Origin of the sequence: Kitasatospora sp. NPDC086009, from assembly GCF_044540385.1 — a bacterium.
In the GTDB taxonomy this organism is placed as follows: Bacteria; Actinomycetota; Actinomycetes; order Streptomycetales; family Streptomycetaceae; genus Kitasatospora.
The window spans coordinates 57672-146938 of sequence record NZ_JBITSA010000006.1; the positions used below are offsets into that span (position 1 = coordinate 57672).

Genomic DNA, 89267 nt, shown 5'->3' on the forward strand with positions numbered 1-89267 from the left:
CCCGGCACTCCCGCCGCGGCGGGTACGGCCCGTCCGGGTCAGCCCTCCTCCGGCGGCGCCGAGCCGGGGTCGCTGCCCGTGATCGGGCAGAGCCGGAGCGCGGGCCGCGCGGACGGCTGCGTGAAGCCCTCCGACAAGGACACCGACCGGATGCCGTGGGCGCAGGCCTTCCTGCGTCCCGAGACCGCCTGGCAGCTCGGCCGCGGCGCCGGGGTGACCGTCGCCGTCGTCGGCTCCGGAGTGGACCCGGCCTCCGGCGTCCTGGGCGGGCGCCTGGTGCCGGGGCCGCGCGAGTACGGCGAGGGCGCCTCCACCCGCGACTGCGTCGGCCACGGCACGTTCCTGGCCGGACTGATCGCGGCCGGCCGGCGCGACGGCGTCGGCTTCGCGGGCATCGCCCCCGAGGCGCGCGTCCTGGCCGTGGCCGTGACCGATGACGTCGGGAACACCACCGCCGCCCTGCTGGCCAAGGGCATCCGCGACGCGGCCGACGGCGGCGCCCGGGTGATCGCGCTGGCCCTGCCCGTCGCGGCGGGCGACGAGGACCTCGCCGGCGCGGTCCGCTACGCAGGCGGCAAGGGGGCTCTGGTGGTCGCCCCGGCCGGGCCCGACCAGGGCAGCGGGTCCGGGTCCGCCCCGGCCCCCGCGGAGGTCCTGACGGTGTCCGACCTGGCCCCGAACGGCGCCCCGAACGGCGGCGGTACGGACTCCGGCGGGTCGGGCGGCGTCGGCTCGGGCACCTCCGGCACCTCCGGCACTTCCGGCGGTTCCGGTGCCCCGGGCGGCGGGGCCGGGCGGATCGACCTGGTGGCCCCGGGGGGCGCCATGATGAGCGTCGGGCCCGGCGGCAAGGGTTACTTCACCGGCTCGGGGCCCAGCTTCGCCGCCGCCGTGGTGGCCGGCACCGCCGCCCTGGTCCTCGGCTACCGGCCCGACCTCGGGCCGGCCGGGCTGAAGGACCGTCTGACGTCCACCGCCTACCACCCGGGCACCGCCCTGCCGGACCCCCGCGTGGGCTACGGCACGGTCGACCCGGCGGCCGCCGTCGGCGCCCCGGCGCCGGCCGCCGTCCCGCCGTCGCCCCGCCCGGCCCCGACCGTCGCCGCACTCCGGCCGCCGTCGCCGGACACCGCCGGGCACCAGGCGGTGGTGACGGCGGGCGCCGTCCTCGCCGGCGTCGCCCTGGTCACCGGCACCGCACTGGTCTGCGCGGCCGGCCGCCGCCGCGCCTGGCGCCCCGGGCGCTGGCAGGCCTGACGGGCCCTCCCAGGCCCTAGCCGGCGGGAAGGGCGGCGCCCGGGTGGCTCATCCCCTCGGCGACCGCGGCGGCGAGTTCGAGGTGGGCGCGGCGGGTCCGGTGGCGGAGCTTCGCGGGTTCGAACGTCCCGCCGAGGGCCAGGTGCTCGTCGAAGGGCAGGACGACGGCGGCCCGGCAGAGGCTCTCGAAATGCGCCACCAGGTTCTCCGCCTTCACCACCCGGCCCGTGCCGCGGACACCGGAGACCACGGTCACGCTGCGCCGCGCCAGCGGCCCGTAACCGTTCGCGTGCAGCCACTCCAGGGTGGCGTCGGCGCCGCTCGCGCCGTCGAGGCTGGCGGTGGCGGCGATGACCAACTGGTCGGCGAGGTCGAGCACGGCGCGCGTGGCGCCGTGCAGCAGGCCGGTGCCGCAGTCACTGAGGACGATCGGGTACTGGCGGGCGAGCAGGTCGACCAGCCGCTGGTAGTCCTCGCCGCCCAAGGCGGTGGCGACCGCCGGGTCCGGGTCGTTGCCCAGCACCTCCAGACCGCTGGGGGTCAGCGAGGTGAAGCGGCGGATGTCCATGTAGCCGGTGATCGAGGGAGCGGCGACCAGCAGGTCCTGGACGGTGGCCGTGGTCTCCCGGTGAACCCGCCCGCTCAGGGTGCCGGTATCCGGATTGGCGTCGACGGCGATCACCTTGTCGGACCGCGTCTCGGCGAGCACGGAGCCGAGCGCCAGCGTCACGGAGGTCTTGCCCACACCGCCCTTGAGGCCGACGACCGCGATCCGGTAGGAGCGGTGCAGCGGGGTGCGGACGACGGCCTCCAGCCGTTCCCGATCGACCCGGCCCAGGCCGAGCCCGGCGCCGAGGCCGATCCCGCGCAGGCCTCGCCGGGCGACGGGCGCGCCGACCCCCGGCACAGCTTGGGCCGGCTGTGCCGCCGGCTGGGGCGGGGCGGCGAGGGGAGCGGCCTCCGGGAGCACGGCCATCGTGCCCGTGGCGTCCAGCGGCCGGCGCCGCTCGGGCTCCTGTGGCGGCGAGACGGGCCCGTACACCGGGGCGCGGTCCCAGTCCGCCTCCCGGTCCAGCCGCCGCACCCGTTCGATGACCGTGTGGTCGCCCGTCACGCCATTGCCTCCTGTCACCGCATCGCCCCCGCCGTCCGCCTCGACTCAACGGCCCGGGGCGGCGCGCCGGTTCAACGCCGCCTCCCGCCCCGGATCGACGGGGCGAACACCCGACGGGTGCGCGTCGGATCAGCTGCGGCAGCGGCCGGACGCCGAGCAGCCGTCCCCGGGCAGCCCCCGCGTCCCGGGCCTTCGCGACCAGGACGCTCGACCACCGCCGGACCGCACCGCCCGCACTCGGGCGCACCGGGCCGCCGTTTCGACAGCTGTCCCGTCGCCTGCCATGAGTAGGGTGGCGGCGTGAATCGTCTCGCCGGTGCGACCTCGCCCTATCTGCTGCAGCACGCCGACAACCCGGTCGACTGGTGGCCCTGGGGCCCCGAGGCGTTCGCGGAGGCGGAGCGGCGCGGCGTGCCGGTGCTGCTGTCGGTCGGGTACGCGGCCTGCCACTGGTGCCACGTGATGGCCCACGAATCCTTCGAGGACGAGGCGCTGGCCGCGTACGCCAACGAGCGGTTCGTCGCGGTGAAGGTCGACCGCGAGGAGCGGCCGGACGTCGACGCGGTCTACATGGAGGCGGTGCAGGCGGCCACCGGGCAGGGTGGCTGGCCGATGACGGTCTTCCTCACGCCCGACAAGGACCCGTTCTACTTCGGGACGTACTTCCCGCCGGAGCCCCGGCACGGGATGCCGTCCTTCCGGCAGGTCCTGGAGGGCGTCGACGCGGCCTGGCGGGACCGGCGCGAGGAGGTCGGCGAGGTCGCCGCCCGGATCCGGGCCGACCTGGCCGAGCGGGCCTCGGTGTACGGGGTCGGCAGCGGGGTCCACCGGCCGCCGGGGGAGGCCGAGCTGCACGAGGCGCTGGTCGCGCTCGGCCGGGACTTCGACGCCCGGCGCGGCGGCTTCGGCGGGGCGCCCAAGTTCCCGCCGGCCATGGTGATCGAGTTCCTGCTGCGCCACCACGCCCGGACCGGCTCGGCGGCCGCGCTTGAGATGGCCGTCCGGACCGCCGCGGCGATGGCCCGCGGCGGCATCCACGACCAGCTCGGCGGCGGCTTCGCCCGGTACGCGGTGGACGCCGACTGGGTCGTCCCGCACTTCGAGAAGATGCTGTACGACAACGCGCTGCTGCTCCGCGCGTACCTGCACCTGTGGCGGGCCACCGGCTCCCCGCTCGCCCGCCGGGTGGCGCTCTCCACAGCCGACTTCCTGCTGCGTGAACTGCGCACCCCCGAAGGGGCGTTCGCCTCGGCGCTGGACGCCGACAGCCTGGACGGGAGCGGCGCCTCGGTCGAGGGCGCGTACTACGCCTGGACGCCGGGGCAGCTCGCCGAGGTGCTGGGGGAGGCGGACGCGGCCCTCGCGGCGGAGCTCTACGAGGTCACCGCGACGGGGACGTTCGAGCACGGCTCCTCGGTGCTGCAGCTGCCGGCCGACCCGCCGGACGCCGAGGCGGCCGAGCGGATCCGGGCGAGGCTCTTCGCGGCGCGGGCCGAGCGGCCGGCGCCCGCCCGGGACGACAAGGTGGTCGCCGCCTGGAACGGGCTGGCCGTCGCCGCGCTCGCCGAGACCGGCGCGCTGCTGGAGCGGCCCGACCTGGTCGAGGCCGCCGAACGCGCCGCCGACCTGCTGCTGGCGGTCCACCTCACGCCGGACGGCCGGCTGCTGCGCACCTCCCGGGACGGCCGGGCCGGTGCCCACGCGGGCGTCCTGGAGGACTACGCGGACACCGCCGAGGGCTTCCTCGCGCTGTACGCCGTCACCGGTGAGGCCGAGTGGCTGGAGCTGGCCGACGGGCTGCTGGACACCGTGCTCAAGCACTTCGCCGACGAGGCGTCCGGCGCGCTGTACGACACCGCCGACGACGCCGAGGAGCTGATCCGGCGGCCCCAGGACCCGACGGACAACGCCACCCCGTCCGGCTGGACGGCCGCGGCCGGCGCGCTGCTGACGTACGCCGCCTACACCGGGTCGGCGCGCCACCGCACGGCCGCCGAGCGGGCGCTCGGCATCGTCGGGGCACTGGCCGGCCGGGCGCCCCGGTTCATCGGCTGGGGCCTGGCGGTGGCCGAGGCGCTGGTGGACGGCCCGCGCGAGGTGGCCGTGGTCGGATCGGCCGGGGATCCGGCGACGGCCGCGCTGCACCGGGCGGCGCTGCTGGGCACCGCGCCCGGCGCGGTGGTCGCGGTCGGCGCGCCGGACGCCGACGAGGTGCCGCTGCTGGCGGACCGGCCGCTGGTGGGCGGCGCACCCGCCGCGTACATCTGCCGGCACTTCGCCTGCGACGCACCGACCACCGACCCGGCGGTGCTGGCCGAACGACTGGGCGTCCTGGTCGAGTTGGACGACCCGGCGAGCTGAATCCAGTTGTGCCCGGCCGGGCGGCCGGGCGAGAATCGCCCATGACCTGGACCCTGGCCACGTCCCTGGACGACTTCCTCGCGCGGGCGGGCGGCTTCCTCCGCGCCCGCCCGGCCGAGAACACCGTCCTGCTCACCGTGAGCGACCGGCTGGTCGGGCGCGGGCCGCACGCCTTCGGCCCGCAGACGCCGGTCTTCGGGTGGTGGAGCCGTGAGCCGCGCGGCCCGGTCGAGGGCGCGTTCCTGCGGACCCCGCCGTTCGAGCCGCGCCTCGGCGTGATGCCGGACCGGGCGGCGGCCGAGCTCGCCGTCGAACTGGCCGCGGCGGGGCCGGACTTCACCGAGGTCACGGCGGTCTCCGGTGGCGAGTCGGCGGTCCACGCGTTCGCCGCCGCTTGGCAGGCCGCGACCGGCGCCACCGCGTGCGCGCGCTCCCGTCAGCGGCTCTACCGGCTCGACGGGCTGACCGGCCCGCCGCGCCCGCCGGCCGGCCGCCCCCGGGTCTGCGCTCCGGCCGACCGCGAGCTGCTGGTCGACTGGTACGGGGCCTTCGGGGCCGAGGTCGTCATCGAACTCCCCAACGCCCGGGACACGGTGGACGACCGGATCGCCGCCGGGCTGCTCCACGTCTGGGAGGACGGCGGCGCCCCGGTCGCGATGGCCGGGAACAGCCCGGTGATCGCCGGCATGTCGCGGATCGGGCCGGTCTACACCCCGCCCGAGCGGCGCGGCCGCGGCTACGCGAGCGGCGTCACCGCGGCCGCCTCGGCGCACGCGCTCGCGCAGGGGGCGGCCGAGGTGCTGCTGTTCACCGATCTGGCCAACCCGACCAGCAACTCGATCTACCGGCAGCTCGGCTACCGCCCGGTGGAGGACTGCCTGACGGTCGGCTTCCCGGGTTGAGCGGCGGGCGTCCCTGTCCGACGGTTCGGCGTCCGGGCGTGACCGGCGGGCGGCCCGTCCACGGCGCGGGGGCGGGCTACTCCCAGTCCCACCGGACGCCGAGCAGGCAGGGCTGGAGAGCCGTCGCCACCAGGTGCACGCAGTGGTGGCCGTCGAGGGTCAACTCCTCCGTCTCGTAAGGCTTCTCGCCGGGGGAGCGGAGGGCGAAGCGGTGGCAGCGGACGGGCAGGGCGGCGGGGTGGAAGGTGACCTGAAGGACGTACTGGCCGGCGCCGGAGTTGAAGCCTCGGACGTACTCGCAGCCGGGCGTGGGTGACGGGCTGGCGTCGAAGCCGTAGCCCAGCAGGTGGGTGTCGCCGGCCCGGAGGCGGCGGTCGAGGAGGAGCTCGGCGACCAGCAGGTGATGGGCCTGGTCGCGGCGGATCCGGCCGGGGCGGCAGTTCTCCTCGGCGCGCACGCCGACCCGGGCGATGTCGCAGCCCGGGTCCCCCTGGTAGATGGCCAGGTAGCGGTCGATGCCTTCGCGGTGGGCGCGCAGCGCGTGCTGGGAGTCCCGGCGCAGCAGTTGGCGGTCGGCGCCGATCCGGATCCGCTCGATGTGGGTGATGGTGTGCAGCCCGGTGTCGCGCGGGCCGGAGAGCTCGGCGAGCAGGTCGTCGACGGCGGCGGCCGGGGAGATGAGGTCCCGGTAGGGGCGCACGGGCGGGCCGGCCTGCTCGGCGGGGGTGGCCCGGCGGGGGCCGAGCAGCCGGGTGAGGGAGTGCTCGGGGAGTTCCAGCACCTCCTCCAGGGCCCGGACCGCGCGCAGCGATTCGGGCCGGTCGGGCCGGCGGCGGCCCTGCTGCCAGTAGCTGAGGCTGGTGACCCCGATGTCGATGCCGCGCAGGGCGAGGTGCCGGCGGATCCGGTGCAGGGCGAGGCCCCGGGCGGCGATGGCGGTGCGCAGGGCCACGTGGAACGGGCCGGTGCGCAGCGCGGTGGCGAGGTCGGCCTGGTCGCTCCGCTGCATGGCGGCCTCCTCGGTGGGCGGGCAGGGCGGACACCGGCTGGTCGTGAATATTCACATGTGGAAGGCCGTTTGTCACCGGTCCGGGCCTGCCGCGCGGGCGTTTGCGGGGCGGCGTTCACACCTGGGCCGGGCCGTTCACACCGCGTTCCGCGTGCTGTGAAGGCCGTTGACCTGCTTCTGTCAACGGGGCGATGCTCGGTGGCGCGATCCGGACCGCACCCAGACGGAACCCCCACTCCTCTGTCGTGCAAGGAGAAACTCCCCCATGCCAGTTCCACGGATACGTCCGCGCCGCGCCGTCGCGGCGCTCGCGCTGGGCGTGCTCGGCCCGGCGCTCAGCGTCGCGGCGACCAGCCCCGCCTCGGCCGCGCCGGCCCCCACCGGTGCGTCCGTCCAGGTTCGTCCGGCCGCGGCGCCGGGCAGTACGGCCGATCTGGCCGGCACGTTCAAGAAGCTCAACATCACCATGCAGCAGCAACAGCAGACCAACTGGTGCTGGGCGGCGAGCGGCAACACCATCGCCACCTGGTTCGGGTACGACTACAGCCAGAACCAGTTCTGCAACGCCGCGTTCGGCCGCTCGTCCAACTCCAGCTGCCCCAACAGCCAGGCCACGCTGGGCGACGTGCAGAACGGTCTCAGCCGAATCGGCATCAACCCCGGCTCGTACGTCACCGGGTACCTGCGCTACAGCACGGTGCAGACCGAGGTGAACGCCGACCGGCCGATCGAGACCCGGATCCAGTGGAGCTCCGGCGGTGGCCACATGCACGTGGTCTACGGCTACGACACCGGCAGCAACTGGGTGTACTGGGGCGACCCGTGGCCCTCCAACACCCGCTACAACTGGGCGGACTTCACCTACTACGTGTCCAACGGCACGTTCTCCTGGACCCATTCCCTGTACCGGATCGGCGCGTGAGGGCGGCCATGACCAGCATCCGTAACGCGGCCGTCGCCGTCCTGCTCGCCGCCGGCCTCGGTCTGGCCGTCACCCCGGCCGCCCAGGCGGACACCGCCGCGGACAGCCCCGCGGGCACCCCCGCCCCGGTCACCGCCGCCGACCTCGCGCAGGCCCGGGGCGCGGTCCAGGACCCGGCCGTCCTGGACCGGTTGGGCCACTTCTTCGCCCGCAAGGGCGTCCCGCCGACCCAGCAGCTCACCATCGGCGCGGCCGAGGAGGCGCGGGCGGCGAGCGCGGCCGCGCCGAGCCTCTCGGGCGACACCGTGCCGGTCTACACCCTGGACGCCGGCTTCGTGGCCGGCGCCCCGGGCGCACCGGTCGCGACGGCCGAGTACACCGCCAGCAAGGCCGTCTCGGCGGACGGCCAGGTGGCCTCGGTCTGGACGGTCAAACAGGGCGACGGCTGGCGGGTGGTCAACATCGCCTCGGGCGGCGACGAGACCGACTACGCGGCGCGGGCGGCGGCCGGCGGTGGCGGGACGCCGTTCCGCGAACCGCAGCTCAACGCCTGGTACGTGCTGCGGGACGGCCGGGTGCTGCCGCTGGACGACGAGGCGCGGCGTTCGGTGGGCGGGTCCGGGGTGAGTCTGGCGGCCTACCAGCGGCTGGTCCACCAGCGGTACGGGGACAAACTGCCCGGCTCGGCGTACGACCGGGCCGGCAAGGGCGGCGGCTACCAGCCGGACGCCACCGGGCAGGGGGCGGCCGCGGCGGACGGCGGCACGCTGCCGGCCGTCACGGCGGCGGCGGCGGCCCTGGGGGCCACGGCGCTGGTGGGCGCGGGCCTCGCCCTGCGGCGACGGGCGGGCGCCCGGCGCGGCTAGCGCGTCCATCGGGTAGCGGGTCCACCGGATGGCGGGTCCGTCGGGTAGCGGGTCAGCCGGACGACGAGTCCGTCGGAGAGCGCGTCCATCGGGTGAGCGGCGGGGTCCGGCTCGGCGGCCGGGCCCCGTCGCGGCTTCGCCGGTGCGGCCCTAGAGGTCGGTGAAGCCGCGCTCCAGCACGGCGAAGGTGTGGTCGACCAGGTCGGCGATGTCCAGCTCGCCGTTGCTCTCGGCCCACCGCAGGACGGTCTCGCCGGTCGCCGCTCCCAGGGCGGCCGCGGTGACCCGCATCTCGAAGGTCGGCTCCTCGACGCCCCGGCGCCGGGTCAGGACGGCGAGGTAGAGGCGCTGCGGGTCGTTGGCGTTCTCGCGCATCCTGGCGCGCAGCGCGGGGACGTCGTGGATCAGCCGCAGGCGGGTGAGCAGCTCGTCGCGTTCGTCCTGGATCAGTTCGCGGATCAGGCCGACGATGGCTTCGCGGCAGGAGCGGAGAAACGGTTCGTCAGCGGGGCGGGCGAGCAGCGCGCTGACGATCGCCGGGTCGTACTCGTCGGTGAGGACGAGGTCCTCCTTGGTGGCGAAGTACCGGAAGAAGGTGGACTGCGAGACCTCGGCCGCGGCCGCGATCTGCTCCACGGTGGTGTTCTCGTAGCCCTGCGCGGCCATCAGCCGGTACGCCTCGCGGCGGATCGTCCGGCGGGTCCTCAGCTTCTTCCGTTCGCGCAGCGACAGCGGCGCCTCCAGCATCGCCCGGACCGGGTGGGCCGGGTCTGCCGGGGGCGCCGTGGTCGGCCGCGTTGCGCTCATACCTTCGATTATCCGTGATCGGCGGCGGGGACGGCGGTGGTCTCCGGGGCGGGACCGGCGCCGGTGCCCGGGCGCGGTTCGGCGGTCGGCATCCGCAGGGCGACCAGCACCGCCGAGAGCAGGGCGATCACCCCGGAGACGAGCAGGACGAGCGTCATCCCGTGCACGTATGCGGCGTGGGCGGAGACGGTCAGGGCGCCGTCCCCGGAGGCGGCGGCCACCGCGTCGGCGGCGACCACCGACTGCCCGGCCCGGTGCGCGGCCTCGGCCGGGAGCGCGGCGGTGTCCAGCGCACCGCGGTAGGAGTCGGCCAGCATGCTGCCGAAGACGGCGACCCCGATCGCGCCGCCGACCTGGCGCAGCGTCTGCATCAGGCCGGAGCCGACCCCGGCCCGGGCCGGCGGCAGGGTGAGCAGGGCGGAGGCCTGGGCGGTGATCAGCGAGAGGCCCATGCCCAGGCCGAGCAGGGTGAGCCAGACGGCCGCCAGGCCGTAGCCGTCCAAGACGGAGGTGCGGCTGCCGAGCAGCAGGGCGGCGGCCAGCGAGGTGAGCCCGAGGGCGATCACCGACCGGGGGCCGATCCGGGCGACCAGCCCCTCGCTGAGCTTGGCGGCCACCATCAGCCCGACCATCATCGGCATCAGCCGCAGACCGGTGCCGAAGGCGTCCGCGCCCAGCACGCTCTGGAAGTACAGCGGCAGGACGAAGAAGGCGCCGAAGAGCACCAGGGAGACCAGCGTGGCGGCCCCCGCGGCCCAGCGGAAGGTCGGGTCCGCGAGCAGGGTGAGGTCGAGCATCGGGGCGTGCTGGTGGCGGCTGCGCAGCACCAGGACGGTGAGGGCGACCAGCGAGCCGCCGATCATGCCGATCACCAGCGGGTCGGCCCAGCCGCGTTCGGGGCCCTCGATGATGCCGTACGTCAGTGCGGCCAGACCGCCCGCGCCGAGGACGGTGGCGAGCACGTCGATCCGGGGTGCGGCGGGGTTGCGGGTCTCCGGCAGCAGCAGGACGCAGGCGACGATGCCGATCACCGTCAGCGGGACGTTGATCACGAAGATCGCGCCCCACCAGAAGTGCTGCAGCAGGAAGCCGCCGATCAGCGGGCCGAGCGGGGTCCCGGCGGCGAGCGCGGCGGAGAGGATCGCGGTGGCGCGGCGCTGCTCGCCGGCCGGGAACAGACCGGGGATCACCGCCAGGGACATCGGCATCACCAGGGCGCCGGCCAGACCCATCGCCGCACGGGCGGCGACCAGGGTGCCGGGGCTGTCGGCGAGCATGCCGACCGCGGAGGCGAGGCCGAACAGGGCGAGGCCGGTGGTGAGGGTGCGGCGGCGGCCGAAGCGGTCCCCGAGCAGGCCGGCCGGGAGCATCGCGGCGGCGAAGACCACCGTGTAGGAGTCGACGATCCACTGCTGCTGGCCGGTGGTGGCCCGCAGCTGGGAGGCCAGGGTCGGCAGGGCCACGTTGAGGATCGTCATGTCGAAGCTGATGACCAGGACGCTCAGCGCGACGGCGACCAGCGCCAGCCAGCGCCGCGGATCGGGGCCGGGCGGAGCGGGCGGGGCGGGTACGGCGGGAGGGGTCACGGCGGCCTCCGGAGCTTTCGGGGAAGTGACTGTCAAATGACAGTAACTTCCAAAAGAGGGCGGCCGTCAATGTCGCGCGCCCCCGCGGGTAGTCGTGACCCACCGTGACGTGTCCTGGAAGTGTGCTTCCCGCACAAGGAATTGACGCAACGTTGATCTGGCGTTCGCCGCCCCGGGGCGGCCTCGGGTGACTGACGGTAGATAGGATGTGGCAATCGGTCAGTGCTGGCCGAAGCGTGCCGAGAGCGAGAAGGGGTGGGGCGGCAGGAGCCGACCACGTGCCCGGCGCAGGAAGGGGAGTCGAATGGCCGGCAGGGAGTCGAGCGCCCAGATCTGGGGTGCGGCGGTGGTGGTGGGGTCCGCGCTGGCCGTGGTCGCGGCCTACCTGATCAACGGTGCCGTCCTGGTGCTGGGGGTCGCCGGGGTCGAGGTGCTGCTGCTCATGGTGTACGTCGGCCGGCGCTGGCAGCAGCTGCACCAGCAGGCCGGGCCGCGCGAGCGCCGTCCGGCGCGCCGGCACCGCCCGGGGCGCGGCCGGCCGGACCCGGCGCACTGCGAGCGCTGCCGCCGGGCGCGCGAGGCGCTGGACGCGCGGCAGGCCGGCTCCCGTCCGTACGGGGTGCGTGAGCAGCTGATCCGCGAGCACCCCGGCCGCGAGTACCCGGTGCGCGGGTTCCCGGCGCCGGAACGTCGGGCCCCCGGGCTCGCGGGCCCCGACCACTCGGCCGCCGAGCTTCCGAGTCACGACCGTGCGGCCCGCGAGCGCGCCGCACGGGAGCGTCCGGGGGGCGAGCGCCCGGCGTACGAGCGCCCGGGGCACGACGGCGCGGCGCACGAGCGCGGGGACCGCCGGCCGGGCCGGCCGGGTCCGGAGTGGACAGCGGAACGGGCGGCCGCCCGGTCACTGGACCGGCCGACCGCCCGTCGTGGGGCGCCGGGTTCAGCGGGTCGCGCTGTACGCCACCAGTGAGACACCGACGTATTGCACGATGAAGGCTCCGAGGGTGAAGGCGTGGAACACCTCGTGGAAGCCGAACCAGCGCGGTGAGGGGTTGGGCCGCTTGAGCCCGTACACCACGCCGCCGACGCTGTAGAGCACCCCGCCGACGATCATCAGCACCAGCACCGCGACCCCGCCGGTGCGCAGGAAGTCCGGCAGGAAGAAGGCGGCGGCCCAGCCCAGCGCGATGTACACCGGCGTGTACAGCCAGCGCGGCGCGCCCACCCAGAACACCCGGAACGCTATCCCCGCCAGCGCACCGCCCCAGACCGCCCAGAGCAGCACCTGCTGCGCGGCGCCGTCCAGCAGCAGGATGGTGAACGGGGTGTAGGTGCCCGCGATGATCAAGAAGATGTTCGCGTGGTCGAGGCGGCGCAGCACGGCGTCGCCGCGCGGCCCCCAGGTGAAGCGGTGGTAGACCGCGCTGACCCCGAACAGCAGCCAGGCGCTGACCGAGTAGATCGCGCAGGCGATCTTGGCGGGCGTGGAGTCGGCCAGGCAGATCAGCACGATCCCGGCGGCCACCGTGGCGGGGAACATCCCGGCGTGCAGCCAGCCGCGCCAACGCGGCTTGATCTCCACGCGCTCCGTGCTCTCCAGGAGCTCAGCAGTCATGGGCAGCATGCTACCTGCTACCTACGGCTCCGTAGGTTACTGACGCGTAGGAAGTGGTCCTCATCACTACTTGGACGTTTTGGAGTGTTCGGGGGTCGGTCGGGTCGGGCTCGGGTCGGCCGAAGGAGCCGGATTACCAACAAGTAATCAGACTGAATGTAGTAAAAGATGAGTCAATTTCACCGTTGCGCCGTGTTCTGGGCTTGAGGCCGGAGCTACGCTGCAAGCACCCTCAAACCCCCGCTACGCCGTCTCCGTGCCGAGATGGCGTGAAACGGAGCGATCGTGTCGTACGAGAACCTCGCTCTCAGCGCATCCGCGCCCACCCGTCACAAGCGCCTGCTGGCCTGGGTGAGCGAGATCGCCGAGCTCACCCAGCCGGCCCGCATCGAGTGGTGTGACGGGTCCGAGGAGGAGTACCAGCGCCTCGCGGACCTGCTGGTCGCTCAGGGCACCTTCAGGAAGCTCGACGAGAAGAAGCGCCCCAACTCCTACTACGCCGCCTCGGACCCCACGGACGTGGCGCGCGTCGAGGACCGCACCTACATCTGCTCCGAGCAGGAGAAGGACGCCGGTCCGACCAACAACTGGAAGGCCCCCGCCGAGATGCGGGAGGTCTTCCAGGGCGAGAACGGTCTCTTCCGCGGCTCGATGAAGGGGCGCACGATGTACGTCGTGCCCTTCTCGATGGGCCCGGTCGGCTCCCCGCTGGCCGCGTACGGCGTCGAGATCACCGACTCCGCCTACGTCGCCGTGTCGATGCGCGTGATGACCCGCATGGGCCAGGCCGTGATCGACCAGCTGGGCGAGGACGGCGAGTTCGTCAAGGCCGTGCACACCGTCGGCGCGCCGCTCGCCGAGGGCGAGGCGGACGTCGCCTGGCCGTGCAACAGCACCAAGTACATCTCGCACTTCCCGGAGACCCGCGAGATCTGGTCCTTCGGCTCCGGCTACGGCGGCAACGCCCTGCTCGGCAAGAAGTGCTACGCGCTGCGGATCGCCTCCACGATGGCGCGTGACGAGGGCTGGCTGGCCGAGCACATGCTCGTCCTCAAGCTCACCCCGCCGACCGGCGAGGCCACGTACGTCGCGGCGGCCTTCCCCTCCGCCTGCGGCAAGACCAACCTCGCCATGCTCCAGCCCACCATCCCGGGCTGGAAGGTCGAGACGATCGGCGACGACATCGCCTGGATGCGCTTCGGCGCCGACGGCCGGCTCTACGCCATCAACCCCGAGGCCGGCTTCTTCGGCGTCGCGCCCGGCACCGGCGTCGACACCAACGCCAACGCCATCGAGACCCTCTGGGGCAACACCGTCTACACCAACGTCGCGCTGACCGACGACGGCGACGTCTGGTGGGAGGGCCTGACCGAGGAGCCCCCGGCGCACCTCACCGACTGGCGCGGCAACGACTGGACGCCGGAGTCCGGCACCCCGGCCGCCCACCCCAACGCCCGGTTCGCCGTCCCGGCCGCGCAGTGCCCGACCATCGCCCCCGAGTGGGAGGACCCGGCGGGCGTGCCGATCTCGGCGATCCTGTTCGGCGGCCGCCGCGCCACCGCCGTCCCGCTGGTGACGGAGTCCTTCGACTGGCAGCACGGCGTCTTCCTGGGCGCGAACATCGCCTCCGAGAAGACCGCCGCCGCCGAGGGCACCGTCGGCGAGCTGCGCCGCGACCCGTTCGCGATGCTGCCGTTCTGCGGCTACAACATGGGCGACTACTTCGCCCACTGGCTGAAGGTCGGCGCCCAGGCGGACGCCGCCAAGCTGCCGAAGATCTACTACGTGAACTGGTTCCGCAAGAACAGCGAGGGCTCGTTCGTCTGGCCCGGCTACGGCGAGAACAGCCGCGTGCTGAAGTGGATCGTCGAGCGCCTGCAGGGCACCGGCGAGGGCGTCGAGACCCCGATCGGCGTGCTGCCGACCGTCGAGGGCTTCGACCTGGACGGCCTGGACCTCTCCGAGGCCGACCGGGAGCTGCTGTTCACCGTGGACGCCGACATCTGGCGTCAGGAGGCCGCGCTCGTCCCGGCCCACCTGGAGCTCTTCGGCTCCCACACGCCCACCGAGCTGTGGGACGAGTACCGAGACCTGGTCGCCCGCCTCGGCTGAGCCTGAGCCTCAGCCCGGCGAGTAGTGGTGGGTGCGTGGCACGAATCGCGCACCCACCGAGCGACAGGACGGCCGGAGTTCCGCGGACGATCTTTCCCCGACCAAGGAGATCGTCCGGACCGGGACTCCGGCCGTAGCTTTTCCCGGACCGGACCGGACCGGACCGGACCGGACCGGACCGCGACGGCCAGCCGGACCGGCCTGACCGCGACGGCCTGACCGCGACGGCCTGACCGTCCGGGCCCGCTACGGCTGGGTGTAGCCGCCGAGGAAGTCGCCGATCCGGGTGACGGCGTCGGTGATCTCCTCCGCCCGGGGCAGCGTGACCAGGCGGAAGTGGTCCGGCTCGGGCCAGTTGAAGCCGGTCCCCTGGACCAGCAGGATGCGTTCGGCGCGCAGCAGGTCCAGCACCATCTGGGCGTCGTCCTTGATCTTGTAGACCTTCGGGTCCAGCCGGGGGAACGCGTAGAGCGCGCCCTTCGGCTTGACGCAGCTGACCCCCGGGATCTCGTTGAGCAGCCGGTACGCGGCGTCCCGGGACTCCAGCAGCCGGCCGCCGGGCAGCACCAGGTCCTTGATCGACTGTCGGCCGCCGAGCGCCGCGGCCACCGCGTGCTGGGCCGGCATGTTGGCGCACAGGCGCATCGAGGCGAGCACGGTCAGGCCCTCGATGTAGCTGCGGGCGCGTTGCCGGTCGCCGGAGAGCACCATCCAGCCGGAGCGGAAGCCCGCCACCCGGTACGCCTTGGAGAGCCCGTTGAAGGTGACGCAGAACAGGTCGGGGGCCAGCGTGGCCAGCGGGACGTGCTCGGCGTCGTCGTAGAGGATCTTGTCGTAGATCTCGTCCGCGTAGACCACCAGCTTGTGCCGGCGGCCGATCTCGACCAGGCCCTCCAGGACCTCGCGCGGGTAGACCGCGCCGGTCGGGTTGTTCGGGTTGATCACCACGATCGCCCTGGTCCGGTCGGTGACCTTGGCCTCGATGTCGGCCAGGTCCGGGTACCACTCGGACTGCTCGTCGCAGCGGTAGTGCACGGCGGTGCCGCCGGCCAGCGAGACGGAGGCGGTCCAGAGCGGGTAGTCCGGCGCCGGGACGAGCACCTCGTCGCCGTCGTCGAGCAGGGCGGTCATCGCCAGCTGGATCAGCTCGGAGACGCCGTTGCCGAGGAAGACGTCCTCGACGGTGAGGCCGTGCAGCCCGCGCTCCTCGTAGTGCATCACCACGGCCCGGCGGGCGGCGAGCAGGCCCTTGGAGTCGCCGTACCCGTGCGCGGAGGAGAGGTTGCGCAGGATGTCCTGGAGGATCTCCGGGGGCGCGTCGAAGCCGAACACGGCGGGGTTGCCGGTGTTGAGCTTCAGGATGCGGTGGCCCTGCTCCTCCAGCCGCATCGCCTCGTCGAGCACCGGGCCGCGGATGTCGTAGCAGACGTTGGCGAGCTTGCTGGACTGGATGACCTGCATGCCTGCCTACTTTAGGGGTATCCCGGGCCGGTCCGGCGCGTGTGCGGGGACACGCGCCGGACCGCCCTCAAAGGCCCCCTTCGAACGGCAGGCGGAGCTGTCAGCCGGCCTTCCAGATCAGGGGCTCGGTGTCCAGAACGCTGCCGAAGACGAGGAACTTCGGCGGGGTGTTGGTCGGAACGAGATAGACCGCACACTGCTGCTGGGTCTGGCCGTCCGCCAGGGTGCCGGGCTTCTTGCCGGAGTCGCACTGCGGGATCGACTTCAGGACGGTCGGCGCGGGCAGCACCCCGCCGGTGGCGGCGGTGTCCGACTTCACCTTGAACCGCATCATGAAGTACTCGTCGGTGAGCGGGCCACCGGTGCGGTTGGTGAACGAGACGGTCACGTAGTACGGCGTCTTGCCGTCGAGCTCGGCCGGCTTGAAGTTGTACGGCGCGACCTCGGCCGCGGTGCCCTTGACCACCGAGACCGGGGTGACGTCGGCCTTGGTCTTGCCCAGGTAGCTGCCGGTGGCGGTGGTCGCCAGCGGGTTGTCGTAGCCGATCTTCCCGCTGCCGGCGCCGCCGCCGGCGCCGCCGATCGGGTTCCCGCTGGTGGCGGCGGACGGGACGGCGTTCGGCGTGTTGCCGCCGGCGCCCGCCGTGCCGGCCGTGCCGGCCGTACCGCTGGTGCCCGCGGTGCCGGCGGAGCCGCCGGTGGCCGACGGGGCCCCGGTGGCGCCCGGCGCGGTGGTGGCGGCGGCGCTCGCGCCCGCGGCGCCCGCCGCGCCCGCGGCCGGGTCCTCGTTCTCCGGCCCGCAGGCGGTCAGCAGCAGCGCCAGCGCGGCGAGCGGGACGGCGGCGCGCAGCGCGTTCTGAGTGTTGGTCACAGTGGGTCCCCGTGGATGATGTGGTCGGTGCGGCGCCGGAATGCGGATGTGGCGCCGCGAGGTCGGACGCCGGCGAGTGCCGGGCGGTTCCCGGGGAACCGTACCGGTGCCCGAGGACAGTGACCGACGGTGGACGAGAGGGGGCGCCGTGATCGCGGCCGTGCTCGGGGCGGTGCTGGGCGGCCTGCTGGTGGCGCCCGCGCTGCGGGGTCTGGTGGTGCGTTACGCCGTGCCGGAGGGCGGGCCGTGGTGCACCCGGTGCCCGGCGTGCGAGCGGCGGTTGCGCGGTCTGCCGCCCGGCGGGCGCTGCCCGGGCTGCCGGGAGCGGCTGGGGCCGGGGGCCTGGCAGGTGGAGGCGGTGACCGTCGCGGTGGCGGCGGCCGCGCTGTCGGCGGCGCACCCGGCCGACGCGGTGCTGCTGCTCTGGGCGGCCGGCCCGGGCGTGGTGCTCGGCTTCACCGACGCCCGGGTGCGGCGGCTGCCGTACCCGCTGAGCTGGGCGCTGGCGGCCGGCCTGGCCGCGCTGCTGGTGGTGGTGGAGCTGGCGGCCGGCAGTCCGGGTGTGCTGCTGCGCTGTCTGCTGGTGGCGCTCGCCGCCGCCGCGCTGTTCGAACTGCCCGGCTGGATCGGTCTGATGGGCCCGGGGGACACCGTGCTGGCGCTCGGCCTGGGCGCGCTGCTCGGCCGGTACGGCTGGTCGGCCGCGTTCACCGGGCTCTTCGCGGCCTCGGTGCTGGCCGGGCTCTGGGCGGTGGTCCGGGCGGTGGCGGCCCTGGCGCGGCGGCGGCCGGTGCGCGGGCTGGAGCTGCCGATGGGCCCGTTCCTGCTGCTCGGCACCCTGGCCGCGGTCCTGCTGCAGTAGGAGGAGGGGGGACGAGCGGGGCCCGCCGTACCGGTCCGGTACGACGGGCCCCGCCGTCGGCGCGCGAGCCCCACCCTCAAGGAGCGGCGCGCCGGGGGGAGTTACGGCATCTGGTGGACGAACGGGCCGACCGCGTTGGAGAAGGCGTTCCCGTTGTTGGCGTCCCAGTTGGTGGACCAGGTCATCGCGCCGCGGATGGTGGGCCACTTGGCCGGCGGGACGAAGCTGCCGCAGTTCTTGCCGGTGGCCAGGCAGTCCAGCGCGTTGTTCACCACGGTCGGCGAGACGTAGCCGCCGCCGGCCGCCTTGCTGGAGGCCGGGACGCCGATGCCGACCTGGTCGGGCCGCAGGCCGCCCTGGATCTGGGTGCAGACCTGTGCGGTGATGAAGTCGATGGTGCCCTGGTTGTAGACCTTGCCGTCGCAGCCGTTCATGCCGCCCGAGTTGTAGAACTGGGTGTTGACGACGGTCAGGATGTCCTTGGTGTTCAGCGCCAGTTGGAAGTAGGCACCGGCGGTGCTGTACATCCCGATGGTCTCCGGGGCCATCGTCAGGATGAAGTTCGAGCCGACCTTGGCCTGCAGGCTGTGCAGCGCGTTCCCGAGGTAGGTCGGGTTGACGCCGTTCTCCAGGTCGACGTCGATGCCGTCGAAGCCGTAGTCCTTGATGATCGCGTAGGCGCTGTCGGTGAACGCGGCCGCCGCGGCGGCGTCACCCACGCTGATCGCGCCGTTCTGGCCGCCGATCGAGAGGACGACCTTCTTGCCGGCCGCCTGCTTGGCCTTCAGGTCGGCGCGGAACTGCGCGTCGGTGTAGCCGCCGAGGGCCTTGGCGAGCCCCGGGTCGAGGGTGAAGCTGATCGCCCCGCCCCTGGTCGGCACGGCGTCGGCGAAGGAGACCGCGATGATGTCGTAGGCGCTCTGGACGTCGCTCAGCTTCTGGACGGTCGCGCCGTTGTCGAAGTTGTGCCAGTAGCCGGTGACCACATGCTTCGGCAGGCCGGTGACCGGCGGGGCGGTGGTGGTCGCGGTCGCCGTGGGCGTCGGCGTGGCGGTCTGGGTCGGGGTGGCGGTCGCCGTGGGGGTGGCGGTCGCGGTCGGCGTAGCGGTGGCCGTGGGCGACGCGGTGGCGGTCGGCGTGGCCGTGGGCGTCGCGGTCGGGCTCGGCGTGGAGGTGCCGCCGGGGCCGCTCAGCGTGATGTCGTCCGCGAGGTAGGCGCTCTGGCCGTACCAGCCGTGCACGAACAGCGTGACGTTCTTGACGTTCGCGCCGGTGGTGAAGGTGGAGGAGAGCTGGTTCCAGCTGTTCTGGTTGGACCAGCTGCTCGGGTCGGTGCCGCCGGTGCCGCGCGCGCCGAGGTAGACGTACGGGCCCTGGACCCAGGCGCTCAGGGTGTAGCTGGTGTTGGGCAGCACGCTGATGGTCTGGGTGCACTCGGCGGTGTCCGCGGCGCCCGGCGTGGCCTGCAGCGCGCCGGTGCCGGAGTGGACCGGAGTGGAGACGGTGCCCGCGGCGCCGGTACAGACCCAGCCGGCGGTCGAACCGGAGTCGAAGCCGCCGTTGGAGACCAGGTTGCCGGCGGCCGCGCTGGCGCCGCCGGCGAAGAGGGCGAGGCCGCTGCCGGCGAGGGCGAGGGCGGTGGCACCGGCGGCGAGGGCCGGAAGGGTGCTGCGCCGGCGCTTGTGCGCGGGCTGGTTCAGCGTACGGGCCATGGAGGTGCGCTCCTGGGGGAGGAGCGGCCGCCGCGGTGGGGGGCGCGGCGGCCGCGTGTGGGGGAGGGCTCCCGCCGGGCCGACGAGCGTGCCCGGGCCGAGGACGACGGACGGTCGGCGGTGTGGGAGCACCGGAGCGAGGAGCGTCGTGTTCGGTTCGGGAACGCCCGGGGGCGAGGAGGGAATTGCGTCCGCAGTACTGCCTCGGATGGGGCGGCGGTGGTGCGTGTTCCGCCCTGGGTCACAAGCTGGACTAGACCATTGGTGGTCGTCAAGCATTGAACCGTCGGCTTACGGATTCTTTAAGGAACCGGATACCGTTCCGTATCCGGAGCCCCGGGAGCCACCGGGCGTTCGCGCGGGTGTGTTCCGGCCACTCCCGCCACGCGGCCCCCGACGCGCTCCGCACAGGACTGTGACCGGACTGCTACCTGCGGCTTTACCCACTGCCTCCGGGCCGGAGTAGGCTGCGCCGGGGGTTGTGACGTCCCCCGGTGAATGAGTACGGAGGGGCCGAAAACCATGGGTCTGCGCGATGTCGTCGAACGCACGCCGGGTCTGCGCACCCTGCTGGACGGTATGTACGGCCTCTACGGTCGCCGGGTCGAGGTGCACCTCGCCCGGACCCCCCATCACATCGGCGTGATCCTCGACGGCAACCGCCGCTGGGCCAAGGCGACCGGCGGCTCCACCGCCTACGGTCACCAGCGCGGCGCCGACAAGATCAGCGAGTTCCTCGGCTGGTGCGACGAGACCCACGTCAAGGTCGTCACGCTCTGGATGCTCTCCACCGACAACCTCTCCCGGCCGGCCGACGAGCTCGTCCCGCTGCTCGGGATCATCGAGGACGCCGTCACCGGCCTGGCCGCCGCCCGTCGCTGGCGGGTCAACCCGGTCGGCGCGCTGGACCTGCTCCCGCAGCACACCGCGGACGTGCTCAAGCGGGCCGCCGACGAGACCGCCGGGATCGACGGGATCACCGTGAACGTCGCCGTCGGGTACGGCGGCCGGCACGAGATCGCCGACGCCGTCCGCTCGCTGCTCCAGGAGCACGCCGGGCGCGGCACCTCGATCGAGGAACTGGCCGAAATCCTCGACGTCGAGCACATCGCCGAGCACCTCTACACCAAGGGCCAGCCCGACCCGGACCTGGTCATCCGCACCTCGGGCGAGCAGCGGCTCTCCGGCTTCCTGCTCTGGCAGAGCGCGCACAGCGAGTTCTACTTCTGCGAGGCCTACTGGCCCGCCTTCCGGAAGGTCGACTTCCTCCGGGCACTGCGCGCGTACGAGGAGCGCCACCGGCGGATGGGGCTCTGACGCCCACCGGCCCCCACCCGCCCCCGCCGACCCCCCAGTAGGGCTGGAGTACCCGGCGGCGCCGCGAGGCCAAACGTTCACCGGCAATGATCCGTCAGTTCGCCGAGTGCGTGAATGCACCGCCCCTCGCCTGGGAATACTCCGAGCAGACCGGCCCCGAGGCCACCGGGGCAGCGGGGGCCGGCTTGCCGCGGATGACGCAGGGTCATCCGCTCTGGAGGCCTAGTGGTCAGTTCCAAGAGCCGCCGGACACCAGACCGGCGGACCTACGTTCTCGACACCAGCGTGCTTCTGGCGGACCCGCTCGCCATGACCCGCTTCGAGGAGCACGAGGTCGTCCTGCCGGTGGTCGTGGTCACCGAGCTGGAAGCCAAGCGGCACCACCCGGAGCTGGGCTACTTCGCCCGCCAGGCGCTGCGGCTGCTCGACGACTACCGCATCCGTTTCGGCCGGCTCGACGAGCCGATCCCGGTCGGGGAGCTCGGCGGCACCATCCGGGTCGAGCTGAACCACTCCGACCTGTCGATACTGCCGGTCGGCTACCGGTCCGCGGGCGGCGAGGCGGACAGCCGGATCCTTGCGGTGGCCCGCAACCTGCAGGCCGAGGGGTACGACGTCACCGTCGTCTCCAAGGACCTGCCGCTGCGGATCAAGGCCAGTTCGGTCGGCCTGCTCGCCGAGGAGTACCGGGCCGAGCTGGCGATCACCTCCGGGTGGACCGGCATGGCCGAGCTGCACGTCCCCGCGGACCAGGTGGACGCGCTGTTCGCGGCCGGCCACGACGCCGCGGTGGACGTCGAGGGCGCGGCCGAGCTGCCCGTCCACACCGGACTGGTGCTCGGCTCCGAGCGCGGCCGGGCGCTGGGCCGGGTCACCGGCGACGGCCGGGTGCGGCTGGTGCGCGGCGAGCGCGAGGCCTTCGGGCTGCGCGGGCGCAGTGCCGAGCAGCGGGTGGCGCTGGACCTGCTGCTCGATCCGGAGGTGGGCATCGTCTCGATGGGCGGGCGGGCCGGTACCGGCAAGTCGGCGCTGGCGCTGTGCGCGGGGCTGGAGGCGGTGCTGGAGCGGGGGCAGCACCGCAAGGTGATGGTGTTCCGGCCGCTGTACGCGGTCGGCGGCCAGGAGCTCGGCTACCTGCCCGGGTCCGAGACGGAGAAGATGAGCCCCTGGGCGCAGGCGGTCTTCGACACCCTCTCGGCCGTGACCACCCCGGACGTCATCGAGGAGGTGATCTCCCGGGGCATGCTGGAGGTCCTGCCGCTGACCCACATCCGGGGGCGTTCGCTGCACGACGCCTTCGTGATCGTGGACGAGGCGCAGTCGCTGGAGCGCAACGTCCTGCTGACGGTGCTCTCCCGGATCGGCCAGGGCTCCCGGGTGGTGCTGACCCACGACGTGGCCCAGCGGGACAACCTGCGGGTCGGCCGCTACGACGGCGTCGTCGCGGTGGTCGAGAAGCTGAAGGGCCATCCGCTGTTCGCCCACATCACCCTCACCCGCTCCGAGCGCTCCCCGATCGCGGCGCTGGTCACGGAGATGCTGGAGGACATCAACCCGTGATTCGCCCGCACTAGGGCATAGTCGGACAATACGGTCAACTCCGGCTGTGGGGGCCGCTCCTGACGGGAGCGGCCCCCGTCCCTTTCATCACATCGAGTGCTTTCTGTCCGGAGAACTCCAGTGCGGTGAATGTGAGATGCGCCACGCAACAGGGAATTGCGTCGACAGTGCCCGGTGCGGCATGGTGAGGGTTCTGTCAGGCCCCGCGTACGGCATGGCAGGGCCCCCGGGAGACCGTGGGCCCGGTCCGGACGGTCCGCCAACTCCGGTAGGTGGACGCACAATTGAACACCGATGAGCCGTACGCCGCCCGATCGCAACGCCCGGTCGCCCACCGCTTCCGGACGCCGGGTCAGTACCTCCCGTGACCAGCACCGTACGGAGGGCAGCGCAAAGGGGCATCTTGCGCCCGTACGGTCACGCGTGGGCGATGCTGGAAGGAAACCATGTGACTCGGATCTCGGTCCGGGGAGTCGCTGTGGCCTCCGCCACCGCCGTCACCGCAGTCGGTGCCGTCGTGGGTATGGCCTCGGGCAGCGAGGGCAAGACGACGCAGACGGTCGATGTCGCCGGCGCGACCCTGCTTGCCGAAGTCCCCTCTGGCGCCCAGGCGCAGACCATCAGTGACAACATCGGCACGCAGGCCTCCGCCCAGCAGGCCGCCGCCGATGCGGCCGCGAAGGCCGCCGCGGAGCAGAAGGCCGCCGAGGAGGCAGCGCGCCAGCAGGCCGCCGCCGACGCGCAGGCCAAGGCTGACGCGCAGGCCAAGGCCGACGCGGAGAAGGCCGCCAAGGCGGCCGAGGAGAAGCGGAAGGCCGACGAGGCCGCCGCCAACCGCTCCAAGGCGCGCTCGGCGATGGCTGCCACCGACACGTCGGCCCCCCCGGTTTCGGTCAGCCCCGGTTCGGTCCAGGAGATCGCCCAGCAGATCGTCGGCAGCGACGCTCAGTTCCAGTGCTTCAGCCAGATCGTGAAGCGCGAGAGCGGCTGGGACTACACCGCGACCAACAAGAGCTCCGGTGCGTACGGCCTGGTCCAGGCGCTGCCCGGCACCAAGATGGCCTCGGCCGGTGCCGACTGGCGCACCAACCCGGCCACCCAGATCAAGTGGGGCCTCAGCTACATGAACAGCCGCTACGGCAGCCCCTGTGGCGCCTGGTCCTTCTGGCAGTCGCACCACTGGTACTAGGAACCACCGGTACCCGCGGCACGCCGTACCACCTCGGCCCCCGACCGCTCTCCTGCGGTCGGGGGCCGAGGTGTGTGGTGGGCCGCCCCGCCGCCATGGCCGTGCGCCGCGATGGACGGGCCGCGCCGCCCGGGCCGCGCTGACCAGTGCGCTCGCGGGCGGAGCGGGCCCGGGTGCGGACGCGGGGCGCGGGGAGGGGTCCTGGTTGCTCCCCGCACCGGCCGGTCCGCCGACAGATGGCTCCTGTACTCGTTCGGAGTCCTCCCCGTTGCCCGGTGCCTGAAACCACCCGGTCACCACCGGTTTGTCCGGATACGGACCGGCCGCCCGACCGGCCCGCGGGCGGCCGCGCGGTCGCCCGGCGGACTCGTGCCGGGCCGGGCGGGTAGTTTCATCCCTGACGGCCGTGGCGCGACCCACGGCGTACCGCCGGCACGGCGGCCCAACGGGGGAGCGGTGGTAGCGAGGATGGCGCGGGGCGGGAAGGCCTTCAAGGCCGTGGCCAAGGGCATGGCCGTGGTGGCGAGCGCGGCCGCCGTGATCGAGCGGCGCCGGCGGGCCGCGATCGCGGCCGAGTACCACGAACCCCCGGACCCGCTGCCGGTACCGGAGCAGGTGTCGGCTTCGGCGCCCGCCGCCGTGGCCGCGACACCGGACCCGCTGCCGGCGCCGCGCGGGGAGCACGCCGAAGCGGGCCGGGGCCAGGCCCCGGCCGCGCCGGCGCCCACCCATGGCGCCTTCGGGCGCGAACTCCACCCCGGTCGGCCCGCCACCCCGGCCGAGGCGGTGCCCTGGGGCCTGCGGGTGGCGGCCGAGTCGACCTGGCGGCTGCTGCTGCTCGGCGCCGCGCTCTACGTCGTCTTCATGGTCGTCGACATGCTGCGGCTGGTGGCCTTCGCGGTGCTGGCCTCGCTGCTGATCTCCGCGCTGCTGGAGCCCACCGTCTCCTGGCTGCGCCGGCACGGCGTACCGCGGTCGCTGGCGGCCGGCGGGGTGTTCATGAGCGGTCTGGCCGGGATCGGCCTGGTCGGCTGGTTCGTGGTCTGGCAGGTGACCACCAACCTGTCGACCGTGACCACCAAGGTCCAGGACGGTGTGGCCACCCTCCGGGACTGGCTGATCACCGGGCCGCTGCACCTGACCCAGCAGCAGATCACCGACTTCGCGAACCAGATCACCAAGGCGATCAGCACCAACACCGAGCAGCTCACCTCGGTCGGCCTCACCGGTGCGCAGATCGCCGTCGAGGTGCTGACCGCCGTCCTGCTCGCCTTCTTCACCACCTTCTTCTTCCTCTACGACGGCGAGCGGATCTGGAACTGGGTGCTGCGCGGCCTGCCCCGGCACTCCCGCTACGCGATGGCCGGGGCCGGTCCGAAGGCCTGGGCCACGCTCACCGCGTACGTGCGCGGGACGGTCTGCGTGGCCTTCATCGACGCGGTCTGCATCGGCGTCGGCATCCAGATGCTCGGGGTGCCGATGGCACTGCCGCTGGCGGTGATCATCTTCCTGGGGGCCTTCGTCCCGCTGGTCGGGGCGCTCGTCACCGGCACCGTCGCGGTGCTGATCGCGCTGGTCACCGAGGGTCCGTTCACCGCGCTGATGGTGCTGGTGGTGCTGGTCGCCGTCCAGCAGATCGAGGGGCACGTGCTTCAGCCGCTGATCCTCGGCCGGGCCGTCCGGGTGCATCCGCTGGGCGTGGTGCTCGGGGTGGCCGCCGGCTCGATCATCGGCGGCATCGGCGGCGCCATCGTCGCGGTGCCGCTGATCGCGGTCACCAACACGGTGGTCGCCCACCTGCGCCGCCGCAACGAGGCCGGGCAGGCCGTCTTCACCGCGATGGAGGCCGCCCGTGAGGCGGCCGTCGCCCGAACAGCGGCCGCCACGTCCGCGGGTGCCGCGGCGCCCGGTGGGACGGGTGCGCCGGTGAGCGCCGAGTAGGTCCGGCCGGGCCCCGGCCCACCCGAACGCGCGAGGGCCCGCCGGACGGAAGTCCGGCGGGCCCTCGTGGTGTGGCGTGGGATCAGGCGTCGACGCCGGCCAGGGCGGCCTCGGAGTCGAGGACGCCGGCCACGGCCTGCAGCACGGCGGCGATCTTCACGGAGGCCTGGATGACCTCGCGCGCGACACCGGCCTTGCTCAGCACGCCCTCGTGGGAGTCGAGGCACTGGCCGCAGCCGTTGATGGCCGAGACCGCGAAGCACCAGAGCTCGAAGTCGATCTTCTCGACGCCCGGAGTGCCGATGATGTTCATCCGCAGGCCGGCCCGCATGCCGCTGTACTCCTTGTCGGAGAGCAGGTGCGTGGTCCGGTAGTAGACGTTGTTCATCCCCATGATCGCGGCCGCGCCCTTGGCGGCGTTGTACGCCTCCGGGGAGAGGTTGGCCTTGGCCTCGGGCTCCAGCGCACGCAGCACGGCGGGGCTGCGGGTGGCCATCGCGCAGGAGAGCACGGTGCCCCAGAGCTGCTGGGCGGGGAGGTCGGAGTTGCCGATGACCGCGCTCAGGTTGAGCTTGAGGTCCTTGGCGTAGTCCGGGAGGGCGGACTTCAGGTCGTCGAGAGCCATGTCGGTCAGCCCGCCAGCAGGGCCTGGGCGTCGAGGGTGTCCTCGCCCTTGGTCCAGTTGCACGGGCACAGCTCGTCGGTCTGCAGGGCGTCCAGCACCCGCAGGACCTCCTTGGGGTTACGGCCGACGGAGCCGGCGGTCACCATGACGAACTGGATCTCGTTGTTCGGGTCGACGATGAAGACCGCGCGCTGGGCGGTGCCGTCAGCGCCCTCGACGCCACAGGCGCGCATCAGCTCGTGCTTGACGTCGGCCAGCATCGGGAAGGGCAGGTCGCGCAGGTCCTTGTGGTCCTTGCGCCAGGCGTGGTGCACGAACTCGGAGTCGCCGGAGACGCCGAGGATCTGGGCGTCGCGGTCCGCGAACTCCTCGTTCAGCTTGCCGAACGCGGCGATCTCGGTCGGGCAGACGAACGTGAAGTCCATCGGCCAGAAGAAAACGATCTTCCACTTGCCCTCGTAGGACTTGTGGTTGATCTCGGCGAAGGCGTTCGCGGCGTCCAGGTCGACGCAGGCGTTGAGTTCGAACTCGGGGAACTTGTCACCGATCGTGAGCACGTTCGCTTCTCCTGAAGTGATGAGGGGAGTTTGTCCGGATTGCGGAACGGCTTCCACGATTCCACATCGTGGACTGATCAGGGAAATAGCTACACTCGATGTGTCTGATCGGAGAGAGTTATCAATACCCCCACGCCCCCCTCCCGCCCCAGGCCCCGCAGGGGCACCACGCGCAAACCCGAGGCCGCTGTGGGGAGTGCCACACCCCGTGGCCCCCGCGCGCCCACCGTCGCCCAGCTCAAGGCCTTCGTGGCGGTGGCCGAGCACCGGCACTTCCGCGACGCGGCGGCCGCCACCGGGACCAGTCAGCCCGCCCTGTCGGGAGCGGTCGCGGCGCTGGAGGAGTCGCTGGGCGCGCAGCTGGTCGAGCGTACGACACGCAAAGTGATCGTCACTCCCCTGGGGGAGCGCGTGCTCGAACACTCGCGCCGGGTGCTCGCCTCCTTGCAGGCCCTGACCGAGGAGGTGGAGGCCGCCCGCCGGCCGTTCACCGGCCCGCTGCACCTCGGCGTCATCCCGACCGTCGCCCCCTACCTGCTGCCCACCGTGCTGCGGCTGGTCCGCGACCGCTATCCGGAGCTGGAGCTGCACGTCCACGAGGAGCGCACGCCCTCGCTGCTGGAGGGGCTGGCCGCCGGCCGGCTGGACGTGCTGCTGCTCGCGCTCCCGGCCGGCGGGGCCTCGCCCACCCGGGACATCCCGCTGTTCGACGAGGACTTCGTGCTGGTCACCCCGCCCGGGCATCCGCTCGCCGGGCGGATCGACGTCCCGCGCGACGTGCTGCTCGACCTGGAGGTGCTGCTGCTGGAGGAGGGCCACTGCCTGCGTGACCAGGCCCTCGACATCTGCCGCGAGGTCGGCGCCGACCCCGGTGGCTCCACCACCCGGGCGGCCGGGCTCTCCACCCTGGTCCAGCTGGTGGCCGGCGGCCTCGGTGTCACCCTGCTGCCCACCACGGCGCTGGACGTCGAGGCGGGCCGGACCGACCGGCTGGCCGCCGTCCGCTTCGCGGCCCCCGCGCCCGGGCGCCGGATCGGGCTCGCCACCCGGCCGGGCTCGGCCCGCAGTGCGGAGTACGACCGGTTCGCGGCCTCGCTGCGCGAGGTGCTGGCGGAGCTGCCGGTCCGGATCGTCGAGTAGTCGGGCCGGGTCGCCGGGCCGGGCCGGGCTGCCGGTCCGGCCCCGGGCGGCGCCCGCCCCGCGCCCGCCCCGCGTCAGCCGGTCCGGGCCGCCGAGCCCAGGCAGAGCCCGACCGTGGTGGCGACCAGCAGGTCCAGCGCCCGCAGCGCCTCGGCGTCCGGCTGCTCGCCGGTGCTGCGCAGCACCAGGTAGCGGTCGGTCAGCCCGTCGAAGCCGGTCAGGAAGTGCGTGGCGATGTCGCGCGCGGGCAGGGCCAGCTCCAGGCCGTGGGCGGCCGCGAGGGCGTCGAGCATCTGCGAGGCGGTGTCCTCGATCTCGTGCTGCAGCCCGCGCATGATGTCCTGGAGGTCGGGGTCGCGCAGCGCCAGCGCCGCGAACTCGTCCAGCAGGACGCAGCGCCCCTCCTCGCCGGTGGCACCCGCCCAGAGCGCGTGCACCATGGCCCGGATCTGCTCGCCGAAGGGGCCGTCGCCCGGTGCGGCGTCGCGCACCTGGCCCACGAACTCGGCCGTCAGCTGTTCGACCACGGCGCGGTAGAGGTCCTTCTTGGTGCCGAAGGTGTAGTGCACCGTCGCCTGTGCCACCCCCAGCTCGGCCGCGATCGCCCGGGTACTGCCGGCGGCGACGCCCTCGCGGGTCATCAGGTCGATGGCGGCCCGGACCAGTTGCGGGCGCCTTTCGGAGGCGGGGACATGTGCCATTGGGCCAGGGTAGCGCCACGGTCAAATAACTCGGTCGAGTGAATCTGTCGGTCGATTATGTCGACCAACTTTGTCAGCTGACAAAGTTGGCCGTACGGTGGAGTCCGACCTGTTCGGGCACCCGCTCGCCGACCGACGTGATCGAGGGTTCACTCATGGCCACGTACCTGTACCGCCTCGGCCGCTACTGCTTCCGTCGCAGGCGCGCCGTGCTCGCCGTCTGGCTCGCCGTGCTGATCGCGGTCGGCGGGGCCGCCGGGGCCTTCGCCGGCAAGACCAGCGACGAGTTCAAGGTGCCCGGCACCGAGGCGCAGAGCACCCTGGACCGCATCAAGGGCACCTTCCCGGAGCAGGGCCACGGCGCGGCCCAGGTGGTCTTCGGCGCCCCGGCGGCCGGCGGCATCACCACCGCGGAGGCGGCCGGGGCCGTCAGCGCGGCGGTCGGCCGGATCGCCGCCGTCCCCGGGGTCGCGGCGGTGCCCGACCCCTACGCCACCGGCGCGCTCTCCCCGGACGGCAGGGTCGCGCTGGCCCTGGTCTCCTTCGACCGCCCGCTCGCGGACGTCACCGACCAGCAGCGCGACGCGGTCCGGGCGGCCGCCGGCCCGGCCGGCGACGCCGGGCTGACCGTTGCCTTCGGCGGCGACGCCTACAACCGGATGGCGCAGGTCGACGGCGGTGAGGCCGTCGGCCTGATGGTGGCCGGCGTGGTCCTGGTGATCACCCTGGGCTCGCTGGTCGCCGCCGGGCTGCCGCTGCTGACCGCCCTGCTCGGGGTCGGGGTGGCGATGGCCGCGCTGCTGGCCCTCTCCGGCTCGTTCGAGATCATCACCACCGCGCCGGTGCTGGCCCTGATGGTCGGCCTCGCGGTCGGCATCGACTACGCCCTGTTCATCCTCTCCCGGCACCGCCGGCACCTCGCCGAGGGCCTGGAGCCGGCGGAGGCGGCGGCCCGCGCCAACGCCACGGCCGGCAGCGCGGTGGTCTTCGCGGGTCTGACCGTGGTGGTCGCGCTCGCCGGGCTCGCCGTCGCCGGGGTGCCGTTCCTGACCGTGATGGGCCTGTCCGCCTCCGGCGCCGTGGTGGTGGCGGTGCTCGTCGCGATCACCCTGCTGCCCGCGCTGCTCGGTTTCGCCGGCCGGGCCATCGACCGGCTGCCGGTCTGGCGGCGGGCGCTGAAGGCCCCCGGCCGGACGACCCTGGGCGAGCGCTGGGCGACCTTCGTGGTGCGCCGCCCGCTGGTCGTGCTGTTCACCGGGCTGGCCGCGCTGGGCGTCCTCGCGGTGCCGGCCGCGAGCCTCAGCCTCGGCCTGCCCGGCGGCGGCTCACAGGCCGCCGGCACCGACGCCCGTACCGCGTACGACCGGATCGGCGAGAGCTTCGGCCCCGGGTTCAACGCACCGCTGGTGGTCGTCGTCGACGCTGGGAGCGCGGCGCGGCCGGAGCAGGCCGTCCAGGGCGTGGCCGCGAAGCTGGGCACCCTGGAGGGGGTGCGGACGCTGCTGCCCCCGACCGTCGACGGGCCGAGCGGCACGGCCCTGCTCACCGTCATCCCGACCACCGGCCCGGACCACGCCGACACCAGGAAGCTGGTCGGGGAGATCCGCGACCAGCGCGACGACCTGCGGGCCTCGACCGGCGCGCGGATCGACGTCACCGGCACCACGGCCGCCAACATCGACGTCTCCGCCAAGCTCGGCGACGCCCTGCCGCCCTTCGTGGCGGTGATCGGCGGCATCGCGCTGGTGCTGCTGGCGCTGGCCTTCCGTTCGGTCCTGGTGCCGCTGAAGGCGGTGGCCGGCTTCCTGCTCAGCATCTCGGCCTCGCTCGGCGCGGTGGTCGCCGTCTACCAGTGGGGCTGGCTGGACGGGCTGATCGACGTGCCGAAGGTGGGCCCGGTGGTGAGCTTCGTGCCGATCCTGCTGATCGCGGTGCTGTTCGGGCTGGCGATGGACTACGAGCTGTTCCTGGTCTCCGGGATGAAGGAGCACCACGTGCACGGCATGGCGCCCCGGGAGGCCGTGGTCGCCGGGGTGAAGAACGGCGCGCGGGTGGTCACTGCGGCCGCCCTGATCATGGTCGCGGTCTTCGGCAGCTTCGTCTTCGGCCACGACCCGATCGTCCAGCCGATCGGCTTCGCGCTGGCGGTGGGCGTGCTGGTGGACGCCTTCGTGGTGCGGATGGCCCTGGTGCCGGCCGCGATGACGCTGTTCGGCAGGGCGGCCTGGTGGTTCCCGAAGTGCCTGGAGAAGGTGGTGCCGCGGGTGGACATGGAGGGCGAGCAGCTGATGGCCCGGCTGGAGTCGGAGCGGGCCGCGCCCGAGGGCACGACCGGGGCCGGGGGCGCCGAGGAGAGCGGCGCGGCGAAGGAGCCGCAGCGGGTCTGACGGGCCCGTCCCGGAGGGCGTCCGGCCACGACGGCCGGGCGCCCTCCGGCGTACCCGGCGGGCCTACGGCAGCCGCTGTTCGAACCAGACGACCTTGCCGGTGCCCAGGCGGGTGGCGCCCCAGCGCTCGGCGCACCTGGCCACTATCTGCAGCCCGCGCCCGCGTTCGTCCTCCGGTCCGGTGCGCTGCGGTCGGGGCAGCAGCGGGCTGTCGTCGCCGACCTCGCAGCGCAGCCGGGAGGTGCGGACCAGGCTCAGGGTGACCGGGCGGGTGGCGTGCTGGACGGCGTTGGTGACCAGCTCGCTGACCATCAACTCGGTTGCCTCGCTGAGCTCTTCGAGCCCCCAGCGGCGCAGTGTGTGGGCGGCCAGCCGGCGGGCCCGGCCGGGCGTCTCGTTGCGCGGCTGGAGGTACCAGTGCGCGACGTCCCCGGCCGGGATGCCGTCGAAGCAGGCGGCCAGCAGCGCGATGTCGTCACCGCGGTCGCCCGGCGGCAGGATCCGCAGCGCCTCCTGGCAGAGCTGCTCGGGGGTGTGCCGCTGGGTGGCGGCCAGCCGGGCCCGGAGCAGCTCCAGTCCGTCGCTGAGCGGGCGGGTGCGGGTCTCCACCAGGCCGTCGGTGAAGAGCAGCAGGGAGGAGCCGGGCGGGGCGGGCAGCTCGACGGAGTTGAAGTCGACCCCGCCGACGCCGATCGGCGCGCCCGAGTCCAGCTCCAGCAGCTCGGCCGTGCCGTCCGGCCCGACGAGCACCGGCGGGACGTGCCCCGCGTTGGCGAGCACCACGCGGTTGGCGATCGGGTCGTAGACCGCGTACACGCAGGTGGCCAGGTGCTGTTCGCGGCCGAGCCGCTGGGCCTGTTCGTCCAGGTGGTAGAGCACCTCGTGCGGGGGCAGGTCGAGCGCGGCCAGGGTCTGGGCGCTGGTGCGGAGCTGGCCCATGATGGCGGCCGAGGTCAGCGAGTGGCCCATCACGTCGCCGACGATCAGCGCCACCCGGTTCCCGGGCAGCGGGACGGCGTCGTACCAGTCCCCGCCGACCTGCGCGCCGCGCTCGCCGGGCAGGTAGCGCTGGGCGAGCCGGACGCCGTGCGGCTGGGGCAGGCGCAGCGGCAGCATGCTGCGCTGGAGCTCGTTGGCTATCTCCCACTCGCGGGCGTACCGCAGGGCGGTGTCCACGGCGAGCCCGGCCTGGGTGGCGAGGTGGGCGGCGGTGGCGGTGTCGGTGGCGTCGAAACTGGGGCGGCCGGTCTTCTCGGGCGGCCGGCGGATCAGCACCAGCAGGCCGAGGACGGCCTTGCGCCCGCGCAGCGGCAGGGCGAGCACCGAGGAGCCCGGGCCGAGCCGGGCCAGCCCGCGCGGGCCGTACAGCTCGCGCAGCAGCTCGGTGGTCCGGTCGGGGCCGGCGGCCGGGGAGCCGGCCGCCCCGAGGACGGCGGCCTCGGCGGGGCGGCGGCTCAGCAGGGTGTGCGCGAGCGCACCGCCCCGGGTGACCGGGGTGGCGGGCCCGGTGTCGGCGGTCGAGCGCGAGCCGTACCGGGTGCCGTAGCGGGAGCCGCGGTGGTCGGAGCCGGTGGTCGGCCGGCCGCGGCGGCCGAGCCGGGTGCCGAGGCTGTGGTGGATCCGCAGGTCGTCGGGGAAACCGGGTTCGCGCTCGACGTTGGGCAGCGGGTCGCGCAGGTGCACGACGGCGGCGTCGGCGAGGGTCGGTACGAGGACGCGGCAGATGTTGCGCAGCGTCGCGGCCAGGTCCAGGGCGCTGTTGATCCGCCGGGTCGCGGAGTCGAGGTAGGCGAGCCGCTCGGCGACCTGTCCGGTGGCGCTCGGCGCGCTCCCCTCCGGGGCCGGTGGCGTGCGGCGCGGGCCCGGGAGGGCAGGCGGCTGTCCGGCCTCGGGTTTGAGCTGGTCGCGCACGGCTGCCTGTCCTGGGATTGATGGGGAGTGGTGGCTCTGCTGGTCCGGCGGTCGGTCGGTGGGGCGGTGTGGCGAACGGTCAGCCGACGCGTCGGCAGCAGAGGAACAGCTGCTCCTCCGGCGGCAGCGAGGTGCTGGCCGGCGCGTACGGATGCCCCGACCGCTCCTCGACCGCGAACCCGGACTCCACCAGGACCCGTTCCAGATCCTCCCGCAGATACCCGCTGATCCGCAGCTCCCGTCCGAGGAACGGCAGTGGAACGTGATCCAGGTCCGCCTCGACCATACCGAGCGCCAGCAGACCGCCGGGCCGCAGGAGCGCGCGCAGCCGGGTCAGCACGGTGGGGATCTCCTCCTGGGGGAGGAGGATGAGGGAGAAGAAGGCGGTGACGGCGTCGAAGGTGCCGCGGCCCCGCGGGCCCAGGTCCGGGAGGTTCCAGGCCCGGTCGGCGCGCCGGGTGGCCAGGTCGTACATGTCGATGCGGTGGAAGGCGGGGGCGAACGGCCCGTTCGGCGCCGCCGCGCGGGCCAGGGTGAGCATGACGTCCGAAAGGTCTATACCGGTGACGCGCATCCCGGCGGCGGTCAGCTGTCGGACGGTCGGGTCGCCGGTGCCGCAGCCGATGTCCAGCACGGCGGCGCCCGGTTCGAGCCGGGCCAGCAGCCGGCGGCCGCAGGCGAGCTGACCGCGCTTGGCGGGGAAGGCCTCTCCGTAGCCGGCGCCGATGGTGTCGAAGGCGACGGCCTGCAGGGCCCGCTCGGCACGGCGGCGCAGGACGTCGGGACCGTCGTCGCCGTCCGCGTCCTCGTCGAGGGGGGACGGGTCGGATATCTGTCCGGTCGTCACGATTGAGAGGCACCTTTCCACCCGGGCCTCCGGTCGGCCGGACGAGGCCGGCCCGCCGTCCTGCCGGCGCCCGCGTTGCCCCGCCGGCCCGCTGCCGGTGGCGGTACGTCACGCTCCCCGCGTCACACTGACTGCACGCTGACACTTTGCACAGGGACACTCTGCACCGCGGGAGCGCCGCCGCGCTGCCGTTTCCGGACGATTCGCCGGACGGGTGCCGTCATGTCTGTACTGGCATCTGAGAATATGCGTGATCACTGCGCCGTGGGGTCCCTTTCCGGCCAACTCGTGACGGTTGGGGTGCTGTGGCCCGGCTTGCGGAAGCACGGGGGGTGCGGGCCGGGGTGGTGCGGTCGGCCGCCGCACGCCGCGGGGCCCGTCGGAGCACGCCCCCGACCTGCGGATCCGTCCGCGTCCGGGGCCGGCAAGGCGACGTTTATCGAACGTCAATCGGCCCGGTGCACAGTGGAGTCCAGCGCCGGGGAAGCGTTGAGGGTGCTCCCGCAGCCGGGGGGCTGCGGGAGCACCGAACGCACGGGGGTCGGCCCCCACGGGGGAAGCACGGGGGTGTGCGGGGCCTACGGCGCGGGGGGAGAGAGGGGCTCGGTGTGCTGCTGGGAGATGAGGTCCGCCACGGGGGAGGCCTCGGGCACACCGAGCCGTGTGAAGATCGCGTGCGCCTCGCGCAGACAGGCCAGCCCGCGGGCCGGCTGGGCCAGGCCGAGCAGCGCCTCGCCGAGGGCGGCGTTGGCGAGGCCCTGGCAGTAGGCGGAGTCCATCTCCTGCCCGATCGCCAGCGACTCCTCGGCCGCCTCGGCCGCGTCCGCGTGCTGGCCGGCGGCGAGCAGGCTCACCCCGAGACGGGCCAGCGTGTAGCCCTCGCGGAGGCGGTTCTGCTGGGAGCGGTAGAGCCGGTGGGCTTCATGGAGGTGGGCGACGGCGGTGCCGGGCGCGCCGCCGGAGGAGAGCACGACGCCCAGCTGGTACAGCGTGTCGGCCAGGCAGGGGCCGTTCTTCGAGGCCCGGGCGCTGGCCACCGCGTCGGTGGCGGAGCGGACGGCGGACCGCGCGTCCCCGACGTCGAGCTGCGCTCGGGCGATGTTGCCCAGCAGCCGGGCCTCGCCGATGGGGGCGCCCACCACCCGGCTGATGGCGAGGGACTGCTCGAAGAAGGGCAACGCCTCGGCGGAGCGGTCGGCGACGCTGAGGATGATGCCCAGGGTGTTGGTGGCCATCGACCGCAGGATGGTCAGGTCGTCGCTGTCCTGGAGGCTCAGGCTCTTCAGCAGCGAACGCTCGGCGCTCTGGAAGTCGTTGGTGACCGACTGCAGGGTGCCGCGGGCGAAGTGCACCCGGGCCAGCACGGCGGAGTCCTGGTACGACTCGGCGTTGTCGTCGGCGACCTCCAGCATCCGCCGGACCCGTGGACCGTGGGTCGGGTCCTCCACCAGGCTGTCCAGGACGATCAGCAGGTCGACGGCGGGTCGCAGCAATTCGCCGGGACCGCTCACGGCGGCCTCGACCAGGCTGAGCAGCACCGCGATCTCGCTGCGCAGCCACGCCTGGGCCGATTCGCCGTCCGACAGGCTGAGACCGGGGGAGTTCAGACCGTTGAGCGGCTCCGGCAGCTGGTCGTCCGGCTCGATCGCCTGGGCGGCGTTGCGGACGGTCGGCAGCATCAGGTCGAGCAGCCGCCGCACCGCGGCGTGCTGCTCCTCGACGTCGCCGATCCGCTCGTTCTTGCGCTGCGCGTAGAGCCGCAGGAGGTCGTGGTACCGGTAGCGGCCCGGAGCGAAGCACTCCAGCATGTTCGCCTCGACGAGCGCCTCGGCGAGGTCCTCGGCAGTGTGCTCGTCGACGCCCAGCAGGGCGGTCACGGACGACAGCGGGAGGTCCGGGGAGTCGATCAGGGAGAGCAGTCGAAAGGCCCGCGCCTCGGGGGCGGAGAGCTGCGCGTAACCCAGTCCGATGGTGGTCTCCACCGCCAGGTTGCCGAGCTGGAGCTCGTCCAGCCTGCGCCGTTGATCGGCTAACCGCCGGGCGAGGTCGGAGACGCTCCAGCGCGGTCGGCTGGCCAGCCGGGCGGCGGCGATCCGGACGGCGAGGGGCAGGAAACCGCAGGCGGTGACCACGGCCATGGAGGCCTCGGGCTCGGCCGTCACGCGCTGCTCGCCGACGATGGCCGAGAAGAGCGTGAGCGCCTCCTCGGGCGTCAGCTCCTCGACGTCGACCAGGTGGGCGCCGGGGATTCCGGCGAGCCGGGACCTGCTGGTGGCCAGCACCGAGCAGCCGGACACCCCGGGGATGAGCGGCTGGATCTGCTGGGCGTCCTGCGCGTTGTCCAGCAGGATCAGCATCCGCCGGCTGGCGAGCAGCGAGCGGTAGAGCGCCGCGCGCTGGTCGAGCGAGTCGGGGGTCTCGGTGACGCCGAGCGCGTGCAGGAAGTCACCGAGCACCACGGCCGGGTCGGCGGGTGAGGCGCCCGCGCCCCGGAGGTCGACGTACAGCTGTCCGTCCGGGAACTCGGCGCGCACCCGGTGCGCCACGTGGACGGCGAGGGTGGTCTTCCCGACGCCGCCGATGCCGGCCAGCGAGGTGACGACCACGGCCTGGCCGGTGGCGTTCATCAGGACGGCGGAGAGGTCGGCGACCAGGTCGGTGCGTCCGCTGAAGTCCGAGACGTCGGCGGGCAGCTGGGCCGGCGGGGTCACCGGGAGCGGCGCGTCCTCCCGGGCGGCGGCGCCGATCGGGGCGACGGCGGGGAGGGTCAGGGCCGGGTCGGCGGCCAGGATGCGGGAGTGCATGGTGGAGAGCCCGGCGCCGGGTTCGACGCCGAGCTCGTCGATCAGCAGCTTCCGGGTGTCCGTGTAGACCCCGAGCGCCTCGGCCTGGCGGCCGCACCGGTAGAGCGCGAGCATCAGCAGCTCGCGCAGCCGCTCCCGGAGCGGGTGTTCGGCGGTCAGGGAGCTCAACTCGCCGACCATGTCGGCGTGCAGGCCGATGTCGAGGGCCACCGCACACCGTTCCTCGGAGACGGTGACGTGCCGTTCGGCCAGGCGCAGCCGCTGGGACTCCGCGTACGGGCCGGGAACGCCGGTCAGCGCCCGGCCGGTCCAGAGGCCGAGCGCGCCCACCAGGAGGCGGTGCGCCTCGTGCAGGTCCCCGGCCACCCGGGCGGCGGTGGCCTCGGACGCCCGGCTCTCGAAGACCGTGACGTCCAGGGCATCGGGCGGAATACGCAGTGCGTACCCGTCACTGACCGATACGAGCAGTTCGGCGGGGCGGCGAATTTCGCGCTTCGGCTCGATGACGGCGCGAAGGCGCGAGATATATGTCCGCAATGCGGCAATGGCCTGCGTCGGGGGCCGATCTCCCCACAGTCCGTCGACGAGATCCTGGGTGGTGACGGGCCGGCCGCCGTGCAGAAGCAGCGCGGTGAGGACGGCCTGTTGCTGCGGCGAGCCGAGGGACACCGGGGCGCCGTCGAGCCAGGCCTGTACGGGACCGAGTACCTGGAAGCGCAGCGCCGACGCGGGCGGCGTCTCCCGAAACTCCATGAATTCCCCCGATGGCCTGTGCTGTCGATTCCGTGAAGGGCGCTCGGCGGTCCGCCGCGTGGTGGCTTCAGCTTAGGCGGAGGGCCGACTCTGCCGGACGAACCGGCAAGCCGCACGATGTTTATCGGACATTTAATCAGCCCTACGATACTGACGGCGTGCCCGCACCAAACCGGTGGGGCGGAAGACATTTGATGACCGAAAGGCGGCCGCCCATGGCCAACGACCAGCGCGACACCCCCGCGTCGACCACGGAGGCCGCTGCGGAGGCGGGCGCGGCCGTCGAGGGCGCGGTGGCCGCGTCCCCGGACCAGGCCGAGTACACCGAGCCGACCGCCGACCGGAAGGCGGACCTGGAGGACGACCTCTTCGGGGGCGAGGCCGACCGGATCGTCGAGCCGGCCGCGCCGAAGACCGAGAAGGACGGGCCGTACGAGCCCCAGGGCGTCATCGCCAGCCGCCCGTAGTCGTTCGGAAGCCGGTGCCCCGTACCCCGCGCTCGGTGGGGCGCGGGGCGCTCGTCGTTCTGCCCGGCGCCGCGTCCCCTCCCGCCGGGGCCACCGCCGGCTCCGTAGCCGGCTCCGGCGGCCGGGCCCGTCAGGCGACCCGGCTCTCGTTGAGGCGCGAGTCCTGGTTTCGGGCGGCGAGCCGGGCGCTCAGCCGGGCCCGGCTCTCCGGCGCGGTCCGGGGGCGGGGCGGCCCGGGTGCCGGGCCGGGGTCGTCGGGGGACGGGTCGGGTGCCGGGCCGACGCGGTCGGGTGGGGCGGTCCACTCGCGGCCGCCGCCCGGGGGCCGCAGGTAGTGCTCTCCGCCGAGGGTGTCCATGTAGATGCCGGTGCGTCCGGTCCTGGTGTCGAGGACGAGTTCACCCACACGCGGTCGGTAGGCCGCGGCGTTGCGCTTACGGGTGCTCACCGCAGTGCTCCTTGCTCTGGTGCGGACGCGGCGGTGGATGCGCCGGTCCTGGTCGCTGTCGGTGCCTGTGTTCTGCTCGGCGACTACCCAGCATCTCTAGAGAAGCTAATATCTCTAGAGATGTCAACGGGCCTGACCGGTCATACCGACATACGGGCGGCCGGCGGTGGGCCTACGATTTCCGCGAGGACGAGGGAGCAGGCGATGGTCGGCAGCAGCGGCGGGAAACAGCCCAAGTACCAGCGGATCGCCGACGCGCTCAAGGCGGCCATCGACACCGGGGAGTACCGCGCCGGCGACCGGCTGCCCGGCGAGAACGACCTCATGGAGACCTACGGCGTGGCCCGGATGACGGCCCGCCAGGCGCTCGGCGTCCTGCAGAGCGAGGGCATCGCCGAGGCGCGCAAGGGCGCCGGGGTCTTCGTCCGGGACTTCCGGCCGCTGCGGCGGCGCGGCATCCAGCGGCTCGCGCAGGGGCAGTGGGGGTCGGGACGGTCCATATGGTCGGCGGACATCGACAACCGGACGCTGGTGGTGGACCAGGTGTCGGTCACCGAGCAGGGCGCGCCGGAGCACGTGGCGCGGGTGCTCGGGGTCGATCCGGGGGCGCCGATGTGCGTGCGGCACAGACGGTTCGTGCTGGACGGCAAGCCGGTGCTGCTCTCCACGTCCTACCTGCCGGCGGAGCTGGTCGCCGGGACGGCGATCACCCGGGAGGACACCGGGCCGGGCGGCACCTACGCGCGGCTGGCCGAGATCGGCGCCAAGCCGGTGCACTTCCGCGAGGAGGTCCGGTCGCGGATGCCCAGCGCGGAGGAGGGCGTCCGGCTGGAGCTGTCGGTGGGCACGCCGGTCATCCTGATATGCCGCACCGCCTTCGCCGACGAGGGCCAGGTCGTCGAACTCAACGAGATGACGCTCGACGCGGCGTCCTACGTGCTGGAGTACGACTTCGACGCCTGAGCGCCCGCGTGCCTGACTGCGTGAGCGCCCCGCGCGCGCCCGCCCCGGTCGCGGAGTTCGCGGCCGGGGCGGGCGGTCGGAGTGGTCAGGGCGGGCGGCGGAGCGCCCGGCCGCTACTCCTTGGAGCGCACCCGCAGGCTGGTGATCAGCGGGCCCTCGGTGGTCTCGCGGAAGAAGTCGTTGCCCTTGTCGTCCACCACGATGAAGGCCGGGAAGTCCACGACCTCGATGCGCCAGACGGCCTCCATGCCCAGCTCCGCGTACTCCAGCACCTCGACCTTCTTGATGCAGTCCTGGGCCAGCCGGGCCGCCGGGCCGCCGATGGAGCCGAGGTAGAAGCCGCCGTGCGCGGCGCAGGCGTCGGTGACCTGCTTGCTGCGGTTGCCCTTGGCGAGCATCACCATCGAGCCGCCGGCCGCCTGGAACTGGTCGACGTAGGAGTCCATCCGGCCGGCCGTGGTGGGGCCGAAGGAGCCGGAGGCGAAGCCCTCGGGGGTCTTGGCCGGGCCGGCGTAGTAGACCGGGTGGTCCTGGAGGTACTTGGGCATGCCCTCGCCGGCGTCCAGCCGCTCCTTGATCTTGGCGTGCGCGATGTCGCGCGCGACCACGAGCGTGCCGGTGAGCGAGAGCCGGGTCTTGACCGGGTACTTGGACAGCTCGCTCCGGATCGCGGCCATCGGCTGGTCGAGGTCGATGCGCACCACGTCGTCGTCGAGGTGCTCGTCGGTGGTGTCCGGCAGGTACTTCGCCGGGTCGGTCTCCAACTGCTCCAGGAAGACGCCCTCGGCGGTGATCTTGCCCAGCGCCTGGCGGTCGGCCGAGCAGGAGACGGCCATCGCGACCGGCAGCGAGGCGCCGTGCCGCGGCAGCCGGACGACGCGCACGTCGTGGCAGAAGTACTTGCCGCCGAACTGCGCGCCGATGCCGATCCGCTGGGTGAGCTCGGTGACCTTGGCCTCCAGGTCCAGGTCCCGGAACCCGTGCCCGGTACGGGCGTTGCCCTCGGTCGGCAGGTTGTCCAGGTAGTGCGCGGAGGCGTACTTGGCGGTCTTCAGCGCGAACTCCGCGCTGGTGCCGCCGATCACGATGGCCAGGTGGTACGGCGGGCAGGCGGCGGTGCCGAGCGAGCGGATCTTCTGCTCCAGGAACGAGAGCATGCTGGCCTCGTTCAGGATCGCCTTGGTCTCCTGGTACAGGTACGACTTGTTGGCCGAGCCGCCGCCCTTGGCCATGAACAGGAACTTGTAGGCGTCGCCGTCGGTCGCGTACAGCTCGATCTGGGCCGGCAGGTTGTTGCCGGTGTTCTTCTCGTCCCACATGGTCACGGGGGCCATCTGCGAGTACCGCAGGTTGAGCTTGGTGTACGCGTCGTAGACGCCGTGCGCGATCGCGCTCTCGTCGCCGCCCCGGGTCAGCACGGACTGGCCGCGCTTGCCCATGACGATCGCGGTACCGGTGTCCTGGCACATCGGCAGGATGCCGCCGGCCGAGATGTTGACGTTCTTCAGCAGGTCCAGCGCGACGAAGCGGTCGTTCGGGCTGGCCTCCGGGTCGTCCAGGATGCGCCGCAGCTGGGCGAGGTGGGCGGGGCGCAGGTAGTGCGAGATGTCGTGCATCGCCTCGGCGGTGAGCAGCCGCAGGGCCTCGGGCTCGACCTGGAGGAAGGTGCGACCGCCGGCCTCGAAGGTGGAGACACCCTCGGAGGTCAGCTTGCGGTACGGGGTCGGGTCAGCGCCCAGGGGGAGCAGGTCGCTGTACTCGAAATCCGGCGTGGGAGCCATGGGGGCGGTCCTTAGTGTTCCAGTGATGCGGCTGCGTCGGCGAAGCACCCTCAAGGGTAGGACCCGCCGGAACGTCGCACGCGGACAGGTCGGCCTGCGTGACCGGGGTCACTCGTACACGCGTACGGGACTTGCCCGGTTGACTAGGCTTGGGCCGTGGACAACTCGCCGTCGCAGGACGACCAGGGGCAGTCGCCCGTAGCCATCACCAAGCCGGGGGGCGAGCCGCCCGCCCGGGTCGACCGGACCCCGGTCGCCGAGGCCGAGATGCGGGCCTCGGACGCCGACCGCGAACGGGTCGCGGAGCTGTTGCGCGACGCCTATGCCGAGGGCCGCCTGAACGTGGACGAGCACGCCGAGCGGATCGAGGCCGCCTACGGGGCCAAGACGCTGGGCGACCTCGTGCCGCTCACCCGGGACCTCCCCGCGCACCGGTCGATCTCCTTCGAGAAGGCCCCGCTGGGCGCGCCGGAGGCCCGGCCGTCCGGCCCGGTGCGGCTGCCGGCGCGGCACGAGGCGCCGACCATGGTGGCGATCTTCGGCGGGGCCTCCCGCCGGGGCCGCTGGCGGGTCGGCTCGCACCTGCGGGCGGTCGCGGCGTTCGGCGGGGTCGAGATCGACCTGACGGATGCCGTCTTCGAGTCGCCCGAGGTGGAGATCGAGGTGATCGCCATCTTCGGCGGCGTCGAGATCAAGGTGCCGGAGAACGTCAGCCTGCACGGCAGCGGGGTCGGCATCTTCGGTGGCTTCGACGTCAAGGAGCAGACCGCGGCCGACCCGTACGCGCCGGTCGTCCGGGTCAAGGGCGCCGCGGTGTTCGGGGGTTGCGAGGCGAAGCCGCGCAAGGGCAAAAAGCTCAAGGAGTGGGTGCGCAAGCAGCTCGGCACCGACTAGGGGCCCGCTGCGGGCCGCTGACCAGCGCAGGGCCGGACCGAGTGCCCGGGCGGGAACAACTCCCGCCCGGGCACTCGGTGTTGCGGCGAGTGCAGGCTGTAGTCGATTGCGTGCAGTGTGCATGAATCGCGGTGCGGCAGGGTAGTTCCTCTCGCACATCGCTTCTTGTACGGCTGCGCACCGGAGGCGGCCTGAGGCCGGCTCGGGGGGTGAAGAGCGGGGGCTCGCAGCCGGACAGGGGAGCGAGCTTCCCCGTGTCCGAGAGCCTCGTCAGGAGTACGGCCGTGCTGCATCCGATCGAGTCCCGCACCACTTCGCCCGTCGCCGCCGCCCGGGTGCTGGAGCGCCCGCCGGTTGCCCAGTCGCAGGGCGACGACAATCCCTGGCACACCGGCGCGGCCTGCCGGCGGGACGAGGTGGGCCTGTTCTTCGCCCCTTCCAAGGAGCCGACGGCGGCCCGGCTCTCGCGCGAGGAGCAGGCGAAGCAGGTCTGCGCGCGCTGCCCGGTGCTGCTGGAGTGCCGCGAGCACGCGCTGGCGCAGCCGGAGCCGTACGGGGTGTGGGGCGGGCTGACGGCCGCCGAGCGCCGGGTGGTGCTGGCCCGCCGGCGGCGCCGGGAGACGGACCTGCACGAGGCCGCCCGGATCCCGGCCGCCCGCAGCCGCATCGCGGGCTGACCGGGCTGACCGGGCGACGGGCGGTACGCGAGACGCCCGGTGGTACACGAGCAGCGCCCCGCGGTACGCGAACGCCCCGCGGCTTCGGCGAAGGGGGATTTCGCCGAAGCCGCGGGGCGGTGGAACGCGGCCGGGAGCCGGTTCAGTTGGCGCGGTCGAAGTCGATCGCGCTGTACGCCCGCAGCTTGGACAGCTTGTGGGTCGAGTGGATCTCCCGGATCGTGCCGCTCTTGGAGCGCATCACCAGCGAGCTGGTGGTGGCGGTCTCCTGGCGGTAGTGCACGCCGCGCAGCAGCTCGCCGTCGGTGATGCCGGTGGCGACGAAGAACACGTTCTCGCCGCTGACCAGGTCGTCGGTGGTGAGCACCCGGTCCAGGTCGTGGCCCGCGTCGAGGGCCTTCTGGCGCTCGGCCTCGTCCTTGGGCCAGAGCCGGCCCTGGATGACGCCGCCCATGCACTTCATCGCGCACGCCGCGATGATGCCCTCGGGGGTGCCGCCGATGCCCATCAGGAGGTCGACGCCGGTGCCCTCGCGGGCCGCCATGATGGCGCCGGCCACGTCGCCGTCGGAGATGAACTTGATCCGGGCACCCGCCTCGCGGATCTCCTGGACCAGGCCCTCGTGGCGCGGCCGGTCGAGGATGACCACGGTGACGTCCTCGACGGCGCTGCCCTTGGCCTTGGCGACCCGGCGGATGTTGACGGCCGCCGGGGCGGTGATGTCGACGAACTCGGCGGCCTCCGGGCCGGCCACGAGCTTGTCCATGTAGAACACGGCGCTCGGGTCGAACATGGTGCCGCGGTCGGCCACGGCCAGCACGGCCACGGCGTTGTTCATGCCCTTGGCGGTCAGGGTGGTCCCGTCGACCGGGTCCACCGCGACGTCGCACTCGGCGCCGGTGCCGTCGCCGACCCGCTCGCCGTTGTAGAGCATCGGTGCTTCGTCCTTCTCGCCCTCGCCGATGACGACGACACCGTTCATGGAGACGGTGGAGACGAGGGTGCGCATGGCCTTGACGGCGGCGCCGTCGGCGCCGTTCTTGTCGCCACGGCCGACCCAGCGGCCGGCGGCCATCGCGGCCGCCTCGGTGACCCGGACGAGCTCGAGCGCGAGGTTCCGGTCCGGAGCCTCGGGAGCGACCTCAAGGGCGCTGGGGAGATTGTGCGGGTACTGCGTGGTCATCGTCGTTACCTCTCTGTACGCGACGGCCAGTAAGCGCCCGACTACTGCCAGGTCGAACGCCGTGGTGAGGGTCCTGCGATCGTATCTGCCCAAGAGATGACTGTCTGTGGCGCGGGTCGCCACCCCCGGTCGGAATCGGCCCGTTCGTCCCGGATCACCCGTACGTGGGCACCCCCGGGTGCCGGTGTCCCGTCAGGGATGAGTCACCATGTGGGGGTGGCTGGAGAGAGCAAGGGCATGAGGAGCCGGCAGTCGGTACGGGACATGGTCCTGTCGATGCTGGCCGTCGGTTTGGTGGTCTGGGTCGGGTACCTGTTCCTGCCGCACGACGCCGGTGGCGACGGGGTGCGCACGGTCGAGTACAAGGTGGCCGCGGCCTCGGCGAAGCGCGCCGCACCGTACCCGCTGCTCGCCCCGGAGGGCCTCTCCGACAAGTGGCGGGCCACCTCGGTCAAGTACGACCCGGCGTCGCTGGGCGGCGGCCGGGGCAACGCCTGGCACCTGGGCTTCGTCACCCCCGCCGGTCAGTACGCGGCGGTCGAGCAGAGCGACATCGCCCCGGGCTCGCTGGTCGGCTCGCTGGTGGCCGACGGCAAGCCGGACGGCAGCTCCGAGGTGGCCGGGCGGGTCTGGGAGCGGATCCAGGGCGGCAAGTCCCGCGCGCTCACCTTCCAGAGCGGCGGCGGCACCACCGTGCTCACCGGCACCGCCTCGTACGAGGAGCTGGCCGAGCTGGCGCAGGCGCTCAAGTAGCCAAGCGGCGGGCGGAGCCAGCCGCCCGCCGGCGGCGGAACACGCGGAAGGGCCCGCACCGGTCGAACGGTGCGGGCCCTTCCTGCGTGCCACCGGTCAGACGGTGGTGACGACCTCGTCGTAGGCCAGGCGCGGCGAACGCGGGAACCAGGCGTCCTCGCCCGGCTTGCCGATGTTCACCACGGCCAGCACCGAGTGCTCGCCGTCGGCGAAGAACTCCTTGTTGATGCCCTCGGCGTTGAAGCCGGTCATCGGGCCGGCGGCCAGGCCCGCGGCGCGCACGCCGATGATGAAGTAGCCGGCCTGCAGGGCGCCGTTCAGCACCGCGGAGGACTCGCGCACCGGACGCTCGGTGAAGAAGAGGTCCTTGGCCTGCGGGAAGTGCGGCAGCTGGGTCGGCAGCTCCTCGTGGAACTCGTTGTCCACGGCCAGGATGGCGACCAGCGGCGCGGCGGCGGTCTTCGCCTTGTTGCCGTCCGCCAGGTGCTGGACGAGGCGCTCGCGGCCCTCCGCCGAGCGGACCAGGACGACGCGCAGCGGCTGCTGGTTGAACGCGGTCGGGCCGAACTTCACCAGCTCGTAGATGGCCTGGATCTGCTCCTCGGAGACCGGCTCGTCGGTGAAGGTGTTCGCCGTGCGGGCGTCACGGAACAGCAGGTCCTGAGCGGCGGCGTCGAGTACCAGGGCGTCGGTGGTCATGCTTGTCTGCACCTCATGCGGGACGGGGTTCGTCGGTCGACCGGCGGCGCCGATCACTGGATCCCAACATGAGTGAAGATTCAACTGTTCCCCGGCGGCGTGTGATACGTGTCACTCCGAGGCGGCCCCGCCCTCCTCGGCGGCCAGCGCGGCGTCCAGCCGGGCCCGGGCGCCGTCCAGCCAGCGCTGGCAGACCTTCGCCAGCTGCTCGCCGCGCTCCCAGAGGGCCAGCGACTCCTCCAGCGACGTGCCGCCGTTCTCCAGCTGCCGGACGACCTCCAGCAGCGCGTCCCGGGCATGCTCGTACCCCAGCGCGTCGTCGGGGGTCCGCGGCGCCGCCTCCACCTGCTCCTGCTCAGCCATGGAGCCAGCGTAGGGCGTGACGCGGACAGCGCCGTCCCGCCGCCGCCCGCGCGGCCAGGGCTAGGGCTTGGCCTTGGGGCCGGCCGTCACGTCGAAGCCGCCGCCCGCCACCCGGGCGTGCAGCGCGTCACCCGCCTCGACCTGGGCCGGATCGGTCACCACCGTGCCGTCCGCGCGCTGCAGCACCGCGTAGCCGCGCTCCAGGGTGGCCGCGGGGGAGAGGGCGACCACCCGGGCCAGGGTGTGCCCGAGGTCGCTCTGCGCGTGGTCCAGCCGGTGCCCGAGGGTGCGCCTGGCCCGCTCCAGCAAGGCCTCCACCTCCTGGCCGCGGCCGTCCAGCATCCGGCGCGGCGCGGCCAGCGCCGGGCGGCTTCGGACGCCGTCCAGCCCGTGCTGCTCCCGTTCGACCCGGCCGAGCACCTGCCGCCGGGCCCGGTCGCGCAGGGTCAGGACCTTCGTCAGCTCCTCGCCGACGTCCGGCACCACCCGTTTGGCCGCATCGGTCGGGGTGGAGGCGCGCAGGTCGGCGACGAAGTCCAGCAGCGGCTGGTCCGGCTCGTGCCCGATCGCGCTGACCACCGGCGTCCGGGCGGCCGCGACCAGCCGCACCAGGGCCTCGTCCGAGAACGGCAGCAGGTCCTCCACGCTGCCGCCGCCCCGGGCCACGATGATCACGTCCACCTCGGGGTGGTCGTCCAGCTCGCGCACCGCCGCGCCGACCCGCTCCACCGCGCTGACGCCCTGCACCGGCACGTTGCGCACCTCGAAGCGGACGGCCGGCCAGCGCCGCCGGGCGACCTCCAGGACGTCCCGCTCGGCGGCCGAGCCGCGCCCGGTGACCAGGCCGACGCACTGCGGCAGGAACGGCAGGGGCCGCTTGCGCTCGGCCGCGAACAGGCCCTCCCCGGCGAGGCGCCGCTTCAGCTGCTCCAGCCGGGCCAGCAGCTCGCCGAGCCCCACCAGCCGGATCTCGGCGGCCCGCAGCGACAGCTGGCCGCGCGCCCCGTACCACTCCGGCTTGGCGTGCACGATGACCCGCGAGCCCTCCTGCACCGCGTCGGCGACCTCGTCGAAGACGGAGCGGAAGCACGTCACCGTCAGGGAGACGTCCGCCTGCGGGTCGCGCAGGGTCAGGAACACCACCCCCGCGCCCGGCCGCCGGCTGAGCTGGGTGATCTGGCCCTCCACCCAGACCGCGCCGAGCCGGTCGATCCAGCCGCCGATCAGCGCGGAGACCTTGCCGACCGGGAGCGGGGCTTCGGGGGAGCTGGTGTTGGCCATGCGTATGAGGCTAGCGGCGGATGCCGACAGGGAGGTCAGCGGCGGACACCGGCGGCCGCGGCCCCCTGGACCAGCAGCACGACGAGCCCGACCGCCAGCCAGACGGCCCCGGTGAGCTGCGCGGTGGACGAGGCCTCGTAGACCACCGCGCCGATCACCGCGATGCCCAGCAGCGGCGCCACCAGGTGCCGCGCCCAGTCCCGCGAGCCGTGCTTCACCACGTACCAGCCGATCACCGAGGCGTGCAGCAGCGCGAAGGCCGTCAGCGCGCCGACGTTGACCACCGAGGTCAGCTGGTCCAGCCCGTCGTCCCGGTTCGCCGCCCAGACGGCCGCACCCATCGTGATCACCGCGGCCACCAGCAGCGCCCGGCGCGGCACCGCCGAGTCGGGGTCCACCGCGGCCAGGAAGCGCGGCAGCCGCCCCTCCCGTCCCATCGCGAAGACCAGCCGCCCGGCGGCCGCCTGCCCGGCCAGCGCTGCGAAGGCCGCGCCGATCGCCTTGCTCGCCGCCACCAGCACGTGCAGCCAGTGCCCGACCCCGCGCTCCACCGTGTCGTAGAAAGCCGAGCCCTGGGCGGCCGGATCCGCCGCCAGCTGCTGCGGGGTCAGCGGCTCCAGCAGCGCCGCCAGGTACGTCTGCAGCACGAACAGCACCCCGGCCAGGGCCAGGCACCAGAGCACCGCCCGTGCCACCGCGGCGGAGGCGCCGACCGCCTCCTCCACGAAGGTGGCGATCGCGTCGAAACCCAGGTACGACAGGACGGCCACCGAGACGGCCGAGATCACGGCCGTCGGCGAGAAGCCGCCGACGGCCGTGAACGGCGTGCCCCAGCCGCGCTGCGCCCCGTCCCGGGCCAGCACCACCACGGCCGCCACCACGAAGACCGCCAGCACCGCGATCTCCAGCGCCAGCACCGCCAGGCCGACCACCGCCGCCGTCCGCACCCCGGCCAGGTTGAGCGCGGTGGTGACCACCACTGCCAGCGCCGTCCACACCCAGCGCGAGACGTCCGGGACCAGCGAGTTCAGGGCGATGCCGGAGAAGAGGTACGCCACCGCCGGGATCAGCAGGTAGTCCAGCATCGCCATCCAGCCGGCGATGAACCCCGGACCCTCGCCCAGCCCGGCCCGCGCGTAGGCGAACACCGAGCCGGTCCGCGGCACCGCCCGCACCATCTGGGCGTACGAGAGCGCGGTGAATCCCATCGCGACCGTGGCGGCCAGATAGACGGCCGCCACCGCGCCGTGGCTCTTGGCGTCCAGCACACCGAACACACCGACCGGGGCCATCGGGGCGATGAACAGGAGCCCGTAGACCATCAGATCGCGCACGCCCAGGCTGCGCCGCAGGCCGCCGTCGTCGACTCGATCGCTCATCACGTCCACATTTGAGCACCGGTGACCGGATCCGGCTCGAAGGCGCCTTCCGTCGGCGCGGCTCGCCGCCGCCCGTACGATGGAGCCATGTCCAACACCGCGCAGCGCCGTGTCCTGCTCGCCGCCCCCCGGGGCTACTGCGCGGGCGTCGACCGCGCCGTGATCGCCGTGGAGAAGGCCCTGGAGCAGTACGGGGCGCCGATCTACGTCCGCAAGCAGATCGTCCACAACAAGTACGTGGTGCAGACCCTGGAGAAGCGGGGCGCGATCTTCGTCGACGAGACGGAGGAGGTGCCCGAGGGTTCGATCGTGGTGTTCTCCGCGCACGGCGTCGCGCCGTCCGTCCACGACGAGGCCAAGGAGGGCCGGCTCGCCACCATCGACGCCACCTGCCCCCTGGTCACCAAGGTGCACAAGGAGGCCGTCCGCTTCGCCGACGAGGGCTTCGACATCCTGCTGGTGGGCCACGAGGGCCACGAGGAGGTCGTCGGCACCATGGGCGAGGCTCCGGACCGGATCCACCTGGTGGACGGTGCCGAGGACGTCGCCAACGTCGAGGTCCGCGACGAGTCCAAGGTCGTCTGGCTCTCCCAGACCACGCTCTCGGTGGACGAGACCATGGCCACCGTCGGCGAGCTGAAGAAGCGCTTCCCGCTGCTGGTCAGCCCGCCCAGCGACGACATCTGCTACGCCACCCAGAACCGCCAGGTCGCCGTCAAGCAGATGGCGTCCGAGACGGACCTGCTGATCGTGGTCGGCTCCAGGAACTCCTCCAACTCGGTCCGCCTGGTCGAGGTCGGCCTGGAGTACGGCGCCAAGGCCGCCCACCTGGTGGACTTCGCCGACGAGATCCAGGAGTCCTGGCTGGACGGCGTCACCACGGTCGGCCTGACCAGCGGCGCCTCGGTGCCGGAGATCCTGGTCGACGGCGTCCTGGAGTGGCTGGCCGCGCGCGGCTACGGCGACGTGTCGACCGTCAAGACCGCCGAGGAGCACCTGACCTTCTCGCTGCCCAAGGAACTCCGCCGCGACCTGCGCGCCGAGGCCGCCGGCAAGCTGTAACGGACCTTCCGGGAACCCGGTGCCCCGCGCGGGCGCCGGGTTTTCCGCTGCGCGCGGCCGTGCGCGCCCGGCCGCGCTCTCGTAGTTTTGTACACAGCTGTGCACAGGCCTGTGGACAACGGTTACGCGGAGGGCGGTCGTCATGACGGCGGTATTCGGTGTGGACATCGGCGGTTCGGGCATCAAGGGTGCTCCCGTCGACCTCGCCCGGGGCGTGCTCGCCCAGGAGCGGCACAAGGTCCTCACCCCGCAGCCCTCGGCCCCGGAGGCCGTGGTCGCCGCCGTCCGCGAGGTGGTCCGGCACTTCGACCACCAGGGACCGGTCGGGCTGACCTTCCCCGGGGTGGTGGTGAACGGTCAGACCAGAACGGCGGCCAACGTCGACAAGGGCTGGATCGGCCTGGACGCGGCGGGCCTGTTCCGCGAGGCGCTCGACCTGCCGGCCGTGGTGCTCAACGACGCCGACGCGGCGGGTCTCGCCGAGACCGTCCACGGGGCCGGCCGCGACCAGCAGGGCGTCGTCCTCGTGCTGACCTTCGGCACCGGCATCGGCAGCGCGCTCTTCGTGGACGGCGCACTGGTGCCCAACACCGAGCTGGGCCACCTGGAGCTGCGCGGCAAGGACGCCGAGCGGCGGGCCTCCTCGGCCGCCAAGGAGCGGCACGACCTGAGCTGGGAGCAGTGGGCCGGGCGGGTCGACGAGTACCTCGACCTGGTGGAGATGCTCTTCTCGCCGCAGCTGATCGTGATCGGCGGCGGGGTGAGCCGCAAGCACGAGAAGTTCCTGCCGGTGCTGCGCGAGCGCGAGGCGCGGGTGGTCCCGGCCGAGCTGCGCAACGACGCGGGGATCGTCGGCGCGGCCATGGCGGCGGCCCGGGCCTCCACCGGCTGACCGGTCCGGCCTTCGCGGCCGCGTACGGTGCCGGGTCGGGGAGTGGGCCGGGGCGGGTCGGGCCGGGACGGGGGCGGGAAGTCGGCCGGTCCGACGTCCCACTCCTCAGCGGTCGCGGTGGATCCGCCGCTGGGCCACGAAGCGGGCGAGCACGATGGCCGCGGCCAGGCCGGTGCCGGTGAAGAGCCAGCCGGCCCGCGTCGCGAGACCGGTCGCCAGCGCCACCACCTGGGCCGTCAGGCCCGAGGAGGTGACCGGGCCGAGCAGCAGCAGGGCGACGGCGAAGGCGATCGGGCCGCTGATCGGGGCGGCCAGCAGGTCGGCGAAGCGCACTCGGACGGCCAGCTGGAAGCAGATGACCAGGTAGCCGATGCCGAACAGCACCCCGAGACCGCCGAAGAGCATCCGGTCCACGCCCGCCAGGGCGACGGTCGCGACCGTCGCGGCCACGCCGGTGCCGATCGCGGTCAGCCGGGTCGGCCGCCCGGTGCGCCGGCGCCCGTAGAGCCGGCTGTCCGGGTGGCCGCCGCGGCGGGCGCCGCCCCGTTCGCCGCCGCGGGCGTCGTCCCGGGCGTCCTCGCGCTCGCCGGTGCGCGGTCCGAACGGCAGGCGCAGCCCGGTCCGGCCCGCGCCCGGGCGGCCGCGCTCGGCTCCGCCGGCCACGGCGCGTAGCCGGGAGGCGGGTGCGGCGGCGGAGCCCTCGTCGGTCTCGGGGGCCCGCCCGGGCCCGGGGACGGCGGCCCCGGCCGCGCCGTTAGGCGGTCGGCGTCTGGGCCCTGGCGGCTGAGTTCGGATGCGCTGCTCCACCCACCCAACGTACGGTCCGATCATCGCCACACTGTGTAATGGGCCACAGGACCTTGCTCCGTGTCTCCGGACGGAGTACTGGTGTGATCGTCGCTCAACTCGACCATGGGGGGCTCATGACCGGCGGATTCGCCTTCGAACGCCTGCACCACGTGCAGCTCGACATCCCGGCCGGCGCCGAGGACGAGTGCCGCGCCTTCTGGCACGGCGTCCTGGGCATGGCCGAGCTGACCAAGCCCCCGGTCCTGGCCGCCCGCGGCGGCTGCTGGTTCCGGGGCGGCGGGGTGGAGGTGCACCTGGGCGTCGTTCCGGAGTTCCGCCCGGCCCGCAAGGGCCACCCGGGGATCCAGGTGCGCGCCCTGGACGCGCTCGCCGAGCGGCTGGCCGCGCACGGCCACGAGGTCGTCTGGGACGACGCCCTGCCGGGTCACCGCCGGTTCCACTCCAGCGACCGGTTGGGCAACCGCCTGGAGTTCCTGGAGCCGCTGCCGGTGGACGCGGGCGCCTGACCCGCTGCCCGTAGACTGGGCGATCGGCCCGCACGGTGCCGACCCAACTCCTCCAAGCCCACGGGACTGCGCTTCATGTCGCTCACGATCGGAATCGTCGGCCTGCCGAACGTCGGCAAGTCGACCCTGTTCAACGCCCTGACCAAGAACGACGTGCTGGCGGCCAACTACCCGTTCGCCACCATCGAGCCGAACGTCGGCGTCGTCGGTGTCCCGGACGCCCGGCTGAAGAAGCTCGCCGAGATCTTCGGCTCGCAGCGGATCCTCCCGGCGACCGTGGACTTCGTGGACATCGCGGGCATCGTGCGCGGCGCCTCGGTCGGCGAGGGCCTGGGCAACAAGTTCCTGGCGAACATCCGTGAGTCCGACGCGATCTGCCAGGTCATCCGGGCCTTCGTCGACCCGGACGTGGTGCACGTCGACGGCAAGGTCTCGCCGAAGGACGACATCGAGACCATCAACACCGAGCTGATCCTCGCCGACCTCCAGTCGATCGAGAAGGTGCTGCCGCGGCTCCAGAAGGAGGCCCGGCTCAAGAAGGAGTCGGCCGCCACGCTGGCCGCCGCCGAGGCCGCCCAGAAGATCCTGGAGACCGGCAAGACCCTCTTCGAGGTGGGCTTCGACGCCTCCTCGGTGCGCGAGCTGCACCTGCTCACCACCAAGCCCTTCCTCTACGTCTTCAACGTCGACGAGGACGAGCTGGTCGACGAGGAGTTCAAGGAGGCCCAGCGCGCCCTGGTCGCCCCCGCCGAGGCCATCTTCCTGAACGCCAAGATCGAGTCCGAGCTGATCGGCATGGACGAGGACGAGGCGCTGGAGCTCCTCCAGTCCATGGGCCAGGAGGAGACCGGCATGGCCACCCTCGGCCGGGTCGGCTACGAGACCCTCGGCCTGCAGAGCTACCTCACCGCGGGCCCCAAGGAGACCAGGGCCTGGACCATCAAGAAGGGCGCCACCGCCCCCGAGGCCGCCGGTGTGATCCACACCGACTTCCAGAAGGGCTTCATCAAGGCGGAGATCATCTCCTTCGACGACCTGGTCGCCTGCGGCTCCATCGCCGAGGCCCGCAGCAAGGGCAAGGCCCGCATCGAGGGCAAGGAATACCTCATGCAGGACGGCGACGTCGTGGAGTTCCGCTTCAACGTGTGATCAAGTCATTACTGCATGTCACTTGATCTGGCAAGTGTGCAGGTCGGAGAGGGTCGGACTCCATGGAGTCCGACCCTCTCCTCATTTCCGTGCTGACTTGGCGCTGACTTGCAGGAGTCCATGCCGGCCGTCGATGTCCCCGAAGCTTCGATTGAGTGGTACGTTATTCGGTACCACTCGCCTAAGGGGGTTCGCGCCATGTCCATCACCGCGAGCGAGGCCCGCAGGGATCTCTTCCCGTTGATCAAGAAGGTCAACGAGGATCACGACGCCATCGAGATCGTGTCCAAGCACGGAAATGCCGTGCTCGTCTCTGCCGAGGACTACGCCGCCCTGCGTGAGGGCTCGTACCTCCTGCGTTCGCCGGCGAACGCGCGTCGCCTCCTCAAGGCGTACGACAACGCACTGAACGGCATAGGGCTCTCCGAACGCACGCTCATCGACCCCGACTCGGCTGATGCCGGGCGGGGTGTCGAGTGAGGCTCGTCTTCGAAGAACAGGGCTGGGAGGACTGCACGTCCTGGCTCAAGAACGATCGCAAGATGCTCGCGAGGACCAACAAGCTCATCGAGGACGTCCTGCGCGATCCGTTCACCGGGATCGGCAAGCCCGAGCCGCTGAAGTACCACCTGCCAGGGGCCTGGTCGCGGCGGATCGATGACGAGCATCGCCTCGTCTATCTGGTCACTGACCGGGAAATCATCATCCTGGCGGCCCGCTACCACTACTGACCCGGCCCTGGCGTGCTGTCACGGTGCTGATTCCGTGCTGACTTGGACCCTCGGAATCGACGTTTTCGCAGGTCACAGCGTTGCGGTGGACGTTCCGCTTCAACGTGTAGCCGTTCGCTCGCTGTGCGCCAGTTGACCGGTCAAGCGCGTAGCTCGGAAGGGGTCGGACTCTGTCGAGTCCGACCCCTTCGTCGGTACCGGGCCGGAGGGGTGGTCGCGGCGGATCGATACGAGCACCGCCTGGTCCATCCGGTCACCGGCCGGGAAGTCGTCATCCTGGCGGCCCGCTCTCACGATTGGTCCCCGGTGGCGCCGTCAGGCGATGTGCACGGTGAGGGTGCCGTCGGGGGCGGGGGTGACGGTGACCTGCTCCAGGGTGGGGGCGTGGGCGGTGGTGCGGTGGGCCGTGGCGCGGGGGCCGATGCCGAGGACCGGGATGCCGGCGGCCACGGCGGCGGCGATTCCGGCCGAGGAGTCCTCCAGGGCGAGGCAGTCGGCGGGGGCGAAGCCGAGGGCGGCGGCGCCCTTGAGGAAGCCCTCGGGGTCCGGCTTGCTGGCGCCGACCGACTCGGCGGTGACGAGGACCGGCGGCAGCGGGAGGTCGGCGGCGGCCATCCGGACGCGGGCGAGCGGTTCGTCGGCGGAGGTGACCAGGGCGTGCGGCAGGCCGGCCAGTGAGGCGAGGAAGGCGGCCGCGCCGGGGATCGGGACGACGCCCTCGACGTCGGCCTTCTCCTCGGCGAGCATCCGGTCGTTGTCGGCGCGGTTGAGCGCGACCGGGCGGTCGGGCAGCAGGGCGGCCATGGTGGCGTGGGCCTGGCGGCCGTGCGCGAGCCGGAGCACCTCGGCGGGGTCGAGGCCGTTCGTCTCGGCCCAGCGGCGCCAGCAGCGCTCGACCACGGCGTCGGAGTTGACCAGGGTGCCGTCCATGTCCAGCAGGAGGGCGCGGGTGGTCAGGGTGAGGGGGGTGGGCATGCGGGGGCTCCTCGCGGGCGGCGGGCGGGCTTCCGAGTCTATTGTTCAGCAAGGATACAAAAGATCAACCCACCAGGTGCGCGTTGACCGCGCGGGCCTCCTCGGCCAGCTCCGACAGCTCCACCACCTCGACGCCGGCCGCCTCCAGGAGTGCCGTCCCCTGGCAGTCGGTGACGAACAGGTCCGGCTCGCGCCAGGCGACGACCACCCGGGGCACGCCGGCCGCGATCAGCAGCCGGGCGCACGGCAGCGGCCGGGAGGCCCGCCGCCCGCAGGGCTCCAGCGAGCTGTAGACGGTCGCGCCGCGCAGTCGGGGATCGCCCGCCGGGAGCTTGGCGAGGGCGGCCTCCTCGGCGTGGTCCAGCGCGTCCGCCTCCCGGCTCCAGCCCTCGGCGAGCACCTCGCCGTCCGCGCCGACGATCACCGCGCCGACCGAGAAGGCGGTACTGGAGGGCGGGCAGCGACGCGAGAGCTCGACGGCCCGCCGCAGGTGTGCGAGGTCGGACGGTGCGCTGGTCACGGGGTGGACTCCTTCGGGGCGTACCTGAGCAGGACGACGTCGTCCACGGTACGTGCCTCCAGCAGGCGCATCCGGCGGGCCGGTCCGCCGGGGAAGGCCGCCGGCCGGACGAAGCGCGGCGCGTCCGCCTGTCCGACCAGCAGCGGGGCGACCGCCAGCTGGAGCTCGTCTGCCAGGCCCTGGGCCAGGAACTGGGTGTGCACGCCGCTCCCGCCCTCGACCATCAGCCGCCGCACCCCCCGGGCCCCGAGGTCGTCCAGGACCGCGCCCAGCTCCACCGTGCCGCCGAGCGCCACCACCTCGGCCAGCCCGTCCAGCGCCGGGCGGAGCACGGTGGCGCCGGCGTCCGAGGTGTAGGCGACCTTGTCGCCGCCGGTGTGCCAGAACCTGAGCGAACGGTCGAGGGCCCCGCTCGCGGTGAGGGTGACCTTCAGCGGGTACTCCGGTCGGCCGGCCGCGAGCCGGGCCGCCCGTCGGCCGGGGTCGTTGACCAGCAGCCGGGGGTTGTCCGCGCGCAGGGTGTTGCCGCCCACCAGGATCGCGTCGCTGGCGGCGCGCTCCGCGTCCACCCGGTCGAAGTCGGCGGGGCCGGAGAGCAGCAGGCGGTCGGGGGAGGCGTCGTCGAGGTGCCCGTCGAGGGACATCGCGGCGCTCAGCAGGACGAAGGGGCGGCGGCCGGGCATGGTGAACCGTTCTGTCGGGAGCCCGTCCACGGTACGGGCCCCGGTCCTGCCCCCGCGCCGCGCGAGGGCAGGAGTTCGCCCGGTGGCCCGCCGGCGGAGGGGCGGCGATCGCCGAGGGGGCCCACCCCGGTCCGGACCTCGCACCGCCCCTCAACTCGTGGTCCCCGCAAGGCGAAGCCCCCGCCCGGGCCCCGGGCGGGGGGCTTTCGGGTGAATCGGTCGTTCGCCATGTGAGACGAATCTTCTCGCCATCCGGGACAAGGAGTAGCGTCGGAGGCGTCGGAGGAACCGACCGCAGGGAACGCGACCGAACCCCAGGGGGACCGCCATGACCGGACCGCAGCCCACCGTCTACACGCACGGGCACCAGGAGCCCGTGCTGCGCTCGCACCGCTCCCGCACGGTGGCCAACTCGGCCGCCTATCTGCGGCCCGAACTGCGGCCGGGGCAGGCCGTGCTGGACGTCGGCTGCGGCCCCGGCACGATCACCGCCGAGCTGGCCGAACTGGTCGGCCCCACCGGGCGGGTGGTGGCCGTGGACACCTCGGCCGAGGTGCTGGAGTCGGCCGCCCGGTACGCGGCGGACCGGGGCCTGGCCAACGTGGTCTTCGAGATCGCCGATGTGCACGGACTGCCGTACGCGGACGGGGAGTTCGACGTGGTGCACGCCCACCAGGTGCTGCAGCACGTGGCCGACCCGGTGGGGGCGCTGCGGGAGATGCGCCGGGTCACGGCGGTGGGCGGCGTGGTCGCGGCCCGGGACGTCGACTACGCGACCATGACCTGGTACCCGCAGGTACCGGAGCTGGACCGCTGGCTGGCGCTGTACGGGCGGATCGCCCGGGCCAACGGCGGCGAGCCGGACGCCGGCCGACGGCTGCTGTCCTGGGCCCGGGAGGCCGGCTTCACCGACGTCACGGCCACGTCCAGCAGCTGGACCTATGCGTCGCCCGAGCAGCGTGCCTGGTGGGGCGGGCTGTGGGCGGACCGGATCGTGGCGTCCGACATCGCCGACGCGGCGGTGGCCGAGGGGTACGCGGACCGGGCGGAGCTGGAGCGGATCTCGGCCGGGTGGCGGGCCTGGGTGGCCGCCGAGGACGGGTGGTTCGCGATGCTGCACGGCGAGGTGCTGGCGCGCCGCGGGTGAGCGGCGGGCGGCCGGAAAAGGGCGGGAGGGTGTGCTCCAAGATCGGGTAAAGTCGCGCGTCCGTTCCCATCGCCCCGGCCGGTCCTCCGCTGGTCCGCCCGGTGGTCCGTCCGCGGAACGTTCGAGTCGAAACTGCCGAGCTGATGCCCGTGACCGGGCCGGGGGAGTCCACGTGTCCAAGCCCGAGTCCGACGCGCCCGTTCCCGGGCCGGAGGCCGCCGCACCGGAGGCCGCCGCACCGGAGGTCACCGTGCCGGACACCGCCGCACCGGCCGACGCCCCGCCGGCCGACGCCCCGCCGGTGGACGCGGCACCGGCGGACCGGGTGGAGCTGACCAAGCCCGCGGCCCCCGCCGAGCCCCCGGCACCGGCCACCCCTCCCGCCGCCGACCCGTGGGCCGCGCCCGGCGCGACCACCCCCGCTCCCGCCGCCCCCGGGGCCGCGCCCGGCGCCGACCCGTGGGCCGCGGCCGGGGGGCCGGTCCCGCCCGGGGCGCCGCCGGCCTCCGGCTGGGCCGCCGTCACGCCCGGCGCGGTCTCCGGCTTCCAGCCCGGCTACGCCTACCCGGCGACCCCCGAGGTCACCAACGGCTTCTCCGTCGCCGCGCTGGTCACCGGCCTGCTCTGCATGTGGCCGCTCTCGCTCGCCTTCGGCATCGTCGCGCTGGTCCAGATACCCAAGCGCAACGAGCGCGGCCGGGGCATGGCGGTGACCGGTGTGGTGTTCGGTGTCCTCGGGGCGCTGGTCTCGCTGATCGCCTTCATCGGCCTGCTCGCCGCCGGGGTCGAGGAGAGCACCCGCGCCGACCGTCCCGCCCGGGCCCCGAAGGCGCCGGCGGGCTCGGTGCTCTGGTCCTCGCTCAAGTCCGGCGACTGCTACAACCCGGCCGGTGGCGCCGACGGACGCGAGGACGGCGACCAGACGGTCCTCTGGGTGTTCAAGGCCCCCTGTGCGCTGCCGCACCACGGCGAGGTGGCCGGCACCGCCCGGATCCCGGAGAGCGGCGGGCTCGCCTACCCGGGCGAGAGCCGCGTCCGCGAGAGCGCCGCGGCGCTCTGCGGCCCGGTGCTCGCCGACTACGCCCTCGACTACTGGGCCGTGCCGGACGGCGTGGACGAGGTCTACCTGTTCCCGGGCCGCGCCAACTGGAAGTCCGGCGAGCGCTACGCCACCTGCGCCTTCGAGGACCGCGACGCCGAGCACCTGGGCAGCGTCCGCACCGACCGGGGCAAGCTGTCCCAGGCCCAGCTGGCCTACCTGGAGGCGGCCCTGGTCTACAACAAGGTCTCCTGGAGCGAGCCGGACGCCGAGGTCGCCGACGCCCGGCCCGAGTTCACCACCTGGGCGGGCAGGATGGCCGACGCCTCCCGCAAGGAGGCCGAGCAGCTGTCCGGGAGCACGGCGGCCTGGCCGGAGGGCGCCAAGCCGAAGGTGGCCGAGCTGGTGGCCGCCCAGCGCGCCGCCGCGACGGCCTGGGACGCCGCGGCCAAGGCCGTGGACGCGAACGCGCTCGATCGCGAGATCCGGCGGGCGAAGTCGCTGGTGGCCAAGGAGGCGAACTCGACCGTGGAGATCCGCCGGGAGCTCGGCCTCTCGACCGGCGAGCAGGTCGGCGAGATCCGGGTCTGACGGCGGCGGCGGGCGGGCCGGGCCGGTGTCTTACCGGGCGTTAACCGGGCCCGTACACACCGGAAGCGCGCGGGGCGTAGCGTCCCGTGCGCGTGGTCCCGGCCCGACCCCCACGCGGGCCGGGAGCGCGCGCCCCGGGCGGTCGGATTCCCGTGCGGCCACCGGCCGTTCCGGTCCCGGGGCGGGGCGCCTAGGCTCACCGGTATGGACACCTGCCGGGTGATGCGACAGGACGACAACGGCAACCGCTACGTGGTCGCCCAGGGGCTGGAGCGGGCCGAGGCCGAACGGCTGGCCGCCGAGTTCGAGGCCCGCGGGCACAAGCAGCTGTACTGGGTGGAGGCCGAGGCCGCATAGGGTCGGGGCCATGGAGAACCGGATCGTCGTCGGGGGCGCGCTCGTCCACCGGGGCCGGGTGCTGGCCGCCCGCCGCAGTGCCCCGGCCGAGGTGGCCGGGCGCTGGGAGTTCCCGGGCGGCAAGGTCGAGCCCGGTGAGACGCAGCCCCAGGCGCTGGAGCGCGAGCTGCTGGAGGAACTCGGTGTCCGGGCGAGGGCGCTGGAGCCGCTGCCCGGGGCGTGGCTGGTTCGCCCGGGGCTGGAGCTGCGGCTCTGGGTGGCCGAACTGCTCTCCGGCGACCCGCGGCCGCTGCAGGACCACGACGAGCTCCGCTGGCTCGGCCCCGCCGAGCTCGACGGGCTCGACTGGCTCGACCACGACCGCGAAGTCCTCCCGCACCTGACCCGCCTGCTGGCCGGGGCCGACAGCGCGCGCTGACCGCCGCGCGCCCGGCGTGCCCGCCCGCACCACGGGAGGGGCGGGCGGGCCGCACCCGCCCGCGCCACGCGCGATACGCCAGGTAGGTCAATCGGAAAAGAGGACCCATAAGCCGGGATAGCCTGGGTTCTGCTGGGTATGTCGCTTTTCGGCACTATTCGTCACCATCGGTGAGCCGTTCCCAGCCGGCGACGCCGATCCCGACCAGAGCCGGAGGCCCCGTCGGTGTCGAGTACCGGTCACGGTGGCGGGGGAACACGAGGCACGGGCACCGGGGGGAGTGCCGCCGCGCGCGCCCGCCTGCGCCGTGGCGCGCGCCCGCAGCAGCAGCCGCCGCAACCGCCGGCCGGCCGCCGCAGGGGGGACGGCGGCGCCCCCGAGGCCGATCCCGCGGACCGTCCCGCGACGTCCATGGTGGCGCCCGACGCGTCCCCGTCGGCGGGCCCCCGCAGCCGCCCCGGCCGCCCCTTCCCGGGCGCCCCCGGAGCCGAGCCGGGTGGCACGGGCGGCCACCGCGAGGGCAATCTGCTCGACGTGGTGAAGGTGGCCATCGCCATCCTGGACACCGCCGGCCGGGTGGTGCTCTGGAGCCCGGCCGCCGAGGAACTGCTCGGCTGGCCGAACGAGCTGCTGGTCGGCCGCCGGATCGACGAGCTGATCCCGGACGAGGACCAGGTCACCCGGATCCGCACGGCGATCCAGGACACCCTGCGCCACGGCCGCTGGGCCGGCCTCACCGAGCTGCGCGACCGGGACGGCGAGGCGGTCACCGTCGACGCCCGGATCTCCCTGCTGGTGGACGGCGACGGCACGCCGTTCCTCCAGGTCAACCTGGCCGAGGCGGCCGCCGTCCGGGCGGTCGAGCGGGACCTCGCCGTCCGGGACGCGCTGTTCGAGCAGTCCCCGCTGGGCATCGCCGTCCTCGACACCGACCTGCGCTACACCGCCGTCAACCAGACCCTGGCCGAGATGAACGGCATGGTCACCGAGGACCACGTCGGGCGGACCACCGGCGAGACCCTGCCCGAGCGGGCCGCCGACGAGATCACCGCCATCCAGCGCCAGGTGCTGGCCACCGGCGAGCCGGTCATCGACGTCACCCTGGCCTCGCCGGTCACCGCCCGCTCCGGGTACCGCTCGATCTCCTACAGCCGGATGACCGACCGGGCCGGCCGGGTGCTCGGCATCTCCGGCACCGTGATGGACGTGACCGAGCGCTACCGGGCGGTCGCCAAGGTCGAGCACGCCCGGCGCCGGCTCTCGCTGCTCAACGAGTTCGGCTCCCGGGTCGGCGACCTCCTGGACGCCTCGCGGATCGCCCAGGAGCTGGCCGGCGCCGTGGTGCCCCGGCTCACCGACCACTCCGCGGTGATCCTGCTCCAGGCCGTCGCGCACGGCGACGACCTGCCCCGGCACGGCCACGACCGCCGCACCTCGCTGCTCCAGCTGGGCACCGCCTCCGTCCAGGACGGTCCCGAGGTCGAGGTGATGCTCCGGCGCGGCGCCCGGATCACCTTCTCCGAGGACTCCGCCTGCGGGCGGGTGCTGCGCACGGGCGTCCCCGAGCTGCTCTCCGGCGCCGACCAGCTGAGCGACGTCACCTACCCGGGCGACCCGAAGATGCAGGCCGCCCACGACCTGGGCGTGCACTCGATGCTGGTGGTGCCGCTGCGGGCCCGGGGCATCGTGATCGGCCTGCTGCTGGTCAGCCGGGCCGGCTACCGCGAGGGCTTCGACCGGGACGACCTCGCCTTCACCGTCGAGCTGGCCGACCGGGCCGGCAGCTCCCTCGACAACGCCCGGCTCTACGCCCGGGAGCGCACCGCCGCGCTCACCCTGCAGCGCACCCTGCTCCCGCAGCAGGTCCCGCAGCCCACCGGCGTCGAGGTCGCCTACCGCTACGTGCCGGGCAGCATCGGCACCGAGGTCGGCGGGGACTGGTTCGACGTCATCCCGCTGCCCGGCGACCGCACCGCGCTGGTGGTCGGCGACGTGATGGGCCACGGCCTGCGGGCCGCCGCCACGATGGGCCGGCTGCGCACCGCCGTCCGCGTCCTGGCCGCCCTCGACCTGCCCCCGGACGTGCTGCTGCGGCACGTCCACGAGCTGGCCGACGACCTCGCCCAGGGGCCGGACGAGGCGCTGCTGGCCACCTGCGTCTACGCGGTGTTCGACCCGGCCACGGCCCGGCTGACGGTCTCCAAGGCCGGCCACATCCCGCCGGTGCTGGTGGTCCCCCGCGAGGGCGCCGAGGAACCGACCCGCACCGGCGGCCCGCTGCTCGGCGGGACCGGCCGGATCCTCGACCTGCCGTCCGGCGCTCCGCTCGGCGTCGGCGGCGTCCCCTTCGAGTCGGTCGAGCTCAAGATCCCCGAAGGCAGCCTGCTCGCCCTGTGCACCGACGGCCTGGTGGAGTCCCGGGACAAGGACCTCGACGTCGGCCTCGGCCGGCTGGTCACCGTGCTCCAGGAGCCGCACGCCTCCATCCAGGCGGCCTGCGAGGCGGTGCTGGCCACCATGGAGCAGGGCCGCGAGCCCGACGACGTGGCGCTGCTGCTGGCCCGGCTCGGCCACGGCCAGGCCGGCACCCCGACGGCCGGCTGGACGCTGCCCGCCGAGCCGACCGCCGTCAGCCGGGCCCGCCGGCTGGTCCGCGCCGCGCTGGTCGAGTGGGGCGTCGAAGCGCTCACCGACACCACTGAGCTGCTGGTCAGCGAGCTGGTGACCAACTCGGTCCGCTATGCGAGCGCCCCCATCGGCGTACGGTTGACGCTGGGCGAGACGCTGCTGGTCGAGATCTCCGACCCGTTGCCCGATCCGCCCCGCGAGCGTCACGCGGCGGAGGCCGACGAGGGCGGCCGGGGCCTGGAACTCGTCCGCCGGCTGGCCCTGCGCTGGGGCGCGCGGGCCGAGGGCATGGGCAAGGTCGTCTGGTTCGAGCAGGCGCTGCCGGGTAATGAGCCCGAGGAGCCGGGTGACGAGTAGGACGCGAGTAGAACGGGACCGCATATGCCAGCAGGGGGCCGGGGGGAGCGCGCACTCCGGCAGGGGGCGCGAGCGTGGCATTGTGGTTGCGCGGGCGGTAGGACAAAAACCTTCGCCCGATCTGATGTTGTGATGTTGAGGGCGTGTGAACGTACCCCTCGATGATGAATACTCGGTCTTCTCGGCATCCGGACGGTCGCGGGTTTGGAGGGGTCGGTCCGTTGAACAGCACCCCGGCGCGTAACGCGCCGAGCAGCAGCGGTCATGCCGCTGTGCCCGGGCAGGCCGGTTCGCCACACCTGCCCGCCCCGGCCGCGGGGCAGGGCCGGGCGGCCCGCCCGGTGGTCGGCGCCCATCAGTGGGGCGCGGGGGACCCGGGCTCGATCTACGACTACATCCGGGTCGCCACCTTCGCGATCGGCCCGGACGGCCGGATCAGTCAGTGGAGCGAGCGCGCCGCCGAGTTCTTCGGTGTGCCCGCCGTCGAGGCGGTCGGCGCCGATCCGATCAGCACCTTCGTCCCGCGCGAGCTCTGGCAGCGCGGCCGCACCCGGCTGGAGCGCACGCTGGCCGGCGAGGAGTGGGTGGGCACCACGCCCTACCGCGACGCCACCGGCGGCGAGGGCCTCGCCGAGCTCTACCTGATGCCCGACAGCGCACTGCCCACCGCCGGTGCCACCTGTCTCGCGGTCGACCTCGGCCGGCTGCGCCGGATCGAGACCGACCTCGCCGCCTCCGAGGCCGTCTTCGGCCAGACCCCGACCGGCTTCGTCCTGTTCGACGACCGGCTCCGGCTCCAGCGGGTCAACGACGCCTTCGCCTCGGGGGTCGGCCTCGCCCCCACCGACCTCGAAGGCCTGACCGCGCACGACCTCTTCCCGGCCCCCGAGGCCGACCGGCTGACCGCCGCCCTGCGCAAGGTCCTCGCCACCGGCGAGCCCGTCTTCGACCTGCGCTTCCACTCCGCCGTGCCGACCCGCGAGGGCAACCGGCTCTGGGCCGTCTCGCTCTACCGCCTCAACGGCTCGGCCGGGCAGCCGATGGGCGTGGCCGGCCAGGTCTCCGACGTCACCTCCCGGCACGTCGCCGAGCGCGAGGCCGACGGGGTGCGCCGCAACCTCGCCCTGCTCAACGAGGCCAGCGCGCACATCGGCTCCACCCTCGACCTGGAGACCACCGCCAAGGAGCTGCTCGACGTCGTCGTCCCGCCGTTCTGCGACCTCGCCACCGTCGACCTCTACACCGCGCTGCTCTCCGGCGAGACCGTCCCCAGCGCCGGCCGCTACGGCGACGGCGTGCTCACCGACGGCAGCGGCGAGCTGCGCCGGGTCGCCGTCTCCAGCGTGGTCGGCGGCGCCTCCTCCGTACTCGGCTCGGTCACCGGCCTGCCGATCGCCGAGGCCGGCGGCACGCTCTGCTACCCGCGCCGCTCACCGCACGCCCGCGCGCTGCGCACCGGCCGCAGCGTCGTCCCCGAGCCCGGGCCGGACCCGCTGCTGCGCTCCACGCTGATCGTGCCGCTGGTCGCCCGCGACCAGGTGCTCGGCCTGGTCCAGCTCTCCCGCGCGATCGGCAGCGAGCCGTTCGACGCCCGTGACGTCGCCATCGCCGAGGAACTGGTGGCCCGCGCCGCCGTCTGCATCGACAACGCGCGGCTCTACCGCCGCGAGCACGAGCGCGCCCTGATCCTGCAGCGCAGCCTGCTGCCCCCGGGCAACCCGGCCGCCAGCGGCCTGGAGATCGCCTGCCGCTACCTGCCCAGCAACAACAACACCGAGGTCGGCGGCGACTGGTTCGACGTCATCCCGCTGCCGGGCAACCGCACCGCGCTGGTCATCGGCGACGTGATGGGCCGCGGCCTGCGCGCCGCCGTCGCGATGGGCCAGCTGCGCACCGCCGTCCGCACCCTGGCCATGCTCGACCTCGACCCCGCCGAGGTGCTCACCGCCCTCGACGAGATCGCCCGCGGGCTGGGCGACGACTCCGCGCCCGCCGGCTCGCCCACCCCGTACGGGCGGCTCACCTCGACCGCCGACGAGGAGGCCCGCGAGGTCTACCTGGCCACCTGCGTCTACGCGGTCTACGACGCCGTCACCCGGCGCTGCGTCTTCGCCAACGCAGGCCACCTGCCGCCCGTCCTGCTCAGCCCCGACGAGCCCGCCCGGATGCTCGACGTCCCGCCCGGCCTGCCGCTCGGCGTCGGCGGCGAGCCCTTCGAGGAGGTCGAGCTGACCCTGCCGGACGGCGCCGTGCTCGGCCTGTACACCGACGGCCTGGTGGAGAGCCGCAAGCACCAGCTGGACGAGGGCCTGCGCGCCTTCCGCATCGCACTGTCGGCGGAGGGCAAGAGCCTGGAGAACCTCTGCGACCACGTCCTCGGCGAGCTCAACCCGCACCACGGCGAGGACGACATCGCCCTGCTGATGGCCAAGGTGCACGCCTTCCCCGACGACGCCGTCGGCAACTGGTTCCTGCCGCCCGAGCCGACCTCCGTCGCCAAGGCCCGCGAGCTGGCCTGCAGCTGGCTGCTGGCGCGCGGTCTGGACGAGCTGGTCGACACCACCGAGCTGCTGGTCAGCGAGCTGGTCACCAACGCGCTCCGGCACGGCCGGGGCGAGATCCGGCTGCGACTGCTGCGCGACCGCAGCATGGTCTGCGAGGTCTGGGACGACGGCTACGCCCAGCCGCGCCAGCGGCGCGCGCAGGAGACCGACGAGGGCGGGCGCGGGCTCCAGCTGGTCAGCCTGCTGGCCGAGCGCTGGGGGAGCCGGCGGACGCCCAAGGGCAAGATCGTCTGGTTCGAGCTGTCGCTGTAGGGCCGGTCGCCCCCGGACCGGTCGCCCCCGGCCGGGCACGCTCTGGGCCGCCGCGCGGATCGGCTGTCCGGGTGCAGTCCCCCGGCGGCCGCCGTGTCGGGACGGCCGCCCCGACCGACTCGGCGTTCGATGGCCGCCATGCGCGTCCGCCAGCTCACCACCGCAGCCGCCGCGCTGCTGCTCGCCACCGGCGCCCTGGCCGGCTGCTCCGGTGGCCCGGCCCCGGCCCGCCCGCCGGTACCGGCTCCCGTACCGGCCCTGCCCACCGCCGTCACCGGGGACGTCGGCCCGCCCGACCGTGCCGCCGTCCGGGAGGGCGGCACGCCGCGCTGGGCGCTGGACGCCGCGCCGGCCACGCTCAACGTCTACCAGCCGGCCGCGACCGCCGACAGCGCGCTGCTCGCCCACGCCCTCTACCCCTCGCTGTTCCGGCCGGACGAGCACGGCCGGCCGGTCGCCGACCCGGACTACCTGGAGTCCGCCGAGTGCACCCCGCCCGGACAGCAGCCGCAGGTGGTCACCTACCGGCTCAGCCCGCAGGCCGTCTGGAGCGACGGCACCCCACTCTCGGCCGCCGACTTCGGCGCGCAGCGGGCCGCCCTCTCCGGCCTCGACCCGGCCTACGCCGGGAACCGTCCGGCCGGGTACGACGCGATCGACTCGATCACCCAGGGGGCCGGCCCGCACGAGGTGAAGGTGACCTTCCGGCGGCCGTACGCGGAGTGGCGCGCCCTGTTCGGTCCGCTCTACCCGGCCGCGGTGACCGGCTCCCCGGCGGCGTTCAACCGGCCGCTGACCGACGGGCCGGAGCCGACGGCGGGTCCGTTCCGGCTCTCCCGGTACGACCCGGCGGGCGGGCGGGTGAGTCTGGTGCGCAGCCCGAACTGGTGGGGGGACCGGCCGAAGGCGGACGGGATCGACTTCCTGGTGGTCCCGGCCGAGGGCCGGCTGGACGCGCTCGACCAGGACCGGCTGGACATCGCCTCGCTCACCGCGGCGGTCGACCGGGCCGGCTCCACCCCGGCCGCTCCGCCCACCCCGGCCGCGTCCGCCTCCGCCTCCGGGTCCGGGTCCGCGTCCGGGTCCGGCTCCCCGGCCGCCTCCGCCCCCGGCTCCGGGTCCCCGGCCGCGACCGCGTCCGCGACTCCCGCCGCCCCGCCCGCCGCGGCGCCGGAGGCCGCCGACCGGGCGCTGCGGCGGGCGGAGGCCCTGCCCGGCATCACCGTGCACCGGGCCGCCTCGGCCGCGCTCACCGAGCTCACCCTGAACGCCGCCCGCGGCCCGCTCACCGACCCGGCCGTCCGGCTCGCCCTGGCCCGCGCGGTCGACCGGCGCCGGGTCGCCGGTGCCGCGCTCACCCCGCTCGGCCTCGCCGCCGCCCCGCTCGGCAGCCACCTGTTCGCCGGTGACCAGGACGGCTACCGGGACAACAGCGCCGCGCTCGGCCCGGCGGACGCGGGCCGGCTGCTGGACGCGGCCGGCTGGAAGCGGCCCGCGGCCGGCGCCACCCGGGTCCGGGACGGCCGGGAGCTGGCTCTCGCCCTGCTGGTCCCGGCCGGCTCGGCCACTGCCCGGCGCACCGCCGACGCGCTGACCGCCGACCTCGCCGGCGCGGGCATCGCGCTCCGGACGGTGGCGGCGCCCGCCGAGGCCTTCGTCCGGGACCACCTGGCGACCGGCGACTACGACCTCGCCCTGTTCTCCTGGCCGGCCGGACCCCACCCGGCGGTCGAACAGCGTGCCGTCTACGCCAAGCCGCGCCCCGGCGCGGACGGCGCCCTGGAGGCCGGCAGCAACTACGGCCGCTCGGGGACGGAGGAGATCGACCGCCTCTTCGACCGCGCGGCCGCCGAACTCGACCCCGCCGCCCACCTGGCCCTGCTCCAGGAGGCCGACACCCGGATCTGGCAGCTGGGCCACTCGGTACCGCTGCACCAGCGGCCGGACCTGGTCGCGGTCCGGTCGGACGTGGCGGGCGCGGGCGCCTGGGGCTTCGGCCGGCCGCGCTTCCAGGACGTGGGGTTCCTCGGCCCCTGACCGTGCGCGGGGCGGGGCGGACCACGCGGACGACGCCCGGCCCGGCCGGGCCCGGCGGTGCGTGACCGGGAGGCCCCGGCACGGCGTCGGCGGGGTGGCGTGCCGGTGATCCACTTGTGATCTTGATCCCGCCCGACCTGCCCGTTTCTGCCGACCTGGAGGGTTCCCCGTACGATAGGAGGAAGCCGTGGCATGTCCTGCCCGGCGGGTGGACCGGTAGTAGCAGGCGGAACGGGCGGCGGTGATCACAACGGATCGCCGGTCGGCGTCACGCAGCCGGGCGCCGAAACCCACGATTCCGGGAGAATCCGCTCAGCATGCCCACGCGCAATGACATCCGCAACGTTGCCATCGTCGCCCACGTCGACCACGGCAAGACCACTCTGGTCGACGCCATGCTGAAGCAGGCCGGTGCCTTCGCCGCCCACCAGCACCTCGATGACCGCATGATGGACTCCAACGACCTGGAGCGCGAGAAGGGCATCACCATTCTCGCGAAGAACACCGCCGTGAAGTACCACCCCAAGGAGGGTGGCGCCCCGATCACGATCAACATCATCGACACCCCCGGCCACGCCGACTTCGGTGGTGAGGTCGAGCGCGGTCTGTCCATGGTGGACGCGGTCGTTCTCCTGGTCGACGCCTCCGAGGGTCCGCTGCCGCAGACCCGCTTCGTGCTCCGCAAGGCGCTCACCGCCAAGCTCCCGGTGATCCTCTGCATCAACAAGACCGACCGTCCGGACTCCCGGATCGACGAGGTCATCAACGAGACCTACGACCTCTTCCTGGACCTCGACGCGACCGAGGAGCAGATCGAGTTCCCGATCGTCTACGCCTGTGCGCGTGACGGCGTCGCCTCGATGACCAAGCCGGAGGACGGCAGCGTCCCGGCCGACAGCGACTCGCTGGAGCCGTTCTTCTCGACCATCCTGTCGGCCGTCCCGGCCCCGACCTACGACGAGGACGCCCCGCTCCAGGCCCACGTCACCAACCTGGACGCGGACAACTTCCTCGGCCGCATCGCGCTCTGCCGCGTCGAGCAGGGCGAGCTGCGCAAGGGCCAGCAGGTCGCGTGGATGAAGCGTGACGGTTCGATCCAGCAGGTCAAGATCACCGAGCTGCTGATGACCGAGGCGCTCACCCGCAAGCCGGCCGAGGTGGCCGGCCCCGGCGACATCTGCGCCGTCGCGGGCATCCCGGACATCATGATCGGCGAGACCCTGGCCGACCTGGAGAACCCGATCGCGCTGCCGCTGATCACGGTGGACGAGCCGGCCATCTCGATGGTCATCGGCACCAACACCTCGCCGCTGGTCGGCAAGGGCGGCAAGGGCCACAAGGTCACCGCCCGCATGGTGAAGGACCGCCTGGACCGCGAGCTGATCGGTAACGTCTCGCTCCGCGTGCTGCCGACCGAGCGTCCGGACGCCTGGGAGGTCCAGGGCCGTGGCGAGCTGGCGCTGGCCATCCTGGTCGAGACCATGCGCCGGGAGCTCTTCGAGCTGACCGTCGGCAAGCCGCAGGTCGTCACCAAGGTCATCAACGGCAAGACCCACGAGCCGGTCGAGCGGATGACCATCGACAGCCCCGAGGAGTACCTCGGCGCGATCACCCAGCTGATGGCGACCCGCAAGGGCCGCATGGAGACCATGACGAACCACGGCTCCGGCTGGGTCCGCATGGAGTTCATCGTCCCGTCGCGCGGCCTGATCGGCTTCCGGACCCAGTTCCTGACCGACACCCGCGGCACCGGCATCGCGCACTCCATCTTCGAGGGCCACGAGCCGTGGTTCGGCGAGCTCCGGATGCGCAACAACGGCTCGCTGGTGGCGGACCGCGCGGGCGTCGTGACGCCGTTCGCGATGATGGGCATCCAGGAGCGCGGCACGCTCTTCGTCGAGCCCACCACCGAGGTGTACGAGGGCATGATCGTCGGCGAGAACTCGCGCCAGGACGACATGGACATCAACATCACCAAGGAGAAGAAGCTCACCAACATGCGTGCGGCCTCCTCCGACACCACCGAGAACCTGGTGCCGCCGCGCAAGCTCTCGCTGGAGCAGTCGCTGGAGTTCTGCCGCGAGGACGAGTGCATCGAGGTGACTCCGGAGACGGTTCGCATCCGTAAGGTCGTCCTGGACCAGAAGGAGCGCGGCCGCACGGCTTCGCGCGCCAAGAAGGCGTGATCACTTCCTTCTGAGCGCCCTTTGGCCTGAATCGATCGCCCCCCTTTCCAACGGAGAGGGGGGCGATCGTTTTCACTACTCCACGCTGTCGACGCGCGTATAAACGGAATATCGCTTAACACAGCAAGGTGTCCGCTGAGCGAACGTGACAGTCCGTCATTCATGACGACTGTCCGTTTGATGCCTGTCTGAGTATGTCTCTTATGTCCGATTTTCGAAACTTACCGACCGTTCATGTGACCTAATTGAGATCGCTAGTGGTCACTTTCGTGTCCGTGCGTGACGGATAGTGGGTGCAGTCAGGCTCGGGTCAAGGGTTAACGCGCAGGGGTGCGCGCCGAAACCACGAGCGCGGACGGCACAACGGAAGCGGCGTCAGCCGACCGTGGTGCTCTCCTCGTTGGAAAGTCGATTTCAGGAGGCATCCCCCATGCGCGGTGCAACCCAGACCAAGTGGATCGTCGCGGCGACCGCTATCGCCCTCGCGGCGACCGCTTGCAGCACCAGCTCGAAGAGCAGTGACAAGGCCTCTTCCGGCGGCGGCACCATCGCCGTCCAGCTCGGCGAGCCGCAGCACGGTCTGGTTCCCCAGAACACCGCGGAGTCCGAGGGTGCCGAGGTTCTCGGTGCCGTCTTCGCCGGCCTGGTCGAGTACGACAACAAGACCAACGAGCCGAAGCTGCGCGTCGCCGAGTCGATCGAGAGCGCCGACAGCAAGCTCTGGACGATCAAGCTGAAGGACGGCTACACCTTCCACAACGGTGAGAAGGTGACCGCCCAGTCGTTCGTCGACGCCTGGAACTGGGGCGCCAACCAGGACAACGCGGCCGAGGGCCTGCCGTTCTTCGCCAAGATCGAGGGCTCCGAGGACCTGGCCCCGGGCAAGGACAAGAAGCCGACCACCGACAAGCTCAAGGGCCTGACGGTCGTCGACGACAAGACCTTCACCGTCTCCCTGACGCAGCCGTTCTCCCAGTTCAAGACCATGCTGGGCTACAACGCGTTCTACCCGCTGCCCAAGGCGTTCTTCACCGACCCGAAGACGTTCGCCGACAAGCCGATCGGCAACGGCCCGTTCGAGATGGACGGCGCCTGGGAGCACAACAAGCAGATCAAGGTCAAGCGCTACGAGAACTTCCCTGCCTCGGACGGCAAGGCGAAGCTCCAGGGCGTCACCTTCAAGATCTACGACAACCTGGACACCGCGTACAACGACCTGCGCGCCGACAACATCCAGGCCACCGACAAGCTGCCGATCTCGGCCCTGTCGAGCGTCAAGGGCGAGTTCGGCGACCGCTACATCTACAAGCCGGAGTCCGGCGTCGGCTACATCGGCTTCCCGATCGCCACCAACCCGGCCACCTACGGCAAGCCGGAGATCCGCAAGGCGATCTCGATGGCGATCGACCGCGAGGCGATCACCAAGACGATCTTCTCGGGCACCCGCGTCCCGGCCGACGACTTCATCAACCCGCTGATCCCGGGTTACCGCAAGGGCGCCATGGGCGACGCGGCGAAGTACGACCCGGCCAAGGCCAAGGCGCTCTTCGACCAGGCCGGCGGTGTTCCCGGCAACACCATCGAGCTGGGCTACAACGCCGACGGTGGCCACAAGGAGTGGATCGAGGCCGTCGCGAACCAGCTGAAGAAGAACCTGGGCATCGAGGTCACCACCAAGCCGTTCGAGAAGTTCGGCAAGATCCTCGACGCGCTGGGCGAGAAGCAGTACTCGGGCGCCTTCCGCATGGCGTGGTCGATGGACTACCCGTCGATCGAGAACTACCTCCGTCCGATCTTCTCCAAGGTCGCGATCGAGAACGGCTCGAACTACGGCGGCTACGTCAACGACAAGTTCGAGGACCTGCTGAACCAGGCCGACCAGGCGAAGACCCAGGACGAGGGCCAGAAGCTGTACCAGCAGGCCGACGACATCCTGGTGCAGGACCTGCCGTACATCCCGGTGTACACCTACATGTCCTCCGCCGCGTACAGCAAGAAGATCAAGAACTTCGACACCGACGCCCAGGGCCGTATGAACCTGGACGAGGTCGAGCTCGCCGGCTGATCCGGTAGTCAGACGAACGGGGGCGGGCGGACCGGACTACAGTCCCGGTCCTCCCGCCTCCCTTCCTTGCTTGAAAGTGTGGAGGTCTGATGGGCCGCTATGTCATCCGCCGACTGATACAGGCGATCCCTGTCCTGCTCGGTGCGACTCTGCTGATCTATGCCCTGGTTCACTACCTGCCCGGTGACCCGGTGCAGGCGCTGGCCGGTGAGAAGCGAGCCGACCCGCTCGTGGCGGAAATGATCCGCCAGAAGTACCACCTGAACGACCCCTTCCTGCTGCAGTACTGGAACTACATCTCAGGGGTCTTCCAGGGGAACCTCGGCGAGAGCCTGACCGGTCGCTCCGTGACCGACATGATCAGCGAGGCGTTCCCGTACACCGTCAACCTCGCCCTGGTTGCCTTCATCATGGAGGCGGTCATCGGCGTGCTGGCGGGTGTCATGGCGGCCCTGCGCAAGGGCAAGTTCATCGACCAGCTGGTGCTCATCAGCACCCTGTTCGTCATCTCGATCCCGGTCTTCGTCACCGGCTTCGTGCTCCAGCTGGTGCTGGGCGTGAAGCTCAAGACCGACTACGGCGTCGACTTCTTCCCGGTCTCCTTCAACGAGGAGGACGGACTGCGGGCCTACCTGCTGCCGGCCTTCGTGCTGGCGTCGACCTCGCTCGCGTACGTCGCCCGACTGACCCGCACCAGCCTGATGGAGACCATGCGCGCGGACTACGTCCGCACCGCGGTCGCCAAGGGTCTGAAGCGCCGTCGGGTGATCGGCCGCCACGCCCTGCGCAACGCGCTGATCCCGATCGTCACCTTCCTCGGTGCCGACCTCGGCGGTCTGATGGGTGGCGCGGTCATCACCGAGAAGATCTTCAACATGCACGGCATCGGCGGCCTGCTGGCCCAGTCCGTGTACCAGAAGCAGGGCACGGTGATCGTCGGCATGGTCACCCTGCTGGTGATGATCTACCTGATCACCACCCTGCTCGTGGACCTGCTGTACGCCGTGCTCGACCCGAGGATCCGCTATGAGTGACACCATCACCGTGGGCAGCGAGGCGCCCGAGGACAAGACCCCGAAGGCCGCGCCGGAGAAGAAGCAGAAGCCCGAGCGCGTCGCCAGCCTCTGGTCCGACGCGCTGCGCGACCTGCGCCGCAACCCGGTCTTCATCATCGGCGCGGTGCTCGTCTCCGCCCTGCTGGTGATCGCCGCCGTGCCGCAGCTGTTCACCGACGGCAGCCCGCTCTCGGGCGACGCGTGCGACCTGGCCAACTCCCTGAAGCGCCCGAGCGCCGAGCACTGGTTCGGCTTCGACGTGCAGGGCTGTGACGTCTACACCCGCACCATCTGGGGTGCCCGCAACTCGATCATCGTCGGTGTGCTCACCACCACCACGGTGACCGTGATCGGCGCCCTGCTCGGCCTGCTGGCCGGCTGGGTCGGCGGCATGGTCGACAGCATCCTGTCGCGCTTCACCGAGATCTTCTTCTCCATCCCGCTGCTGCTCGGCGGCATGCTGATCATGTCGATGCTCGGCAAGGGCAACGCCTACACCGTCTCCGTCGTGATGGCCGTGCTCGGCTGGCCGCAGATCTTCCGCATCATGCGCGCCTCCGTGCTGGCCAACAAGCACAACGACTACGTGATGGCGGCCAAGGCGCTCGGCGCCGGCAGCTTCCGGATCACCTTCCGGCACATCCTGCCGAACGCCATCGCGCCGGTGATCGTGGTCTCCGCGATCAGCCTGGGTGTGTACATCGGTGCCGAGGCCGCGCTGTCCTACCTGGGCATCGGTGTCCAGTCCCCGGAGATCTCCTGGGGCCTGATGATCAGCGACGCCCAGCCCCGCTTCCTGACCGCCCCGCACGTGCTGCTCTTCCCGTCCGCGGTGCTGAGCGTCACGGTGCTGGCGTTCATCATGCTCGGCGACGCGGTGCGCGACGCCCTCGACCCGAAGCTCCGCTGAGAGAAGAGGTGACGACCCGATGACCACCGTGATCGAGAAGAACCAGAAGAGCGGCCGCCTCGAAATCGGCACCCCGCTGCTGGAGGTCCGTGACCTCCACGTGGAGTTCCACACCCGGGACGGCGTCGCGAAGGCCGTGAACGGCGTCAACTACTCCGTTTCCGCCGGTGAGACCCTGGCGGTGCTGGGTGAGTCCGGCTCCGGCAAGTCGGTGACCGCCCAGACCATCATGGGCATCCTGGACATGCCGCCCGGCAAGATCAGCCAGGGCCAGATCCTCTTCCGCGGCGAGGACATGCTCGCCATGAAGGAGGAGCAGCGCCGGCTGATCCGCGGCCAGAAGATCGCGATGATCTTCCAGGACGCGCTCTCCTCGCTGAACCCCGTGATGACCGTGGGCGACCAGCTCGGCGAGATGTTCCGGGTGCACAAGGGCATGTCCAAGAAGGACGCCCGGGCCAAGGCCGTCGAGCTGATGGAGCGGGTGCGCATCCCCGCCGCCAAGCAGCGCGTCGGGGACTACCCGCACCAGTTCTCCGGCGGCATGCGCCAGCGCATCATGATCGCGATGGCGCTCTCCATGGAGCCCGACCTGATCATCGCCGACGAGCCCACCACCGCCCTGGACGTCACCGTCCAGGCCCAGGTGATGGACCTCCTCGCGGAGCTGCAGGCCGAGTACAACATGGGCCTGATCCTGATCACCCACGACCTCGGCGTGGTCGCCGACGTCGCGGACAAGATCGCCGTGATGTACGCCGGCCGGATCGTCGAGACCGCCCCGGTCCACGACCTGTACGCCAACCCCGCGCACCCGTACACCAAGGGCCTGCTCCGCTCCATCCCGCGCCTGGACCAGAAGGGCCAGGAGCTGTACGCGATCAAGGGCCTGCCCCCGAACCTGCTGAAGGTCCCGGCCGGCTGCGCGTTCAACCCCCGCTGTGACGTCGCCACCGACCAGTGCCGCACGGAGATCCCGAAGCTGCACCAGGTGACCGACAAGGACGGCACGGAGCTCACCGGCCGCCGCAGCGCGTGCCACCTCTGGAAGGAGACCCTCCATGGCTGAGCCCATCCTGGAGGTCAAGGACCTGGTCAAGCACTACCCGCTGACCCAGGGCATCGTCTTCAAGAAGCAGGTCGGCGCCGTCAAGGCGGTCGACGGCATCTCCTTCGAGCTGAGGAAGGGCGAGACGCTCGGCATCGTCGGCGAGTCCGGCTGTGGCAAGTCCACGCTGGCCAAGGTCCTGATGAACCTGGAGCGGGCCACCTCCGGCCAGGTGCTGTTCAAGGGCGAGGACATCTCCAAGCTGTCCGGCTCCGCCCTGAAGGCGGTCCGCCGGAACATCCAGATGGTGTTCCAGGACCCGTACACCTCGCTCAACCCGCGCATGACGGTCGGCGACATCATCGGCGAGCCCTTCGAGATCCACCCCGAGGTGGCTCCCAAGGGCGACCGCCGCAAGGCCGTCCAGGACCTCCTGGACGTCGTCGGCCTGAACCCGGAGTACATCAACCGGTACCCGCACCAGTTCTCCGGCGGCCAGCGCCAGCGCATCGGCATCGCCCGCGGCCTCGCGCTCAAGCCCGAGATCATCATCTGCGACGAGCCGGTCTCCGCCCTGGACGTCTCCGTCCAGGCGCAGGTGATCAACCTGCTGGACCAGCTGCAGAGCGAGTTCGAGCTCTCGTACATGTTCATCGCGCACGACCTCTCGATCGTCCGGCACATCTCCGACCGCGTCGGCGTGATGTACCTCGGCAAGATGGTCGAGATCGGCACGGACGAGGCGATCTACGAGAACGCCACGCACCCGTACACCCAGGCGCTGCTCTCCGCGGTGCCGGTGCCGGACCCGACGGCGCGCGAGTCCCGGGACCGGATCATCCTGACCGGCGACATCCCCTCGCCGGCCAACCCGCCGTCCGGCTGCCGGTTCCGCACCCGCTGCTGGAAGGCGGAGGAGCGCTGCGCCACCGAGGTCCCGCTGCTGGCGGTGCCCAGCACGCTCAGCGGCGCGGCGGCCCACGAGTCGGCCTGCCACTTCGCCGAGGTCCGGGAGACGGCCGCCGCCGTCTGATCCCCGAGGCGTTCCCCGGAAGGGCCCGCGGCTGTCGAAGCCGCGGGCCCTTCCGGCGTTTCGCGGTCCTGTGGCGGCGTCAACCCGGGGCGGGGTCCGCTGCACCCGTCCGGGGGTACCTGGCTCGCGCCGCCGGGCCACCGCGCTTCTCATGGGGTGTGATGCGACACACACCTTGAGGAGGGACCTCCATGCCCGCAGCCACTCGCGCTCGATGGGTCCTCGCCGCTGCGACATCTGTGGCCCTGGTGGCCAGTGGGTGCAGCAGTAGCGGCGGAGGCAGTAGTTCGTCGGACAGCGGCAAGACCTTCAGTTACCAGAGCAGTGAGCCGCAGAACCCCTTGCAGCCCGCGAACGCGAACGAGACCGGCGGCGGCCGCATCCTGCAGAACCTGTTCAAGGGGCTGGTGGACTACGACCCCAGCAACGCGAAGATCCGGATGCAGGTCGCGGACTCGATCGAGACCAGCGACTCGCAGACCTTCAACGTCACTCTGAAGACCGGCTGGACGTTCCACGACGGCACCCCGGTCACCTCGAAGAACTTCGTCGACGCCTGGAACTGGGGCGCGACTACCAGCAACAACCAGATCAACAGCTCCTGGTTCTCGGACATCGAGGGCTACCAGGACGTCCACCCGGCCAGCGGTCAGCCGACCGCCACCGCGATGTCCGGCCTGACCGTCGTGGACGACACGCACTTCACCATCAAGCTGCACACCAAGGTCTCGTACTTCGAGTACAAGCTGGGCTACATCGCCTTCTCCCCGCTGCCGACCGCCTTCTTCAGCGACCCGACCGGGTTCGGGCAGAAGCCGGTCGGCAACGGCGCCTACCAGTTCGTCAGCTGGAGCCACAACCAGCAGGTGGTGACCAAGGCGTACCCGAACTACCAGGGCGTGGACAAGCCGAAGAACGGCGGCATCGTCTTCAAGATGTACAACACGTCCGAGGCCGCCTACGCGGACCTGCAGTCCAACAACCTCGACGTGATGGACCAAGTGCCGCCGTCCGCGCTGGCGACGTACAAGAGCGACCTGGGCGACCGGGCGATCGACTCGCCGCAAGGCGCGATCCAGAACATCGGCTTCACGCTCTACCAGCCGGACTGGGCCGGCCCGGACAAGGCGAAGGTCCGTCAGGGGCTGTCGATGGCGATCGACCGCGACACCATCACGAAGACCGTGCTGCAGGGCTCGCGCAAGCCGGCCTCCGCGTGGGTCGCCGAGGGCGTCGAGGGCTACAAGGCCGGCCAGTGCGGCGACAACTGCACCTTCGACGCCACCAAGGCCAAGCAGCTGATCACCGAGGGCGGCGGCGTCCCCGGCAACAAGCTGACGATCACCTACAACGCCGATGGCGGTCACAAGGAGTGGGTGGACGCGGTCTGCAACTCGATCCGGCAGAGCACCGGCGTGGACTGCGTGGGTGACCCGAAGCCCGACTTCAAGACCGCCCGCGCGGCGATCACCGGGCACCAGATCAACGGCGCCTTCCGCACCGGCTGGGTGCAGGACTACCCGCTGAACGCCAACTTCATGGCCGACGTCTACCGCACCGGCGCCGCGTCCAACGACTTCGGCTACAGCAGCCCGCAGTTCGACCAGCTGGCCACCGAGGCGGACCAGGCGGCCAGCGTGGCGGACACCGTGACGGGCTACCAGAAGGCGGAGACGGTGCTGGCGAACGACATGCCGGCCATCCCGCTCTGGTACTACCGCACCAACTCGGGCTACTCGGCGAACGTCCAGAACGTGAAGTTCGACTCCTTCGGCAACCCGGCCTGGACCCAGGTCGAGGTCAAGGGCTGATCCAGCCCCTCGCGCCGGCCCCGCCCTCCCCGCACGGGGGGCGGGGCCCGGGCACTCGACCCCCACGCGGCCCTGCGCACCCGGTCACGGGCCGACCAGTCACCTAGGAAGGAGGCTCGGATGGGAAGTTATGTGCTGCGGCGGGTGCTGCAGATGATCCCGGTGTTCTTCGGCTCCACATTCCTGATCTTCCTGATGGTCTACACGCTGCCCGGGGACCCGGTCGCGGCGCTCTTCGGGGACAAGGCCGCGGACCCGGCGGTGGTGGCCAATCTGAAGCACAAGTACTACCTCGACCAGCCGCTGTGGAAGCAGTACCTGCACTACATGGGGAACCTCTTCCAGGGCGACTTCGGGACGAGCTTCACCGGCCGGTCGGTCACCGACATCATGGCGGACGCGTTCCCGGTCACCATCCGACTGGCGCTGATGGCCTTCGCCTTCGAGCTGATCGTCGGGCTGGCGCTCGGCCTGGTCTCCGGCCTCAGGCGCGGCAGCGTCCAGGACACCCTGGTGCTGGTCCTGACCCTGGTGGTGATCTCGATCCCGGTGTTCGTGCTGGCCTACATCGCCCAGACGATCTTCGCGACCAACCTGGGCTGGGTCACCCCGACCGTGCAGGACTCCAAGGACCTCTCCCAGCTGATCCTGCCCGCGATCGTGCTGGGATCGCTCTCCCTCGCCTACGTCGCCCGGCTCACCCGGACCTCGATCGGGGAGAACCTGCGGGCGGACTACATGCGCACGGCGGTCGCCAAGGGCCTGCCCCGGCGCACCGTCATCACCCGCCACCTGCTCCGCAACTCGCTGATCCCGGTGGTCACCTTCCTCGGGACCGACCTGGGCGCGCTGATGGGCGGTGCGATCGTCACGGAGGGCATCTTCAACGTCCAGGGCATCGGCAACGTGCTGTACCGGGCGATCAACCAGAAGGAGGGCCCCACCGTGGTCGGCATCGTGACCGTCCTGGTGATCGTCTACCTGGTCGCCTCCCTGATCGTTGACCTGCTCTACGCGGTCCTGGACCCGAGGATCCGTTATGCCTGACCTGCATGACGAGGGCGAGTTCAAGCCGCACGCGGCCCCGGGCCTCGACCACCTGGACTACGCCGGCGAGCAGGGCATGGCGGTCGAGCAGGAGACCCTGGTCGAGGGCGATCCGGTCAAGCGGGAGGAGGCCCGCAGCCTGTGGGGCGACGCCTGGCGGGACCTGCGGCGCCGGCCGATCTTCCTGATCTCGGCGATCCTGATCCTCCTGCTGGTCGTGATGGCGATCTTCCCCTGGGCCTTCACCGACGCCGATCCGCGCAAGGCCGACCTGGTCAACGACTACCTCAAGCGCCCGGACTGGTCGGACTTCTTCGGCGCCGGCTGGTTCGGCTACGACGGCCAGGGCCGGTCCATCTACGCCCGGGTGGTCTACGGGGCCCGCGCCTCGATCACCGTCGGCATCTTCGTGACCCTGGGGGTCACCCTGCTCGGCGGGCTGACCGGGATGGTCGCCGGGTACTTCGGCGGCGCGGTGGACGCCGTGATCTCCCGCGTCGTCGACATCTTCTTCGGCATCCCGCTGCTGCTCGGCGCGCTGGTCCTGCTGGGCGCGTTCTCCGCCCGCACGGTGTGGAGCGTGGTCATCGCCCTCGCGGTGCTCGGCTGGACGCAGATCGCGCGCGTCATGCGCGGGGCCGTCCTGACCGTCAAACAATCCGACTACGTGGTGGCCGGCCGGGCACTCGGCGCGAGCACCGGGCGGTTGATGTTCCGGCACATCCTGCCGAACGCGATCGCGCCGGTGATCGTCGTCGCCACGATCGCGCTGGGCGGCTACATCGCGACCGAGGCCACGCTGAGCTTCCTCGGCATCGGCCTGCAGGATCCGACCATCTCCTGGGGCATCGACATCGCCTCCGCCCAGAAGGTCATCCGGACGGCCCCGTACGTGCTGTTCTTCCCGGCCGTGGCGCTCTCGATCACCGTGCTGGCCTTCATCATGCTGGGTGACGCGGTGCGCGACGCCCTCGACCCGAAGCTTCGCTGAGCGAGGGGACTCATCGTGACCACAGCTGTCGACACCGGCAAGCCCCAGCGGGAGACGCCCTACGAGGGGCCGCTGCTGGACGTCCGGGACCTGCACGTGGAGTTCGTCACCCGGGACGGCGTGGCGAAGGCGGTCAACGGGGTCAACTACAGCGTCCGGGCGGGGGAGACCCTGGCGGTGCTGGGGGAGTCCGGTTCGGGCAAGTCGGTGACCGCGCAGGCGATCATGGGCATCCTGGACATGCCCCCGGCCCGCATCCCGCAGGGCGAGATCCGCTTCCGGGGCCGGGACATGTTGACGATGGGCAAGGAGGAGCGCCGGAAGATCCGCGGCCAGAAGATCGCGATGATCTTCCAGGACGCGCTCTCCTCGCTGAACCCGGTGCTGAGCGTGGGCTTCCAGCTCGGCGAGATGTTCCGGGCCCACCACGGGGCGTCGCGCAAGGAGGCCAAGGCCAAGGCCGTCGAGCTGATGGACCGGGTGCGCATCCCGGCGGCGAAGGAGCGGGTCAACGACTATCCGCACCAGTTCTCCGGCGGCATGCGCCAGCGCATCATGATCGCGATGGCGCTGGCCCTGGAACCGGACCTGATCATCGCGGACGAGCCGACCACCGCGCTGGACGTGACCGTGCAGGCGCAGGTGATGGACCTGCTGGCCGAGCTGCAGGCCGAGTTCCACATGGGGCTGATCCTGATCACCCACGACCTCGGCGTGGTCGCCGACGTCGCGGACAAGATCGCCGTGATGTACGCGGGCCGGATCGTCGAGACCGCCCCGGTGCACGAGCTGTACGCGCGGCCGGCCCACCCGTACACCCGGGGCCTGCTGGACTCGATCCCGCGGCTGGACCAGAAGGGCCAGGAGCTCTACGCGATCAAGGGGCTGCCGCCCAACCTGCTGCGGATCCCGCCGGGTTGCGCGTTCAACCCGCGCTGCCCGCGCGCCCAGGACATCTGCCGGGCCGAGGTGCCCGAGCTCTTCCAGGTCACCGCGGACGACGGCAGCGAGCTGGCCGGGCGGGGCAGTGCCTGCTTCTTCTGGAAGGAGACCCTCCATGGCTAGCCCGCTCGGGCCCGCGGTGCCCAAGGAGGAGGCGTTCGCGCAGGCCGTGCGGCCCGGCGAACCGATCCTCGAAGTCCAGGACCTGGTCAAGCACTTCCCGCTGACGAGGGGCGTCGTCTTCAAGAAGCAGGTCGGCGCCGTGAAAGCGGTCGACGGGGTCAGCTTCGACCTGATGCAGGGGGAGACGCTCGGCATCGTGGGGGAGTCCGGCTGCGGCAAGTCCACGCTGGCCAAGGTGCTGATGAACCTGGAGCCGGCCACCGGCGGATCGGTGCGCTACAAGGGGGAGGAGATCTCCCGGCTCTCCGGCTCCGCCCTGAAGGCGGTGCGGCGCAACATCCAGATGGTGTTCCAGGACCCGTACACCTCGCTCAACCCGCGGATGACGGTCGGTGACATCATCGGCGAGCCGTACGAGATCCACTCCGAGGTGGCGCCGAAGGGCGACCGGCGTCGGGCCGTCCAGGACCTGCTGGACGTGGTGGGTCTGAACCCGGAGTACATCAACCGGTACCCGCACCAGTTCTCCGGCGGTCAGCGCCAGCGCATCGGCATCGCCCGGGGGCTGGCGCTCAAGCCGGAGGTGATCATCTGTGACGAGCCGGTCTCGGCGCTGGACGTCTCCGTCCAGGCGCAGGTGATCAACCTGCTGGAGCAGCTGCAGGGCGAGTTCAACCTCTCGTACATGTTCATCGCGCACGACCTCTCGATCGTCCGGCACATCTCCGACCGGGTCGGCGTGATGTACCTGGGCAAGATGGTGGAGATCGGCTCCGACCGGGAGATCTACGACCACGCGACGCATCCGTACACCCAGGCGCTGCTCTCCGCGGTGCCGGTGCCGGACCCGACGGCGCGCGAGTCCCGGGACCGGATCGTGCTCGTCGGGGACGTGCCGTCGCCGGCCAACCCGCCGTCCGGCTGCCGGTTCCGCACCCGCTGCTGGAAGGCGCGGGACAGGTGCGCCGTGGAGGTGCCGCTGCTGGCCGCCCCGGCCTGGCTGGACGGGCACGCCCGGCACGACTCGGCCTGCCACTTCGCGGCGGAGCGCGGGGGCCCGGACGGTGGGGAGGGCGCGGCGGGCACGCCGGAGCCCCCACCCGAATCCAGTTGACACAGTTGTCCTGACCACGCACCAAGGGCGCGTCCTCCCTCCGGAGGGCGCGCCCTTGCGTTGTCCTGCGGAAACGCTGGAATTCCCGGCCCGGAAATGATCATTACGCTCCGTAAAGCATCGAATACCGGAGCTTATTGTTCGTTATCCGGAAACCGGAACGCGGCATTCCAGGTTCGATATGCCGGAATTTGGCGAGCATTGTCATGACTTGGTCTGAGCATGTAATTGAAAAGAGATGTGAGGCGGATTCCGCCGGAGGGGTCGGGTGATCGATAGTTGCTCTGCGCGTATCAGTGGTCACCTCGCCAACTGTGCGGATCGGCCCTGAGATGTCGACCCTTGCCATGCCCGGCACACCGACTGGCGAGGCGCCGTTCGTTCGTAAGCCCCTAAATCGAGAGGCACTTGAATGAGGCTCACCAAGACCATGCGTTGGACCGCGCTCGCGGCGTGCACCGCACTCGCGATCTCCGCCTGCAGCACCGGCGGCGACAAGAAGTCCTCCAGCGAGGCGAGTGGCGCCGGGTCGGGCAAGAAGGGTGGCTCGATCAGCGTCGAGCTGGGTGAGCCGCAGCACGGGCTGGTGCCCCAGAACACCTCCGAGTCCGAGGGCGCCGAGGTGCTCAACGCGATCTTCGCGGGCCTGGTCGACTACGACATCAAGGACAACTCGCCCAAGCTCCGGGTCGCCGAGTCGATCGAGAGCCAGGACGCCACCACCTGGACGATCAAGCTGAAGGACGGCTACACCTTCCACAACGGCGAGAAGGTGACCGCCCAGTCCTTCGTCGACGCCTGGAACTACGGCGCCAACCAGGACAACGCGCAGGAGGCCCTGCCGTTCTTCGACAAGATCCTCGGCTCCGACGAGCTGGCCCCCGGCAAGGACAAGAAGCCCACCGCCGACAAGCTCAAGGGCCTCGCGGTCGTCGACGACAAGACCTTCACCGTCACCCTCAAGGCGCCGTTCTCGCAGTTCAAGACGATGCTCGGCTACAACGCGTTCTTCCCGCTCCCGAAGGCGTTCTTCACCGACCCGAAGGCCTTCGAGGACGCGCCGATCGGCAACGGCGCGTTCCAGATCGACGGGAAGTGGGAGCACAACAAGCAGATCAAGGTGAAGCGCTTCGAGAACTTCCCGGCTGCCGACGGAAAGGCCAAGCTGGATTCCGTCACGTTCAAGATTTACGACAAGCTGGACACCGCGTACAACGATCTGCGAGCGGACAACATCCAGATCACCGACAAGCTGCCGATCTCGGCGATGGCGACCGTCGCCCAGGAGTTCGGCGACCGCTACATCTACAAGCCGGATTCCGGCGTCGGTTACCTCGGATTCCCGATCTCGACGAATCCGGCATTCGCCAGTCCGGACCTCCGCAAGGCGATCTCGATGGCGATAGACCGGGAATCGATCACCAAGACCATCTTCTCGGGCACCCGCAAGCCCGCCGACGACTTCATCAACCCGATCATTCCCGGGTACCGCCAGGGCGCGCTCGGCGACGCCGCGAAGTACGACCCCGCGAAGGCCAAGGCGCTCTTCACCCAGGCCGGCGGCCTGCCCGGCAACACGCTGGAGATCGGCTACAACGCCGACGGCGGCCACAAGGAGTGGATCGAGGCCGTCGGCAACCAGCTCAAGGCGAACCTCGGGATCGAGGTCACCTTCAAGCCGTTCGAGAAGTTCGGCGCGATCCTCACCGCGCTGGGCGAGCACAAGTACTCCGGCGCCTTCCGGATGGCCTGGTCGATGGACTACCCGTCGATCGAGAACTACCTGCGGCCGATCTTCTCCAAGGTCGCCATCGACAACGGGTCCAACTACGGCGGCTACGTCAACGAGGAGTTCGAGGCCCTGCTGTCCAAGGCGGACGCGGCGAAGACCGACGCCGAGGGCATCAAGCTCTACCAGCAGGCCGACGACATCCTGGTCAAGGACCTGCCGTACATCCCGGTCTACACCTACATGTCCTCCGCGGCGTACACCAAGACCGTCAAGAACGTGAACGTCAACGCCCAGGGACAGATGGACCTGGCCAACGTCGAACTGGCCTGACCGACATCCAGCTGACCGGCACGCCGGGACGGGTGGCGCGGGCAACCCCCGTGCCGCCCGTCACGGGCGTGCCCCGAACCACGAGGAGGCCGCATGGGCCGCTATGTGGTCCGCCGGATCATCCAGGCCATACCTGTGATCCTCGGCGCGACGTTCCTGATCTACGCACTGGTCTTCCTGCTGCCTGGCGACCCCATCACGGCACTGGCCGGTGAGAAACGGCAGGACCCTGCCGTCGTCGCGGTCCTGCGGGACCGCTACCACCTGGACGACCCGTTCTTCATCCAGTACTGGGACTACCTGGTCGGCCTGTTCAAGGGCGACTTCGGGGAGGACTACCGCGGCAACGAGGTCGTGGACGTCATGAAGACGGCGTTCCCGTACACCATCAACCTGGCGGTGACCGCGCTGGTCATCGAGATGGTGGTGGGTGTCACCGCGGGTGTGATCGCCGCCCTGCGCCGCGGCAGGTTCATCGACAACGTGGTGCTGATCTCGACCCTGATGGTCATCTCGATCCCGGTCTTCGTGATCGGCTTCGTGCTGCAACTGGTGCTAGGGGTGAAGCTCAACACCGATTACGGCATCGACTTCTTCCCGGTCTCGTTCAACGAGGACGCCGGCTTCCGGTCCTATCTGCTACCGGCCTACGTCCTCGCCTCCACCTCGCTGGCGTACATCGCGCGGCTCACCCGGACCAGCCTGATCGAGGTGATGCGGGCGGACTACGTCCGCACGGCGGTCGCCAAGGGCCTCAGCCCGCTGCGGGTGGTCGTCCGGCACGGCCTGCGCAACGCGCTGATCCCGATCGTCACCTTCCTGGGCATGGACCTCGGCGGGCTGATGGGCGGCGCGGTCATCACCGAGGGCATCTTCAACATCCCCGGAGTCGGACACCAGCTCTTCCAGTCCGTCTACCTGCGCGAACGCACCATCGTGGTGGGCATCGTGAGCGCCCTGGTGCTCGTCTACCTGTTCGCCAACCTGGTGGTCGACCTGCTGTACGCCGTTCTGGACCCGAGGATCCGCTATGAGTGAGCCGACGAAGAGCGAGGACACCAAGGTGGCGATCCCCGAGCAGCCCGGCTCCGCGGCGCCCGGGACCGCGGTGCTCACCAAGGACGCCGAGGCCGGCCGGACCGGCAACGAGCGGGTGGCCAGCCTCTGGACCGACGCCTGGTACGACCTGCGGCGCAATCCGCTGTTCCTGATCGGCGGGTTCCTGGCGCTGTTCATGGTGGCGCTCGCCGTCGCCCCGAGCCTGTTCACCGACGGGGACCCGACCTCGGCGGGGTTCTGCAACCTGTCCGACTCGCTGAAGCGGCCCAGCGCCGACCACTGGTTCGGCTTCGACGTCCAGGGCTGCGACATCTACACCCGCACCGTCTGGGGCGCCCGCAACTCGATCATCGTCGGCATCCTGACCACCTCGCTGGTGGTCGCCGTCGGCGGCACGCTGGGCCTCTGGGCCGGCTGGATCGGCGGGATCTGGGACAGCCTGCTCTCCCGCGTCACCGAGATCTTCTTCGCCATCCCGCTGCTGCTCGGCGGCATGCTGATCATGTCCACCTGGGGCAAGGGCAACGCCTGGACCGTCTCCGCGGTGATGGCCGTCCTCGGCTGGCCGCAGATCTACCGGCTGATGCGCTCGGCGGTGCTCTCCAACAAGCACAACGACTACGTGGTCGCGGCCAAGGCGCTCGGCGCCGGCACCGGGCGGATCGTCTCCCGGCACATCCTGCCGAACGCGGTCGCCCCGGTGATCGTGGTCTCGACCATCAACCTGGGCGTCTACATCGGTGCCGAGGCCGCGCTCTCGTACCTCGGCATCGGCATCCAGTCCCCGGCGATCTCCTGGGGCCTGATGATCAGCGACGCGCAGTCCCGCTTCCTGACCGCGCCGCACGTGCTGCTCTTCCCGGCCGCGGTGCTGAGCATCACCGTGCTGGCGTTCATCATGCTCGGCGACGCGGTACGCGACGCCCTCGACCCGAAGCTGCGCTGAGGAGGGCCGCGGACGATGAGTGACACGACGAAGCTGTCGAAGCAGTCGAAGGACGGCACCCCGCGCCGGGACGCCGTGGAGGTGATCGGCGGCGGCCGGGAGAACCTGGTGCCCGGAACGCCGCTCCTGGAGGTCGACGACCTGCACATCGAGTTCCACACCCGGGACGGCGTGGCCAAGGCCGTCAACGGCGTGAGCTACTCGGTGTCGGCCGGGGAGACCCTGGCGGTGCTGGGGGAGTCCGGCTCGGGCAAGTCGGTGACCGCGCAGGCGATCATGGGCATCCTGGACATGCCCCCCGGGAAGATCACCGCCGGCTCGATCCGGTTCCGGGGCGAGGACCTGCTCACCATGAGCCCCAAGGCCCGGCGGGCGGTCCGCGGCCGGAAGATCGCGATGATCTTCCAGGACGCGCTCTCCTCGCTGAACCCGGTGCTGAGCGTGGGCTACCAGCTGGGCGAGATGTTCCGGGTGCACCAGGGGGCCTCCCGCAAGGAGGCCAAGGAGCGGGCCGTCGAGCTGATGGAGCGGGTGCGCATCCCCGCCGCCAGGCAGCGCGTCGGCGACTACCCGCACCAGTTCTCCGGCGGCATGCGCCAGCGCATCATGATCGCGATGGCGCTGGCCCTGGAACCGGACCTGATCATCGCGGACGAGCCGACCACCGCCCTGGACGTCACGGTCCAGGCCCAGGTGATGGACCTGCTGGCCGAGCTGCAGGCCGAGTTCAACATGGGCCTGATCCTGATCACCCACGACCTCGGCGTGGTCGCCGACGTCGCGGACAAGATCGCCGTGATGTACGCGGGCCGGATCGTCGAGACCGCCCCCGTGCACGAGCTGTACGCGCGGCCGGCCCACCCCTACACCAAGGGCCTGCTCCGGTCGATTCCCCGGCTGGACCAGAAGGGCCAGAACCTCTACGCCATCCAGGGCCTGCCGCCGAGCCTGCTGCGGATCCCCGAGGGCTGCGCCTTCAACCCGCGCTGCGACCGGGCGGCGGACCGCTGCCGCGGCGAACTCCCGCGGCTGGTGCCGGTGCTGGACTCCGACGGGGCCGATCTGCCGGGCCGCCGCAGCGCCTGCCACTTCTGGAAGGAGACCCTCCATGGCTGAGCCCATCCTGGAGGTCAGGGACCTGGTCAAGTACTACCCGCTGACCCAGGGCATCGTCTTCAAGAAGCAGGTCGGCGCCGTGAAGGCGGTCGACGGCATCTCCTTCGAGCTGAGGAAGGGCGAGACGCTCGGCATCGTCGGCGAGTCCGGCTGTGGCAAGTCCACGCTGGCCAAGGTCCTGATGAACCTGGAGCGGGCCACCTCCGGCCAGGTGCTGTTCAAGGGCCAGGACATCACCCGGCTCTCCGGCGCCGGGCTGAAGGCGGTGCGCCGCAACATCCAGATGGTCTTCCAGGACCCGTACACCTCGCTCAACCCGCGGATGACGGTCGGCGACATCATCGGCGAGCCCTTCGAGATCCACCCGGAGGTGGCGCCGAAGGGCGACCGCCGCAAGGCCGTCCAGGACCTCCTGGACGTCGTCGGCCTGAACCCGGAGTACATCAACCGGTACCCGCACCAGTTCTCCGGCGGCCAGCGCCAGCGCATCGGCATCGCCCGGGGGCTGGCACTCAAGCCGGAGCTGATCATCTGCGACGAGCCGGTCTCCGCCCTGGACGTCTCCGTCCAGGCGCAGGTGATCAACCTGCTGGAGCAGCTGCAGAGCGAGTTCGAGCTCTCGTACATGTTCATCGCGCACGACCTCTCGATCGTCCGGCACATCTCCGACCGGGTCGGCGTGATGTACCTCGGCAAGATGGTCGAGATCGGCACGGAGGACGAGATCTACTCGCACCCGACCCACCCGTACACCCAGGCGCTGCTCTCCGCGGTGCCGGTGCCGGACCCGACCGGGCGGGAGCAGCGCGAGCGCATCCTGCTCACCGGCGACCTGCCGTCGCCGGCCAACCCGCCGTCCGGCTGCCGGTTCCGCACCCGCTGCTGGAAGGCGGAGGAGCGCTGCGCCACGGAGGTCCCGCTGCTGGCAGTGCCCGGCACGCTCAGCGGTCCGGCGGCGCACGACTCGGCGTGCCACTTCGCCGAGGTCCGGGACGTGATCGGCGCGGGCTGAACCGGTCGGCGGGCCGGGCCGTTCACCGCTGGAAGGCGACGTTCTCCCAGACGATGTCGGACAGGCCCTGCGCGCCGATGTTGGCCAGGTCGGCGCGGGCGCCGTACAGCTGCGGGCGCTGGTAGAGCGGCAGCACCCCGGCCACCTTCCACAGCTCGCCGTCGGCCTGGTTGATGGCCTCGAAGGCGGTGGCCGCGTCGGTCGCGGCGGCGGCCCGGTCGAGGGCGGCGTCGACGATGGCGCTGCCGGCCAGGGAGTGGTTCGTGCCGCCGTTCTGGACGAAGTTGGCCCGGTTGCCGCTGGCGGGGAAGGGCGTGCCGAGCAGCGAGTAGGCGGCGATGTCGAAGTCGTGGCGGTTGACGTACTTGTCGAAGTACTCGTTGGCGGCGGCGGTCACCGTGGTGACCTTGACGCCGACGTCCTTGAGCATCCGGGTGGTCACGGCGGCCTCGTTCTGGGCCTGGGTGACCCCGGCCGGGATCACCATCCGCAGGTTCAGCTCCCGGCCGTCCTTCTTGCGGACGTCGCCGTCGAGCTTCCAGCCCGCCGTCTCCAGCTTGCGGACGGCGTCGGCCGGGTCGAACCGGCTCAGGCCGAGCGAGTTGTCCCGGTAGGCGTTCTGGTTGGCCACCAGCAGGTGGTTGTTGAGGGTGACGGTGGGCCAGTCCAGGCCGCTGAGGTCGGAGCGGGTGATGGCGTCCCGGTTGATCGCCTGGAACAGGGCCTGCCGGACGGCCGGGTCGGTCAGCAGGGGGCTGCGGCTGTTCAGCGTGAACTGGCGGAAGTCGGGCCCGCCGGCGCGGCGCACGGTGGCGCCCTTGGTGCTCCTGATGAGTTGGTAGCCGGCCACGTCGGGGCCGTTGTTGAAGAAGTCGATCTCACCCTTGGCGAAGGCGGCGGCCATCGTGTTGGGCACCATGGCCCGGAAGACGATCCGGTCCAGCAGCGGCTTCTCACCCCACCACCCGGGGTCGGCGACCAGGGTGACGGTCTGCGCGGCCCGGTCCAGCTTCTCCACCTTGAACGGGCCCGCGGTGACCGGTATCGCGTCCAGGTAGGCGGAGTTGAACAGGTCCGCGGTGGCGATCCGGCTCGCGGGCAGCAGCGGGGCGTTGGCGGCGCCGTTGAACATCGACTGCCACTCGGAGAACGGCTTGTCGAAGGTCATCACGGCCTGGAAGTCGTCCCGGCCCCGCTCGACCGACGAGACCAGCTCGAAACCGGTGCTGCTGGAGGCCTTGAAGGCGGGGTCCTTCCCGTTCAGGGCGTGCCAGTTGGCCGCGATGTCGCGCCAGGTGAGCGGGGTGCCGTCGGACCACCTCGCCTTCGGGTTGAGCGTCCAGGTGACGACCTGGTGGCCGTCCCGGAGCTCGGACCGGGCGTCCTGGAGGTAGGCCGGGTTGATGCTCTGGGTGCCGGCCGCGTCGGAGCGGAAGAAGGTCGGCAGCAGCGGCTTGGTGACGGTGACCGTGGAGGACTCGCTGCCGTCGGTGTGGATCGGCGACCACTGGGTGGAGTACTGCGCGACCGCGACCCGCAGGGTGCCGCCCGGGCGGAGCTCGGCACGGTCGTGCGGATTGATGTCGACCGCGGTGAGCTTGGGCGGTTCGAGCGGGGTCGGGGCGGCCTGGGCGCCGCCGGTGCCGGAGCCGCAGGCGCAGAGGGTCAGCGAGAGCGAGACGGCGGTGAGGCCGGCGAGCAGGGCCGTGCGGTGCGAGGTGAGGCGGCCCATGATGCTGCTCCCGGTGCGGATGTGAAGGACGTGACGGAGGGTACGGCGTCACATCTTGGTGACCGGGGTGGTGAGTTGTCGAGGGGCGGGCCCGGATCCGGGCCCGCCCCACGGTCGTTCGTCCACACGCCCAGCCCCCGGTGCCCGTGGGCCGGCCCCCGGGGTGGGATGCAACCCACACGCGACCGTGAACATTACAGAGCGCACCATTTAGCCCGTG

Annotated in this window: 72 protein-coding genes and 1 pseudogene (1 of these 73 only partly in view); 48 read left to right on the forward strand and 25 right to left on the reverse strand. The window is 72.2% G+C overall.

Annotation, left to right across the window (positions count from 1 at the left end):
- A protein-coding gene (locus tag ACIF6L_RS16845) for a S8 family serine peptidase (protein ID WP_396488629.1) crosses the window boundary here: on the forward strand, positions 1–1257 show its 3' portion. It extends 90 nt beyond the left edge of the window; the window shows 1257 of its 1347 coding nt (coding positions 91–1347); its start codon lies beyond the left edge, outside the window; it ends in the stop codon at positions 1255–1257.
- A 16-nt stretch (positions 1258–1273) separates the two neighbouring features.
- Here the strand turns inward: ACIF6L_RS16845 and ACIF6L_RS16850 are convergent, their stop codons facing one another.
- Positions 1274–2371: a MinD/ParA family protein gene (locus tag ACIF6L_RS16850; protein ID WP_396488627.1), complete on the reverse strand. Its 1098-nt coding sequence runs from the start codon at positions 2369–2371 to the stop codon at positions 1274–1276.
- Between the two features lie 300 nt (positions 2372–2671).
- Here ACIF6L_RS16850 and ACIF6L_RS16855 point away from each other — a divergent pair, with 300 nt between their 5' ends.
- A complete protein-coding gene (locus ACIF6L_RS16855; RefSeq protein ID WP_396488625.1) occupies positions 2672–4732 on the forward strand; it encodes a thioredoxin domain-containing protein in 2061 nt (686 codons plus the stop codon).
- A 41-nt stretch (positions 4733–4773) separates the two neighbouring features.
- Complete coding sequence (locus tag ACIF6L_RS16860; protein ID WP_396488623.1) at positions 4774–5634, forward strand: GNAT family N-acetyltransferase; 861 nt, start codon at positions 4774–4776, stop codon at positions 5632–5634.
- 76 nt (positions 5635–5710) lie between these two features.
- On the opposite strand, the gene ACIF6L_RS16865 is transcribed toward ACIF6L_RS16860, so the two are convergent.
- Positions 5711–6643 carry a hypothetical protein gene (locus tag ACIF6L_RS16865; RefSeq protein ID WP_359806068.1) on the reverse strand — a complete coding sequence of 311 codons (933 nt, stop codon included), beginning with the start codon at positions 6641–6643 and terminating at the stop codon, positions 5711–5713.
- 265 nt (positions 6644–6908) lie between these two features.
- On the opposite strand from ACIF6L_RS16865, the gene ACIF6L_RS16870 reads away from it, so the two are divergent.
- Together ACIF6L_RS16870 and ACIF6L_RS16875 are read left to right on the forward strand one after the other, a co-directional pair.
- The gene (locus tag ACIF6L_RS16870) at positions 6909–7565 is read left to right on the forward strand and encodes a papain-like cysteine protease family protein (protein ID WP_396488620.1); all 657 of its coding nucleotides are present in this window, start codon (positions 6909–6911) and stop codon (positions 7563–7565) included.
- Between the two features lie 8 nt (positions 7566–7573).
- Positions 7574–8431 carry a hypothetical protein gene (locus ACIF6L_RS16875; RefSeq protein WP_396488619.1) on the forward strand — a complete coding sequence of 286 codons (858 nt, stop codon included), beginning with the start codon at positions 7574–7576 and terminating at the stop codon, positions 8429–8431.
- A 150-nt stretch (positions 8432–8581) separates the two neighbouring features.
- Here ACIF6L_RS16875 and ACIF6L_RS16880 read toward each other — a convergent pair whose 3' ends face one another.
- Positions 8582–9238 (reverse strand): TetR family transcriptional regulator, encoded by a 657-nt coding sequence (locus ACIF6L_RS16880; RefSeq protein ID WP_396488617.1) that lies wholly within the window; start codon positions 9236–9238, stop codon positions 8582–8584.
- Between the two features lie 8 nt (positions 9239–9246).
- Positions 9247–10824 (reverse strand): MFS transporter, encoded by a 1578-nt coding sequence (locus ACIF6L_RS16885; RefSeq protein WP_396488615.1) that lies wholly within the window; start codon positions 10822–10824, stop codon positions 9247–9249.
- Between the two features lie 304 nt (positions 10825–11128).
- On the opposite strand from ACIF6L_RS16885, the gene ACIF6L_RS16890 reads away from it, so the two are divergent.
- Positions 11129–11794, forward strand: a complete 666-nt coding sequence (locus tag ACIF6L_RS16890; RefSeq protein ID WP_396488613.1) for a hypothetical protein — start codon at positions 11129–11131, stop codon at positions 11792–11794.
- Here the strand turns inward: ACIF6L_RS16890 and ACIF6L_RS16895 are convergent.
- Positions 11765–12448, reverse strand: coding sequence for a hemolysin III family protein (locus tag ACIF6L_RS16895; protein ID WP_359836765.1), 684 nt, complete (start codon positions 12446–12448; stop codon positions 11765–11767). The genes ACIF6L_RS16890 and ACIF6L_RS16895 overlap by 30 nt on opposite strands.
- A gap of 276 nt (positions 12449–12724) precedes the next feature.
- Between ACIF6L_RS16895 and ACIF6L_RS16900 the strand changes: the two genes are divergently transcribed.
- Positions 12725–14551 (forward strand): phosphoenolpyruvate carboxykinase (GTP), encoded by a 1827-nt coding sequence (locus tag ACIF6L_RS16900; protein WP_329489393.1) that lies wholly within the window; start codon positions 12725–12727, stop codon positions 14549–14551.
- 246 nt (positions 14552–14797) lie between these two features.
- On the opposite strand, the gene ACIF6L_RS16905 is transcribed toward ACIF6L_RS16900, so the two are convergent.
- Both ACIF6L_RS16905 and ACIF6L_RS16910 read right to left on the reverse strand, forming a co-directional pair.
- Entirely contained in the window at positions 14798–16012 is a 1215-nt protein-coding gene (locus ACIF6L_RS16905; RefSeq protein WP_396488611.1) for a pyridoxal phosphate-dependent aminotransferase, read from the reverse strand.
- Between the two features lie 100 nt (positions 16013–16112).
- Positions 16113–16883, reverse strand: coding sequence for a hypothetical protein (locus tag ACIF6L_RS16910; RefSeq protein ID WP_396488610.1), 771 nt, complete (start codon positions 16881–16883; stop codon positions 16113–16115).
- Between the two features lie 148 nt (positions 16884–17031).
- Here ACIF6L_RS16910 and ACIF6L_RS16915 point away from each other — a divergent pair, with 148 nt between their 5' ends.
- The gene (locus tag ACIF6L_RS16915) at positions 17032–17745 is read left to right on the forward strand and encodes a prepilin peptidase (protein WP_359836770.1); all 714 of its coding nucleotides are present in this window, start codon (positions 17032–17034) and stop codon (positions 17743–17745) included.
- Positions 17746–17846: 101 nt separating this feature from the next.
- Here the strand turns inward: ACIF6L_RS16915 and ACIF6L_RS16920 are convergent, their stop codons facing one another.
- Positions 17847–19457 (reverse strand): chitinase, encoded by a 1611-nt coding sequence (locus tag ACIF6L_RS16920; RefSeq protein WP_396488608.1) that lies wholly within the window; start codon positions 19455–19457, stop codon positions 17847–17849.
- A gap of 522 nt (positions 19458–19979) precedes the next feature.
- On the opposite strand from ACIF6L_RS16920, the gene ACIF6L_RS16925 reads away from it, so the two are divergent.
- The 4 genes from ACIF6L_RS16925 (at position 19980) to ACIF6L_RS16940 (ending at position 25464) form a co-directional block, all read left to right on the forward strand.
- Positions 19980–20774, forward strand: a complete 795-nt coding sequence (locus ACIF6L_RS16925) for an isoprenyl transferase (protein WP_329489398.1) — start codon at positions 19980–19982, stop codon at positions 20772–20774.
- Between the two features lie 225 nt (positions 20775–20999).
- Entirely contained in the window at positions 21000–22334 is a 1335-nt protein-coding gene (locus ACIF6L_RS16930) for a PhoH family protein (protein ID WP_329489399.1), read from the forward strand.
- Positions 22335–22764: 430 nt separating this feature from the next.
- Complete coding sequence (locus ACIF6L_RS16935) at positions 22765–23523, forward strand: transglycosylase SLT domain-containing protein (protein WP_329489400.1); 759 nt, start codon at positions 22765–22767, stop codon at positions 23521–23523.
- A 468-nt stretch (positions 23524–23991) separates the two neighbouring features.
- A complete protein-coding gene (locus ACIF6L_RS16940) occupies positions 23992–25464 on the forward strand; it encodes an AI-2E family transporter (RefSeq protein WP_396488606.1) in 1473 nt (490 codons plus the stop codon).
- Between the two features lie 82 nt (positions 25465–25546).
- On the opposite strand, the gene ACIF6L_RS16945 is transcribed toward ACIF6L_RS16940, so the two are convergent.
- Both ACIF6L_RS16945 and ACIF6L_RS16950 read right to left on the reverse strand, forming a co-directional pair.
- A complete protein-coding gene (locus ACIF6L_RS16945; protein ID WP_329489402.1) occupies positions 25547–26089 on the reverse strand; it encodes an alkyl hydroperoxide reductase in 543 nt (180 codons plus the stop codon).
- A gap of 5 nt (positions 26090–26094) precedes the next feature.
- Positions 26095–26646 carry a peroxiredoxin gene (locus tag ACIF6L_RS16950; protein WP_329489403.1) on the reverse strand — a complete coding sequence of 184 codons (552 nt, stop codon included), beginning with the start codon at positions 26644–26646 and terminating at the stop codon, positions 26095–26097.
- 189 nt (positions 26647–26835) lie between these two features.
- Here ACIF6L_RS16950 and ACIF6L_RS16955 point away from each other — a divergent pair, with 189 nt between their 5' ends.
- Complete coding sequence (locus ACIF6L_RS16955; protein ID WP_329489404.1) at positions 26836–27786, forward strand: LysR substrate-binding domain-containing protein; 951 nt, start codon at positions 26836–26838, stop codon at positions 27784–27786.
- A 74-nt stretch (positions 27787–27860) separates the two neighbouring features.
- On the opposite strand, the gene ACIF6L_RS16960 is transcribed toward ACIF6L_RS16955, so the two are convergent.
- A complete protein-coding gene (locus ACIF6L_RS16960; RefSeq protein WP_396488603.1) occupies positions 27861–28487 on the reverse strand; it encodes a TetR/AcrR family transcriptional regulator in 627 nt (208 codons plus the stop codon).
- A gap of 155 nt (positions 28488–28642) precedes the next feature.
- On the opposite strand from ACIF6L_RS16960, the gene ACIF6L_RS16965 reads away from it, so the two are divergent.
- Positions 28643–30874, forward strand: a complete 2232-nt coding sequence (locus ACIF6L_RS16965) for an MMPL family transporter (RefSeq protein ID WP_396488601.1) — start codon at positions 28643–28645, stop codon at positions 30872–30874.
- A gap of 63 nt (positions 30875–30937) precedes the next feature.
- Here the strand turns inward: ACIF6L_RS16965 and ACIF6L_RS16970 are convergent, their stop codons facing one another.
- The 3 genes from ACIF6L_RS16970 to ACIF6L_RS16980 all read right to left on the reverse strand — a co-directional run bounded on the left by ACIF6L_RS16970 (position 30938) and on the right by ACIF6L_RS16980 (position 37189).
- Positions 30938–32785, reverse strand: coding sequence for a SpoIIE family protein phosphatase (locus ACIF6L_RS16970; RefSeq protein ID WP_396488599.1), 1848 nt, complete (start codon positions 32783–32785; stop codon positions 30938–30940).
- Between the two features lie 79 nt (positions 32786–32864).
- Positions 32865–33632, reverse strand: coding sequence for a class I SAM-dependent methyltransferase (locus tag ACIF6L_RS16975; RefSeq protein ID WP_396488597.1), 768 nt, complete (start codon positions 33630–33632; stop codon positions 32865–32867).
- Between the two features lie 578 nt (positions 33633–34210).
- Positions 34211–37189, reverse strand: a complete 2979-nt coding sequence (locus tag ACIF6L_RS16980; RefSeq protein WP_396488595.1) for an AfsR/SARP family transcriptional regulator — start codon at positions 37187–37189, stop codon at positions 34211–34213.
- 215 nt (positions 37190–37404) lie between these two features.
- On the opposite strand from ACIF6L_RS16980, the gene ACIF6L_RS16985 reads away from it, so the two are divergent.
- A complete protein-coding gene (locus ACIF6L_RS16985; RefSeq protein ID WP_396488593.1) occupies positions 37405–37656 on the forward strand; it encodes a hypothetical protein in 252 nt (83 codons plus the stop codon).
- Between the two features lie 130 nt (positions 37657–37786).
- Here the strand turns inward: ACIF6L_RS16985 and ACIF6L_RS16990 are convergent, their stop codons facing one another.
- Positions 37787–38104 (reverse strand): hypothetical protein, encoded by a 318-nt coding sequence (locus ACIF6L_RS16990; RefSeq protein WP_329489411.1) that lies wholly within the window; start codon positions 38102–38104, stop codon positions 37787–37789.
- Positions 38105–38308: 204 nt separating this feature from the next.
- On the opposite strand from ACIF6L_RS16990, the gene ACIF6L_RS16995 reads away from it, so the two are divergent.
- Positions 38309–39067 carry a GntR family transcriptional regulator gene (locus ACIF6L_RS16995; protein ID WP_396488591.1) on the forward strand — a complete coding sequence of 253 codons (759 nt, stop codon included), beginning with the start codon at positions 38309–38311 and terminating at the stop codon, positions 39065–39067.
- A gap of 113 nt (positions 39068–39180) precedes the next feature.
- Here the strand turns inward: ACIF6L_RS16995 and ACIF6L_RS17000 are convergent, their stop codons facing one another.
- A complete protein-coding gene (locus ACIF6L_RS17000) occupies positions 39181–40848 on the reverse strand; it encodes a fumarate hydratase (protein ID WP_329489413.1) in 1668 nt (555 codons plus the stop codon).
- Positions 40849–41004: 156 nt separating this feature from the next.
- On the opposite strand from ACIF6L_RS17000, the gene ACIF6L_RS17005 reads away from it, so the two are divergent.
- Together ACIF6L_RS17005 and ACIF6L_RS17010 are read left to right on the forward strand one after the other, a co-directional pair.
- Positions 41005–41742, forward strand: a complete 738-nt coding sequence (locus ACIF6L_RS17005; protein WP_329489414.1) for a DUF1707 domain-containing protein — start codon at positions 41005–41007, stop codon at positions 41740–41742.
- Between the two features lie 335 nt (positions 41743–42077).
- Positions 42078–42419, forward strand: a complete 342-nt coding sequence (locus tag ACIF6L_RS17010; RefSeq protein ID WP_380384783.1) for a WhiB family transcriptional regulator — start codon at positions 42078–42080, stop codon at positions 42417–42419.
- 142 nt (positions 42420–42561) lie between these two features.
- On the opposite strand, the gene glpX is transcribed toward ACIF6L_RS17010, so the two are convergent.
- Complete coding sequence (glpX, locus tag ACIF6L_RS17015) at positions 42562–43602, reverse strand: class II fructose-bisphosphatase (RefSeq protein WP_352289981.1); 1041 nt, start codon at positions 43600–43602, stop codon at positions 42562–42564.
- Between the two features lie 216 nt (positions 43603–43818).
- Here glpX and ACIF6L_RS17020 point away from each other — a divergent pair, with 216 nt between their 5' ends.
- Complete coding sequence (locus ACIF6L_RS17020; RefSeq protein WP_380384751.1) at positions 43819–44355, forward strand: DUF4245 domain-containing protein; 537 nt, start codon at positions 43819–43821, stop codon at positions 44353–44355.
- Positions 44356–44451: 96 nt separating this feature from the next.
- Here the strand turns inward: ACIF6L_RS17020 and ACIF6L_RS17025 are convergent, their stop codons facing one another.
- The 4 genes from ACIF6L_RS17025 to ACIF6L_RS17040 form a co-directional block, all read right to left on the reverse strand.
- On the reverse strand, positions 44452–45054 hold the full coding sequence (locus ACIF6L_RS17025) for a malonic semialdehyde reductase (protein ID WP_329489419.1): 603 nt from the start codon (positions 45052–45054) through the stop codon (positions 44452–44454).
- Positions 45055–45165: 111 nt separating this feature from the next.
- Positions 45166–45417 (reverse strand): exodeoxyribonuclease VII small subunit, encoded by a 252-nt coding sequence (locus ACIF6L_RS17030; RefSeq protein ID WP_396488587.1) that lies wholly within the window; start codon positions 45415–45417, stop codon positions 45166–45168.
- A gap of 60 nt (positions 45418–45477) precedes the next feature.
- Positions 45478–46698 (reverse strand): exodeoxyribonuclease VII large subunit, encoded by a 1221-nt coding sequence (xseA, locus tag ACIF6L_RS17035; RefSeq protein WP_396488585.1) that lies wholly within the window; start codon positions 46696–46698, stop codon positions 45478–45480.
- Positions 46699–46733: 35 nt separating this feature from the next.
- Complete coding sequence (locus tag ACIF6L_RS17040; RefSeq protein ID WP_359806013.1) at positions 46734–48077, reverse strand: APC family permease; 1344 nt, start codon at positions 48075–48077, stop codon at positions 46734–46736.
- A gap of 87 nt (positions 48078–48164) precedes the next feature.
- On the opposite strand from ACIF6L_RS17040, the gene ACIF6L_RS17045 reads away from it, so the two are divergent.
- Together ACIF6L_RS17045 and ppgK are read left to right on the forward strand one after the other, a co-directional pair.
- Complete coding sequence (locus ACIF6L_RS17045; protein ID WP_329489423.1) at positions 48165–49139, forward strand: 4-hydroxy-3-methylbut-2-enyl diphosphate reductase; 975 nt, start codon at positions 48165–48167, stop codon at positions 49137–49139.
- 142 nt (positions 49140–49281) lie between these two features.
- Positions 49282–50031: a polyphosphate--glucose phosphotransferase gene (gene ppgK / locus ACIF6L_RS17050; protein ID WP_329489424.1), complete on the forward strand. Its 750-nt coding sequence runs from the start codon at positions 49282–49284 to the stop codon at positions 50029–50031.
- Positions 50032–50136: 105 nt separating this feature from the next.
- Here ppgK and ACIF6L_RS17055 read toward each other — a convergent pair whose 3' ends face one another.
- A complete protein-coding gene (locus ACIF6L_RS17055; protein ID WP_329489425.1) occupies positions 50137–50694 on the reverse strand; it encodes a DUF6542 domain-containing protein in 558 nt (185 codons plus the stop codon).
- A gap of 260 nt (positions 50695–50954) precedes the next feature.
- Between ACIF6L_RS17055 and ACIF6L_RS17060 the strand changes: the two genes are divergently transcribed.
- From ACIF6L_RS17060 to ACIF6L_RS17075, 4 genes are all read left to right on the forward strand, one after another.
- Entirely contained in the window at positions 50955–51347 is a 393-nt protein-coding gene (locus ACIF6L_RS17060) for a VOC family protein (RefSeq protein ID WP_352289989.1), read from the forward strand.
- A gap of 75 nt (positions 51348–51422) precedes the next feature.
- Positions 51423–52496, forward strand: a complete 1074-nt coding sequence (gene ychF, locus ACIF6L_RS17065) for a redox-regulated ATPase YchF (RefSeq protein WP_329489426.1) — start codon at positions 51423–51425, stop codon at positions 52494–52496.
- Between the two features lie 198 nt (positions 52497–52694).
- Positions 52695–52976 carry a type II toxin-antitoxin system prevent-host-death family antitoxin gene (locus ACIF6L_RS17070; protein ID WP_329927349.1) on the forward strand — a complete coding sequence of 94 codons (282 nt, stop codon included), beginning with the start codon at positions 52695–52697 and terminating at the stop codon, positions 52974–52976.
- The gene (locus ACIF6L_RS17075; protein ID WP_329489428.1) at positions 52973–53227 is read left to right on the forward strand and encodes a Txe/YoeB family addiction module toxin; all 255 of its coding nucleotides are present in this window, start codon (positions 52973–52975) and stop codon (positions 53225–53227) included. The genes ACIF6L_RS17070 and ACIF6L_RS17075 overlap by 4 nt, the downstream gene beginning before the upstream one ends.
- Before the next feature lie 315 nt (positions 53228–53542).
- On the opposite strand, the gene ACIF6L_RS17080 is transcribed toward ACIF6L_RS17075, so the two are convergent.
- The gene (locus tag ACIF6L_RS17080; RefSeq protein WP_359839104.1) at positions 53543–54202 is read right to left on the reverse strand and encodes an HAD-IA family hydrolase; all 660 of its coding nucleotides are present in this window, start codon (positions 54200–54202) and stop codon (positions 53543–53545) included.
- 64 nt (positions 54203–54266) lie between these two features.
- A pseudogene (locus ACIF6L_RS17085) lies at positions 54267–55405 on the reverse strand (dihydrofolate reductase family protein).
- A 328-nt stretch (positions 55406–55733) separates the two neighbouring features.
- Here ACIF6L_RS17085 and ACIF6L_RS17090 point away from each other — a divergent pair.
- From ACIF6L_RS17090 to ACIF6L_RS17200, 23 genes are all read left to right on the forward strand, one after another.
- On the forward strand, positions 55734–56552 hold the full coding sequence (locus tag ACIF6L_RS17090) for a methyltransferase domain-containing protein (protein WP_352289997.1): 819 nt from the start codon (positions 55734–55736) through the stop codon (positions 56550–56552).
- Between the two features lie 172 nt (positions 56553–56724).
- Positions 56725–58182 carry a DUF4190 domain-containing protein gene (locus tag ACIF6L_RS17095; RefSeq protein ID WP_396488580.1) on the forward strand — a complete coding sequence of 486 codons (1458 nt, stop codon included), beginning with the start codon at positions 56725–56727 and terminating at the stop codon, positions 58180–58182.
- Between the two features lie 204 nt (positions 58183–58386).
- Positions 58387–58539 (forward strand): SPOR domain-containing protein, encoded by a 153-nt coding sequence (locus ACIF6L_RS17100; protein WP_359805994.1) that lies wholly within the window; start codon positions 58387–58389, stop codon positions 58537–58539.
- A 10-nt stretch (positions 58540–58549) separates the two neighbouring features.
- Positions 58550–58957 (forward strand): NUDIX domain-containing protein, encoded by a 408-nt coding sequence (locus ACIF6L_RS17105; protein ID WP_329489433.1) that lies wholly within the window; start codon positions 58550–58552, stop codon positions 58955–58957.
- Positions 58958–59368: 411 nt separating this feature from the next.
- A complete protein-coding gene (locus ACIF6L_RS17110; protein ID WP_359805991.1) occupies positions 59369–61942 on the forward strand; it encodes a SpoIIE family protein phosphatase in 2574 nt (857 codons plus the stop codon).
- 161 nt (positions 61943–62103) lie between these two features.
- On the forward strand, positions 62104–64758 hold the full coding sequence (locus tag ACIF6L_RS17115) for a SpoIIE family protein phosphatase (RefSeq protein WP_396488577.1): 2655 nt from the start codon (positions 62104–62106) through the stop codon (positions 64756–64758).
- A 138-nt stretch (positions 64759–64896) separates the two neighbouring features.
- The gene (locus ACIF6L_RS17120) at positions 64897–66795 is read left to right on the forward strand and encodes an ABC transporter family substrate-binding protein (protein WP_396488575.1); all 1899 of its coding nucleotides are present in this window, start codon (positions 64897–64899) and stop codon (positions 66793–66795) included.
- Positions 66796–67112: 317 nt separating this feature from the next.
- Entirely contained in the window at positions 67113–68981 is a 1869-nt protein-coding gene (gene typA / locus ACIF6L_RS17125) for a translational GTPase TypA (RefSeq protein WP_329489436.1), read from the forward strand.
- A gap of 430 nt (positions 68982–69411) precedes the next feature.
- Positions 69412–71046 (forward strand): ABC transporter substrate-binding protein, encoded by a 1635-nt coding sequence (locus tag ACIF6L_RS17130; RefSeq protein WP_329489437.1) that lies wholly within the window; start codon positions 69412–69414, stop codon positions 71044–71046.
- 89 nt (positions 71047–71135) lie between these two features.
- The gene (locus ACIF6L_RS17135) at positions 71136–72080 is read left to right on the forward strand and encodes an ABC transporter permease (RefSeq protein ID WP_352290007.1); all 945 of its coding nucleotides are present in this window, start codon (positions 71136–71138) and stop codon (positions 72078–72080) included.
- Entirely contained in the window at positions 72073–73011 is a 939-nt protein-coding gene (locus ACIF6L_RS17140) for an ABC transporter permease (protein WP_329489439.1), read from the forward strand. Before ACIF6L_RS17135 ends, ACIF6L_RS17140 begins: the two co-directional genes overlap by 8 nt.
- 19 nt (positions 73012–73030) lie before the next feature.
- Complete coding sequence (locus ACIF6L_RS17145; protein ID WP_329489440.1) at positions 73031–74080, forward strand: ABC transporter ATP-binding protein; 1050 nt, start codon at positions 73031–73033, stop codon at positions 74078–74080.
- Positions 74073–75092: an ABC transporter ATP-binding protein gene (locus tag ACIF6L_RS17150; protein ID WP_396488572.1), complete on the forward strand. Its 1020-nt coding sequence runs from the start codon at positions 74073–74075 to the stop codon at positions 75090–75092. The genes ACIF6L_RS17145 and ACIF6L_RS17150 overlap by 8 nt, the downstream gene beginning before the upstream one ends.
- Before the next feature lie 191 nt (positions 75093–75283).
- Entirely contained in the window at positions 75284–76903 is a 1620-nt protein-coding gene (locus ACIF6L_RS17155; RefSeq protein ID WP_359811957.1) for an ABC transporter substrate-binding protein, read from the forward strand.
- 120 nt (positions 76904–77023) lie between these two features.
- Entirely contained in the window at positions 77024–77950 is a 927-nt protein-coding gene (locus tag ACIF6L_RS17160) for an ABC transporter permease (protein ID WP_329489443.1), read from the forward strand.
- A gap of 76 nt (positions 77951–78026) precedes the next feature.
- Positions 78027–78941, forward strand: a complete 915-nt coding sequence (locus ACIF6L_RS17165; protein ID WP_396488928.1) for an ABC transporter permease — start codon at positions 78027–78029, stop codon at positions 78939–78941.
- Positions 78942–78956: 15 nt separating this feature from the next.
- Positions 78957–80006 (forward strand): ABC transporter ATP-binding protein, encoded by a 1050-nt coding sequence (locus tag ACIF6L_RS17170; RefSeq protein ID WP_329489444.1) that lies wholly within the window; start codon positions 78957–78959, stop codon positions 80004–80006.
- Positions 79999–81120 carry a dipeptide ABC transporter ATP-binding protein gene (locus ACIF6L_RS17175; protein ID WP_359811961.1) on the forward strand — a complete coding sequence of 374 codons (1122 nt, stop codon included), beginning with the start codon at positions 79999–80001 and terminating at the stop codon, positions 81118–81120. The genes ACIF6L_RS17170 and ACIF6L_RS17175 overlap by 8 nt, the downstream gene beginning before the upstream one ends.
- Before the next feature lie 412 nt (positions 81121–81532).
- Positions 81533–83182 (forward strand): ABC transporter substrate-binding protein, encoded by a 1650-nt coding sequence (locus tag ACIF6L_RS17180; protein ID WP_396488570.1) that lies wholly within the window; start codon positions 81533–81535, stop codon positions 83180–83182.
- A 93-nt stretch (positions 83183–83275) separates the two neighbouring features.
- Positions 83276–84220, forward strand: a complete 945-nt coding sequence (locus tag ACIF6L_RS17185) for an ABC transporter permease (protein WP_359811967.1) — start codon at positions 83276–83278, stop codon at positions 84218–84220.
- Entirely contained in the window at positions 84213–85187 is a 975-nt protein-coding gene (locus ACIF6L_RS17190; protein WP_329489448.1) for an ABC transporter permease, read from the forward strand. The genes ACIF6L_RS17185 and ACIF6L_RS17190 overlap by 8 nt, the downstream gene beginning before the upstream one ends.
- Positions 85188–85202: 15 nt before the next feature.
- A complete protein-coding gene (locus ACIF6L_RS17195; RefSeq protein ID WP_329489449.1) occupies positions 85203–86303 on the forward strand; it encodes an ABC transporter ATP-binding protein in 1101 nt (366 codons plus the stop codon).
- Complete coding sequence (locus tag ACIF6L_RS17200) at positions 86296–87315, forward strand: dipeptide ABC transporter ATP-binding protein (RefSeq protein WP_359811971.1); 1020 nt, start codon at positions 86296–86298, stop codon at positions 87313–87315. The genes ACIF6L_RS17195 and ACIF6L_RS17200 overlap by 8 nt, the downstream gene beginning before the upstream one ends.
- Positions 87316–87337: 22 nt before the next feature.
- On the opposite strand, the gene ACIF6L_RS17205 is transcribed toward ACIF6L_RS17200, so the two are convergent.
- Positions 87338–89047, reverse strand: a complete 1710-nt coding sequence (locus ACIF6L_RS17205; protein WP_396488327.1) for an ABC transporter family substrate-binding protein — start codon at positions 89045–89047, stop codon at positions 87338–87340.
- Positions 89048–89267: the final 220 nt, after the last annotated feature.

Bases quoted from the DNA above. Each gene is read 5' to 3' on its own strand.
- ACIF6L_RS16940 (WP_396488606.1), top strand. From the start codon at position 23,992: ATGGCGCGGGGCGGGAAGGCCTTCAAGGCCGTGGCCAAGGGCATGGCC.
- ACIF6L_RS17150 (WP_396488572.1), top strand. From the start codon at position 74,073: ATGGCTGAGCCCATCCTGGAGGTCAAGGACCTGGTCAAGCACTACCCG.
- ACIF6L_RS16865 (WP_359806068.1), bottom strand. From the start codon at position 6,643: ATGCAGCGGAGCGACCAGGCCGACCTCGCCACCGCGCTGCGCACCGGC.
- ACIF6L_RS17135 (WP_352290007.1), top strand. From the start codon at position 71,136: ATGGGCCGCTATGTCATCCGCCGACTGATACAGGCGATCCCTGTCCTG.
- ACIF6L_RS17030 (WP_396488587.1), bottom strand. From the start codon at position 45,417: ATGGCTGAGCAGGAGCAGGTGGAGGCGGCGCCGCGGACCCCCGACGAC.
- ACIF6L_RS17185 (WP_359811967.1), top strand. From the start codon at position 83,276: ATGGGCCGCTATGTGGTCCGCCGGATCATCCAGGCCATACCTGTGATC.
- ACIF6L_RS16925 (WP_329489398.1), top strand. From the start codon at position 19,980: ATGGGTCTGCGCGATGTCGTCGAACGCACGCCGGGTCTGCGCACCCTG.
- ppgK (WP_329489424.1), top strand. From the start codon at position 49,282: ATGACGGCGGTATTCGGTGTGGACATCGGCGGTTCGGGCATCAAGGGT.
- ACIF6L_RS16880 (WP_396488617.1), bottom strand. From the start codon at position 9,238: ATGAGCGCAACGCGGCCGACCACGGCGCCCCCGGCAGACCCGGCCCAC.
- ACIF6L_RS16945 (WP_329489402.1), bottom strand. From the start codon at position 26,089: ATGGCTCTCGACGACCTGAAGTCCGCCCTCCCGGACTACGCCAAGGAC.
- ACIF6L_RS17130 (WP_329489437.1), top strand. From the start codon at position 69,412: ATGCGCGGTGCAACCCAGACCAAGTGGATCGTCGCGGCGACCGCTATC.
- ACIF6L_RS17200 (WP_359811971.1), top strand. From the start codon at position 86,296: ATGGCTGAGCCCATCCTGGAGGTCAGGGACCTGGTCAAGTACTACCCG.
- ACIF6L_RS17110 (WP_359805991.1), top strand. From the start codon at position 59,369: ATGGTGGCGCCCGACGCGTCCCCGTCGGCGGGCCCCCGCAGCCGCCCC.
- ACIF6L_RS17000 (WP_329489413.1), bottom strand. From the start codon at position 40,848: ATGGCTCCCACGCCGGATTTCGAGTACAGCGACCTGCTCCCCCTGGGC.
- ACIF6L_RS17060 (WP_352289989.1), top strand. From the start codon at position 50,955: ATGACCGGCGGATTCGCCTTCGAACGCCTGCACCACGTGCAGCTCGAC.
- ACIF6L_RS17025 (WP_329489419.1), bottom strand. From the start codon at position 45,054: ATGACCACCGACGCCCTGGTACTCGACGCCGCCGCTCAGGACCTGCTG.
- ACIF6L_RS16875 (WP_396488619.1), top strand. From the start codon at position 7,574: ATGACCAGCATCCGTAACGCGGCCGTCGCCGTCCTGCTCGCCGCCGGC.
- ACIF6L_RS16895 (WP_359836765.1), bottom strand. From the start codon at position 12,448: ATGCTGCCCATGACTGCTGAGCTCCTGGAGAGCACGGAGCGCGTGGAG.
- ychF (WP_329489426.1), top strand. From the start codon at position 51,423: ATGTCGCTCACGATCGGAATCGTCGGCCTGCCGAACGTCGGCAAGTCG.
- ACIF6L_RS16980 (WP_396488595.1), bottom strand. From the start codon at position 37,189: ATGGAGTTTCGGGAGACGCCGCCCGCGTCGGCGCTGCGCTTCCAGGTA.
- ACIF6L_RS17080 (WP_359839104.1), bottom strand. From the start codon at position 54,202: ATGCCCACCCCCCTCACCCTGACCACCCGCGCCCTCCTGCTGGACATG.
- ACIF6L_RS17070 (WP_329927349.1), top strand. From the start codon at position 52,695: ATGTCCATCACCGCGAGCGAGGCCCGCAGGGATCTCTTCCCGTTGATC.
- ACIF6L_RS16870 (WP_396488620.1), top strand. From the start codon at position 6,909: ATGCCAGTTCCACGGATACGTCCGCGCCGCGCCGTCGCGGCGCTCGCG.
- ACIF6L_RS17145 (WP_329489440.1), top strand. From the start codon at position 73,031: ATGACCACCGTGATCGAGAAGAACCAGAAGAGCGGCCGCCTCGAAATC.
- ACIF6L_RS17040 (WP_359806013.1), bottom strand. From the start codon at position 48,077: ATGAGCGATCGAGTCGACGACGGCGGCCTGCGGCGCAGCCTGGGCGTG.
- ACIF6L_RS17090 (WP_352289997.1), top strand. From the start codon at position 55,734: ATGACCGGACCGCAGCCCACCGTCTACACGCACGGGCACCAGGAGCCC.
- typA (WP_329489436.1), top strand. From the start codon at position 67,113: ATGCCCACGCGCAATGACATCCGCAACGTTGCCATCGTCGCCCACGTC.
- ACIF6L_RS16905 (WP_396488611.1), bottom strand. From the start codon at position 16,012: ATGCAGGTCATCCAGTCCAGCAAGCTCGCCAACGTCTGCTACGACATC.
- glpX (WP_352289981.1), bottom strand. From the start codon at position 43,602: ATGACCACGCAGTACCCGCACAATCTCCCCAGCGCCCTTGAGGTCGCT.
- ACIF6L_RS16860 (WP_396488623.1), top strand. From the start codon at position 4,774: ATGACCTGGACCCTGGCCACGTCCCTGGACGACTTCCTCGCGCGGGCG.
- ACIF6L_RS17190 (WP_329489448.1), top strand. From the start codon at position 84,213: ATGAGTGAGCCGACGAAGAGCGAGGACACCAAGGTGGCGATCCCCGAG.
- ACIF6L_RS16960 (WP_396488603.1), bottom strand. From the start codon at position 28,487: ATGGCACATGTCCCCGCCTCCGAAAGGCGCCCGCAACTGGTCCGGGCC.
- ACIF6L_RS16935 (WP_329489400.1), top strand. From the start codon at position 22,765: ATGCTGGAAGGAAACCATGTGACTCGGATCTCGGTCCGGGGAGTCGCT.
- ACIF6L_RS17100 (WP_359805994.1), top strand. From the start codon at position 58,387: ATGGACACCTGCCGGGTGATGCGACAGGACGACAACGGCAACCGCTAC.
- ACIF6L_RS17195 (WP_329489449.1), top strand. From the start codon at position 85,203: ATGAGTGACACGACGAAGCTGTCGAAGCAGTCGAAGGACGGCACCCCG.
- ACIF6L_RS16995 (WP_396488591.1), top strand. From the start codon at position 38,309: ATGGTCGGCAGCAGCGGCGGGAAACAGCCCAAGTACCAGCGGATCGCC.
- xseA (WP_396488585.1), bottom strand. From the start codon at position 46,698: ATGGCCAACACCAGCTCCCCCGAAGCCCCGCTCCCGGTCGGCAAGGTC.
- ACIF6L_RS17175 (WP_359811961.1), top strand. From the start codon at position 79,999: ATGGCTAGCCCGCTCGGGCCCGCGGTGCCCAAGGAGGAGGCGTTCGCG.
- ACIF6L_RS17205 (WP_396488327.1), bottom strand. From the start codon at position 89,047: ATGGGCCGCCTCACCTCGCACCGCACGGCCCTGCTCGCCGGCCTCACC.
- ACIF6L_RS16890 (WP_396488613.1), top strand. From the start codon at position 11,129: ATGGCCGGCAGGGAGTCGAGCGCCCAGATCTGGGGTGCGGCGGTGGTG.
- ACIF6L_RS17120 (WP_396488575.1), top strand. From the start codon at position 64,897: ATGCGCGTCCGCCAGCTCACCACCGCAGCCGCCGCGCTGCTGCTCGCC.
- ACIF6L_RS17140 (WP_329489439.1), top strand. From the start codon at position 72,073: ATGAGTGACACCATCACCGTGGGCAGCGAGGCGCCCGAGGACAAGACC.
- ACIF6L_RS17155 (WP_359811957.1), top strand. From the start codon at position 75,284: ATGCCCGCAGCCACTCGCGCTCGATGGGTCCTCGCCGCTGCGACATCT.
- ACIF6L_RS17165 (WP_396488928.1), top strand. From the start codon at position 78,027: ATGGCGGTCGAGCAGGAGACCCTGGTCGAGGGCGATCCGGTCAAGCGG.
- ACIF6L_RS16965 (WP_396488601.1), top strand. From the start codon at position 28,643: ATGGCCACGTACCTGTACCGCCTCGGCCGCTACTGCTTCCGTCGCAGG.
- ACIF6L_RS17105 (WP_329489433.1), top strand. From the start codon at position 58,550: ATGGAGAACCGGATCGTCGTCGGGGGCGCGCTCGTCCACCGGGGCCGG.
- ACIF6L_RS16920 (WP_396488608.1), bottom strand. From the start codon at position 19,457: ATGGCCCGTACGCTGAACCAGCCCGCGCACAAGCGCCGGCGCAGCACC.
- ACIF6L_RS16985 (WP_396488593.1), top strand. From the start codon at position 37,405: ATGGCCAACGACCAGCGCGACACCCCCGCGTCGACCACGGAGGCCGCT.
- ACIF6L_RS17045 (WP_329489423.1), top strand. From the start codon at position 48,165: ATGTCCAACACCGCGCAGCGCCGTGTCCTGCTCGCCGCCCCCCGGGGC.
- ACIF6L_RS17180 (WP_396488570.1), top strand. From the start codon at position 81,533: ATGAGGCTCACCAAGACCATGCGTTGGACCGCGCTCGCGGCGTGCACC.
- ACIF6L_RS17115 (WP_396488577.1), top strand. From the start codon at position 62,104: ATGATGAATACTCGGTCTTCTCGGCATCCGGACGGTCGCGGGTTTGGA.
- ACIF6L_RS17160 (WP_329489443.1), top strand. From the start codon at position 77,024: ATGGGAAGTTATGTGCTGCGGCGGGTGCTGCAGATGATCCCGGTGTTC.